The sequence below is a fragment of the Gaetbulibacter saemankumensis DSM 17032 genome, assembly GCF_000425645.1.
In the GTDB taxonomy this organism is placed as follows: Bacteria; Bacteroidota; Bacteroidia; order Flavobacteriales; family Flavobacteriaceae; genus Gaetbulibacter; species Gaetbulibacter saemankumensis.
Genome location: NZ_KE384430.1, coordinates 634,385 through 749,727, shown reverse-complemented (window position 1 = coordinate 749,727; position 115,343 = coordinate 634,385). Strand labels below are relative to the sequence as shown.

The 115,343-nt window shown below is 34.3% G+C and carries 110 protein-coding genes and 1 tRNA gene (2 of these 111 running past the window's edge); 44 read left to right on the top strand and 67 right to left on the bottom strand.

The annotated features are described in order from the left end of the window. Both porZ and gdhA read right to left on the bottom strand, forming a co-directional pair. Positions 1-1,585 carry the 5' portion of a type IX secretion system anionic LPS delivery protein PorZ gene (porZ, locus tag H611_RS0109935; RefSeq protein WP_027138226.1) on the bottom strand. The gene continues 767 nt to the left of window position 1, outside the view, so 1,585 of the gene's 2,352 nt are visible here — the first part of the coding sequence; it begins with the start codon at positions 1,583-1,585; the stop codon falls past the left edge of the window. A 124-nt stretch (positions 1,586-1,709) separates the two neighbouring features. Then, a complete protein-coding gene (gene gdhA / locus H611_RS0109930) occupies positions 1,710-3,053 on the bottom strand; it encodes an NADP-specific glutamate dehydrogenase (protein WP_027138225.1) in 1,344 nt (447 codons plus the stop codon). Positions 3,054-3,340: 287 nt separating this feature from the next. Between gdhA and H611_RS0109925 the strand changes: the two genes are divergently transcribed. Both H611_RS0109925 and H611_RS0109920 read left to right on the top strand, forming a co-directional pair. Next, entirely contained in the window at positions 3,341-4,171 is an 831-nt protein-coding gene (locus H611_RS0109925; RefSeq protein WP_027138224.1) for a THC0290_0291 family protein, read from the top strand. A gap of 6 nt (positions 4,172-4,177) precedes the next feature. Continuing rightward, a complete protein-coding gene (locus H611_RS0109920; RefSeq protein WP_027138223.1) occupies positions 4,178-4,894 on the top strand; it encodes a DUF3298 and DUF4163 domain-containing protein in 717 nt (238 codons plus the stop codon). Here the strand turns inward: H611_RS0109920 and H611_RS0109915 are convergent. Further along, positions 4,880-5,338, bottom strand: coding sequence for a DinB family protein (locus tag H611_RS0109915; protein ID WP_027138222.1), 459 nt, complete (start codon positions 5,336-5,338; stop codon positions 4,880-4,882). The two genes, H611_RS0109920 and H611_RS0109915, sit on opposite strands and share 15 nt — an antisense overlap. Positions 5,339-5,414: 76 nt before the next feature. Between H611_RS0109915 and H611_RS0109910 the strand changes: the two genes are divergently transcribed. Further along, entirely contained in the window at positions 5,415-5,762 is a 348-nt protein-coding gene (locus H611_RS0109910) for an arsenate reductase family protein (RefSeq protein ID WP_027138221.1), read from the top strand. A gap of 639 nt (positions 5,763-6,401) precedes the next feature. Here the strand turns inward: H611_RS0109910 and H611_RS0109905 are convergent. Together H611_RS0109905 and rseP are read right to left on the bottom strand one after the other, a co-directional pair. Beyond that, a tRNA-Asn gene (locus H611_RS0109905) sits at positions 6,402-6,475 on the bottom strand. 78 nt (positions 6,476-6,553) lie between these two features. Continuing rightward, positions 6,554-7,900 carry an RIP metalloprotease RseP gene (gene rseP / locus H611_RS0109900; RefSeq protein ID WP_027138220.1) on the bottom strand — a complete coding sequence of 449 codons (1,347 nt, stop codon included), beginning with the start codon at positions 7,898-7,900 and terminating at the stop codon, positions 6,554-6,556. Positions 7,901-8,064: 164 nt separating this feature from the next. Here rseP and H611_RS0109895 point away from each other — a divergent pair, with 164 nt between their 5' ends. From H611_RS0109895 to feoB, 3 genes are all read left to right on the top strand, one after another. After that, entirely contained in the window at positions 8,065-8,739 is a 675-nt protein-coding gene (locus tag H611_RS0109895) for an SCO family protein (protein WP_027138219.1), read from the top strand. Positions 8,740-8,808: 69 nt separating this feature from the next. After that, complete coding sequence (locus H611_RS0109890) at positions 8,809-9,042, top strand: FeoA family protein (RefSeq protein ID WP_027138218.1); 234 nt, start codon at positions 8,809-8,811, stop codon at positions 9,040-9,042. Next, positions 9,035-11,134, top strand: a complete 2,100-nt coding sequence (gene feoB / locus H611_RS0109885) for a ferrous iron transport protein B (RefSeq protein ID WP_027138217.1) — start codon at positions 9,035-9,037, stop codon at positions 11,132-11,134. The genes H611_RS0109890 and feoB overlap by 8 nt, the downstream gene beginning before the upstream one ends. A 209-nt stretch (positions 11,135-11,343) precedes the next feature. On the opposite strand, the gene H611_RS0109875 is transcribed toward feoB, so the two are convergent. Both H611_RS0109875 and H611_RS0109870 read right to left on the bottom strand, forming a co-directional pair. Then, positions 11,344-11,913 carry a DUF4251 domain-containing protein gene (locus H611_RS0109875; protein ID WP_084158201.1) on the bottom strand — a complete coding sequence of 190 codons (570 nt, stop codon included), beginning with the start codon at positions 11,911-11,913 and terminating at the stop codon, positions 11,344-11,346. Positions 11,914-12,034: 121 nt separating this feature from the next. After that, complete coding sequence (locus tag H611_RS0109870; protein WP_027138215.1) at positions 12,035-12,700, bottom strand: metal-dependent transcriptional regulator; 666 nt, start codon at positions 12,698-12,700, stop codon at positions 12,035-12,037. Positions 12,701-12,797: 97 nt separating this feature from the next. Here H611_RS0109870 and H611_RS0109865 point away from each other — a divergent pair, with 97 nt between their 5' ends. The 6 genes from H611_RS0109865 to H611_RS0109840 all read left to right on the top strand — a co-directional run bounded on the left by H611_RS0109865 (position 12,798) and on the right by H611_RS0109840 (position 19,447). Next, entirely contained in the window at positions 12,798-15,041 is a 2,244-nt protein-coding gene (locus H611_RS0109865; protein WP_027138214.1) for a TonB-dependent receptor, read from the top strand. 9 nt (positions 15,042-15,050) lie between these two features. Further along, entirely contained in the window at positions 15,051-15,962 is a 912-nt protein-coding gene (locus tag H611_RS0109860) for a metal ABC transporter solute-binding protein, Zn/Mn family (protein WP_027138213.1), read from the top strand. A 100-nt stretch (positions 15,963-16,062) separates the two neighbouring features. Beyond that, a complete protein-coding gene (locus tag H611_RS0109855; RefSeq protein WP_027138212.1) occupies positions 16,063-16,797 on the top strand; it encodes a metal ABC transporter ATP-binding protein in 735 nt (244 codons plus the stop codon). Positions 16,798-16,800: 3 nt separating this feature from the next. Further along, positions 16,801-17,928, top strand: coding sequence for a metal ABC transporter permease (locus tag H611_RS0109850; RefSeq protein ID WP_027138211.1), 1,128 nt, complete (start codon positions 16,801-16,803; stop codon positions 17,926-17,928). Beyond that, positions 17,921-19,081, top strand: coding sequence for a metal ABC transporter permease (locus H611_RS0109845; protein WP_027138210.1), 1,161 nt, complete (start codon positions 17,921-17,923; stop codon positions 19,079-19,081). Before H611_RS0109850 ends, H611_RS0109845 begins: the two co-directional genes overlap by 8 nt. A gap of 6 nt (positions 19,082-19,087) precedes the next feature. Further along, on the top strand, positions 19,088-19,447 hold the full coding sequence (locus tag H611_RS0109840) for a YraN family protein (RefSeq protein WP_027138209.1): 360 nt from the start codon (positions 19,088-19,090) through the stop codon (positions 19,445-19,447). Positions 19,448-19,461: 14 nt separating this feature from the next. On the opposite strand, the gene H611_RS0109835 is transcribed toward H611_RS0109840, so the two are convergent. Then, the gene (locus H611_RS0109835; protein WP_027138208.1) at positions 19,462-20,790 is read right to left on the bottom strand and encodes a TlpA family protein disulfide reductase; all 1,329 of its coding nucleotides are present in this window, start codon (positions 20,788-20,790) and stop codon (positions 19,462-19,464) included. Between the two features lie 35 nt (positions 20,791-20,825). Beyond that, entirely contained in the window at positions 20,826-24,197 is a 3,372-nt protein-coding gene (mfd, locus tag H611_RS0109830; RefSeq protein ID WP_027138207.1) for a transcription-repair coupling factor, read from the bottom strand. A 231-nt stretch (positions 24,198-24,428) separates the two neighbouring features. Here mfd and H611_RS0109825 point away from each other — a divergent pair, with 231 nt between their 5' ends. Beyond that, complete coding sequence (locus tag H611_RS0109825) at positions 24,429-24,860, top strand: tellurite resistance TerB family protein (RefSeq protein ID WP_027138206.1); 432 nt, start codon at positions 24,429-24,431, stop codon at positions 24,858-24,860. A gap of 47 nt (positions 24,861-24,907) precedes the next feature. Here the strand turns inward: H611_RS0109825 and H611_RS0109820 are convergent, their stop codons facing one another. The 6 genes from H611_RS0109820 to metG all read right to left on the bottom strand — a co-directional run bounded on the left by H611_RS0109820 (position 24,908) and on the right by metG (position 32,244). Further along, positions 24,908-27,034 carry a Tex family protein gene (locus tag H611_RS0109820; RefSeq protein ID WP_035483743.1) on the bottom strand — a complete coding sequence of 709 codons (2,127 nt, stop codon included), beginning with the start codon at positions 27,032-27,034 and terminating at the stop codon, positions 24,908-24,910. 76 nt (positions 27,035-27,110) lie between these two features. Next, positions 27,111-27,818 (bottom strand): OmpA family protein, encoded by a 708-nt coding sequence (locus tag H611_RS0109815; protein ID WP_084158200.1) that lies wholly within the window; start codon positions 27,816-27,818, stop codon positions 27,111-27,113. Positions 27,819-27,823: 5 nt separating this feature from the next. Then, on the bottom strand, positions 27,824-28,294 hold the full coding sequence (locus H611_RS0109810; protein ID WP_027138203.1) for a lipocalin family protein: 471 nt from the start codon (positions 28,292-28,294) through the stop codon (positions 27,824-27,826). A 157-nt stretch (positions 28,295-28,451) separates the two neighbouring features. Further along, the gene (locus H611_RS0109805; RefSeq protein WP_035483740.1) at positions 28,452-29,237 is read right to left on the bottom strand and encodes an META domain-containing protein; all 786 of its coding nucleotides are present in this window, start codon (positions 29,235-29,237) and stop codon (positions 28,452-28,454) included. A 320-nt stretch (positions 29,238-29,557) separates the two neighbouring features. Beyond that, positions 29,558-30,076 carry a ferritin gene (locus H611_RS0109795; RefSeq protein WP_027138201.1) on the bottom strand — a complete coding sequence of 173 codons (519 nt, stop codon included), beginning with the start codon at positions 30,074-30,076 and terminating at the stop codon, positions 29,558-29,560. Positions 30,077-30,183: 107 nt separating this feature from the next. Further along, positions 30,184-32,244 (bottom strand): methionine--tRNA ligase, encoded by a 2,061-nt coding sequence (gene metG, locus H611_RS0109790; protein ID WP_035483736.1) that lies wholly within the window; start codon positions 32,242-32,244, stop codon positions 30,184-30,186. A gap of 74 nt (positions 32,245-32,318) precedes the next feature. Here metG and H611_RS0109785 point away from each other — a divergent pair, with 74 nt between their 5' ends. Together H611_RS0109785 and H611_RS0109780 are read left to right on the top strand one after the other, a co-directional pair. Then, positions 32,319-33,338, top strand: coding sequence for a S66 peptidase family protein (locus H611_RS0109785; RefSeq protein WP_051238828.1), 1,020 nt, complete (start codon positions 32,319-32,321; stop codon positions 33,336-33,338). Positions 33,339-33,392: 54 nt separating this feature from the next. Next, positions 33,393-33,641: a hypothetical protein gene (locus H611_RS0109780; protein WP_027138198.1), complete on the top strand. Its 249-nt coding sequence runs from the start codon at positions 33,393-33,395 to the stop codon at positions 33,639-33,641. Positions 33,642-33,705: 64 nt separating this feature from the next. On the opposite strand, the gene H611_RS0109775 is transcribed toward H611_RS0109780, so the two are convergent. After that, positions 33,706-34,446 carry a TerB family tellurite resistance protein gene (locus tag H611_RS0109775; protein WP_027138197.1) on the bottom strand — a complete coding sequence of 247 codons (741 nt, stop codon included), beginning with the start codon at positions 34,444-34,446 and terminating at the stop codon, positions 33,706-33,708. 201 nt (positions 34,447-34,647) lie between these two features. On the opposite strand from H611_RS0109775, the gene H611_RS0109770 reads away from it, so the two are divergent. From H611_RS0109770 to H611_RS0109750, 5 genes are all read left to right on the top strand, one after another. Continuing rightward, the gene (locus tag H611_RS0109770) at positions 34,648-35,058 is read left to right on the top strand and encodes a BrxA/BrxB family bacilliredoxin (protein ID WP_027138196.1); all 411 of its coding nucleotides are present in this window, start codon (positions 34,648-34,650) and stop codon (positions 35,056-35,058) included. A gap of 105 nt (positions 35,059-35,163) precedes the next feature. Continuing rightward, positions 35,164-35,556: a hypothetical protein gene (locus H611_RS0109765; protein WP_027138195.1), complete on the top strand. Its 393-nt coding sequence runs from the start codon at positions 35,164-35,166 to the stop codon at positions 35,554-35,556. A 26-nt stretch (positions 35,557-35,582) separates the two neighbouring features. Beyond that, positions 35,583-36,320 (top strand): lysophospholipid acyltransferase family protein, encoded by a 738-nt coding sequence (locus tag H611_RS0109760; RefSeq protein ID WP_027138194.1) that lies wholly within the window; start codon positions 35,583-35,585, stop codon positions 36,318-36,320. Positions 36,321-36,332: 12 nt separating this feature from the next. Continuing rightward, entirely contained in the window at positions 36,333-37,334 is a 1,002-nt protein-coding gene (locus H611_RS0109755) for an acyl-ACP desaturase (protein WP_027138193.1), read from the top strand. 53 nt (positions 37,335-37,387) lie between these two features. After that, complete coding sequence (locus H611_RS0109750; RefSeq protein WP_027138192.1) at positions 37,388-38,041, top strand: HD domain-containing protein; 654 nt, start codon at positions 37,388-37,390, stop codon at positions 38,039-38,041. A 5-nt stretch (positions 38,042-38,046) separates the two neighbouring features. Here H611_RS0109750 and H611_RS0109745 read toward each other — a convergent pair whose 3' ends face one another. Next, entirely contained in the window at positions 38,047-38,919 is an 873-nt protein-coding gene (locus H611_RS0109745; RefSeq protein ID WP_027138191.1) for an AraC family transcriptional regulator, read from the bottom strand. A gap of 581 nt (positions 38,920-39,500) precedes the next feature. Between H611_RS0109745 and H611_RS14205 the strand changes: the two genes are divergently transcribed. Then, on the top strand, positions 39,501-40,085 hold the full coding sequence (locus tag H611_RS14205; protein WP_035483733.1) for a hypothetical protein: 585 nt from the start codon (positions 39,501-39,503) through the stop codon (positions 40,083-40,085). 56 nt (positions 40,086-40,141) lie between these two features. On the opposite strand, the gene H611_RS0109735 is transcribed toward H611_RS14205, so the two are convergent. From H611_RS0109735 to H611_RS0109700, 8 genes are all read right to left on the bottom strand, one after another. Next, on the bottom strand, positions 40,142-41,215 hold the full coding sequence (locus H611_RS0109735; protein WP_027138190.1) for a PA0069 family radical SAM protein: 1,074 nt from the start codon (positions 41,213-41,215) through the stop codon (positions 40,142-40,144). A gap of 20 nt (positions 41,216-41,235) precedes the next feature. Next, positions 41,236-42,018, bottom strand: coding sequence for an enoyl-CoA hydratase/isomerase family protein (locus H611_RS0109730; RefSeq protein ID WP_027138189.1), 783 nt, complete (start codon positions 42,016-42,018; stop codon positions 41,236-41,238). Positions 42,019-42,033: 15 nt separating this feature from the next. After that, positions 42,034-43,494 carry a sensor histidine kinase gene (locus tag H611_RS0109725; protein WP_027138188.1) on the bottom strand — a complete coding sequence of 487 codons (1,461 nt, stop codon included), beginning with the start codon at positions 43,492-43,494 and terminating at the stop codon, positions 42,034-42,036. 180 nt (positions 43,495-43,674) lie between these two features. Next, positions 43,675-44,223, bottom strand: a complete 549-nt coding sequence (locus H611_RS0109720; RefSeq protein ID WP_027138187.1) for a CopD family protein — start codon at positions 44,221-44,223, stop codon at positions 43,675-43,677. A 3-nt stretch (positions 44,224-44,226) separates the two neighbouring features. After that, entirely contained in the window at positions 44,227-45,597 is a 1,371-nt protein-coding gene (locus H611_RS0109715; protein ID WP_027138186.1) for an MATE family efflux transporter, read from the bottom strand. A gap of 5 nt (positions 45,598-45,602) precedes the next feature. Then, entirely contained in the window at positions 45,603-46,628 is a 1,026-nt protein-coding gene (gene hemH / locus H611_RS0109710; protein ID WP_027138185.1) for a ferrochelatase, read from the bottom strand. Positions 46,629-46,736: 108 nt separating this feature from the next. After that, entirely contained in the window at positions 46,737-46,898 is a 162-nt protein-coding gene (locus H611_RS14820; RefSeq protein WP_169515996.1) for a hypothetical protein, read from the bottom strand. A gap of 195 nt (positions 46,899-47,093) precedes the next feature. Further along, complete coding sequence (locus tag H611_RS0109700; RefSeq protein ID WP_027138184.1) at positions 47,094-47,993, bottom strand: helix-turn-helix transcriptional regulator; 900 nt, start codon at positions 47,991-47,993, stop codon at positions 47,094-47,096. Positions 47,994-48,181: 188 nt separating this feature from the next. Between H611_RS0109700 and hemA the strand changes: the two genes are divergently transcribed. From hemA to H611_RS0109640, 12 genes are all read left to right on the top strand, one after another. Then, on the top strand, positions 48,182-49,441 hold the full coding sequence (gene hemA / locus H611_RS0109695) for a glutamyl-tRNA reductase (RefSeq protein WP_027138183.1): 1,260 nt from the start codon (positions 48,182-48,184) through the stop codon (positions 49,439-49,441). Further along, positions 49,434-51,008, top strand: a complete 1,575-nt coding sequence (gene hemC / locus H611_RS0109690) for a hydroxymethylbilane synthase (protein ID WP_027138182.1) — start codon at positions 49,434-49,436, stop codon at positions 51,006-51,008. The genes hemA and hemC overlap by 8 nt, the downstream gene beginning before the upstream one ends. A 31-nt stretch (positions 51,009-51,039) precedes the next feature. Next, positions 51,040-52,068 (top strand): uroporphyrinogen decarboxylase, encoded by a 1,029-nt coding sequence (gene hemE, locus H611_RS0109685; protein ID WP_027138181.1) that lies wholly within the window; start codon positions 51,040-51,042, stop codon positions 52,066-52,068. A 110-nt stretch (positions 52,069-52,178) separates the two neighbouring features. After that, positions 52,179-52,928, top strand: coding sequence for an EI24 domain-containing protein (locus H611_RS0109680; protein WP_027138180.1), 750 nt, complete (start codon positions 52,179-52,181; stop codon positions 52,926-52,928). Continuing rightward, positions 52,918-53,820, top strand: coding sequence for an oxygen-dependent coproporphyrinogen oxidase (hemF, locus tag H611_RS0109675; RefSeq protein WP_027138179.1), 903 nt, complete (start codon positions 52,918-52,920; stop codon positions 53,818-53,820). The genes H611_RS0109680 and hemF overlap by 11 nt, the downstream gene beginning before the upstream one ends. Further along, a complete protein-coding gene (locus H611_RS0109670; RefSeq protein ID WP_035483729.1) occupies positions 53,820-54,206 on the top strand; it encodes a YchJ family protein in 387 nt (128 codons plus the stop codon). The genes hemF and H611_RS0109670 overlap by 1 nt, the downstream gene beginning before the upstream one ends. Before the next feature lie 9 nt (positions 54,207-54,215). Then, entirely contained in the window at positions 54,216-55,208 is a 993-nt protein-coding gene (gene hemB, locus H611_RS0109665) for a porphobilinogen synthase (RefSeq protein WP_027138177.1), read from the top strand. A 79-nt stretch (positions 55,209-55,287) separates the two neighbouring features. Beyond that, positions 55,288-56,373 carry a CNNM domain-containing protein gene (locus tag H611_RS0109660; RefSeq protein ID WP_027138176.1) on the top strand — a complete coding sequence of 362 codons (1,086 nt, stop codon included), beginning with the start codon at positions 55,288-55,290 and terminating at the stop codon, positions 56,371-56,373. Then, complete coding sequence (locus H611_RS0109655; RefSeq protein ID WP_027138175.1) at positions 56,373-56,846, top strand: methylated-DNA--[protein]-cysteine S-methyltransferase; 474 nt, start codon at positions 56,373-56,375, stop codon at positions 56,844-56,846. Before H611_RS0109660 ends, H611_RS0109655 begins: the two co-directional genes overlap by 1 nt. 81 nt (positions 56,847-56,927) lie before the next feature. Beyond that, a complete protein-coding gene (locus tag H611_RS0109650) occupies positions 56,928-58,073 on the top strand; it encodes a serine hydrolase domain-containing protein (protein WP_245574788.1) in 1,146 nt (381 codons plus the stop codon). Beyond that, complete coding sequence (locus H611_RS0109645; RefSeq protein ID WP_027138173.1) at positions 58,070-58,783, top strand: 3'-5' exonuclease; 714 nt, start codon at positions 58,070-58,072, stop codon at positions 58,781-58,783. The genes H611_RS0109650 and H611_RS0109645 overlap by 4 nt, the downstream gene beginning before the upstream one ends. Then, positions 58,784-60,463, top strand: coding sequence for an ABC transporter ATP-binding protein (locus H611_RS0109640; protein ID WP_027138172.1), 1,680 nt, complete (start codon positions 58,784-58,786; stop codon positions 60,461-60,463). It abuts the gene before it with no gap. A gap of 293 nt (positions 60,464-60,756) precedes the next feature. Here H611_RS0109640 and H611_RS0109630 read toward each other — a convergent pair whose 3' ends face one another. The 8 genes from H611_RS0109630 to trhO form a co-directional block, all read right to left on the bottom strand. Further along, positions 60,757-61,410 (bottom strand): 3-oxoacid CoA-transferase subunit B, encoded by a 654-nt coding sequence (locus H611_RS0109630; protein ID WP_027138171.1) that lies wholly within the window; start codon positions 61,408-61,410, stop codon positions 60,757-60,759. 81 nt (positions 61,411-61,491) lie between these two features. Further along, positions 61,492-62,193, bottom strand: a complete 702-nt coding sequence (locus H611_RS0109625; RefSeq protein WP_027138170.1) for a CoA transferase subunit A — start codon at positions 62,191-62,193, stop codon at positions 61,492-61,494. A 116-nt stretch (positions 62,194-62,309) separates the two neighbouring features. Further along, complete coding sequence (locus tag H611_RS0109620; protein WP_027138169.1) at positions 62,310-64,649, bottom strand: penicillin-binding protein 1A; 2,340 nt, start codon at positions 64,647-64,649, stop codon at positions 62,310-62,312. 66 nt (positions 64,650-64,715) lie between these two features. Further along, positions 64,716-65,210 (bottom strand): gliding motility lipoprotein GldH, encoded by a 495-nt coding sequence (locus H611_RS0109615; RefSeq protein WP_027138168.1) that lies wholly within the window; start codon positions 65,208-65,210, stop codon positions 64,716-64,718. Next, on the bottom strand, positions 65,197-66,480 hold the full coding sequence (locus H611_RS0109610) for a PSP1 domain-containing protein (protein ID WP_027138167.1): 1,284 nt from the start codon (positions 66,478-66,480) through the stop codon (positions 65,197-65,199). The genes H611_RS0109615 and H611_RS0109610 overlap by 14 nt, the downstream gene beginning before the upstream one ends. Before the next feature lie 113 nt (positions 66,481-66,593). Then, a complete protein-coding gene (locus tag H611_RS0109605; RefSeq protein ID WP_027138166.1) occupies positions 66,594-66,824 on the bottom strand; it encodes a ferredoxin in 231 nt (76 codons plus the stop codon). Beyond that, on the bottom strand, positions 66,824-68,068 hold the full coding sequence (locus H611_RS0109600; RefSeq protein WP_027138165.1) for a peptidase U32 family protein: 1,245 nt from the start codon (positions 68,066-68,068) through the stop codon (positions 66,824-66,826). The genes H611_RS0109605 and H611_RS0109600 overlap by 1 nt, the downstream gene beginning before the upstream one ends. A gap of 7 nt (positions 68,069-68,075) precedes the next feature. Beyond that, the gene (gene trhO, locus H611_RS0109595; RefSeq protein ID WP_027138164.1) at positions 68,076-69,149 is read right to left on the bottom strand and encodes an oxygen-dependent tRNA uridine(34) hydroxylase TrhO; all 1,074 of its coding nucleotides are present in this window, start codon (positions 69,147-69,149) and stop codon (positions 68,076-68,078) included. 286 nt (positions 69,150-69,435) lie between these two features. Between trhO and recA the strand changes: the two genes are divergently transcribed. The 4 genes from recA to H611_RS0109575 all read left to right on the top strand — a co-directional run bounded on the left by recA (position 69,436) and on the right by H611_RS0109575 (position 73,026). Continuing rightward, positions 69,436-70,446: a recombinase RecA gene (recA, locus tag H611_RS0109590; protein ID WP_027138163.1), complete on the top strand. Its 1,011-nt coding sequence runs from the start codon at positions 69,436-69,438 to the stop codon at positions 70,444-70,446. A 107-nt stretch (positions 70,447-70,553) separates the two neighbouring features. Continuing rightward, entirely contained in the window at positions 70,554-70,976 is a 423-nt protein-coding gene (locus tag H611_RS0109585) for a hypothetical protein (RefSeq protein ID WP_027138162.1), read from the top strand. Positions 70,977-70,993: 17 nt separating this feature from the next. After that, the gene (locus tag H611_RS0109580; RefSeq protein ID WP_027138161.1) at positions 70,994-71,536 is read left to right on the top strand and encodes an RNA polymerase sigma factor; all 543 of its coding nucleotides are present in this window, start codon (positions 70,994-70,996) and stop codon (positions 71,534-71,536) included. Further along, positions 71,536-73,026, top strand: coding sequence for a porin family protein (locus H611_RS0109575; protein WP_027138160.1), 1,491 nt, complete (start codon positions 71,536-71,538; stop codon positions 73,024-73,026). The genes H611_RS0109580 and H611_RS0109575 overlap by 1 nt, the downstream gene beginning before the upstream one ends. An 84-nt stretch (positions 73,027-73,110) precedes the next feature. Here the strand turns inward: H611_RS0109575 and H611_RS0109570 are convergent, their stop codons facing one another. Then, the gene (locus H611_RS0109570) at positions 73,111-73,848 is read right to left on the bottom strand and encodes a lysophospholipid acyltransferase family protein (RefSeq protein ID WP_035483725.1); all 738 of its coding nucleotides are present in this window, start codon (positions 73,846-73,848) and stop codon (positions 73,111-73,113) included. 76 nt (positions 73,849-73,924) lie between these two features. Here H611_RS0109570 and trpS point away from each other — a divergent pair, with 76 nt between their 5' ends. Next, positions 73,925-74,893 (top strand): tryptophan--tRNA ligase, encoded by a 969-nt coding sequence (gene trpS, locus H611_RS0109565; RefSeq protein ID WP_027138158.1) that lies wholly within the window; start codon positions 73,925-73,927, stop codon positions 74,891-74,893. On the opposite strand, the gene dprA is transcribed toward trpS, so the two are convergent. After that, positions 74,894-75,994 (bottom strand): DNA-processing protein DprA, encoded by a 1,101-nt coding sequence (gene dprA / locus H611_RS0109560; protein WP_027138157.1) that lies wholly within the window; start codon positions 75,992-75,994, stop codon positions 74,894-74,896. A 102-nt stretch (positions 75,995-76,096) separates the two neighbouring features. Between dprA and H611_RS0109555 the strand changes: the two genes are divergently transcribed. Next, complete coding sequence (locus H611_RS0109555) at positions 76,097-77,032, top strand: HU domain-containing protein (protein WP_027138156.1); 936 nt, start codon at positions 76,097-76,099, stop codon at positions 77,030-77,032. A gap of 76 nt (positions 77,033-77,108) precedes the next feature. Next, on the top strand, positions 77,109-77,624 hold the full coding sequence (locus tag H611_RS0109550; protein ID WP_027138155.1) for an acyl-CoA thioesterase: 516 nt from the start codon (positions 77,109-77,111) through the stop codon (positions 77,622-77,624). 51 nt (positions 77,625-77,675) lie between these two features. Here the strand turns inward: H611_RS0109550 and H611_RS0109545 are convergent, their stop codons facing one another. The 18 genes from H611_RS0109545 to H611_RS0109460 form a co-directional block, all read right to left on the bottom strand. Next, on the bottom strand, positions 77,676-78,905 hold the full coding sequence (locus H611_RS0109545; RefSeq protein WP_027138154.1) for a murein hydrolase activator EnvC family protein: 1,230 nt from the start codon (positions 78,903-78,905) through the stop codon (positions 77,676-77,678). After that, entirely contained in the window at positions 78,905-79,672 is a 768-nt protein-coding gene (locus tag H611_RS0109540) for a DUF4292 domain-containing protein (protein ID WP_027138153.1), read from the bottom strand. Before H611_RS0109540 ends, H611_RS0109545 begins: the two co-directional genes overlap by 1 nt. After that, positions 79,672-81,003, bottom strand: a complete 1,332-nt coding sequence (locus tag H611_RS0109535) for a tetratricopeptide repeat protein (RefSeq protein ID WP_245574787.1) — start codon at positions 81,001-81,003, stop codon at positions 79,672-79,674. The genes H611_RS0109540 and H611_RS0109535 overlap by 1 nt, the downstream gene beginning before the upstream one ends. Positions 81,004-81,123: 120 nt before the next feature. After that, positions 81,124-82,143 (bottom strand): nucleotidyltransferase family protein, encoded by a 1,020-nt coding sequence (locus tag H611_RS0109530; protein ID WP_027138151.1) that lies wholly within the window; start codon positions 82,141-82,143, stop codon positions 81,124-81,126. 56 nt (positions 82,144-82,199) lie between these two features. Beyond that, entirely contained in the window at positions 82,200-82,634 is a 435-nt protein-coding gene (gene dut, locus H611_RS0109525; protein ID WP_027138150.1) for a dUTP diphosphatase, read from the bottom strand. A gap of 1 nt (position 82,635) precedes the next feature. Further along, positions 82,636-84,060 carry an oligosaccharide flippase family protein gene (locus H611_RS0109520; protein ID WP_027138149.1) on the bottom strand — a complete coding sequence of 475 codons (1,425 nt, stop codon included), beginning with the start codon at positions 84,058-84,060 and terminating at the stop codon, positions 82,636-82,638. A gap of 167 nt (positions 84,061-84,227) precedes the next feature. Next, positions 84,228-85,088: an ATP synthase F1 subunit gamma gene (gene atpG / locus H611_RS0109515; protein WP_027138148.1), complete on the bottom strand. Its 861-nt coding sequence runs from the start codon at positions 85,086-85,088 to the stop codon at positions 84,228-84,230. A gap of 97 nt (positions 85,089-85,185) precedes the next feature. Continuing rightward, positions 85,186-86,766 carry a F0F1 ATP synthase subunit alpha gene (gene atpA, locus H611_RS0109510; RefSeq protein WP_027138147.1) on the bottom strand — a complete coding sequence of 527 codons (1,581 nt, stop codon included), beginning with the start codon at positions 86,764-86,766 and terminating at the stop codon, positions 85,186-85,188. A gap of 30 nt (positions 86,767-86,796) precedes the next feature. Beyond that, positions 86,797-87,333 (bottom strand): ATP synthase F1 subunit delta, encoded by a 537-nt coding sequence (gene atpH, locus H611_RS0109505; protein ID WP_027138146.1) that lies wholly within the window; start codon positions 87,331-87,333, stop codon positions 86,797-86,799. Between the two features lie 8 nt (positions 87,334-87,341). After that, on the bottom strand, positions 87,342-87,842 hold the full coding sequence (locus tag H611_RS0109500; RefSeq protein ID WP_027138145.1) for a F0F1 ATP synthase subunit B: 501 nt from the start codon (positions 87,840-87,842) through the stop codon (positions 87,342-87,344). A 106-nt stretch (positions 87,843-87,948) separates the two neighbouring features. Beyond that, entirely contained in the window at positions 87,949-88,137 is a 189-nt protein-coding gene (gene atpE, locus H611_RS0109495; protein ID WP_004569351.1) for an ATP synthase F0 subunit C, read from the bottom strand. 37 nt (positions 88,138-88,174) lie between these two features. Beyond that, a complete protein-coding gene (atpB, locus tag H611_RS0109490; RefSeq protein WP_394330429.1) occupies positions 88,175-89,320 on the bottom strand; it encodes a F0F1 ATP synthase subunit A in 1,146 nt (381 codons plus the stop codon). Positions 89,321-89,435: 115 nt separating this feature from the next. Then, entirely contained in the window at positions 89,436-89,807 is a 372-nt protein-coding gene (locus H611_RS0109485) for a DUF6168 family protein (protein WP_027138143.1), read from the bottom strand. Next, complete coding sequence (locus H611_RS14665; RefSeq protein WP_027138142.1) at positions 89,800-90,036, bottom strand: AtpZ/AtpI family protein; 237 nt, start codon at positions 90,034-90,036, stop codon at positions 89,800-89,802. Before H611_RS14665 ends, H611_RS0109485 begins: the two co-directional genes overlap by 8 nt. Continuing rightward, positions 90,005-90,415: a bactofilin family protein gene (locus H611_RS0109475; protein ID WP_027138141.1), complete on the bottom strand. Its 411-nt coding sequence runs from the start codon at positions 90,413-90,415 to the stop codon at positions 90,005-90,007. Before H611_RS0109475 ends, H611_RS14665 begins: the two co-directional genes overlap by 32 nt. Before the next feature lie 28 nt (positions 90,416-90,443). Then, positions 90,444-93,020: a type IX secretion system periplasmic lipoprotein PorW/SprE gene (gene porW / locus H611_RS0109470; RefSeq protein ID WP_027138140.1), complete on the bottom strand. Its 2,577-nt coding sequence runs from the start codon at positions 93,018-93,020 to the stop codon at positions 90,444-90,446. A gap of 118 nt (positions 93,021-93,138) precedes the next feature. Further along, positions 93,139-93,834 (bottom strand): ABC transporter ATP-binding protein, encoded by a 696-nt coding sequence (locus tag H611_RS0109465; RefSeq protein ID WP_027138139.1) that lies wholly within the window; start codon positions 93,832-93,834, stop codon positions 93,139-93,141. Positions 93,835-93,839: 5 nt separating this feature from the next. After that, a complete protein-coding gene (locus H611_RS0109460; RefSeq protein WP_027138138.1) occupies positions 93,840-95,315 on the bottom strand; it encodes a DUF5687 family protein in 1,476 nt (491 codons plus the stop codon). Between the two features lie 109 nt (positions 95,316-95,424). On the opposite strand from H611_RS0109460, the gene H611_RS0109455 reads away from it, so the two are divergent. Beyond that, positions 95,425-96,480: a ferredoxin--NADP reductase gene (locus H611_RS0109455; protein ID WP_027138137.1), complete on the top strand. Its 1,056-nt coding sequence runs from the start codon at positions 95,425-95,427 to the stop codon at positions 96,478-96,480. Between the two features lie 34 nt (positions 96,481-96,514). Here the strand turns inward: H611_RS0109455 and H611_RS0109450 are convergent, their stop codons facing one another. Together H611_RS0109450 and H611_RS0109445 are read right to left on the bottom strand one after the other, a co-directional pair. Further along, positions 96,515-97,528 (bottom strand): glycosyltransferase family 9 protein, encoded by a 1,014-nt coding sequence (locus tag H611_RS0109450; protein WP_027138136.1) that lies wholly within the window; start codon positions 97,526-97,528, stop codon positions 96,515-96,517. Between the two features lie 14 nt (positions 97,529-97,542). After that, entirely contained in the window at positions 97,543-98,148 is a 606-nt protein-coding gene (locus tag H611_RS0109445) for a DUF4254 domain-containing protein (protein WP_027138135.1), read from the bottom strand. A 74-nt stretch (positions 98,149-98,222) separates the two neighbouring features. Between H611_RS0109445 and upp the strand changes: the two genes are divergently transcribed. Further along, the gene (gene upp / locus H611_RS0109440; RefSeq protein ID WP_027138134.1) at positions 98,223-98,882 is read left to right on the top strand and encodes a uracil phosphoribosyltransferase; all 660 of its coding nucleotides are present in this window, start codon (positions 98,223-98,225) and stop codon (positions 98,880-98,882) included. Here the strand turns inward: upp and H611_RS0109435 are convergent. After that, positions 98,871-99,794, bottom strand: coding sequence for a DUF6427 family protein (locus tag H611_RS0109435; protein WP_027138133.1), 924 nt, complete (start codon positions 99,792-99,794; stop codon positions 98,871-98,873). The two genes, upp and H611_RS0109435, sit on opposite strands and share 12 nt — an antisense overlap. A gap of 111 nt (positions 99,795-99,905) precedes the next feature. Between H611_RS0109435 and H611_RS0109430 the strand changes: the two genes are divergently transcribed. Continuing rightward, on the top strand, positions 99,906-100,133 hold the full coding sequence (locus H611_RS0109430; RefSeq protein WP_027138132.1) for a DUF6341 family protein: 228 nt from the start codon (positions 99,906-99,908) through the stop codon (positions 100,131-100,133). Here the strand turns inward: H611_RS0109430 and purD are convergent. Next, complete coding sequence (gene purD / locus H611_RS0109425) at positions 100,128-101,399, bottom strand: phosphoribosylamine--glycine ligase (RefSeq protein ID WP_027138131.1); 1,272 nt, start codon at positions 101,397-101,399, stop codon at positions 100,128-100,130. The genes H611_RS0109430 and purD overlap by 6 nt on opposite strands. Before the next feature lie 140 nt (positions 101,400-101,539). Between purD and H611_RS0109420 the strand changes: the two genes are divergently transcribed. Beyond that, positions 101,540-102,856 (top strand): phenylacetate--CoA ligase family protein, encoded by a 1,317-nt coding sequence (locus tag H611_RS0109420; RefSeq protein WP_245574786.1) that lies wholly within the window; start codon positions 101,540-101,542, stop codon positions 102,854-102,856. Here the strand turns inward: H611_RS0109420 and H611_RS0109415 are convergent. The 10 genes from H611_RS0109415 to H611_RS0109370 all read right to left on the bottom strand — a co-directional run. Further along, positions 102,853-103,605, bottom strand: coding sequence for a glycosyltransferase family 2 protein (locus H611_RS0109415; protein WP_027138129.1), 753 nt, complete (start codon positions 103,603-103,605; stop codon positions 102,853-102,855). The two genes, H611_RS0109420 and H611_RS0109415, sit on opposite strands and share 4 nt — an antisense overlap. Next, on the bottom strand, positions 103,605-104,966 hold the full coding sequence (locus H611_RS0109410; protein ID WP_245574785.1) for an exopolysaccharide biosynthesis polyprenyl glycosylphosphotransferase: 1,362 nt from the start codon (positions 104,964-104,966) through the stop codon (positions 103,605-103,607). Before H611_RS0109410 ends, H611_RS0109415 begins: the two co-directional genes overlap by 1 nt. A gap of 53 nt (positions 104,967-105,019) precedes the next feature. Further along, the gene (locus H611_RS0109405; protein WP_027138127.1) at positions 105,020-106,006 is read right to left on the bottom strand and encodes a UDP-glucuronic acid decarboxylase family protein; all 987 of its coding nucleotides are present in this window, start codon (positions 106,004-106,006) and stop codon (positions 105,020-105,022) included. Positions 106,007-106,528: 522 nt separating this feature from the next. Further along, positions 106,529-107,932: a UDP-glucose 6-dehydrogenase gene (locus H611_RS0109400; protein WP_027138126.1), complete on the bottom strand. Its 1,404-nt coding sequence runs from the start codon at positions 107,930-107,932 to the stop codon at positions 106,529-106,531. Continuing rightward, positions 107,922-108,974, bottom strand: coding sequence for an undecaprenyl-phosphate alpha-N-acetylglucosaminyl 1-phosphate transferase (locus H611_RS14200; RefSeq protein WP_035483719.1), 1,053 nt, complete (start codon positions 108,972-108,974; stop codon positions 107,922-107,924). The genes H611_RS0109400 and H611_RS14200 overlap by 11 nt, the downstream gene beginning before the upstream one ends. A 192-nt stretch (positions 108,975-109,166) precedes the next feature. After that, a complete protein-coding gene (locus tag H611_RS0109390; protein WP_027138125.1) occupies positions 109,167-110,363 on the bottom strand; it encodes a glycosyltransferase family 4 protein in 1,197 nt (398 codons plus the stop codon). Between the two features lie 108 nt (positions 110,364-110,471). Next, on the bottom strand, positions 110,472-112,055 hold the full coding sequence (locus H611_RS0109385) for an alginate lyase family protein (protein ID WP_027138124.1): 1,584 nt from the start codon (positions 112,053-112,055) through the stop codon (positions 110,472-110,474). A gap of 175 nt (positions 112,056-112,230) precedes the next feature. Beyond that, positions 112,231-113,349, bottom strand: coding sequence for a glycosyltransferase family 4 protein (locus H611_RS0109380; RefSeq protein ID WP_027138123.1), 1,119 nt, complete (start codon positions 113,347-113,349; stop codon positions 112,231-112,233). 224 nt (positions 113,350-113,573) lie between these two features. Then, entirely contained in the window at positions 113,574-114,629 is a 1,056-nt protein-coding gene (locus H611_RS0109375; RefSeq protein WP_157515075.1) for a hypothetical protein, read from the bottom strand. A 122-nt stretch (positions 114,630-114,751) separates the two neighbouring features. Next, positions 114,752-115,343, bottom strand: partial view of an oligosaccharide flippase family protein gene (locus H611_RS0109370; protein ID WP_027138121.1) — the 3' portion only. It continues 689 nt past the right edge of the window; only the last 592 of its 1,281 coding nucleotides appear in the window; its start codon lies off the right edge, out of view; the stop codon is at positions 114,752-114,754.

Sequence of the window (115,343 nt, the reverse complement as noted above, 5' to 3'; positions counted from 1 at the left end):
AAGATTGTCCTCCATTATTCTCTTTAAACCCTATTAACCCTTTAGAATATGACGCTATAAACTTAGTACTATTAGAAAAATCGATTGTTACATCAGTAAAACCTAAATTATCATTCAGTGCATCTGTTATAATAGATGAAAAATCATAACTTTTCCACTGTCCTGTAATAACATTAAATGACTTCAAAGGTCTTTTAACTCGTGAAGTCACAGACCATAACAATCCATTGTTATCGAAAACCGTACTTCCCATTCTAATATCCACATAATTTGGATTATTTGGCAATTGAATAGATTCTAATCCGCTATTTGCTTCATCATACAAATACACTGGAATTTCATCTTTAACTTGCAGTATTCCGCTAAAAAAAGAACTTATATAAATTTCATCATTAACATTAGGATTAACAGCTATTTTATTTAAACATTTAGCTTCGAATACATCTTCATAAGGTGTATTAATCCATAAATCGGATTTTAAATGACTGAAACCACGACTATTTAATGGATAAGGATTATAATACAAATCGTACTCTCCAAAAGTTACCCAAACACCATCAGCTTCTGCTTGAATTGAAAATGGTTTATTTAACAAGGGCCCATCTGGATGTATTTCCTCAAACGTCATGGGGTTTAACAAATCCGTTTTTAATAAGCCAAAATCAACTGTCCCAACATATATATTTTCTAGATCTCTAGTCGCACTGGTAAATTGCGTTATAAATTCCTGAGGAACTCCAACCTGAGAAATGAGATTGAATCCTTCATCATATATGTAAACATTATTTTTTGTAGTTACAATCAGTGTTTCATTTATATAACGAATATCTAATGGTAAATCTTGATACTGAATTAATTCTATCAAGTTGTTATTGACAATTTGGTACAAACGCCTATCTGTTCTAACCGAATAAAGATTAGAATAACTGAATGACACCTTAACAAAATCCCCTCCTGCAATTGTGGTCCAATTTTTAAAATCGATTAGATTCGGATTTGCAATTGAAGCCATTCTAATACCACTATTATCGGAGCAAGCAGCATAGATATTTCCCTCGAAAACGATGGTTTGATTTACCTGAATTTGACTTCCTCCATCTCCAATGAAATAAGTATCTCCAAATTCTAAACGTTCTAAAGAAAATACAGATATTCCATAATTAGTAGAGACATAAAGTACATTTTCATAGGCATAAAAATGATTTATTCGTTTATCGACATCAGGAATTGTTGGCTTTTCAATAATATCGACTACTGCTAAAACATCATCAGAATTATCAAAAGCTATTTCAATTAAACCATTTTCATAACCTATTACCAATAATTCATATTCCTCACTGTAATATATGGTAGAAATTGTTTCTCCTGAAAGCCCATTTACAGTGTTTATTTCTTCAAGATTATTGGATTCAGTATCCAAGCTAAAAATAGCATTTTCAGCAGCCGCATAAATCTTACTCTTTCCCTGACTTACAGAATTAATGTTATTATATGAAAAGTGACCTTTCCATTGCGCGGAATAATTTTGCGCAATAAAAACATATGGTAATAAGCAAACTACAAAGTATATTAACTTTTTAAACATAGATACTATTTAATGTTCAAATATATTTATAACTAACGAGTTTTACTTTAAAATAATATATTAAAACAAAAAAAGCTTCCTTAAAATTAAGGAAGCTTTTATCTCATTTATTTAAATAGAATCGCTACACTATTCCTTGTGCTAACATGGCATCTGCTACTTTCACAAAGCCAGCAATATTTGCACCTTTTACATAGTCAATATAATCATCATCTTCTTTGCCATATTCTAAACATGAATTATGAATATCAGACATAATTTCTTTTAACTTATTATCAACTTCATCTCTCGTCCATTTATATCGTAGAGAATTTTGAGTCATTTCTAGACCTGAAGTTGCAACACCTCCTGCATTGGAAGCCTTACCTGGTGCATATAAAATTTTTGCCTTTTGAAAAGCATGAACCGCCTGAATAGTAGAAGGCATATTTGCTCCCTCACTCACACAGAAACATCCATTTTCAATCAATGTATTAGCATCATTTTCATTTAACTCATTTTGTGTAGCACATGGTAAAGCAATATCACATTTTATTCCCCAAGGGGTTTCTCCTGCAAAAAATTGAGCTTCAGGATATTTCTCAACATACTCACTAATGCGTCCACGTTTTTCATTTTTAAGCTCCATAACGAAAGCTAATTTTTCTTTATTAATACCAGTTGCATCATAAATATATCCAGAAGAATCAGATAATGTTACAACCTTTGCTCCAAGCTGAATAGACTTCTCTGCAGCGTATTGGGCTACGTTACCAGAACCTGAAACAACTACAGTTTTACCTTCAAAATTAAGCCCTCTTGTTTTTAGCATATTTTCAGCAAAATATACCGTACCATATCCAGTAGCTTCAGGTCTAATTAAAGACCCTCCCCAAGACAATCCTTTACCTGTTAAAACTCCTGTAAATTCGTTTCTTAATTTTTTATACATTCCAAATAAGAAACCAATTTCTCTAGCTCCAACACCAATATCACCAGCAGGAATATCGGTATTTGGTCCAATATGTCTGAATAATTCACTCATAAAAGCATGACAGAATCGCATTATTTCACCATCACTTTTACCTTTAGGATCGAAATCACTTCCTCCCTTTCCTCCACCCATAGGTAGCGTTGTTAAACTATTTTTAAAGACTTGCTCGAAAGCTAAAAACTTTAGTATACTTATATTAACAGTTGGATGAAATCGCAATCCACCTTTATATGGTCCAATAGCTGAATTCATTTGAATTCGGTAACCTCGATTCACTTGAATTTCACCTTGATCATCTACCCAACAAACTCTAAACATAACAACACGCTCTGGCTCAACCATTCTTAACAGAATATTTTTACCATAATAAATGTCATTATCAACAATGTAAGGAATTACAGTTTCTGCAACTTCCTCTACAGCTTGTAAAAATTCTGGCTCATTGCCATTACGTTGTTTTACAAGATCTAAAAATTCTTCTACATTTTGTTTCATGTAATAAGTATAAAGATTAATTCTTATTTAAGTTAGATAAATTAAATGATTCATAAACCACAAAAACTTTAGATATGTACATTTAAACCGCCTAAATCGTTGGGTGATTTATCAAATATTCAATTTACGCCCACAAATATACATTATCTTTAAAAAAGAATAATCTATTTTTTGATATTCGCAACACGTAATTTCTTTCAAATTACAGATAATTTTCCTCTATTTGTTTCTAGCACACCTTTTCATATATTTGTTTATATTAATCCCAACACTAACAGAACCTAATTATGCTTAAAATCAAGCAATTAATTTTACTGACTGGATTGATTCTTTCATGGCAACCAGTAAAAGCCCAATTAGGTTTTTCTCATGAGATAGGGGTAATTGCTGGTCCCGTAGAATTTCGTTCCGACTTTGGTAGTCGAAATGAAGAAACAACAAACCTTGGTAATTCGGGAATTGGAATTGGTCTAATCCATTATATAAGTTTTGCTTATAGTGCCGATTGTAACTGCTATTCTACAGATACCTATTTCAATGATCATTTTAAACTAAGGAGTGAGATTTCATACAACTATACAAAGCTAGACCATCTAGGCTTTTGGGTTGCCCCAGATAAAACAAGTATTGAAGCTGATAAATTAAGAGCACATAGCGGAGCTGCAGAGAATTTTGATATAGGAATGCAATTAGAATATTTTCCTTTAAGTATTCGCTCCTTTCAGGCTTTTGCATTTAGATTAGCTCCTTTTATTAGCTTAGGAGTACATTACACATCTTTTAACCCAAAAGCAAGCACTAGATACAACAACCCTAACCCTGATGCTTATGGCGATATTTACGACCAATCCAACCTATACCCATTTTGGTTTGATAAATACAATGCTGGTGAGGCAGCATATCCGATAAATATAGATGGTGGAAGCACTTGGTCTGTCGTAAGCAGCATTGGTGTTCGCTACAAACTAACGGTGTTATCAGATTTGATGCTTGATTTAAGATGGCAATATTATTTTAGTGACTGGATTGATGGTTTTAACCATAACTGGAATAATTATGATCGCTACAACGATTGGTTAGTTTGGTTAAACTTTGGTTATGTTTATTACTTAGATTAAAACCCCATGTTAAAACACAAGTTATTTATTTATTTCTTTATTGTATTAAACTTAATTTCTTGTGAGGAAGACATTAAAATTGTTTTCAATGAAGTTAACTATACAACATCCGATAATGATATTGTAAATATTAACATTCCATTTGCTTCGGGTAATCAATTAATTTCTGATTATATTAATTCAGAAATTAAAAATCATATAATTAATACCCTTAAAGTAGGTGATTCCCAACCGGAAAACCTCACAATTGAGGCCTCCATTACTGCCTTCAACAAAGAATTTAAAACTTTTAAGTCGGATTTTAATGATTCTACGCAAATATGGGAAGCCCAAATTGATGGTGAAGTCATTTATCAATCTTCAGAAATCATCACCCTTTCAATTTCTTCATACATAAATACAGGTGGTGCTCATGGCAATTTTCACATTTCCATTTTGAATTTTAATGCCAATACTGGCAAAAAAATTAATAATAAAGATTTATTTACTAATTATGATGCCTTTAAAAACTTATCAAGGTTGCATTTTAACAAAACCATAAAAAAAGACATTACCCTATTTGACCCGAACACCTTTATACTACCGAAAAACATAGGTTACAGCGAAACAGGTATTATATTATTGTATAACACCTATGAAATCGCACCTTATTCTGAAGGTATTATCGAATTCACCATTCCTTACAGCGAAGTAAACGCTCTCTTAGTACTAGATCGCACGTAATAAGGCCATCACGTACCCTAGGTGCATACCTTCATGAAACACTACAAATTCAAGCGATTCATTAAAGCTTTTTAAAGTGTTTCCGGTAGTCGACACGGTGTACTCTTGGAAATTTTTAAATATACCTTTTTTATAATCTTCTCTAAATTGGTCGATGGTAGAAAAAAGTAACCCTTTAAGTACTTCAACTTCATCTTTAGTAATATACACTGCAGGTTTAGTCCCTTTCATATATTTTTTGATCAAATCTTCACTGATTAACATAGGTAGTCCAGACAACTTATAATTTAATAATTGCTGGGTCACGATGATATGACCAATATTCCAAATGATATTATTATTAAATCCTTCCGGAATTTTATTTAAATCTTCTAAAGGAATCGTTTCTAAATGTTGCTTAAAAAAATTTCGAGTTTTAGATAAAATTTCTATTGAAAAAGACATTGTTTTATTTTTTTGATAAATATAGTTTTAAAACCTTTAATTAGTTTATTTTGTAGCAAATTTCATATTTAACAGCATGAAAAAAATATATTACTTAAAAACTTGTAACACTTGTACCCGAATTTTAAAAGAACTTAATATAGACAAAGAATTTATATTACAGGACATTAAATCGGAACCTATAACGGTTAAACAATTAGAGGAAATGCAATTGCTTTCAGGGAGTTATGAAGCCTTATTTAGTAAACGCGCGAAGCTTTATAAAGAAATGGACTTAAAAAACCAGGATCTACAGGAACGTGATTACAAACAATACATTCTAGATCATTATACATTTTTAAGTCGCCCAGTAATTATTATAGATAATCAAATTTTTATAGGAAGCTCTAAAAAAACAATTGAAGCAGTAAAAACTGTTATCTAAATTATCACGAACAACATTATATTCTTTAGCTCTTTTAACGCCTTTATACAAGCTGAAAACATCTTCTACGGTAAAAGCTTCTTCTTTTACTTGAAGTAATAAAAAAGCCCTATTAATTTTAGTTTTAATAAGGCTTAATTGTGAGTTTATATAATCTACATCAGGTTCAGGAAGTTCAACACATTGCTGTTTGGAATTCCAATATTCAGGATTTACAAATTGTCACGTAGAAAAATGATGCCTTACTTGATTATAAGTTAATCTACATCTTATTGGGCATTCTCCTTTTTTATTCAACTTAGTTTTACTTACTAAGAATAGTATATTTAATTTAATGATATTTTTTGTTTTTAAATTTTGGGGTACCTAAAGAAATAACTGGGGTACCTATAGGTGTACCTTTTTAGAAGAAAAAACTTGGCAACTTGACTTTACCAGCAAATTATTTACTAATTTTAACTTATATACATCGGAAGTGGGGCTGGCTTGAGGCGTTTTGGACGTTGATGTGAGGGACGATTCTTTATCGGGCATTTTACTAGCAAGCGAACCCTTCCCTTGTTTTAAAAAAGAGACTACAAACCCCTAATTTCACTCAACAAAAAAAGCACCTACATTTCTGTAAGTGCTTCTGTTTTGCTCCCCCTCTTGGGCTCGAACCAAGGACCCTTTGATTAACAGTCAAATGCTCTAACCAACTGAGCTAAGGAGGAGTGTTATACTGTTGCTTTTGCTAAGCGGTTGCAAATATACAAGCCTTTTTAATATCTGCAAACTTTTTTTAATTTTTTTTAATCAAAAATGGCTTTAAAAATATCATTGCCATTTGCAAATAACACTAACGCTATGAGAATGAAGAATCCAACCATTTGAGCATACTCCATAAATTTATCGCCTGGTTTTCTTCCTGAGATCATTTCATATAATAAAAACATAACATGACCACCATCTAAAGCCGGTATTGGCAATAAATTTAATACTCCAAGCATGATGGATAAAAATGCCGTAATGTTCCAAAAATTCTGCCAGTTCCAAAAATTTGGAAAGATATCATAAATAGCCTTAAAACCACCTACCCCTTTATATGCTCCTGTACTTGGAGTGAATATTGCTTTAAATTGAGTTATATATGATGAAATTTTGTCTCCCGTTTTCTTCAGACCTACCGGAAAAGCTTCTAGAAACCCATATTTCTTAGTTTCAAAAGTATAGTAACCCAAAGCCTCTAATGTATCATAAGTTGAAACTGGCGCATAAACAATTCCTAGCTTAGCTTCATTGGTAATGGCAAGAGGCAGATCAACCTTTTCATCTCCACGTTTTACTGTGGCAGTTACAGTCTGTCCCTTAAACTGAGATAAAGCTTTTAATACTTGATCGCCATATTTAGTTTGAACATTATTAAGACCTACAATTATATCTCCTTTTTCTAATCCACTAGCCTTGTTATATGAAGTATCTGGAACTTGTACAACAACAAACGGCTGTCTCAAACCTATAAACGATTTTTCTTTTGAATCTATAAGTTGAGCTAAAAAATCTTCAGGCAAACTCACCTTAGATTCAGTTCCATTTCGCTCTATTAAAACTTCCTTTCCGAATAATACCTTTTCAGATATTTCACTATATTTTTCAATAGTTTCACCATCTACAGCTAATATTTTATCTCCAGTTAAAAGTCCCGCCTTATTGGCCACTGAACTTTCAATTAAAAGTCCGTCTTTAATATTCTCATTTGGAAGAAATTTATCTCCATAAAAATAACTCATCCCTATATATATAAGAATGGCTAGTAAAAAATTTACGGTTACACCTCCTAACATGATAATAAGTCGCTGCCAGGCTGGTTTAGAACGAAATTCCCAAGGTTGCGGTTCTTGTGCCATTTGCTCGGTATCCATACTTTCATCAATCATTCCAGAAATTTTAACATACCCTCCAAGTGGTAACCACCCAATACCGTAAACAGTTTCTCCTATTTTCTTTTTAAACAGTGAAAATTTCACATCGAAAAACAAATAGAATTTTTCAACTCGAGTCTTAAATGCTTTAGCAGGAATAAAATGTCCTAATTCATGCAATATAATAAGTAGGGAAAGGCTCAATAAAAATTGAGATATTTTAATAACGAACTCCATAAATCTTTAGTCAATTTTTTTAATCGAACAAAAGTACATTTTTAAACCAACTTTAAAAAGACATTTATATAATGCTTGTAATTAAAGCGTATTAATGTGTTAATTAGGCTTTAAGTCTTCAATTTTCATCGTATTTTTGCCTGAATTAAAACTCTCAATTTTAAATGTTATCCTTTTTTAGAGCCTACAGAAATTTTGCCATAGTTTTTGCTATTATTTCAATCATTATAATTTCTATAATTTATAACACCTTAAACGTTTACCAACCACTACCTATTTACCAGCCTGCTATGGTAAGTACAGAATTAGTAGACAGCACGATTCAGTACCAAAAAAAATATCATAAGATTGCCGATTTTTCTCTAACAAATCAAAACGGAGAAACTGTTACCCATAATAATTACAAGGACAAAATATATGTAGCCGATTTCTTTTTTACAACCTGCCAAACAATATGTCCAATCATGACAAAAAACATGGAGGATATTCAGGAAGAAATTAAGAATGACCCAGAAGTCATGCTCTTATCGCATTCCGTTACGCCAGAAATAGATTCGGTAAAACAACTTAAACGCTATGCACTAGAAAAAGGCGTTATCGATGCGAAATGGAACATGGTTACAGGCGATAAAAAACAAATTTACCAATTAGCTCGAAAAAGTTATTTGGCTGTAAAAGATAATGGCGACGGTGGCCCCTTCGACATGATACACACCGAAAACTTTATGCTAATTGATAAAAAAAGGCAAATTCGAGGATTTTATGATGGCACCAATCCTGAGGAAATTGAACAACTTTTAAAAGATATTAAAACTTTAAAAAAGGAATACAAACAATAGTTTGGGTTTCAATTTTTTTAGGCTAATTTTTTACATTACTTTTGTTTCTTTAAAATCAATCTAAATAAGTTGCAAGACACTCTAGCAAATATAAAACGAGGCGAAAAATACATAATTACTGATGTTTCTGCGTCTCAGATTCCACTAAAACTTTTGGAAATGGGTTGCCTTCCTGGTAACGAAGTAGAGCTTGTTCAAGTAGCTCCCTTTCAAGACCCGCTTTATTTAAACATTAACGGATCGCATTTAGCCATTAGAAAAGAAACAGCCATTCATATATTAATTGAAAAAATAAATGAGTAAGCAAATTAATGTCGCCTTAATCGGTAATCCAAATACAGGAAAGACCTCGGTGTTTAATGCGCTTACAGGCTTAAATCAAAAAGTTGGAAACTACCCGGGTATTACTGTCGAAAAAAAAGAAGGTATTTGTAAATTACCTCGCGGGGTTAAAGCCCATATTATAGATTTACCTGGAACCTATAGTTTAAATGCTTCATCGCTTGATGAAAATGTTGTTATTGAATTACTACTTAACAAAAACGACAAGGATTTCCCAGACGTTGCCGTAGTAGTGAGTGATGTTGAAAATCTAAAACGAAACCTCCTTCTTTTCACTCAAATAAAAGATTTAGAAATTCCTACGCTACTGGTTATTAATATGGCCGATCGTATGGAATACAAAGGCATTTCTTTAGATATTGAATATCTGGAAGAACACCTTCAAACAAAAATCGCCCTTATAAGCACACGCAAAAAACAAGGCATCGATAATTTAAAACAGCTAATTGCCAATTACAAAGATCTCTCGATAACTCCTTGTTTAAATGCTTCTGAAATAGATAAAAATTATTTCGATAGCCTTAGAAAAGCCTTCCCTAATCAATTATTGTATAAACTTTGGTTGGTAATTACTCAAGATGTTAATTTTGGTAAAACCGACAGAAAAACAATTGATGCTGTTGCGGATTTTAAAACCAAAAGTAATACCGATTTAAAACGCCTTCAACAAAAGGAAACCATAAAGCGCTACCAGTTTATTAATAATGTTCTTAAAAAAGGACAAAATATAGATGTATCACAAGCCAAAGACTTACGCACCAAATTAGATCGTGTTATTACACATAAAATTTGGGGCTACCTTATTTTCTTTGCTATTTTACTGCTTATTTTCCAGGCGATTTACGATTGGTCATCAGTACCAATGGATTATATTGACAGTACTTTTGCCTCTCTGAGCGAATGGATAAAAATGAATTTACCAGAAGGTACATTTACTAATTTATTATCGGAAGGTATTATTCCTGGATTGGGAGGTATCGTTATTTTTATACCGCAAATTGCCTTTCTATTTTTATTTATATCCATTTTAGAAGAAAGTGGTTATATGAGTCGCGTGGTATTTTTAATGGATCGTGTAATGCGTCGTTTTGGCTTAAGTGGAAAAAGTGTAGTACCTCTAATTTCTGGTACCGCCTGTGCTATTCCTGCTATTATGGCGACTAGAAACATTGAAAGCTGGAAAGAACGCCTAATAACCATTTTAGTTACACCATTCACGACCTGTTCTGCAAGGCTCCCCGTTTATCTTATTATTATTTCACTAGTGATTCCAAAAGGGCGCTTTTTAGGCTTAAGTTACCAAGCACTCACACTCATGCTGCTCTACCTTATTGGATTTAGTGCAGCGGTAGGTTCTGCTTATATTTTAAACAAAATTTTAAAAATAAAAAGCCGTTCCTTTTTTGTGGTTGAAATGCCTAACTACAAACTACCATTATTCAAAAATGTTGCACTTACAGTTATTGAAAAAACAAAGTCGTTTATTTTTGGTGCCGGTAAAATAATATTAGCCATTTCAATACTGCTTTGGGTTTTAGCCTCATATGGCCCAGGAGACAACTTTAATAATGCCGAAGAAATAATCACTAGCCAACATAGAGACACCCCATTAAACGACGATGAATTACAGCAAAAAATTGCCTCCTATAAATTAGAACATTCCTTTATTGGCCTTACAGGAAGAGCTATTGAACCAGCTATTAGACCCTTAGGTTACGATTGGAAAATAGGAATCGCCATTGTAAGTAGTTTTGCAGCTCGAGAGGTATTTGTAGGTACGCTTGCAACAATTTATAGCGTTGGCAGCGACGATGAAGCCACCATAAAAAACCGAATGGCAGCCGAAGTAAATCCTATTTTGGGCGGCCCATTATTTACCTTTGCATCTGGAATCTCCCTATTATTATTTTACGCTTTTGCCATGCAATGCATGAGTACTCTAGCTATTGTAAAAAGAGAAACCAACAGTTGGAAATGGCCTATTTTACAACTCGTTATTATGAGTGGGTTTGCCTATGTAGTGGCTCTTATGGCATTTCAGTTTTTGAAATAGGACATTTTGAAAGCAATTTAAATATTATCGACTAACCATATATGAACAATATAATCCAAAATATATTAGTTATAGCATCCGTAGCCACGGCTTTGTTGTTCTTAATAAAAAAGTTTTTTTGGAAAGCTCCGAAACAAAAAAAAGCATGTGATAAAGACAATTGTGGTTGTCATTAATCACATGCTTTTTTCTTGAAATTATAACACTACTTAAACGTTGTTTTTTTCAATATTCAATACTTCTGAAATCTCCCCATAGTAGGTCATAGGACTTCTATTATTACTCAAAATATTAAGGGTTGCATTTCCTTCTGATCCTATAGTTAAATATATACGGTAATGATCATTAGCATCATTTACTTCCGCATATACCTCATACTTATCTTTAATGTTTTCTATTTCGTAACTTTTAGGTAGCCCTTTAAACTGCATCCCGCCGTTACCTCCATAAGAAACATTACTAAAAGCACGACCAAAAAAAGGCATATCACTTGTAATAGATTCTGGGGTAAACTCTAAAGAATTTGGATTAGAAACCAAGTTAATGCTTCGCATTCCTGTTGGTAAAGCCATGTCGGCCTTAAAGACGAATGTTTTAGAATCAATCAAAGCCTTAACGGCATTGATACGTTCTTGTTTTTCAAATTCTTTTCGCTCCTTTTTTATCTCACGTTTCGTTTCTTCCTGAGCATTTACCGTTCCATAAGCAAATACAAATACCAGACTTAAACCAATTACTTGTCGAAAAAACCTGTTCAATGAAAATTGTTGTAACTCCATATCCTTCTTATTTAAATTAACCGTCATATACCACAAATAAAACTCTTGTTATTAAGTGGTTATGCAAGAATATATACGGAACCTATGGTTTCTTAGACTAAACCCTTTATTTAAAAAAAAGTTAATTTTTTTGAGATAACTGCTTTACGAATAAATTATTTGCAACTACTTGAGAAATACTCATAACACTATCCTGAATTTTTATCACCATAGAATCATCAAAATCTTCTTTCGACAGCACAGTAATTTCGGAGCCTAAAGCAATATTATGTTTATCTAAATAGCGTAAAAAGGCTGAAGACGTATCCTTTACACCAACACAGACACCACTAGTGTTTTCTTCTAAATTAAAAAGTAAAATTTTATCAGTCTTTTTAATATCTCCTAATTTATCAGGAATTGGATCACCATGCGGATCGTGAGTCGGGTAGTCAAGTAATTTATCTAATTCGTTAATTAACTTTTCAGATTTAATATGTTCTAACTGCTCGGCAATATCATGAACCTCATCCCAGGCAAAATTTAATTTTTCGACTAAAAACACCTCCCACAATCGGTGTTTTCTAACAATATTTGCAGCTATTTTTTTACCTTCAACAGACAATATGACTCCTTGGTATTTTTTATAATTAGCATAGCCTTTTTCATCCAGCTTTTTAATCATATCTGTAACCGAAGAGGCTTTGGTATCTAAGGCTTCAGCAATACTATTCGTACTCACATTTAAAGTCCCGTATTTACCCAATTGATATATAGCTTTTATATAGTTTTCTTCTGTTAAAGTCATCTGCAATTCAATTAAAATACAAATATAGTTTAAATATTATATAAATATATTTTTAGACTAATCTAAAAATATATTTATATTTGCACAAAATTTAATTATGAGACACCTAATTTTTATTATAAGTATTATCTCTACAAGCATATACGCTCAGGAGATTACCGGTATTGTCTATTCTAATGGCGAACCACTTCCCTACACCAATATTTATTTAAAAAACACAAGTAAAGGTACTTCTGCCGATGAAAATGGTCATTTCAGAATAAAAAATGTTGAACCTGGAAAATACACCATTATAGCTTCTTTTACTGGTTTTAAAAGTGCAACAAAAAAAATACACATTAAAGAACAACCTATTGCAGTAACTTTCGAGTTACAAGAATCTGAAATGCTAGATGAAGTTGTCATTACTGGAACGCTTAAAGCAGTATCCAGACTAGAAAGCCCGGTACCCGTAGAAGTATATTCGCCTATATTTCTTAAAAAAAATCCAACACCAAATATTTTTGAAGCCCTTCAAAATGTAAACGGCGTTCGCCCTCAAATAAACTGTAATGTATGTAATACAGGAGATATTCATATTAACGGGCTTGAAGGGCCATACACCCTAGTACTTATCGATGGCATGCCTATTGTTAGTGGACTTTCAACCGTATACGGCTTATCCGGTATACCAAACTCCTTAATTGAACAAATTGAAATTGTAAAAGGGCCTGCATCCTCACTCTATGGAAGTGAAGCCGTTGGTGGGTTAATAAATATTATAACAAAACTACCCGAACATGCACCAATTGTTTTCGCCGATAGCTATGTCACAGGCTGGGGGGAATATAATTTGGATTTAGGTTTTAAGGCCTCAGTATCACCAAAAACCAGTCTTTTGTTTGGTATTAATTATTTTAATTATAACAATCCCATAGACAACAATAATGATAACTTTACCGACCTCACTTTGCAAAATCGGATTTCAGTCTTTCAAAAATGGGATTTTCAACGCGAGTCGAATAGATTATTTTCTATAGCCGGTCGCTTTTTCTATGAAGATCGATGGGGCGGTGAAATGCAATGGACGCCAGAATATCGGGGGGGCAACGAAATCTACGGTGAAAGCATTTATACAAAACGTTATGAATTACTGGGAAAGTATCAATTACCCGTTTCCGAAAAAATGCTACTACAGTTTTCTTATACCGATCACAATCAAAATTCAGTATATGGCGACATGCCTTATCTGGCAACACAGCGTATTGGGTTCACTCAATTAACCTGGGACAAATCACTTAACAATCATGATTTACTATTAGGGACTGCAGCCCGGTATAATTTCTATGATGATAATACACCCGCCACTGTTCATGCAGATGAAATTATTATCCCATCCCTCTTTATTCAGGATGAAATAAATTTCTCTGAAAGACAAAACTTATTAGTAGGTGCTCGTTACGATTACGACAAGCGTCACGGAAATATTTTCACACCCCGAATCGCTTACAAATTCAAACCCACTAAAGACAATATCTTTCGTGTTAATGCCGGCACCGGATTCCGTGTAGTGAATCTATTTACCGAAGAGCATGCCGCCTTAACAGGCGCTCGTGATGTTATTATTAAGGATGAACTTAAACCCGAACGTTCGTATAATATAAATTTTAATTACCTAACCAAGCTTTATACTAAAAGCGGATTTATTTTTGGCCTAGATGCCTCTGCCTGGTACACCTATTTTACTAATATGATTTCGCCAGACTACGATACAAATCCTAACCAAATTATATACGATAATTTAGATGGTAAAGCGGTTAGTAAAGGTATCAGTTTCAATATAGACACCCTATTCCCAAATGGCATAAAACTACTGGCAGGCGCAACGTTTCAGGATGTTTCGCAAACCGAGCATGGTATAACTCAAAAACAAATGCTTACCGAAAGTTTTACTGGCACCTGGGCAGCTACCTATAAAAATTACAAGTATCATATTTTAATTGATTACACGGGTAATCTTTATGGCCCTATGCGTTTACCGCTATTGGGAGATTTAGACCCTCGTTTACCAGAATCACCCGTTTGGAGTATTCAGAATATTCAATTTACTTATGATGGTTTAAATCAATTTGAAATATACGCCGGTATTAAAAACCTTTTAAATTGGACTCCAAATAAAGGAAACCCATTTATTATAGCACGGGCTCACGACCCATTTGACGAAAATGTGGAATTCGACAATAATGGCGATGTCATTCCAACCCAAGAGAACCCGTATGCTTTAACATTCGATCCTTCATACGTTTATGGTCCAAATCAGGGTCGTAGACTATTTTTTGGATTACGATATACTTTAAATTAAATTTGAATAATGAAAAAACACATACTCGCGCTTTGCTGCTTCGTTTTACTTTTTAATTGTAAGAACGAAAAGAAAACTAACAACAAGTTAAATATTGTAACTACAACTACAATGATTACCGATTTGCTCCATAATATCGGTGGCAACGTGATCGATATTCAAGGACTTATGGGCAGCGGTGTCGATCCGCATTTATACAAAGCCAGTGAAGGCGATGTCACGAAATTAGCCAATGCCGACATCGTTTTTTATGGAGGTTTACACTTAGAAGGCAAACTTGTTGAAGTCTTCGAAAAAATGGCCCATAGTAATATAAAAACCATCGCCCTATCAAATGCTTTAAACAAAAACGGATTAATTGGATCGGAAAATTTTAAAGGAAATTTCGACCCGCACATCTGGTTCAATATAGCTTACTGGAAAACCATTACGAGCTATGTGGCCAAAACACTTTCTGAAGCCGATCCTGCACACAAAGAGACCTTTGCAACAAATGGCAAAAACTATTTGAAACAACTAGACAACTTAGAAATTGAAATAAACAACACCATTCTAGCACTTCCTGAGGACAAACGCATTCTCGTTACAGCCCACGATGCTTTTAACTATTTTGGTAAGGCTTACGGATTTCAGGTCGTTGGATTGCAAGGCCTTTCAACAGCTACCGAAGCTGGTGTTCAAGATGTTCAGAATTTAGCTAACTTTATCATTCAAAATAAGGTCAAGGCCATTTTTGTAGAAAGCTCGGTTCCCAAGCGCACCATCGAAGCCCTTCAGGCGGCTGTAAATTCCAAGGGGCACGATGTTAAAATTGGAGGCACTCTGTATTCGGATGCACTGGGTGATACCGGCACTGCAGAAGGTACTTACATTGGTATGTTTAAATACAATGTAAATACAATTGTTAATGCCTTAAAATAAAATTAAGTAGCCATTTCCCGCTTTCGGCAGTCGCTATTTTTGTTTTTAGAAACAAAAACGAGCTTCAACAAATGCCTTAATCGGGGCTAAAAAAGAACCTATGAATAAGATTGCTGTTAAAGTAGACGATTTAACCGTTGCATATAATTACAAACCTGTACTTTGGGATATAGATTTAGAAATCCCCGAAGGTGTACTTATGGCTATCGTTGGGCCTAATGGCGCAGGAAAATCAACCCTTATTAAATCTATATTAGGCATCTTAAAACCCATTGCTGGTAGTGTTAGTATTTATGGCAAGTCTTATAAAAAACAGCGTTCTCTGGTGGCCTATGTTCCACAAAAAGGTAGCGTAGACTGGGATTTCCCAACAACGGCTCTCGATGTGGTCATGATGGGAACCTACGGCAGTCTAGGCTGGATTAAACGCCCAGGAATAAAAGAAAAGAAAAGCGCCTTAGAAGCATTAGAAAAAGTAGGTATGCTTCCTTTTAAAAACCGTCAAATAAGCCAGCTTTCTGGTGGACAGCAACAGCGTATATTTTTAGCCCGAGCCTTAGTGCAAAATGCTTCTATTTACTTTATGGATGAGCCGTTCCAAGGTGTAGATGCCACCACAGAAATTGCCATAATCAATATTTTAAAAGAACTTCGTAAAGCCAATAAAACGGTTATCGTAGTGCACCATGATTTACAAACCGTTCCTGAGTATTTCGATTGGGTAACCTTTCTAAATGTAAAAAAGATTGCTACAGGACCTGTTAAAGATATTTTTAACGACGACAACCTAACCAAAACTTACGGCATTAATTATAAGGTAAGCATTCAAGAGTAATTTATGGACGTAACAGAATACATAAAATTAGTTTTTACAGATTACACCCTGCGAACCATCACTCTGGGCACTGCCGTTTTGGGGGCGGTTTGTGGTATGCTAGGAAGTTTTGCCGTGTTGCGCAAACAAAGTCTTTTAGGTGATGCTATTTCACATGCGGCACTACCAGGTATTGCCATTGCCTTTTTAATATCTGGTGCTAAAGATAGCAATGTACTACTTCTGGGAGCTCTCGTTAGTGGACTCATTGGTACCTTTTGGATTCGAGGCATTATTACCAAAACACATTTAAAAGCAGATACTGCTTTAGGACTCATACTGTCGTTATTCTTCGGTTTTGGAATGTTATTACTCACTTTTATTCAAAAACAACCGAATGCCAACCAGGCAGGTTTAGACAAATACTTATTTGGTCAAGCAGCTACTTTAGTTGAAAGTGACGTTTGGCTTATGGCAACTGTAACGGGAATTTGCTTCGTGGTATTAATGCTCTTCTGGAAAGAATTTAAAATTTTACTTTTCGATGCCGATTATACCAAAACCTTAGGTTTCAACACAAAATTTATTGATATCCTTATTACCACCTTCATTGTTCTAGCCATTGTTTTAGGTTTACAAACGGTTGGAGTGGTATTAATGAGCGCCATGCTATTAGCTCCTGCAGCAGCAGCGAGACAATGGACAAACAGTTTAGGTATTATGATCATTCTGGCAGCTATCTTTGGTGCTTTTTCTGGTGTATTTGGCACAGCAATAAGTGCCAGTCAAAACAATTTGTCTACAGGTCCCATCATCGTAATTATTGCAGGTATTTTTGTTATAATTAGTTTTATTTTTTCACCAAATCGCGGATTATTATTCAAACAAATCCGATTTATCAAAAACCGACGAGACCTTCAATTAAATAAAACACTGGCTTTTATGCATCAAATTGCTAAAACTCATGAAAGTATTTCCCATCCACATACAGTAAAAATATTAAATAACTTCCAAGGTTATACCCGCTCTACCTTACAACAATTAGTAAATAAAAACTATGTAAAACTTGAGGGTAACATGTGGTCTTTAACAGAAGAAGGCTTCACCAAAGCGTCGAATTTATATAATCAACAAACCTCAGATAATGAGTAATGCTCAAATTGAAATACAACTTATAGCATGTATTGTCGCTATTGCCTGTGCCATCCCTGGAACCTTTTTAGTGCTTCGTAAAATGGCTATGATTAGTGATGCTATTAGTCATTCCATACTTCCTGGTATCGTTGTTGGTTTTTTTATTACCCAAGACTTAAATTCACCATTATTAATTTTGCTAGCTGCCTTTACTGGTATTATCACCGTAGTTTTGGTAGAATATATTCAAAAAACAGGATTGGTAAAGGAAGATACTGCTATTGGACTGGTATTCCCGACCCTGTTTAGCATTGGTGTAATTTTAATTGCCAAAAATGCGAATGATGTGCATTTAGATGTTGATGCCGTGCTGCTTGGTGAACTTGCATTTGCTCCATTCGATAGGTTAAGGATTTCAGGTGTCGATGTTGGGCCTAAATCATTATGGATTATTGGAAGTATCTTATTAATTACCTTAGGCTTACTTATTGCCTTTTTTAAAGAATTAAAAATAAGTACGTTTGACAAAGGACTCGCAGCTTCTTTAGGCTTTTCACCAATAATAATTCATTACGGGTTAATGACAGTGTCTTCTATAACTACAGTAGGCGCTTTCGATGCTGTTGGTGCTATTTTAGTAGTCGCACTCATGATAGCCCCTGCTGCCTCAGCATATTTACTCACTACCGATTTAAAACTCATGATAATTTACTCCATTTGTTTTGGAGTATTTAGTGCTATTTCAGGGTATTGGCTCGCCCATGGACTCGATGCTTCCATTGCTGGGTCGATTACTACCATGTTAGGAATTTTATTCTTAGTGATCTATCTATTTGCTCCCAATAAGGGGATTATTGCCATATTATATCGTGAGAAACAACAGCGCACAGAAGTTTCACTACTAACCTTTCTATTGCATTTAAAAAATCACAAGGAAATAGAAGAACGCCATGTGAATCACTTAAACGAACATATTAACTGGCAAAAAGTACGGAGTAAGACTGTTTTAGATTTGGCGCTTAAAAACAATATGATATCCATAGACAAAAACATTGTTTCTCTCACGGCAAAAGGCGATGAATTTACCTCGCAGGCTATTGATTATATCATTACCAATGAAGACACTCAAATTGAAGATATGAAAGACGATTTCTTTTTATTTAGAGGTTAACAGATTATGGCATCACACAACGAACTTGGTAAAAAAGGCGAACAACTCGCTGTTGATTTTCTAATTAATAAAGGCTACGTTATTATAGAACGCAATTATCGGTTTGACAAAGCAGAAGTCGATATTATTGCTCAAAAAGCAGAGATCCTAGCCATAATTGAAGTTAAAACACGATCGAGCACCGATTTTGGAAACCCTCAGGATTTTGTAAAACCTAAACAAATACAGCGCCTAGTAAAAGCTGTAGATGAGTATATAACCGTAAATCAACTAAATGTTGAAGTGCGCTTCGACATTATTGCTATTATAAAATTGCAGGGAGACTTTAAACTAGACCATTTAGAAAACGCCTTTTATCATTTTTAAGGTTACCTAATTTTCTATTTATTATCACTTTTCTTTTTGAAAAAAGCCTTCACCAACTCGGCATCATTGGGTTTAGCTATAATTTCTTTGTTTTTATTTAAAATAAAATATGTAGGCGTTTCAAAAATTCCATAACGATCGTCCAGATTTTTATTCTTACTACTTCTACCATAGGTATGAATAAAATGAGGCAAATAAGGTATGGATTTCTTCCAAGTATCCGGATTATCATCTAAAGCAACAGCAACTACTTTAATAGATTTTTTATTACCGTCCTTTAAAAAAGCCTCTAATTTCGGTAATTCATCCAAACAGTGCGAACAGGTACTGCTCCAAAATACTAAAATACCGTATTCATCAATTTCAATACTACTTAACTTTGTATTATCTGTTTCATTTTCAATATAAAAATCAATGGCTCTATGTCCGATCGATGTATTTTCATATTGTTTTAATCTGGTTACTAAATCATCATCGTTTAAGGTCTTTGCAACCGCCAATAAACATGTGTCGGTTACATAATTAGCAATAGGTTCCAATTTTAAATCGACAAATTGTTGCCACAATGAAATAAGTAAAATACGTTTCACTTCGGCAGGAGCCTCATTCATGGCCTTGCAAACCACATCGATGTTGTTTTTATAATTTGTTAATTCATCAACGCCATTAGCCGTCATACCAAACACATAGTTTAATATGCGTTCCTCTAAAAAACTAGAACTTTGAAGGACGACATCGGTAAAATCTACAGCATCAAAATAATGTTCTTTTATCTGATTTACATAAGTAGCTACATTTACAAATCCTTCAGGAACAAATGGTCGGTTAGCTTTAATAAAATTTAAAGCCAGTGTTCCCTTAGCTAATTTTTCGTAATTCTTTTGAGCATTACGCTGAGTTTTAAAAATAGACAACAAAGCCAGCGTGTCTGTACTTTTTTCTTGATAGAACTTACTAATACTGGTTGTAACCATAGACATGCTATTTGTATACGACGCTAATAATTTATTCTCAGCCGATGACTTGTAATGCACACCCGTTTCACTATTAAAAGTTAAAGCGATATCTTCCTTACCATTATAAAGAATGTCGAAATTATAATCTTCCTGTGGTGCGGCATAAACAATGCGGTACATACCTTTTGTTTGCGTAGAATCAAGTGTAAAACTAAAACTGCCATCTTCAGCTACTACAGTGTTAGTTACATATTCTGAAATAGTAGGCTTTACCTTATACAACAAGGCTACTTCATAATCTTCGGGTGGTGAAAACACCCCTCTTATACTATGCTGTGCCAGTAAAACACCTGGTAGTAATAAAATTAAAATAAGAAAACGTCTCAAAATTTAACTTGTATTTATATAATTTGGAACAATAATTAGGCCATGATAGGGTTTAACACTTTTAAAGCCTGCTCTACCGATTTTACCTTTTCAAAAGTAAGCAATAATCGTAAGCCATTACGCGTTTGCTTCTCTTTCATTTTACATGCCATTGGATTACTTTGAACATACTGAAGAACTTTCGTAAAGTTTTTACTTTGATAGAAACTACTTTGCTGATCGTTTATAAAATAGCCTATAAATTTACCCTGTTTCATAATGACTTTCTCGAAACCTATTTTAGCCGCAAGCCATTTAATACGCACACTATTTAATAAATCTTCAACCTGACTTGGTAACTCACCAAAACGATCGATAAGTTCATTTTCGAAAGTTTTAAGTTCCTCTTCCGTTTTTAAATTATTAAGCTGCGTGTATAAATTTAAACGTTCGGCAATATTATTTACGTAATCATCAGGGAATAACAATTCAAAATCGGAATCAATGGTAACATCTTTTACGTATTCTTTATCCGCTTCATTTTCATTATAAAGCTCCTTAAATTCAGTTTCTTTAAGTTCTTCAATGGCTTCATTTAATATCTTCTGATAGGTATCGAAACCTATTTCATTTATAAATCCACTTTGCTCTCCACCTAATAAATCACCGGCACCTCGAATTTCTAGATCTTTCATAGCAATATTAAATCCGCTACCCAGCTCAGTGAACTGTTCTAAAGCACTAATACGTTTACGAGCATCATCAGTCATAGCCGAATATTCCGGCGTAATAAAATAACAGAATGCTTTTTTATTACTTCGCCCGACACGTCCACGCATTTGATGTAGATCACTCAATCCGAAATTATTAGCATTATTAATAAAAATGGTATTGGCATTAGGTACGTCTAATCCACTTTCTACAATGGTGGTACTTACTAATACATCGAAAGCCCCATTGATAAAAGCCAACATAAGCTCTTCCAGTTTTTTACCATCCATTTGTCCATGTCCAATACCTATTTTAGCATCGGGTACCAAACGTTGAATCATGCCGGCTACTTCCTTAATGTTTTCAATCCGGTTGTGAATGAAAAATATCTGTCCGCCGCGTTCTATCTCGTAACTCACTGCATCGCGAATCGTTTCTTCATTAAATCGAATAACATGACTTTCTATCGGGTAACGATTTGGAGGAGGCGTAGTAATAACGGACAAATCTCGAGCCGCCATTAAACTAAACTGAAGTGTTCTCGGAATAGGCGTTGCCGTAAGTGTTAAAACATCGACATTCTCTTTAATCGTCTTTAATTTTTCCTTTACCGCTACACCAAATTTCTGTTCTTCATCGACAATAAGTAGTCCCAGATTCTTGAACTTAACCGTTTTATTTGCTAATTGATGGGTCCCAATGATAATATCGACATGACCATTTTCAACGCCTTCTAAGGTTTCACGTTTTTCTTTGGCCGTTCTAAATCGATTTATATAATCGACTGTTACTGGAAAATCTTTTAACCGCTGAGAAAAGGTTCGGTAATGTTGATAGGCCAAAATAGTTGTGGGCACTAAAACGGCTACCTGTTTACCATTATCTACAGCTTTAAATGCAGCACGAATAGCGACTTCTGTTTTTCCGAAACCAACATCACCACAGACCAATCGATCCATGGGACGCTCACTTTCCATATCCACTTTAATGTCAGCCGTAGCACTACTTTGGTCGGGCGTATCTTCATAAATAAACGAAGCCTCTAACTCATGCTGCATATAACTATCGGGCTTATACTGAAAGCCTTTTTCTGTTTTACGCTTCGCATAAAGTTTTATTAAATTAAAGGCTACATGCTTAACGCGAGATTTGGTTTTCTCCTTTAACGTTTTCCATGCTGTACTACCCAGCTTGTATATTTTAGGTGGTTTCCCATCTTTACCATTAAACTTAGTAATTTTATGCAGGGAGTGAATGCTTAAATACAGCACGTCTCGTTCGCCATAAATTAATTTAATAGCTTCCTGCTTCTTTCCTTCAACATCTATTTTTTGAAGACCACCAAATCGACCAATACCATGATCGATATGTGTTACATAATCACCTATATCTAAATTGGTAAGCTCCTTTAAAGAAATGGCCTGCTTCTTGGCATAGCCATTTTTAACATGAAATTTATGGTAACGCTCAAATATCTGATGATCTGTATAACACACCAACTTATTACCATGATCTACAAATCCCTGATGTAAGGATAGCACCACTGTCTGATATGGCTTCACCTCTAAATTAGAATCGTCGAAAATATCATGAAAACGCTTGGCCTGTTGTTCACTAACGCAAGCAATATAATTGGTATAACCTTTATCGAAATTGGCATTTAAATCTTCAATAAGAAGATTAAATTGTTTATTGAATGACGGTTGCGGCTTGGTATTATATTCGATAATAGTATCTGCCGAATTATTAAACACAGACGAAGTCCCGAATTCAATAATTGAAAAATCTAAAAGTTGTTTTTTCAATAATTCAGAATTACAAAATAGCTCATGCGGCTCGGCATGCTTTATATCTTCTGATAGGGTTTTAAAAGCATCTTCTGCCTTAGCATAAAAATCGTCTATTCTAGAGAAAAACAAATCGGCATTTTTAAAACAAACCACCGTTTTTTGGGCAATGTATTTTAGAAAACTTTGACGCTTTTCTTCCAACAATTTATTAGCCACATTGGGTATGATGCTAATCTTTTTTATCTGATTAATAGATAACTGAGTCTCTACATCGAAGGTTCGAATACTATCTACCTCATCACCAAAGAATTCTATCCTGTATGGTTCGTCGTTAGAAAACGAAAACACATCCACAATCCCACCACGAACCGAGAACTCTCCGGGCTCGGTAACAAAATCGACACGTTTGAACTGATATTCGAATAATACTTCGTTTACAAAATCTATAGATAAATTATCCCCATTCGAAATCTTTAAAGTATTACGTTCCAATTCTCTGCGTGTTACCACCTGCTCAAAAAGTGCATCGGGATAAGTAACAATAATGGCTGGCTTTTTTCTGGAATTTATTCGATTTAAAACTTCGGCCCGTAATAACACATTCGCGTTATCGGTTTCTTCAATTTGATAAGGTCGGCGATAACTTCCCGGGTAGAACAACACATCATTTTCGTTACAAAGTTGCTCTAAATCGTTTAAATAAAAAGCGGCTTCTTCCTTATCGTTAAACACCAATAAAAATGGGAGATCTGAAGTCTTAAAAACATGCGCTAAAACAAAAGAAAATGACGACCCTACCAAACCCCTTAAATGGATATTGGGATTTTTGTTTACATCGTTCGAAGTTTGAGTTTGGGCAATAGCATTTTGCAGATTTTGCAATTGCAAAGTCTGTGCATAGGTTTGAGATAGATTTGATTTACTCACCTAAAAAATTTTAATACTCGCAAATATAAGGCTTACTATTGTTTTATTTGTCTTCAAATTTTAGTAAATTGAAATGTAGAGCGAATTAAGATTTAAAAGAGATTTTGTAGGTTAAAAATTCTTTATAAACACTCATTTATTTCATACAATTTGACTGCTTGAAACACACATTTTATATTTTGTTTATTTAAAAAAAATTGTACATTCACAAATACAAAAATTTATACATATATGCCTTTTTCAGATTTATTTGACAGTGGATTTAAACAGCGTAATGAAAGTCATTTCGCTGCAATTGTTCGGGTTGCCATGGATGATGGTACTATTTCAGATAGCGAACGAGCGTTTCTAAATAGATTAGCACAAAATTTAAATATTGATGATGAAGATTATCAAAAAATATTGAAGGACTATGCTTCACACCCCATAAACCCTCCGGTCTCTTACGACCGCCGACTAGAACGATTATATGATTTAGTACGTATGGTTCGTATTGATCATATTTCTGGAGATGAAGAACATTCGCTACTTAAAAAAATTGCAGTAGGTTTAGGATTTCATGCCGTTAATGTAAAATACATTATTGACAAAGCAATAACACTAGTAGATAATGGAGCTGATTTAGATTTATTTATGGACCAGATAAAAAATATGAACCGATAATATTAGGTTCTTTTCAACAAAAAAGCGAACTTTAAGTTCGCTTTTTTTTATTTATGCAATTTCAACTGAATTCGTTTTCTTTGAATATCAACACTTAATACCTGCACAATAACCTGTTGATGTAAATGCACATGCTCGTTCACATCTTTCACAAAACTATCGGATAAATTAGAAACATGAATGAGTCCACTTTCTTTTATTCCAATATCCACAAAGCAACCAAAATTAGTGATATTATTTACAATCCCAGGTAACAATTGTCCTTCTCTTAAATCTGAAATGGTTTTTATATTCTGATTAAAAGTAAATACTTTGGCCTGTTCGCGAATATCCAATCCCGGTTTTTCAAGTTCCTTTATAATATCTTCTAAAGTTGGTAATCCAACCGTTTCTGTACAATACTTTTTTAGATCAATCTTTCTTAAAACCTCAGCATTACCTACCAATTCTTTTACCTGCTTACCCATACTTTTAGCCATCTTTTCTACTACGCTGTAGCTTTCTGGATGTACGGCAGAATCATCTAATGGATTGCTAGCATCCTTAATCCTTAAAAAAGCGGCACCCTGCTCAAACGCTTTATTACCTAAACGAGGAACTTTTTTAATTGCTGCTCTTGAAAGGAAAGCACCATTTTCATCACGATAGTTCACAATATTTTCAGCAAGTTTTTCGCCAATTCCAGACACGTAACCCAGTAAACTTTTACTGGCTGTATTAATATTTACGCCCACAGCATTTACACAACTTTCAACCACGCGATCAAGTTCGCTCTTCAATTTACTCTGATCGACATCATGCTGATATTGTCCTACACCAATAGATTTAGCTTCAATCTTAACTAATTCGGCCAAGGGATCCTGCAATCGTCTTCCTATAGATACCGAACCACGAACGGTTACATCATAATTTGGAAATTCTTCGCGAGCAATTTTAGATGCCGAATAAATACTGGCTCCTGCCTCACTGACCACAAAAACCTGAATTTCATTTTTAAAATGAATTTTTCTTATTAGGGATTCAGTTTCTCTAGATGCCGTACCATTACCAATAGCAATGGCTTCAATTTGATAGGCCTCGGCCAATGAACTAATTTTTTTAATAGCTCCAGTACTATCATTTTTTGGTGGATGCGGATAGATGGTTTCATTATATAAAAGTCCGCCCTGCGCATCTAAACACACCACTTTACAACCAGTTCTAAATCCAGGATCGATTGCTAAAACACGCTTCTCCCCCAAGGGTGATCCCAATAGCAATTGTTTTAAATTTTTAGCAAATACAGATATTGCCGCGTCGTCGGCTTTCTCTTTCGCAGCTTGTAAAGCTTCATTACTTAAAGAAGGCAACAACAAACGCTTATAGGCATCCTTAATAGCTTTTTCTATCTGAGCGGCGCAAGCATTATTAGAACGAATAATACGGCCTTCTATTTTAGCAAGAACACGATCATGATCGAGCTCGATTTTCACTTTTATAAACCCTTCACTTTCAGCTCTAAGAATCGCTAATAACCTATGCGATGGTATGCGATTTAATGATTCAGACCAATCGAAATAATCTTGAAATTTCTGAGCATGATCATCATCCTTTTTAGATTTATTTACTTTCGTTTCAATCAGCGCAAAACGTTCTAACTGATAACGGATATGATTTCGTATATCAGTACGTTCATTTATCCATTCGGCTATGATATGATTGGCTCCTTCTAACGCAGCCTGAACAGAATCTATTTCCCCTTTAATATATCTAAATGCAATAGACTCTATATCGTTTGCATTTTGACTCATAATAATTTTTGCCAAAGGCTCTAAACCCAACTGCCGGGCTTTATCGGCTTTGGTTTTACGGGTCTTTTTAAAAGGTAAATAAATATCCTCTAAAACGGTAATATCACTAGTATTTTCAATTTTACTCCTTAAATCAGAGCTTAACACACCTTGTTCTTCTAGAGCTTTCAGAATAGTTAACTTCCGTTTTTCAAGTGCTTCAAACTGTTCTTTATACTTGACGATATCACCAATTTGAACTTCGTCTAAATTTCCTGTGCGCTCCTTTCTATATCTAGATATAAAAGGAATGGTACAATCTTCATTAAGTAATTCAATCGTGTTTTTTATTGAAACATCTGATAATTGCGTTTTTGTCGCTATAAAATTTACAATTGCCGTCATGACATGGGTTTAATTCAAAAAAAATCTCGTTTCCAAAGTAACATTGAAAACGAGATGTAACCAAATATACATTGTTTTATTCGCCTGCTTGTTGCTTGGCTTCTTCAATCATTTTATCGTTAGGCACAATAGCTACATTAACACGCCTGTTTTTTGCTCGTCCTTCTGGTGTCGCATTATCATATTTAGGCTGAGTTTCACCAAACCAGTTTGTTGTTAGGCGCGATGAACCAATACCGCTACTTGTTAAATAATTAGTAACTGCATTTGCTCTATTTTTTGAAAGCGTCATATTATACTCTGCAGAACCTGTGCTGTCGGTATGCCCTACCACTAAAATATTAGTGTCTGGGTATTCCTTAAAAATTCCAATTAACTTGTTAAGAGTTTCTTGCGACTTGGTATTTATATTGTATTTATTGGTATCGAAATAAACACCACTGTTTTCATCGAAGGTGACTACAATACCGTTATCAACACGTTCTACTTCAGCTCCAGGAATTTCTTCTTCTATTTGTTGCGCCTGTTTATCCATTTTACTACCAATAAGAACACCTGCACCGCCTCCTATTGCTCCACCAATAACAGCTCCTAATTCTCCATTACCGCCTTTACCAACATTATTGCCTATAATGGCTCCTAATATAGCACCACCTGTAGCACCAATAACAGCTCCTTTTTGTTTATTATTTGCATTTTGAACAGCCTTACAACTAGATATACTCATGGTAAAAATAGCCGCTAAAAATAAAATGCCTATTTGTTTTATTATTTTATTAATCATCATTATTAAAGTTTTGTAAAGTTCATTGAAATTGTAAATGGCTGCCCTTCTACCATTAATGTCTGTTGCCATTGCATCGCCGTATCGGACAAAGCGGATAGCTTTAAACGAAATCCTTGATTTGTTTCCGATTTATGCTTTTCGTTCGTAGGTTTCAATAAGAAATCGTAAAGCCCAGTTTGCTGATCAATTTCCTGAATAGTGAACACAAAATGTCTTGCTCCGGTATTACAACTTGATGCATCTATATTATAAACGCCGGTATTATTGTTAGGAACAAACTGCCAATAACTCCCTTCAAAGCAATTTTTTGAAGCATCATTCAGTAAAGTAATGTTATAGTTTCCTGATCTGTCGTAAGTGATATTGGTTAAAGCCCAATTCCCTTTTATAACTTTTTTTGAAGTACGCACAGTTTTTGAAGCTCCACAAGACAAAATACTTAATGTCACCAATAGTAAAAGGATTCGTTTCATATTATTTTTTTGATTAGTATTCGTAAGTATATACGTTTTTTTACCTGAATAAAGATCATATAAATTTATTTACATGCCATCTTGATTTATACCAAATTAATGTTAATATTTCGGATTTGGAAACTTAAAAACCATCAAACTACTGTTAATAAACAGATTATTTCGAGGTTTCAAAAACCGCTAACGGTGCCATTCTCGCCTTATTAAGTGATAACACCTTATTATTTATCGCAAAATTATCAACCTTATTAAGGATATCCATGAATGCAGCTTCCACACTCATATCCGGACAAGCCATTAAAGTTGTCGCCACCTTAGAAAATAAGATTCTGTTTCCGGCACCCATTTCAAACAAACCCCTAAATGTATTACAACTACTGTTGCCATAGATCTTATTATCACTAAAATCAAAGGTCATAAATGCCCCTTTAGTAGACACATCTTTGCCATTTAATTTTACAAGTTTCCATTTTACGCCATAAAGGCTATTCATCAATTTGGTTAGCACATTTTTATTAGCCAATTCGCCTGTAATACGATTACCAGAATCATCTAAGGGCATCAATCTATTTTCTCCAACAAAATAACCTCTCTTATTCGCTTTAGATAAAAATATTTTTTGTCCCGCTTCATCCCATTTAAAAGTTCCCTTTGAAATAGCCACACTATCTTCTTTACCTTGATGTACTTCCTTTAAAACATAAGTTTCATCAGCAGATAAAGATATTTCCGTTTTAATGCCGGAACAATGAGGACAAGCTGCGGTACCAGAATAAAAACCATTCCAATCTAAAGCATTTTGACTAGTATGAGAATCTACTACTTTATAAGGTTCATTATTTACATCAGAAGGATTTTCCGATTTTGCATTTTTTGAAGCATTACAGCTCGACATTAAAATGAAGGCCATGAGCATAACTGTCATAACAATTTTCATAGGCATATTTTATTTTTTAAAGGCAAAAAGCAGGCCAATCTTATATAAAAGGGCCTACTTTTTATTTATTAAAATACTTAAATTTATTAAGCTACTTTTTTAAGTAAATCAAAGCATGGGCACTTTTTACAACGCTTGTTTTCGCCCTTTTTGAACTTTTTACAACAACTACTTTTTACTTTTGAAGCATCCACTATACCAGCTTCATGAAGTTTTTTAATTGCCTTTTTTTTCTTTTTCTTGCCCAAGAACTTGATTATAAAATTGTTTGACCGGGCAAATCTAAGTTATTTTAATTAAATCTAAATAAGATTAAATGTTAAAATTTATTCAGGAGTTTCTGCTGAAGCAGTTGTTACGGATAACTGTTGAATATCACGATCGAATAGATAAAGACCTCCTTTATCGTCGCCAATAAGATTTATTTTATCTAAAATGGTACGTGCCATAGCCTCTTCTTCAATCTGCTCGGAAACATACCACTGTAAAAAGTTATGAGTAGCATAATCTTTCTCCTGCAGGCTAATATGCACCAATTCATTAATACTATCTGACACAAACACTTCGTGATTAAAAAGTTCCTGAAACATTTCCCGAAACCCTTCGAAAGTTACATTTGGTGCCGCTAAAGCAGACACCTGAGCGTGGCCTCCACGCTCGTTTACAAACTTTACTAATTTAAGCATGTGGTCACGTTCTTCCTGAGATTGATCGTACATAAATCCAGCAACACCTTCTAAACCTTTTACTTCTGCCCAACAGGCCATTGCTAAATATATTTGAGACGATTCTGCTTCTATTTTAATTTGCTTATTAAGTGCTTCTTCTATGATTTTTGATAACATAATGATTCATTTTTACGTAAAGTTAATGAATTATCTATTTCATATAAAAAAAGAACCACATGATTATTACATGTGGTTCTAAATATATTATATAAGCCGATTCGTACTTAGCTAATCTGCAATCCATTTGGAACATTGGCATCATCTGGATTTACAAATACCAATTTACCTTCAGCACTTTCGGTCATTAATATCATCCCTTCACTTTCAACACCACGTAACTTTCTCGGAGCTAGATTCACTAATACGGTTACTTTTTTACCAACCACTTCTTCAGGTGTAAAACTTTCAGCAATACCAGAAACGATGGTTCTAGTATCAATTCCAGTATCTACCTTTAACACTAATAACTTTTTAGCTTTTGGCATTTTTTCAGCTTCTATAATGGTACCAACACGGATATCTAATTTCGTAAAATCATCAAACGTAATGGTGTCTTTCTGAGGTTCTGCAGCTTTATTAGCAGCTTCATTAGCCTTTTTACTGGCTTCCAATTTATCAAGTTGTGCTTGAATAGTAGCGTCTTCAATTTTTGTAAATAACAATTCAGCCTTACCAATTTGATGTCCTGAAGCTAATAATACTTCTTTTTGAGCGACATCATTCCAATTCAAGTCATTATTACCTGTTTTGGTATTTAGCATATGCTTTAATTTTTCTGATGAAAATGGTAAGAATGGTTCGCTTAACGTCGCCAAAGCATTGGCTATTTGTAAGGCAACATACATAATTGTTTGCGTGCGCGCTTCATCGACCTTTACAACTTTCCATGGTTCTTCATCAGCCAAGTACTTATTTCCTAGTCTGGCCAAATTCATTAATTCCTGTTGTGCTTCTCTAAAACGGTAACGCTCAATAGACGAAGAAATAACATCTGGATAGGCCTTAACCGCTGCTAATGTAGCGCTATCGACCGCAGAAAATTCACTGGCAGAAGGCACAACACCTTCATAATATTTATTAGTGAGCACCACAACTCGATTAATGAAGTTTCCAAAAATAGCTACTAACTCATTATTATTTCGTGCCTGAAAGTCCTTCCATGTAAAATCGTTATCCTTAGTTTCCGGTGCATTCGCCGTTAAAACATAACGTAAAACATCCTGTTGACCAGGGAATTCTGTTAAATACTCAGGTAACCAAACTGCCCAGTTTTTAGAAGTCGATAACTTATTGCCTTCTAAATTTAAAAACTCATTAGCAGGCACATTATCCGGCAGGATATAACTCCCCTCAGACTTTAACATGGACGGGAAAATAATACAATGAAATACAATATTATCTTTACCGATAAAGTGCACCAATTTAGTATCTTCATCTTTCCAGTATGGCTCCCAATCTTTTCCTTCACGTTCTGCCCACTCTTTGGTAGATGAGATATAACCTATAGGTGCATCAAACCATACGTAAAGTACTTTTCCTTCACCACCTTCAACCGGCACCGGAATACCCCAATCTAAATCACGAGTTACGGCACGCGGACGCAAGCCATCATCAATCCATGATTTCACTTGTCCATATACGTTCGGTTTCCAATCTTTTTTATGTCCTTCTAAAATCCATTCCTTTAAAAATGCCTCATGTTTATCTAAAGGTAAAAACCAGTGTTTTGTTTGCTTTAATGTTGGTACATTTCCTGTTAAAGCCGATTTCGGGTTTATTAAATCGGTGGCATTTAAACTGGTTCCACATTTTTCACATTGATCACCATAAGCTTCCTCATTTCCACATTTAGGACAAGTTCCTGTAACAAATCGATCTGCTAAAAATTGATTCGCCTTTTCATCGTATAACTGCTCGGTTGTTTCTTCAATAAACTCGCCTTTATCATAAAGCGTTTTAAAAAATTCTGAAGCCGTTTCATGATGAATTTTAGCCGAAGTACGGGAATAATTATCAAATGAAATACCAAAATCTTCAAATGATTTTTTTATAATGGCGTGATATTTATCTACCACATCCTGAGGTGACACGCCTTCATTCTTAGCTTTTATGGTAATAGGCACACCATGCTCATCGCTTCCACCAATAAAAACAACATCGTTACCTGTTAAACGTAAATAACGTGCATAAATATCGGCTGGCACATAAACACCTGCCAAATGACCAATATGTATTGGTCCGTTAGTATAAGGTAATGCAGAAGTAATGGTATATCTTTTTGACATTCTTGATTGTATTTTTGAAGCCACAAAAGTACACATTTTGAAAGGGATTTAGAAAAAAAATGTACATTTACATTATGTCGAAAATCTCAATAATTACTACGCTGTTTTTTGCTGTTTTTTTCTTCGGAAAATGGCATATATCAGCTCAAAATTCAACAGTAAATAAATCTAATACTTTGGTACAACCTCCATATTTAAAACCAGGCGATACGGTGGCTATTGTTGCGCCATCTGGAATATTAAAAAACAGATCTACAGAAATTGAAAAAGCAAAAGACTTACTTAAAAGTTGGGGGCTAAATTATGTTGTAGGAGATCATGTTTTCGATCATGCCAATCACTTTGCCGGAAGTGACGACGACCGCTGTGAGGACTTTCAAAAAGCTATGAATGCTCCCGAAATTAGTGCCATTTGGTGTGCCCGAGGTGGTTATGGCGCTGTACGGATTATTGACAAACTAGATTTTTCACAGTTTAATAAACATCCAAAATGGCTTATTGGATATTCTGACATTACCGCCTTACACAACGAATGGCATACGCGAGGCTATAAAAGTATTCATGCCATGATGTGTACGAGCCTGCAAGATAATAATGAAACCATTAAAGAGACCATTGCTACTTTTAAAAAAGCACTCTTTGGAGAACCTTTAGAATATAAATTAAAAGGCTCTCCTTACAACAAACTAGGCTCAGTTACAGCACCAATAGTTGGCGGTAATCTAAGTATTCTTTACAGTATGCTAGGTTCAAAATCGAGTATTGATACCTCGGGTAAAATATTATTTATTGAAGAGATTGGCGAATACAAGTACCATATAGATCGTATGCTTCAAAGTTTAAAACGCGCAGGCTATTTTGAAAACTGTGCCGGTGTTTTGGTTGGTAATATGACAAAAGTAAAGCGCAATACTACCCCTTGGGGAACTTCGGTAGAACAATTAATATTAGACGCTTTAAAAGAATATGATTTTCCAATTGCATTTAATATGCCATCTGGTCACGAAAAAGACAATAGAGCACTAATTTTGGGGCAAACCATTGATTTTAACGTAATTATTGAACAATCAACTATTTTTTTTAAAAATTATTGAAACATGTAATAGGTTAGTACTATAAATGTTGTTTAACCTAAAAATACATGTGATATGAAAAAATTTTACTTTTTAACCGTAATAGCAATGTTATTATTTTCAGTAAGTGCTAGCGCTGTAGAATTAAACCTTAATCTTAATAATCCAGACGTACGTAAATGTTTAATTGAATCTGCCGGTCAAGAAGGCTGGGAGCACTCTGCCACTTATTTAGATGCCGATAACAAAGTAGTTCTTGTATTTTCAAAAGATGGGAAAAATGTATCTTATACAGGAAACCAAAAATTCGAATGCGAAAAATAATACTTACTTATTATCTGAAAATAAAAAACCAACTAAATTTTATAAAATAGTTGGTTTTTTATTTTTAAAATCCACGTTCCTTCTGAATTTGCTCATAAGCTTCTTGTACTTGCCTGAATTTTTCTTCTGCACCTTTTCTATGAGCTTCTCCTAAATGTATTACTTTATCCGGATGGTATTTTTTTGCCATGTTTCGATAGGCTTTCTTAATCTCTTCAATAGTTGCTGTTCTATCAACTTCTAAAATTTTATAAGCATTATCTGCCGATTTATAGAACATCGCTTTTATACTTTCATAATCGTTATGGCTAATTCCTAAATAACCCGCTATGGTATAAATCTGGCGCATTTCAGATTCTGTCACGACACCATCGGCATTTGCGATCCCAAATAAAAAATGAATCAACTGCAGACGTGATGCATGCTCCATCATTTGTTTAATTTGCAAACATACCTGACGTGTTGAAATATTTTTCTGTCTATTAATTTCTTTAAACAGTCTAAAAGCATGGTTAGCCCTTTCCTTACCATACATATTTACAAACTGCATACGGACGAAATCTAACTCCCTCTGATCCTGTTTACCATCAGCTTTTATTACTATGGAAGCCAATATAAGTAAGCTAACTTCAAAATCGCCCGGTTGTGTTCGAACATTTTGAGTATACCGTCTACGTTCATTACTAATATCAGCATCTTTACCAATGGCATCTACCATACCACCTAAAGCCAGTCCTATAATAGCTCCAATGGGACCACCAAACGACCATCCCAGAGCGGCTCCAATCCATTTTGAAAAACTCATGTAAGTATAAATTCAATTTATCGTCAAACCTACATAGATTTTAGTTCTTTTAAAAGAAGAAATTCTATTAAGTAAGTTCATGCTCATCTTATTAAACAAATAAAAATGAGCTAATTTAAATATTTGTTGGTAGTAATATTCCATTTGTTACACAATTGGTATCTTTGCCACTTAAAACGTTAATAATTAAAATTTAAAAATATGTATCCAGCAGAATTAGTAAAACCAATGCGCGAAGATTTAACTAAAGTTGGTTTTGAAGAATTACATACTGCAGAGGCTGTTGAAGCAGCTTTAGCTAAAGAAGGAACCACATTAGTTGTTGTTAATTCGGTTTGTGGCTGTGCCGCTGCAAATGCACGTCCAGGTGCAAGAATGAGTTTACAGAATGCTAAAAAACCAGATCACATTGTAACGGTTTTTGCAGGAGTAGATAAGGAAGCTGTTGATGCCGCACGTGCACAAATGGTACCTTTCCCTCCAAGCTCACCAAGCATGGCTTTATTTAAAGATGGTGAATTAGTACACATGCTAGAACGTCATCATATTGAAGGGAGACCAGCTGAAATGATTGCTGAAAACCTAATGGATGCCTATAACGAGCATTGCTAAAATATAAATAACTAAATAAAAACCACGATAATATATCGTGGTTTTTTTAGTTATATACGCAACGTTTCATTACAGTATGCATCTACTTAGCAAACTATCAAAACTATGAAAAAAGCGCTTATACTACTTTTAGCAATATGTCTGGTTACACTTTCTTTTAAATGTGAAGATGACTACTCCCCAAAAAATCAAGAAGAAGACAAAAAAGCTCTAGATATTTTAAAATCTGAAATCGAAACGTTAAGCTCTCAATCCGTTTGCAACGATAATTATATGTGTAAATACATGGCGCTAGGAAGCAAACCTTGTGGCGGTCCCTGGAGCTATTTAATATATTCTACATCCATAGACACTCAAAAACTAGAAAACTTAGTTAGTCAATACAATAAAAAAGAGCAAGAATACAACGAAAATTATAAGGTAAGTTCCGATTGTGCTATGGTGTTACCACCGTCTCAAATAGATTGTGAAAATAACAGATGTATTGCTGTTTATTAACACTAAGTTTTTACTAATTTTGGCCCATGGAAAAATTAGTATCATACCCTTTATCGGCTATTTATAACCTGTGCTTTCTTTTAACACTCATTATTTTTCATCCTATTCAATGGTTCTGTTTTAATGTATTTGGGTACAGCGCGCATAAAAAAAGCGTAGATGTACTTCAATTTTGCTTAATGCGTTGCGCCAACATCTTAGGAACTCGTTTTTCATACATTAATCCATATGATATAGAAACCGGTCAACCATTAATAATTGTAGCCAATCATCAGAGTTTACACGACATTTACCCAATTACCTGGTATATGCGTAAATATCACCCTAAATTTATTAGTAAAATAGAATTAGGTAAAGGTATTCCAAGTGTATCTTATAATTTACGCCATGGCGGAGCAGCTTTAATTGATAGAAAGAACCCAAGACAATCTTTACCTGCCCTTATGAAATTTGGCGAATATATTGAAAATAACAAACGAGCAGCTGTAATTTTCCCTGAAGGAACACGCAGTAAGGATGGGAAACCTAAAAAATTTCAAACCAAAGGCTTAGAAGTTTTATTTAAAAAAATTCCTTCGGCTACCGTAGTTCCTATTACCATAAACAACTCTTGGAAAATGCTTAAATTTGGTAAGTTTCCAATGGGATTAGGCACACATATTACTTTTACTGTGCATAAGCCTTTAAAAGTTAGTACCTTTGCAGATAAGCAAGAACTTATTAATAGTATTGAAAAGACTATTACAGAAAGTATACAACACTAAACCATTTTACAGATGTCTTTAAAGAATAAGAGATTAGAAGTGATGCAGTTTTTGGAAAAAGACGTTGACGCTTTAATGGAGAAATATTTAATCCCTATTGACAGCATATGGCAACCTACCGATTTTTTACCAAATTCAGAAACTACAGACGAAGCCTTTTTTGAAGAGGTTAAAGAAATTAGAGAACTAGCTAAAGAACTTCCTTACGATTTTTGGGTAGTATTAGTAGGCGATATGATAACGGAAGAAGCCCTTCCTACTTACGAATCCTGGTTAATGGAGGTTGAAGGCGTCAACCAAGTAGATGGTGGCGGAAACGGCTGGTCGAAATGGGTGAAACAATGGACAGCCGAAGAAAACAGGCATGGCGATGTACTAAATAAATATCTATATCTGTCTGGGCGCGTAAACATGAAAGAAATTGAAATTACAACGCAACACCTTATTGCAGATGGTTTTGATATTGGCACAGACCGCGACCCGTACAAAAACTTTGTTTATACCAGTTTCCAAGAGTTAGCCACTTATATTTCGCATAATCGCGTAGCCAAAATTGCCAGAAAAAATGGAAATAAACGATTAGCTAAAATGTGTCAGATTATTTCAGGTGACGAAATGCGACACCACCATGCCTATTCGGATTTTGTAGATCGTATTTTTAAGGTCGACCCGAGCCAGATGATGATGGCGTTTCATTATATGATGAAACAAAAAATTACCATGCCAGCGCATTTCTTACGCGAATCGGGAGATAAAATTAGCACAGCTTTTGAAGAATTCTCAAATACAGCCCAGCGTATTGGAGTTTACACATCAACAGATTATGTGGACATCCTTCAAAAATTAATCGATCGTTGGGAAATTGATAAAATTACAAACCTAACTGATGAGGCTGAAAAAGCCAGAGACTACTTAATGAAATTGCCGGCAAGAATGTACAGATTAGCCGAAAGAATGAAGATTCCAGAAAACTCATATCAATTTAAGTGGGTAGAACCTGCTTTAATTAAATAATAGCCTATATAAAAATTCCTTTCAAAACGAAAGGAATTTTTATTTTTACACTAATGAATCAAGAAACCCAATTAAAACAAACCAAGCTGTTTGTAAAAGAACAATTAGCTGATGCCGAGGGAGGTCATGACTGGTTTCATATCCTTCGAGTATATAACAATGCTTTATTAATTGCTAAAACAGAACCTGTAAATTTATTTGTGGTGCAATTGGGCGCCTTACTACATGATATTGCCGACAGTAAGTTTCATGACGGAAATGAATCTGTTGGTTCGCAAAAAGCCCGGGAGTTTTTATTCAAATTAAATGTCGATTCTTCAATTATCGAACATGTTGTAAAAATTATTGAAAATATCTCTTTTAAAGGAGGAAATGAGGCTCAGAAATTCAAATCTCCCGAATTAGACGTTATACAAGATGCCGACCGGCTAGATGCTATAGGCGCTATTGGTATTGCACGCTGTTTTAATTATGGTGGATTTAAAAATCGAGCCATTTTTGATCCAAACATCAAGCCAAACCTGAAAATGACCAAAGAGGAATACAAAACCTCGACAGCTCCAAGCATCAACCATTTTTACGAAAAACTTCTATTACTTAAAGACAGGATGAACACAAAAACAGGCTATAAAATTGCTGCTGAACGGCATCAATTTATGCTTCAGTTCTTAGATCAGTTTTACAATGAATGGGATGGAAACGAATAGGATACCTATCCAATAATCATTTTTATTTCTTTCCTGTAATTAGAGGCACTTTTCCCAGTTATCTCGTTAAACTGTTTATTGAAATGTGAGAAATTATTAAAACCGCACTCAAAACAAATATCAGCGATACTCATTTGACTTTCATTAAGCAATTTTGTAGCGTGTACCACACGATATTCATTCACTAACTGAGTAAATGTTTTACCAGTCACTTTCTTAAAATATCTACAAAAGGCAGGAACAGTCATACTTACCTGATCTGCAATTTCATCTAAAGAAATATGCTTTTGAAAATTTCTATTTACGTATTTAAATATGGCATCTATTTTAGAACTATCCTGTGCCTCAGTTTCAAAAGCAATTCCATCGGCATTTAAAAGCGAATAATCATCTGTTTTTGCCAAGAAATTTAGAATATCCAAAAATTTTAAAACACGCTTTAAGCCATCATAATCTGCGAGTTTTTCAATTTTATTTCCAATTTTCTTTTTAGTATCTACCTTAAATCGAATTCCTTTCTTAGCGCGCTCAAACAAAGCTACGATACCCGCCATTTCAGGAACATTTAAAAAATCGTCTCCTAAAAAGTTTGACTTAAATTGTATTGTTGTTTCTGTTCCAGTAGCTGTTAATCTATCGGTAAATCCATTATGCGGTAAATTCGAGCCTATTAATATTAATTGACTATTATTAAAATACGATAAATGGGTTCCTATATGTGTTTTACCTTGACCTTTATTTATATAGATAAGCTCTAACTCCGGATGAAAATGCCAGTACGCATCATTCTTGTCTACCGTATCCACATGCTGCTTAACTAATATAGAACTTCCAAAAGTCGGGGTAAGTTTTTTAAAAGCCGGTTTCTTATTAATCATAACAAAATGGTTTCTCTAACAAAATTACAACATATTAACTATAAAACATTCATTTTATTACCTCAATTATGTGTTATTTTAACAGAACATTTATTTAACAATTAGTTAACAGTTAATATAGCATATAAATTGGTCAAATTAGATGTTTTTACAACCATACTTCTACCCTACCTTTGTAATGTAGTTAATTACTACCTACAAAACTTATATTAATATAAATTTTGTAGCCATAAAATTGATAATATAAAATTCACTCTAATATAAAGAGTATACAATATTCATTAATAATTAGTTTAATGTCTTATTTAGTTTAGTTGGTAAAGTGAGCTGTGGTGGCTCACTTTTTTTTTTGCCTTAATCTAGAAAGCACTTCTCAATCAACTCTTTAATATTTGAGATTAAATTTATTCATAAAATATTCAATATATCAATTCTTAACACCTTTATGTTCTATTTTAACCTTATTAATTGTTAAATATATCTTAATTGACAATATAACACATAAATGAATCAAAAGTGATGTTTTTTTAAGCATATAACACACATACCTTTGTCCTATAATATTTAATGAGAAAATAATTATGAAAAAAATAATAAACACATTAATCTTTGCTGTATTCACTATTATGTTTGGTAATGCAAGTGAAATAGATTATACTATTTCAAACAATAATTTAAAGAAAACCGCTATTACTTTAACAAATGTTAAAGCTGGTAATATCTTAACTATTAAAGATTCTAATAACTTTGTAATTTTTAAAGAGTCTATTAAAGAAAATGGAACTTATAAAAAAGGTTTTGATTTAACCGCTCTTCCATCAGGAAATTATGTTTTTGAAATCGAAAAAGATTTAGAAATAAAAACTATTCCTTTTAAAATCAATTATAAACAAGTTACTTTTTTAAATAACGAAGAAGCAACAACCTACAAGCCTTTCTTAAGACAAGATAAGGATATGATTTTCATTACAAAGTACTGCCCTAACAAAGAACCTCTAAAAATTAGCATCTTTGTTTTTGAAGACACAACTTATAGGTTAATTCACAGTGAAAAAATAACGGGATCTCAAACATTAGAAAAAGCATACAGGTTATCTAAAAAAGGTGACTATAAAATAGTAATAAACTCTAATAATAAAGAGCACACGAAATTCATTAATAATTAGTTTAATGTCTTATTTAGTTTAGTTGGTAAAGTGAGCTGTGGTGGCTCACTTTTTTTTTAAAATAATCGCAACTGCCCATCCTTATAATCCGAATGCAGAGCAAGATTAAGCTGAGGCATTTTTTTATCATTAAAATATTTACCTCTTGCCATCTTAATTAAGTTGCTAATTTGTTCAGCTATTTCACCTTCACCATGCATTCTAATCCCCATTCTACTATCATTTAAGGCACCTCCATGACATTCCTTAATTTGACTTAATACTTTTTCTGCTCGATCCGGCATTGCTTTATTAATCCAATCGGAAAAAATTTCTCCCACAGCTCCATTTAATCGCACAATAGTATGCCCGATAGATGACGCTCCATACTCAGCTACCATTTTAGCCATGGGTAATATTTCATGACTATTTATAGAAGGTATTATTGGTGCTAGCATAACATTTACTGGTATGCCCTGCTCACTTAAAGATTTTATTGTTTCCAGCCTTTTTCTTATTGTCGTTGTGCGAGGTTCCAATAAACGTCTAGTGTCTTCAGACAATGAGGTAATGGATATATGCACCCCAACTAAATTATCTGCAGCTAATTTCTTCAAAAGATCTAAATCTTTTAAAATCAAAGCATTTTTTGTGATGATAACCACCGGATGTTTGTATTTAAGAAAAACCTCCAGACATTTGCGCGTAATTTCAAAAGTTTTTTCCACCGGCTGATAACAATCTGTATTACCAGACATTACTATAGGATAGGCTTTCCAGGATTTTCTTTTTATAAATTTTTCAAGTAACTCTGGCGCATTTTTCTTGATCATTATCTGTTGTTCAAAATCTAGACCAGCACCATAACCCCAATACTCATGCGTATTTCGAGCATAACAATACACACACCCGTGTTCACAACCCTGATAAATATTCATCGAATATTGCATACCAACATCTGGGCTATCGACCTTATTCACAATCGTTTTAGGACAAACCTCTTTATAGTGTGTTTTAGAGTCATAACTTGGCTCGCCCTCTTTCTCACAGTACTCTAAATAATCATTACGCGTTTCATAACGATACTCCGAAAATCGATTAGCCACATTTATTTGTGCACCTCTACCTTTTTTATATGATTTAGAATCCATAAGAAAGTTATCAAACACTGCTATTTTCCAGGGAAATCCGCCTTTCTCTTTTCGAGAAACGCACTTGTCCCTTCTGCAAAGTCCTGAGTTCCGAAGCATTTACCAAATTCTTCAATTTCTATATCGAATCCATTAACTCCGTCTTTAAAATTCGCGTTTACGGCACGTATGGCACTACTGATGGCGACACCTGAATTCTGCGCTATGCGTGTAGCAATTTTTACACAAAAAGCAAGTAATTCCTCCTGTTTGGTTACATGATTTACTAAACCGTAATTATGAGCCGTTTGTGCATCAATCATACCTGCCGTCATAATGAGCTCCATAGCGCGCCCTTTACCAATTAGCTGTGGTAATCGCTGAGTTCCTCCATACCCCGGAATTACACCTAAAGATACTTCGGGCAATCCCATTTTAGCATTATCGCTGGCTACTCGAAAATGACATGCCATAGCCAATTCCAAGCCTCCTCCAAGCGCAAAGCCATTTACTGCCGCAATCACTGGGGTTTTTAAATTTTCAACAAAGTCGAACAATTCCTTATGACCATTAGCAGCCAGATTGGTTCCCTGTTCTACAGAAAAATCGGCAAATTCACTGATATCAGCGCCAGCAACAAAAGCCTTTTCTCCCGCCCCGGTAACAATAATAACCTTCACAGACTCATTCTCACTGGCTTCCCGGAAAGCACGATGAAGCTCCATAATAGTTTCTTTATTAAGTGCATTTAACTTTTTAGGTCGATTTATAGTGATAACAGCTATATCACCCTGTTCTTCTAATAGAATATTATTGAAATTCATGACTTTATTTAAATTTTACTGTTCTTTAGGAAATGTAACTTTAAAGACCGTACCAACATTCTTCTCTGAAGTTACGGTGATAGTTCCGTTATAAGTTTCTACAATATTTTTTACCATCGCAAGTCCGAGTCCCATACCACTTGACTTAGTGGTAAACTTAGGCTCGAAAACCTTTTGTAAATTCTCCTCTAAGATACCAGAACCGTTATCGGCAATAGTTATAATAACTTTAGTGGCATCGGTCTGTACATTTACTACTATTTTAGGGTTTCTATCGTTAGGAATTGCCTGAATTCCATTTTTAACCAAATTGGTAACAACCCTAATTAACTGAGTTCTATCAAATTTAGCAATTATTTCATCCGCATCAGACATAAAAACGATATAATCGTCATTAAAAATATCGAGCGCTAGTTTTACAATTTTAACCACATTAAGGGTCTCATTCTGCTGCGCAGGCATTTTCGCAAAATTTGAAAACGCCGATGCAATAGAACTCATGGTATCTATTTGCTGAATTAAGGTTTTACTATACTCATCAACCTTTAAACGAATCTGTGGATCGCTGGGATCGAATTTTCTTTGAAAATTTTGTACGGTTAATCGCATAGGCGTTAACGGGTTTTTAATTTCATGTGCTACCTGTTTAGCCATTTCTCGCCAGGCTTGTTCACGCTCACTTCTAGCTAGCTGCACAGCACTTTCTTCCAGCTCATCTATCATACTGTTATAAGAATTCACCAAAGTTGAAATCTCTTCACTAACATCATTTACTAGAATTTTTTTATTGCGTTTCTCTAATCGGGTATCATTAATTTTATCACTAATTTTCTGCAACGATTTTGTAATATATTTAGATAATAAGAAAGCTATACCAATAGCCATAACTAATACCAAAATAAAGGCATAGGCAATGCGCTGTAAAAACTCCAGTAATTCGTTAACAAGAAAATCATCCTTTTCTAAATAAGGAATATTTAATATGGCTATTGCCTTAGATTGATTGTCATACAGATAAGTATAGGACGATTGAAATGTTTCACCATTAACTTTATGTTTATCTACAAACATGTGTTCTGCCGTATTTGATATCGCATTTAAAACTTCGCCATTTAAGCATACATTGGCCTCATGTGTTTGCAAACTTGCTTTGGATGAAATTAAAAGCCCGCCATCTAAATCGTAAAGATTGATTTGTAACTTATGAATATCGGCAATATTATAAATTTCCTCCTTAAATATAATTGGAATATTTTCTGTTTTAACCTCCCAGGTATTTTGCCTACCATTTAACACCCGGCGTAAATGTGTTTGAATATTATCTTCTTTACGGCCTAATCGTTCCTCGTGATAATCTTTACTTTGCTCATTATACTGATATATGGCAATGGCAGAAATAAGTATAGAAGCCAATAACACCAGCAAGATCATGGCTAAAAAAATACGAGTACGAAGAGACAGTTTTGTCGAGATCATTTGAAATATTAATGTACTAAATATAACAATAATTGCACCAAACCGACTTTAACTTCTTGTGAAAAACAAAAAATATAAAGCCATTTTTTAGGGATTAAAACTATATTTAAGCTCTACCAATCTTTTAATTGAGAAACGACAACGTAAAGCTCTATCTGCAAGGAAACGCCAAAAAGAAAATTATGCCTCGGGATTTCTTTCTCGAATGTTTTTATAAAGTTTAAATCCGAGCATGATTAGCACCCCTAAAACAAGAATACCTATAATACCCCATAACCAATTAATGGCACTTTTTAAAATAACAAGGAAAACAACAGCGAATAATATAAATGTCGCACCTTCGTTCCAAATTCGCATAAAACTTGAGGATTTTTTAACCACATCGATTTGTAACTGCTTAAAATATTGATGTGTTTTTAAATGATAAATAAAAAGCAACAACACAAAAGCGAGCTTAACTTGCATCCAAGGCTCCTTTAACCAGAATGGCTGAATAATTAATAACCATACGGCAAAAATTGTAGCCAATATAGCCGAAGGCCAAGTAATAATATACCATAAACGCTTAGCCATTAACTTAAGCTGTTTTCCTAAAATTTCCTTTTCTGGCGATGGCTTATGAAAGGCCTCTATCTGATACACAAACAATCGTGGAATGTAAAACAACCCTGCAAACCAGGTTATCACAAAAATGAGATGAAATGCCTTGATATAATAATAAAGCTCCATAATTTATATAACTACTTCAGAGGTAGCAGATTTTATTTTTAAAGTTCTTTTTATTTCTCTGTTTAAAAAAAAAGCCGTGACTATAGTAGATAATACATCGGCAATTGGAAACGACATCCACACGCCATTTTCGCCATAAAACATAGGCAATATAAATATAAGTGGAATAAAGAAAAAACCTTGCCTTGTTAAAGTTAGCAATAACGCAGGGACCGCTTTCCCTATGGCCTGAAAATATGCAGCACCTATAAGTTGTACAGCAATTATAGGCGTAACAGCAAATACCCAGCGTATAGCATTTGGTGCTTGCTTTAAGACTTCCGCATCATTGGTAAACATTTTTGTAATAACCTCAGGAAATACCATTAACAATACAAAAACCATCGTTGCCAATATGGAAGCATATTTAATGGATATATTAATACTTTTCCGAACACGAGGGTAATTCTTTGCTCCATAATTATAGCCTGCAATTGGTAAAAAGCCCTGTGTAATTCCTAAAACAGGAAACATCGCAAACATAAGCATGCGCCCCACAATCGCATAGGACGTAACAGAAATTTCACCTCCAAAATCAAACAAAATATTATTCATCAATAAATAGGTAACACTTACCACGGCCTGTCTTGATAGGGTTACAAATCCTAAAGAACCAATTTCTCTAATGATATTTAGATTTAAACCAAGATGAACAAAATTTATTTTGAGTTCTGAATTTTTAGAAATAAAGAACCATAATATAAACAGAAAAGAAAAACCGTATGAAACCGTTGTTGCCCAGGCCGCACCATACATGCCATAATCCAAAATATTTATAAGAATATAATCTAATATAAGATTACTTACAGATGGAATCATCATAGCATACATAGCAAACTTAGGCTTACCTTCTGCTCGAATTACCGTATTTCCCATCATACTCAATGCCAATAACGGCACACCATAAAGTACAATTTTATAATATATTTTGGCAGGTTCAAAAATAGCACCCTGTCCACCAAAAACCGGAATAATTTCATCAACATACCACAAACCAAAAACAACCATAATGGTAGTAAACAGTAAGGTTAATGTAATTTGGTTTCCAAAAGTATTTAAAGCTTTCTTTTTATCGTTGGCACCCAAAGCCCGGGAAATAATAGAAGATCCACCTACCCCTATTGCCATACCTAATGCCGCAATAAAAAACGATACCGGAAGCACTACATTTATACCAGCAATAGCCGTAATACCAATCCAATGTCCAACAAAAATAGTATCTACCAAGATATTTAGTGACATAACCAAAATACCAATAGACGCCGGAACGGCTTGTCTTATCAGCAATTTACTTATTGGCTGCACACCTAAATCCTGAGAACTTACTTTTGCCATTATACTTATGCCTTGTTAGAAACCCAGTTATTCATCCATTTCGACAGTAAATCTATCCATTCCTGGTCATCATTTAAACATGGGATTGTGGTATAATCCTTGCCTCCCATTTCATGGAAAATTTCCTGACCTTCCATGGCAATTTCTTCTAAAGTTTCTAAACAATCACTCACAAAGGCAGGAGTTACAATAGCCATACTTTTAACGCCATTCTTCCCTAATCGTTCTATAGTTCTATCGGTATATGGTTGCAACCATGGATCGAACCCTAATCGAGATTGAAAGGAGGTTGAATACGAGCCTTCTTTAAGCTGAAGTCTTTCTGCCACCAATCGTGTAACTTCTAAACATTGATGCCTATAACAAAACTCATGGGCTTTACTTGGAGTTACACAACAAGTCCCATCAATTTTACAATGCGATTTAGTAACATCACTTTTTCTAATATGACGTTCTGGAACACCGTGATAAGAAAACAATAGATGCTCGTAGTTTTTGCCCTCTAAATAACGTCTTATAGAATTTGAAAGCACTTCTATATAGTCTGGCTTATTATAAAAGGCCGGTACGGATTCAATTTTTATATTTGGGAAAAAATCTTGTCTTAATTTTTCGGCCAAAACTGTAATAGTTTCAGTAGTAGCCATAGCAAACTGAGGGTATAAAGGAAATAACAACACCTCATCAACTCCCTGCTCTATTAATTCCTCAATTCCCTTTTTTATGGTCATACTTCCGTAACGCATGGCTAATGCAACCGGCACGTTGACTTGTTTTTGTAGTTTTTGCTGAACACGCTCTGAAATTACGATAAGTGGAGAGCCTTCGTCCCACCATATCTTTTTATAAGCAGCAGCAGAAGCCTTAGGACGCGTTTTTAAAATAATACCTCTTACCAAGAGTGCTCTTGCTGCATATGGAATATCGATAACGCGTTCATCCATTAAAAATTCCCCCAAATATTTCTTAACATCTTTAGGCTCCGGACTGTCTGGTGAGCCTAAATTAACGAGTAGAATGCCTTTTTTCATATTGCAAAAATACAATACAAATTATTATAGTAACACTTTGTGACTATACTATTTTCTTATTCAGAACTAAATCAAATTGATACTGATTTAGCTCCTCATTAAAAATAATTATTGATTGTTATTTTCAAACTTATGCTGAAGATATAATTTTGGGCGTTCTTCGTTATAATCGCAATCTTGAAAAATTCCACACGAAGTGCTAGGTCTTACTAAAGATTTACTAGTGTGATTTTTTGATAAAGCCTCAATTTCTGGGGTCAGATATTTCATAAATCATGATTTAGGTTTTTCTAAAATATTAAAATTCATTGATTTAAACAAGACAAAATCCTTCCATGCAGATGCTTTCTAAATTTCGGTTTAGCATAAGATTCAGTAATATATCTCAATTCATTGTAAAACATACAGCCTACATGAAGTTTATAAATCAAATTACAAATACGACAAAATCGCTTTAAATATTAACTAACTTATCGATTGCAAATATTTCTTAGGCGTAGTACCATATTTCTTTTTAAATGCTGCTATAAAATGACTAGCGGTACTGTAACCGACTTTCAAACCTACTTCATTAACATTATCGTCGCCCGCTTCTAACAATTTTCTAGCCACTTCCATTTTATAATCAAATAAAAAGCTAAAAACAGAATCTCCATAAATTTGCTTAAAACCTTCCTTTAACTTCTTTAAACTCAACCCTATTTCATCGGCTAACTCCTGCAAAGTAGGAGGTTCCGACATGCGAGCTATAATAATATCCTTGGCCTGACGAATTTTTATGACATTAGTTTCATCAACTAAAAACGGACACTGTTCTATATCGGCTTCTTCATTCCTGTTAAAATATAAACTTAGCAACTCTAAAGCTTTCCCCTTAAAATAAAGCGTTTTAATAGATTGATTTAAATTGAAATTAATTAACTGATTTAAAACAATGGCCATTGAAGGTGAAATAACACCATCTTTATAATACTTTTTATCCTTATTATCGGCATTTAAGAACGAAATATAATCGGCCTCTTGAGAAAATAATCCATGAAACTTTTTAATAGAAATTAACACCACAACTACCCAAGAGTTTGGCCGAACCAATAAATTTATCGGTAAATCACGTTGCGGATTATATAACAGTAGAGAATTCTCTTCTAAAACATCTAAAGCGTATCTCCCCTCATTAAACATAAATTTACTCGAGCCCTTTAAACAAAAATGAAACTGAATATAATCGCTATCTATATACCTTTCAACACTTTGAGCGACACTTTTATCATTTTTATGCACCAAAATCAAAAAACCTTCATCTACCTTTGTTTCAGAAAAGGCACCTTGAGCGACATTTTTTGATTCATCTATTGTAGGTTTCATATCTTATTATTTAGATTTAATTTAAATAAAGCGCTTCAAACAATTGGAAGACACTATAAAAGTAGGATAATATACAAATATCGCTAAAAAAATAGGCTAAAAAACCACAATCGTTATTAAAAGTTCTTTCAGCGTTATTTTTTTAATCGCCTTCCGTATACATTTGTTTCGAAATTTCAGGTATTAGCATGCAAAAATATAATATTTCAAGAGGTAACTCCTTTTATGCCATTGGCTTAAGTTACAAAAAAGCCGATGCAGATATTAGAGGTCACTTTAGTTTAGACGAGGAATCTAAACTAAATCTTCTTAATCAAGCTAAGGAAAACAACATAGAAAGCCTTGTTGTTACCTCTACCTGTAACCGTACCGAACTATACGGATTTGCACAACACCCTTTTCAATTAATTCAATTACTGTGTGATAATACCAATGGAACGGTCGATGAATTTCAAAAAGTAGCCTACGTTTACAAAAACAACGAGGCCATTGCCCATATGTTTAGAGTAGGCTCTGGTTTAGATAGTCAAATCCTTGGTGACTTCGAAATTATCAGCCAATTAAAATCGAGCACTAAAACATCAAAGAAATTCGATTTAGTAAATCATTTCACAGAACGTTTAGTTAATGCCGTAATCCAAGCCAGTAAACGTATTAAAACCGAAACTAATATTTCTTCAGGAGCTACCTCGGTATCTTTCGCATCCGTGCAATATATTTTTAACACGGTAGAAGATATCACAAATAAAAACATCTTACTTTTCGGAACTGGTAAAATTGGACGTAACACTTGTGAAAATTTAGTGAAGCATACTAAAAATGAGCATATTACTTTAATAAACAGAACAAAAGATAAGGCCGAACAAATTGCGGGAAAATTTAATCTTATCGTTAAAGATTATGCTAATTTACAAGAAGAAATAAATAAGGCTGACATTTTAATTGTAGCTACAGGAGCTAACAGACCAACAGTTGACAAGCAGATTATTCAATCGACCAAACCTCTTTTAATTTTAGATTTATCCATTCCTAAAAATGTAGATGCTAATGTAGAAAGTCTGGAAAATGTATCGTTAGTACATTTAGATCATTTATCTAAAATTACAGACCAAACTCTAGAAGAACGCAAAAAACACATTCCTTTAGCCGAAGCTATTATAGAAGAAGTTAAATCTGAATTCAACCAATGGCTAGAAACCAGAAAATTCGCACCTACAATAAAAGCCTTAAAGCATAAATTACTCGATTTTGCTCATAGTGAGCTTGATACCCAACGCAAGAAAAATGCGGACTTTAATGAGGATCAGGCCCAATTAATTAGCAAAAATATTATTCAAAAAATAACAAATCATTTTGCGCATCATCTTAAAGACGATGCCGTATCTACCGATGATAGCCTGGAACTTATTAAAAAAGTATTTCAGTTAGAAACCAAAACGAATGTCTAAAATTATTAGAATTGGAACTCGCGATAGCGAATTAGCGCTATGGCAGGCCAAAACCGTACAAAGCCAGCTAGAACACTTGGGTTATAAAACCGAATTAGTACCTGTAAAATCTACAGGCGATTTAGTTTTAGATAAGCCTTTGTACGAATTAGGAATTACAGGTATCTTTACCCGCACCTTAGATATCGCCCTGTTAAACAACGATATCGACATTGCAGTACATTCCTTAAAAGATGTGCCTACAATATTACCAAAAGGCATTGTACAGGCCGCAGTTTTAAAACGTGGCAATGTAAACGACACCCTTGTTTTTAAAGACAATGAAGAGTTTTTAGGAGCTAAAAGCGCCATAATTGCTACGGGGAGCTTACGTCGTCGTGCACAATGGTTAAATCGATTTCCAACACATACGGTTGTTGACCTTCGTGGCAATGTAAATTCTCGTTTACAAAAACTAAATGACAACCACTGGAACGGCGCTATTTTTGCCGCAGCGGGCATTGGACGTATTGGTATTCGACCAGATGAAGCGATTAACTTAGATTGGATGATTCCAGCACCAGCTCAAGGCGCTATAATGATTACAGCATTAGGTGAAGACGACTATGCACTTACAGCTTCTGAACAGCTTAACGATCGAGAAACCGAAATTTGCACCAGTATAGAACGTAAGTTCTTAAACAAATTAGAAGGCGGTTGTACCGCTCCTATAGGTGCCTTAGCAAAAATTAAAAATGATGAAATTCATTTTAAAGGTGTCTTGCTAAGTATCGATGGCAGCAAGCGTATTGATGTAACTCGTGTAAAAAAAGTTGGCGAACATAACGATATGGCAGAATACTGTGCTAACTTTATTATTGAACGCGGCGGAAAACGTTTAATGGACAGTATAAAAAACAAGGACAAAGCGGTTAATGTATATTCTACAAAATCGCTCACCGAAGATCAACGTTTATTGTTTCATGAAAAGATAGTAGCTGAAAGTAGTGATTTTATAAAAATTAGTACAAATCGCATTCATCCCAGGTTCGTTAGAAACGAAATTGAAAATGTTATCATTACCAGTAAAAATGCGGTTGAATCTTTATTAACTAATTTTTCAGTAACCGAACTTCAGTTTAAAAACATTTACTGCGTTGGTAGACGTACAAAACGCATGGTAGAAAAACGTCTTGGCAAGGTAACTCACTTCGAAAATAATGCTAAAAACCTTGCAAATTATTTAGTTGAAAACATCAATGGCAGTGAGGTCACCTATTTTTGTAGTGATTTAAGACTGGATGATTTACCCACTATTTTAGAATCTAACAATATAAAAGTGAATGAGATTGAAGCCTATCAAACCAAATATGATAGTCTTGAAATAGCAGACTCGGTAGAAGCTGCTATGTTTTATAGTCCTTCTACGGTACAAAGTTTCTTAAAAAACAATGGCACGAATGCTATTGCCTTTTGTATTGGAGAAAGCACTGCTAAGGAAGCAAGAAAACACTTTAAGGATGTAAGAGTTGCTAAAGTACCTACCGTGGAAAGTGTTATCGAGTTGGTTAACGAACATTATATATAATAATTACCCTCTTTGGGAATGACATAAAGATATGAGTATTAAGAACGATTTATTTTTAAGAGCATTAAAAGGTGAAACTGTAAACCGTCCTCCAGTTTGGATGATGCGCCAGGCAGGACGCTATTTACCAGAATTCATGGCCATTCGTGAAAAATATGATTTCTTCACACGTTGCCAAACACCAGAATTAGCGAGTGAAATTACGGTACAGCCTATTCGTCGTTATGGTATGGATGCCGCTATTTTATTTAGCGATATTTTAGTGATTCCTCAAGCTATGAATATCGAGGTGCAAATGAAACCTAACTTTGGTCCCTATTTACCAAATCCGGTTCGCACCGCTCAAGATGTAGAAAATGTTATCGTTCCTGATGTAAAAGAGTCTTTGGACTATGTCTATCAAGCCATTAAAGCAACCAAAGAACTATTAAACGATGAAATCCCACTTATTGGTTTCGCGGGTTCACCTTGGACCATTTTATGTTACTGTGTACAAGGGCAAGGTAGCAAGACTTTCGATAAGGCTAAAGAATTTTGCTTTACCAATCCTGTTGCGGCTCATAAACTGTTACAAAAAATTACCGACACAACAATTGCCTATCTAAAAGAAAAAGTAAAGGCAGGCGTAAATGCCGTACAAATATTCGATTCTTGGGGAGGCATGTTATCCCCTACCGATTATCAGGAATTTTCATGGCAATATATCAATCAAATTATTGAAGCATTAAAAGATGATACTCCGGTAATAGCTTTTGGTAAAGGCTGTTGGTTTGCGCTACACGACATGGCACAAAGTAACGCTTCGGCTTTAGGTGTCGACTGGACTTGTTCCGCAAAAAATGCAAGATATTTAACAGGTGGCAATATTACATTACAAGGAAATTTCGATCCCACAAGACTTTTATCACCTCCTGCTGAAATAAAAAGAATGGTACACCAAATGATTAATGAATTTGGTAAAGACAAATACATCGTAAACTTAGGGCATGGTATTTTACCTAATATCCCGCTAGAAAATGCTAAGGCGTTCATCGATGCCGTTAAAAATTACAGTGCTTAATATTTAAGACATTCCCAAAAAGGGCTCACTGTTATCGGTCACTTTCCTGATTTCAAAAAAAATCGGGAAAGTTTCAACAAAGCCTTAATCACTAACAAATGTATATGGTTATGATTAACGATATCGTTTCAGGAATAAAAGCTTATTTAGGAGCCTTTAGTTTAATCTCTAAGCTAAAGCTCTGGAAATACTTCATTATCCCGATGTTTATTAGTTTCATAACAGCAATTCTTATTGGTGTTTCGGCTTATGGTTTTTCCGATAATATTGGAATTTATATTTCTAAATTATGGCTCTGGGATTGGGGCAAAGACACCTTTACAACCATTGGTAATATTATTGGCGGACTCACAATAATCATTCTAGGCCTCATACTATATAAGCATATTATTATGGCCTTGTCGGCACCCTTTATGAGTCCCGTTTCCGAAAAAATTGAAGCGCATTATAATGGAGAAAGACTAAACCACCGAATAACCTCGTTTACTCAACAACTCTGGCGCGCCATTCGCATAAACCTAAGAAACTTAATAATGGAATTACTCATTACCATTCCAATTTTATTATTAAGTTTTATTCCGGTAATAGGCATCCTATTTACCATATTCATATTTTTAGTTCAGGCCTACTATGCTGGTTTTGGAAATATGGATTACACTTTAGAGCGTCATTTTAAATACCGCGAAAGCATCCGCTTCGTAAAGAATCATAAAGGCCTAGCTATAGGAAACGGTTTGGTATTTATACTCTTTTTATTAGTTCCTGTTCTTGGTGTTATTTTAGTTTTACCACTTTCTGTAACTGCAGCTTCGGTTAAAACTATTGAAGCACTTCAACTTAAAAACAATTATGAAAGATAAATTTTACATATATATTCAACAACTACAAGACACTATCACTTCTAAATTAGCAGCTATTGATGGTAAAGCAACCTTTCAACAAGATCTTTGGGAACGTCCTGAAGGTGGTGGTGGTAGAACCCGTGTTATTGAAAATGGGGATGTATTCGAAAAAGGAGGCGTTAACATTTCTGGGGTACATGGTAAATTACCAAAATCTATGCAAGCTTATTTTAATGTGGGTGATGTCGATTTTTTTGCCTGCGGATTAAGTTTAGTCCTCCATCCAAAAAACCCCATGGTTCCAACGGTACATGCCAACTGGCGCTACTTTGAAATGTATAATGAATCTGGACAAATTATAGATAGCTGGTTTGGTGGCGGACAGGATTTAACACCTTACTATTTGTTTGAAGAAGACGCCATGCATTTTCATAAAACTTGTAAAATGGCCTGCGATAAACACAATCCTGAATTTTATCCTGCTTATAAAAAACGCTGCGATGAATATTTTTATAATTCACATCGTAACGAAGGTCGTGGTATTGGAGGATTATTTTTTGACTATTGTAAAGCAACCGAATCTATGACCATGGAAAACTGGTACGATTTTGTAACTGAAGTTGGGGACAGTTTCCTTGAAGCCTACGTACCTATTGTAAAAAAACGTAAAGATTTACCCTATACAAAAGCACAAAGAAACTGGCAGGAAATTCGTCGCGGGCGTTATGTCGAATTTAATCTCGTTCACGATAAAGGCACATTATTCGGACTTAAGACCAACGGTCGTATAGAAAGTATCTTAATGAGTTTACCGCCTCATGTGCAATGGGTATACGATCATCATCCTGAAGCGGGCAGCGAAGAAGAAAAACTCATTAAAGTTTTACAACAACCTATAAACTGGGCATAATGAGCTGCTACTGCGGAAATAAAATCGATTACCAAAATTGCTGTGAGGTGTTTCATAAAAACGGTGGAAAAACTGAAACCGCAGAGCAACTTATGCGTTCAAGATACAGTGCTTTTGTTCTAGCTAATGGCGACTATTTAATGCAAACACATCATAGTTCTACCCGACCCATAAAAGAAAAAAAGGCTATTGTAGATTGGGCTAAATCGGTACAATGGATAAAATTAGAAGTACTCGAAACTACTAATGGCAATCCAAACGACCAAAAAGGCACAGTCACTTTTAATGCTTATTTTTACGAACACGGCAAAGTAGATGTCATTCATGAAAAATCTGCTTTTATAAAAGAAAATAATTACTGGACATACTTAGGATTAAGTAAATAAATCATCACCATGTATCCATTACGAAGAAACAGAAGATTAAGAACCAACGAAGCTATTCGTTCTCTAGTACGCGAAACCATTATTACACCAAACGACTTTCTAGTGCCTTTATTTGTGGTAGAAGGCCAAGGTATAAAAGACGAAATTCCATCGATGCCTAACTATTATCGCTATAGTTTAGATTTACTAGAAAACGAAATTAAAGAACTGTGGAACTTAGGTTTAAAATCGGTATTGTTATTTGTAAAAGTACCCGATAATTTGAAGGATAATAAAGGCGCTGAGGCATTAAACCCAAATGGACTCATGCAACGTGCTATAAAAACAGTTAAAAGTGTTTGTCCCGATATGTTGGTTATGACTGATGTAGCATTAGATCCGTATTCTGCCTACGGCCATGATGGCATTATTGAAAATGGTCAGATTGTCAATGATAAAACATCTCATTTTCTTGCCGAAATGAGTATTTCTCACGCTCAGGCCGGTGCCGATTTCGTAGCACCAAGTGATATGATGGACGGTCGCATCCTAACCATTCGTGAAGCCCTAGAAGACGAAGGATTTACCAATACTGGAATTATGAGTTACTCGGCAAAATACGCGTCCTCCTTTTATGGTCCATTTCGCGATGCACTGGACTCAGCTCCAGTAGACTTACAGGATATCCCAAAAGACAAAAAAACCTATCAAATGGACTATGGCAATCGAATTGAAGCTATTCGTGAAACCGAAATGGACATTGATGAAGGAGCTGATATTGTGATGGTAAAACCTGGTTTATGCTATTTAGATATTGTTCGCGATATTAAAAATGCTGTTGATGTTCCTGTTGCAGTCTATCAAGTATCTGGTGAATACGCCATGATAAAAGCGGCTTCCGAAAAGGGCTGGTTAGACCACGATGCTGTAATGATGGAGCAAATTACAGCCATTAAACGCGCCGGAGGCGATATTATTGCTAGCTACTTTGCAAAAGATGTTGTAAAGCTATTAAACGGTTAAGATGTTTTAAGTTAATCTTAGGTTTTTACTAAAACTAGTCTAAAATTAATTTTGTATTTTCACCATTAAACTAGTTTTAATGAGCGCACTACTTTTATGGGCTACCCTTTCCATATTCTTTTCCTTTTTATGTTCTATTCTTGAAGCCGTTTTTTTGAGTATAACGCCAACATTTATTAATATAAAAAAACAAGAAGGAAAGGATTATGCTTTCGCTCTAGAAAATCTTAAAAAAGATGTAGACAAACCTCTTATAGCTATTTTAACCCTAAACACCATTGCACACACTTTAGGTGCCATGATGGTGGGTATAGAAGCGGAAAAACTTCCATACAAAATTGAACTATGGGGTGTAAATACCGTAGGTATTGTTTCAGCAATTATGACATTTTTAATCCTGGTGGCTTCCGAAATAATCCCAAAAACCATTGGTGCCACCTATTGGAAACAGCTGGCGAATTTCAGCTCTAAAGCTTTAATCTTATTAATTTTTCCTCTAAAATGGACCGGAATTTTATGGCTACTTCAGCTTACTACAAAGCTAATTGGAGGTAAAGGACACGGCAGTATTTTAAACAGAGAAAGCTTTATGGCCATGACGGATTTAGCCCATGAAGAAGGCGTTTTTCATGAAAAAGAAAGTAAAGTCATTAAAAATCTACTCACTTTTAAAGAGGTGTTTGCTAAAGATGTTATGACACCACGTAGTGTCATGAAAATGGAAGACGAAAACGCAACGGTTGAAGAGTTCTTTAATAGAAATTTAAATATCCGTTTTTCAAGAATACCAATATTTAATGGTGATTTCGATAATATTACCGGCCTAGTTTTAAAAGATGATGTTTTCAAACAAATGGCTTTAGATAATAATAAAAAAAAACTGTCTGAACTAAAACGAAAGATTATAGTTGTAAACCGCAGCCTTCCTATTCCCACACTATTCGACAAACTTATTGAAAGCAGAAACCACATGGCTTTAGTGGTCGATGAATATGGGACAACCAGTGGCTTAGTTACCATGGAGGATGTTATCGAAACTTTATTAGGACTTGAAATTATGGACGAAAGTGATAATGTTTCCGATCTTCAAAAATACGCCAGAAAAAGCTGGGAAACCCGTGCCAAAAAATTAGGCATTTTTGAAGATTCAAAAAAAAATAAATAATGGAAACCTGCATCATTAAAACACCACTAGGTTTCACCAAAATTGAAGGCAACAACATTGGCATTACTAGGGTTAGCATCTTAAACACAGAAGAAACACCCACCCAAACTATTCCGGATAGTTTAAAAGCCTGCGCGCTTCAACTTCAAGAATATTTTAATGGAACCCGTAAAAAATTTGATCTGAAACTTAATCCCGAGGGAACCGAATTTCAAAAGAAAGTCTGGGAAGCTATAGAGCAAATACCTTTTGGACAATCTACTTCCTATTTAAAATTATCAAAACAACTTGGTGATGTAAAAGCCATTCGAGCTGTGGCCAACGCCAATGGTAAAAATCCTATCTGGATTATAATCCCCTGCCATAGAGTTATTGGAAGCGATGGCAGTTTAACCGGATATGCGGGAGGATTACACCGAAAGCAATGGCTACTAAATCACGAAAGTGAAGTAAAACAGCAATCTCTATTTTAAAAAGTTTTAATAATAAAAAATAGTTCTAAAATTTCGAACAAGGGCATTAATTATTATATTTAATTCTCTAAACTTACCAGCATGGCATTTATTAAAAAATTCATAAAATGGCTACTTATCATTCTTGCAGGCATTATTGCCTTGCTTTATATTTTTGACTACGGCTATATCATTAGGGGTGCTCGAATTGTATACTTAACAGGACATAACACTGCCTTTATTGATGATTATCCATATTTTGATAATGATACTATAAAAAAAGGGACTAACACAAACCCATGGCCCTTACATACAAAATACAATACGGTAAACGAAACAAAAAAATTAAGCTCAGTAAATAAAGAATGGGGCACCATTGCTTTCTTGATAATAAAGAACGATAGTATTTGGTTTGAAAAATATTATGAAGGATTTAATGAAACTTCCAAAACAAACTCCTTTTCCATGGCTAAGAGTATTACAACTTCCTTACTTGGAAAAGCAATAATGGATGGTTACATATCTGGATTAGATCAGCCAATAAGTGACTTTTACCCACAATACAGTTACGCAAAAACAACCGTAGGCGATTTAGCTTCAATGTCATCTGGTTTAGATTGGATAGAGCACTACACCAGTCCGTTTTCAGTAACGGCTAGAGCAAATTACGATAATGATTTAGCAGAAACCATACTAAACCAAAAAGTGGTTACAACACCAGGTAAAGAATTCGAATATTTAAGTGGAAACACGCAGTTGCTGGGTATGATTATTCAGAAAGCCACAGGAAAGCCCTTAGCGAACTACCTTTCCGAAAGTTTCTGGGAACCTATGGGAGCCTCCGACGATGCTTTATGGCAATTGGATGACCCTAAACATCGCCTTGCTAAAACCTTTTGCTGTATATCAAGTAATGCCAGAGATTTTGCCCGTTTCGGTAAACTCTATAAAGATTTTGGAGCCTGGAACGGAAAACAATTATTAGATTCCTCTTATGTGGTTAAAAGTATTACACCTCGCTTTAAAGAAAGTCCACAATATGGCTATGGTTGGTGGCTTAAAGATGTTGGTAACAAACACTTTTTTATGATGCGCGGACATCTAGGACAATACGTTATGGTTGAGCCTAATGATAATCTTATAATTGTTCGTTTAGGTCATAGAAAATCGCCTGATGAACCCATTAACGATTTTACACAAGATATTACTGTTTATATTGAAGAAGCTTATAAAATGCTAAATAAATGATTGCCAAACTTAACCTTGAAAACATATTATTCCTTGATATAGAAACCGTCCCAGAGGTTCAGCACTTTTCAGATTTAGATGAAACCAAACAAGCCTTATGGGAGCAAAAATCACAATACCAGCGAAAAGAAGATTTCACGGCTGAAGAATTTTATGATCGTGCCGGGATCTGGGCCGAATTTGGTAAAATTGTTTGTATTTCGGTAGGTTATTTTACATTCAAAGGTGATATCCGCCAATTCAGAACGACTTCCTATTTTGGCGAAGAAGAAACCCTTTTAAAAGACTTTAAAAACCTTTTAAATACGCATTACAATCAAACAAAACATTTACTTTGTGGGCATAACGCCAAGGAATTTGATTTTCCTTACATAGCCCGACGCATGATTATAAATAATATCGAACTCCCTTATAAACTAAATTTATTTGGTAAAAAACCGTGGGAAGTACCACATTTGGACACTTTAGAACTCTGGAAATTTGGTGATTATAAAAGCTATACATCCTTAAAACTTTTAACCAACGTTCTAGGCATCCCTTCTCCAAAGGACGATATTGATGGCAGCGAAGTATACCGCGTTTATTATGAAGAAAATGAAATCGACCGCATCGTAACCTATTGTGAAAAAGATACCATCGCGGTAGCACAAATATTTTTACGTTTACGTGGTGATGAGCTATTAACCGATGATGAAATTATTCATATTTAAATGAAACAAAGCCCCATTTTAAAAATAAAAGACCTTTCCATTTCATTTGGGAATAACGAAGTTATTCATAATATATCCTATCAATTAAATCAAAATGAAATATTAGGTATTGTGGGAGAATCGGGATCCGGAAAGTCGGTATCCTCTTTAGCTATTTTAGGTTTATTACCTAAAGATATTTCGAAAATAAATCATGGATCTATCACATATAATAGCATAGAACTTACATCCTTATCTACTAAAGAATTACAACCTATTCGAGGAAAAGAAATCGCCATGATTTTTCAGGAACCGATGAGTTCATTAAACCCATCAATGACCTGCGGAAAACAAGTACTTGAAATCCTCCTTCAGCATACAAATTTATCAAAAAAAGAGGCCAAAGCGGAAACCATTGGATTATTTGAACGTGTTAAACTTCCTAATCCTGAACGCATTTTTAAAGCCTATCCTCATGAAATTTCAGGAGGGCAAAAACAACGGGTTATGATTGCCATGGCCATTGCTTGTAAACCTGATATTTTAATTGCAGATGAACCTACAACAGCTCTCGATGTTACTGTACAAAAAGAAATAATAAAACTGCTGAAAGAGCTTCAACAAGAAACGAAAATGAGCGTGATTTTCATTACGCACGATTTGTCTTTAATATCAGAAATCGCCAACCGTGTTTTGGTCATGTATAAAGGTGATATTGTTGAACAAGGAGATGCTAAGAGCATATTTCAAAATCCGAAGCACAGCTATACCAAAGCTTTGATTAGTGCACGTCCTTCGTTAGATACGCGACTAAAAGTATTGCCGACCATTAAAGATTATTTAGAAGGCACTACAAACCACGATATCATTACTGCTGAAGACCGAAAACAAAAACATGTAAGCCTTTACAGTAAACCTCCTTTATTAGAGGTTATTAATGTTGAAAAAGAATACATCTCTAAAAGTGGCTGGTTTAGCAAACCCGACACTTTTAAAGCCGTGAATGATGTGACTTTTAAACTATATGAAGGTGAAACTTTAGGCTTAGTTGGCGAATCGGGTTGTGGAAAATCGACCTTAGGAAATGCCATTCTTCAACTCGATAAAGCGACTTCAGGGCAAATTCTTTATAAAGGTATCGACATCACTAAATTGTCAAATAAAGAAATAAAAGGCTTGAGAAAAGAAATTCAGATTATATTTCAAGACCCCTACTCTTCATTAAATCCCAGAATTCCTATTGGCAATGCCATAATGGAACCTATGATAGTTCATAATCTGTACGCCAATAATGACGAGCGCAAAGCCAAAACTATAGATATACTAGAAAAAGTGGGGCTTGATGCTTCTTATTTTAATCGTTATCCTCATGAATTTTCTGGGGGCCAAAGACAACGTATTGGTATTGCGAGAACCATTGCATTACAACCAAAACTTATAGTTTGTGATGAATCAGTTTCGGCACTGGACATATCGGTACAAGCTCAGGTTTTAAATCTGTTAAATAACTTAAAAGAAACCTTTGGATTTACCTATATATTTATATCACACGATCTAGCTGTTGTAAAATATATGTCTGACCAATTATTAGTTATGAATGCAGGAAAAGTTGAGGAATTAGGGGATGCCGATAGTATTTATAAAACACCAAAAACAGCATACACCAAAAAACTAATTCATGCTATACCCAAAGGATTATAGCATGAATAATTTCTTAGTTAAATAAAATAAGCTTTTAAAAAAACGTAAATTCTCTCGAAGTGTTTCTCTGAATTTACTTTCTTCAAATGTAGGTTGTTCAGGTAGATTTGTTGCAAATTTCATAAGCTTTAAAGTTTATGGTAGATTTGGGTAAATCTTATATTAATTAGGTTTATTTGGGGACTACTAATATCGAATATTTTTTCAATTAAATCGCTAAAAAACAAATATAATCGATAAAACGCGTATTTATTTAACATTTACTCCGCAAAACCTAGCCAATAACCCAATATTTAAATTACCATCTCTGGAATGTCTCCCTCTATAATGAGTGTACCCTCCGTAGCCTTTTGAATCGTTTCAACCGAAACTTCCGGTGCGCGCTCAAGTAATTTAAACCCCCTATCAGTTACTTCTATCACCGCTAAGTTGGTTACTATTTTTTTTACACAGCCTACTCCGGTAAGTGGCAAACTACATCGCTTAAGTAATTTGGATTCGCCAGCACGATTGGTATGCATCATGGCCACAATAATATTTTCGGCACTGGCAACCAAATCCATGGCTCCTCCCATACCTTTAACCATTTTACCCGGGATTTTCCAATTAGCTATATCTCCATTTTCAGCAACTTCCATAGCGCCTAGAATGGTTAAATCGACATGCTGGCCACGAATCATGGAAAAACTCATAGCGGAGTCGAAAAAACTAGCCCCTGGTAAGGTGGTGATTGTTTGCTTCCCTGCATTTATCACATCGGCATCTTCTTCACCTTCAAAAGGGAAAGGCCCCATACCTAATACACCGTTTTCACTTTGAAATTCGACCTCTATATCTTCTCGCACATAATTCGCTACTAAGGTAGGTATACCAATACCTAAATTAACATAATAACCATCTTTAACCTCTTTAGCTATTCGTTTTGCGATACCTGTTTTATCTAACATCTTTAAATTCTTTATATCTGCCCCTATTTAATCTATTGGAACATTCTCAATTAAATATCTCTCTTTTTAATCACAAACACCCTATTCACGGCTTCTTACCGTACGTTGTTCGATACGCTTTTCAAAACGTTCGCCTTCAAAAATACGCTGTACAAAAATTCCCGGAATATGAATCTGATTAGGATCCAGGCTACCTAAAGGTACTAGTTCTTCAACCTCAGCCACTGTTATTTTAGCGGCTCCACACATAACCGGATTAAAATTTCTCGCCGTGCCTTTAAAAATTAAATTACCGGCAGCATCACCTTTCCAGGCTTTTACAAAGGCAAAATCTGCTTTAAAAGCATGTTCCAAAACATACATTTTTCCATCAAACTCTCTGGTTTCTTTACCTTCGGCTACCTCCGTTCCATAACCAGCGGGTGTATAAATAGCAGGAAATCCAGCTTGTGCTGCCCGACATCGCTCGGCAAGCGTTCCTTGGGGTATTAACTCTACTTCTAATTCACCAGATAACATCTGACGTTCGAATTCATCATTTTCGCCTACATAGGATGATACCATTTTTTTTATCTGATGCTTTTTAAGCAAAAGACCTAAACCAAAATCATCGACACCGGCATTATTAGATATACAAGTTAGCCCCTTTATACCACGCTTAACCAATTCGGCAATGGCATTCTCTGGAATACCACTTAAACCAAATCCACCAAGCATAAAAGTCATATTATCTGAAACACCTTCAAGGGCTTCCTGGACATTATTTACTTTTTTATTTATCATTATATTCAATTTTTCGACATAAAATTACGAATAATTGAATAATTTACTCGAATTCTTAATAAATAAAAAAGCTACCCAAATTGGATAGCTTTTACAACATATATAATTAAATATCTTTAAAACTCTAAATCGTCTGGAATTTCTTCCACCTCATACTCAATAACTTCACTTTCAGATTCTTGAGTACAATCCACATTTATTGATAATTCTTCAGGCGCTTCAAAATCTTCTTTTGAAATATTTAAGGTGTCATCAGCGTAACAGCTTTTCATATATACACCCCAAATTGGTAATGCCATAGCAGCTCCCTGGCCATAAGTAATAGTTTTAAAGTGCACAGAGCGATCTTCGGCACCTACCCAAACACCTGTAACCAAATTAGGCACCATTCCCATAAACCAACCGTCACTTTGATTTTGAGTGGTTCCCGTTTTTCCAGCAATTGGGTTTTCAAACTCATATGGATAACCTGTAATAATTTCTCTATAATCTACACGGTAAGCATCTCTGCCTTTACCTCTTAAACGAGCCCCTGAACCATATTGAGTTACGCCTTCCAAGAGTTTCACCGTTACATAAGCTGCTTCCTCACTTAAAACATCGCGGGTTTCAGGTTTAAACTGATATAAAACCGTCCCGTTTTTATCTTCAATAGCAGTTACCATAACTGGCTTAGTATATACGCCTTTATTAGCAAATGTAGAATAAGCACCCACCATCTCGTAAACACTTAAATCTGGAGTCCCTAATGCTATGGAAGGCACCGCCGGGATATTAGATTCAATACCTAGTTTCTTGGCCAAATCGACTACTGTTTGCGGCCCAACTTTATCAATTAATCGTGCCGTAACGGTATTAACAGAATTTGCTAGCGCATTCTTTAAGGTACGCATCCCTCCGTACTCATCTCCTGAATTTTTAGGGCACCATTCTTCCGGATTTCCATATTTATTTTTCTCAATACAAAAAGGCGTATCTGGTAATTCATCACATGGTGACAAATGTAACTGGTCAATAGCTGCTGCATAAACAAAAGGCTTAAAAGTAGACCCTATTTGGCGTTTCCCTTGTCTTACCATATCATATTGAAAATGCCTATAGTTCATACCACCTACCCAAGCTTTTACATGACCCGTTTGTGGATCCATCGACATCATACCTGTACGTAAAAATGACTTATAATATCTAATAGAATCTATTGGCTTCATAATAGTGTCCACTTCTGAAGGCTGCCCATTTTCCCATACAAACACCGACATCTCTGCTGGTTTTTTGAAAGACGTTAAAATCTCTTCATCAGATTTTTTTAAATCGTATTTCATATGTCTCCAACGCTCAGATTGTTTGATAGAATTACGTAGCAGGGTATCAATTGCACCATAGGTTAAATCCTGAAATGGTGCTGTTGGATTACGTTGAGGTGTATTCTGATTGAAAAATTCAGCCTGCAACCGCGACATGTGCTGTTGTACCGCATCTTCAGCATAAGTTTGCATACGTGAATCGATAGTTGTGTAAATTTTTAAACCATCGTTATATAGATTATACTTTGTACCATCCGGCTTCGGGTTATTCTTAATCCAGTCTTTCATAAAACCATCCAAATAACCTCTGAAATAAGTCGCAATGCCTTCACGATGTGATTCAGGCGTATAATTTATATCTAAATCGGTTTGCTGTAAGGAATCTTTTAGCTTTTCATCGAGATAACCATATTTCGACATTTGTGCCAGAACGACATTTCGTCGGGTTCTGGTAAGTTCTTCACGTCTCCTCGGGTTAAATAATGATGAGTTTTTAAACATCCCCACCAACATAGCCGATTCCTTTACATCAAGGTCTTTAGGTTCTTTACCAAAATAAATCCTTGCTGCACTTCTAATGCCATCGGCATTATTCAAGAAATCGTAAATATTAAAATACTGCGCAATAATTTCTTCTTTGGTATATTGACGCTCTAAACGAATGGCTATAATCCATTCCTTTACTTTTTGAAGAATACGCTCTATAATATTTTTAGAACCTTCACCATGAAATAGCTGTTTTGCTAATTGCTGAGAAATGGTACTGGCGCCACCTCCCGAACCTAGCTTTACAACGGCGCGCAATGTTCCCATAGCATCTACGCCTGAGTGACTTTCAAAACGCGCATCTTCGGTAGCTATCAGTGCCTCAACCAGATGTTTTGGAAGCTCATCGTAACTAACAGTTGTACGGTTGTCGTTTAAATAGAATTTCCCAAGTGTTTTTCCATCTGAAGAAATAATTTCTGTTGCTAGATTTGTTTTTGGATTTTCTAATACAGTATGATCGGGCATTTCACCAAAAGCTCCCCACGAAGCCATTAGAAACACAAATACCACTGCAAGTATTCCCAGAGAAAATAAAATCCAAAACCAACGAATATATTTTGAAAAATCCTGTGCTGGTTTTGTTTCTTTTTTTGCTTTCGCCATGTAATTTTAATTAATAAATTCTTCTTGAAACCATTATATAATGGATAAAAAAGGTTTCAAATTACATTAGTTGTTTATTGTTTTTTCAATTCTAAACCCCACATCAGTGACGCCTTCTAATTCAACAACACCATGAACCTTACCATTCTCTCTCATAGCTTGCTGAATAGATACCTGATAATCTCCCGCTTCCGAAAAAACTACATTTTCCTTATACCAAAGCTTATTTTCTTTAACATCGCTTAGGCCTGTACCCAAAAGCTTTCCTGATGGGTCGGCCATACGATATTCAAGGGTGTCTGTTATTGTTTTTCCATGAGGAAAAGACATTTCTACAATTAAAAATAAATTACTGTATTTATAAGCATTCGTATTCCTAAGATTTACGAATAAATTATATGGTTTTATAGAATCTGGCGGAGTAATATTAAAATTAATAATAGAATCCTTATGCCATGTATTTGGAACTGATTTATACACATCATACACCTGCTTTGAATCGCATGCAACAAATACCAAAGACAGTACTAAAACTAACAACAACGCATTACTTCGCAGCATTTTTATTATTTTGAGGTTTTCTAGGTTTTTGTGACTTCTGTGATGATTTATTTTTAGAATTTCTAGGAGTTTTATTTTGACGCTTTTCTTCGGTGTTACCCTTTGCATTATTACTCTTAGAATTATTTCTGCTATTCCTATTACGGTTCCTAGTATTTTTACGTTTCTTTTTGGGTTTTGGACTATCGAAACGTGTTAAACTATCCTGACCAACAACATTTTCGTATTCATTTTTTACAACTTCTGTAAGCTCTGAAGCATATTCTTCCAGACTAACTACCTTTTGATTTTGTTTATTGCTTTCAATAATTTCATTGGCTTGTTCGGTGGTTAATTTATGCCAATTCATCCATTCACCTTCATAGGCATACCACATATGTCCTTTAAAAATATCTATTTTTTGGCATACCGCTACCCCTTTCTCTGTTTGAAGTTTTATATCACTTTTCGGAAAACTTTTTAAAGCGTCTAAATACGTATCCAACTCATAATTTAAACAGCATTTAAGCTTACCACATTGGCCGGCTAGCTTTTGAGGGTTTAATGACAATTGTTGATAACGTGCCGCTGATGTACTTACCGAACGAAAATCTGTTAACCAGGTAGAACAACAGAGCTCACGCCCACAAGAACCGATACCTCCAAGCCTGGATGCTTCCTGGCGGAAACCGACCTGTTTCATTTCAATTCGGGTTCTAAACTCTCTAGCAAAGACCTTAATTAACTCTCTAAAATCGACACGTTCTTCGGCAGTATAGTAAAACGTGGCTTTACTGGCATCACCCTGAAATTCAATATCTGAAATCTTCATCTGTAATTTCAAATCGATAGCAAATTGTCTAGCACGAACCTTCATAGAATCTTCACGATCACGAGCTTTTTGCCAGATATCAATATCCTTCTGATTGGCTTTTCGATATATCTTCAGAAAATCTTTAGCATCATCAGGAATATTTTTTCGTTTCATTTGGATGCGAACCAATTCTCCCGTAAGTGTAACCATCCCGATATCATGACCTGTTGGTGCTTGAGTCGCTACTACATCTCCTATACTTAAAGTTAAGTTTTCAGTATTTTTGTAGTAATCTTTACGTCCATTTTTATAACGCACCTCAACCCATTCGTACCGTTTCTCACCGTTGGGAAGTGACATATTCGACAACCAATCAAAAACTGTTAATTTATTACAACTATCAGTCCCGCAAGTGCCATTATTTTTACATCCCTTAGGTTGACCGTCTTTTCCAGTTGAACAACTGTTACAAGCCATATGTTTTTATATATTGAATTCGCTAATAATTAAATTATTACGAATGAAGGTTCATAATTCTTTTGAACTGTAAATATAAGATTATTTAAAGACTATTTAAATGCTTAATATTTTTAAACACTTTTAACGTCTATTATATTTACGGGGCAAGCCTTTGAAGCGTTTTCGCAATCTTCTAAAATGGATTCTTCGTTTGATTTTAATGTAAAAAAACCCTTTTTATCTATACCACGTAACAACACCGTTTTTCCGTCCTTTTTAGACATCTGAAACTGTCTGGGTGCTAATTCTACACAGTAGTTGCACCCAATACATTTATTACGTTGTAAAGTAACAACTACCATTATGCTTCTACTTTATTTTCTACTATTTTATATAATTTATCTGAAGGACGAATTCTAAAACCTAATGGAATGGTTACCATATCGCCTTTTGATCCTTTACTTAGGTTCTCATCATTCACAAGCATTTCGGCTACCTCAACTTCTTTAGCCCCAGTAGTTGGTCCCGTCACTAAAATGGTATCACCGATAGAAATATCGTATGCTTCAATTTTAAATTCACCTATTTGCGGCTTCGGAAAATAATGAGTCCCTCGACCAATATACACTTTCTTTTGTGTAGCATGAGACCCAGAACCTTTACTCCACTCTCCTAATTTCTGACCAAGATAATAACCATTCCAGAAACCACGATTATAAACTTTCTCCAATTCCTGCATCCATGAAATTACTTTTTCCTTGTCGTAATTATCCTGTTCCAGACTATCAATAGCCTGACGATAGCAAGAAATAACTTTGGCTACATATTCTGGAGCACGACCGCGCCCCTCTATTTTTAGCACTTTTATGCCGGCATCGGCAACCTGATCGAGAATATCAATGGTACATAAATCTTTTGGAGACATGATGTATTCATTATCAATTTCCATCTCAAAGCCTGTTTCCTGCTCAATAACCGTATACTTTTTACGACAGTTTTGCTTACATGCACCACGATTTGCAGAGGAATTATAGGAATGCAAACTCATATAACATTTTCCAGAAACAGCCATACATAAAGCACCGTGACCAAATATTTCTATTTCAACTAATTTTCCTGAAGGGCCTTTAATCTGTTCCTTCTCAATTAACTCAGTTATTTTCTTTACCTGTCTTAAACTAAGCTCACGGCTTAACACCATAGTATCGGCGAACATAGCATAAAACTTAACTGTCTCAATATTAGTGATATTTATTTGGGTAGAAATATGTACTTCCATCCCAGCCTCACGAGCCGCCATAATAACTGCCTGATCCATTGCTATGACAGCTGTAATACCAGCTTCCTTAGCTTTATTAATCAAGGTTTTTACAATAGACAAATCATGATCGTATATAATAGTATTTAAAGTTAAATACGTTCTTACGTTTTTAGCTTTACAGCGCTTGGAAATTTCTTCCAAATCATCCAATGTAAAATTGATTGATGCTCTGGCACGCATATTTAATTGTTCAACACCAAAATATACCGAGTCGGCACCATTATCTAAAGCGGCTTGCAGTGATTCGAAATTTCCTGCAGGAGCCATTAATTCAATCTTTTGCATCTAGCTACTAAATTTTGTTGGATTTTAACACTTCAAAAATATTCCTTAAATCCTTTTTATAAGGCAAGTGATTGGCACGCCCTTTTTTGAAAATATCATTACTATTTCCTTGTCCTTTTCTTAGAGCTTTTTGTTCTTCGTATGGCAATCTATTAATCTCCATGCAATTGGTTGAACAACAATTTTCCATTTCCTCCTTACAATTCGGACATTGAATAAACAATAAATGACAGGCTTCATTGGCGCAATTAGTATGCACATCGAAAGGCTCTCCACACTGATGACAGTTGGCAATAACATCATCACTAATGCGTTCAGCCCGACGATCGTCAAATACAAAATTCTGTCCTAAAAACTTATTCTCTAAATTTTGTTCTTTTACCTGTCTGGTGTACTCTATGATTCCTCCTTCTAATTGAAATACATTTTTAAACCCTTTATGTTTAAAGTAAGCACTGGCCTTTTCACAACGAATACCTCCAGTACAATACATTACCAGGTTTTTATCTTCTTTATGGTCTTTTAAATCCTCCTCTATAATATCAAGTGAATCTCTAAACGTGTCTACATCTGGTGTAACCGCATTTTTAAAGTGACCTATTTCACTTTCATAATGGTTACGCATATCAACCAGGACAGTATTCTCGTCTTCTATATATTTATTAAACTGCTCAGCTTTTAAATGAATCCCTTTGTTAGTTACATCGAAAGTATCATCGTTTAATCCATCGGCCACAATCTTATTTCGAACTTTTACTTTAAGTTTCAAGAACGATTTATTATCCTGTTCCACAGCAATATTTAAACGAATACCTTTTAAGAATTCAACACTATCTAAATGTGTTTTAAATTCATTAAATCGATCCGCTGGCAAAGATAACTGTGCATTTATGCCTTCGTTAGCCACGTAAATTCGACCTAAAACATCAAGATTATTCCAAACTAAAAACAAGTGATCTCGAAAAACTTGCGGATTGCCAATTTTGGCATATTGATAAAAAGAAAGTGTTAATCGACTTTTTCCTGCTTTATCGATTAATTCTGCTCTTTCTTTGGCGCTTAACTTATTGTACAGTTGCATGCTATACTAATTTTTAAGGTTAAAGAATATTTTAAAGCCGCAAAGGTACAACTTTTAAAAATAGTGCCATAACTAAACAAAAAAGCACCCAATGAAATCATTGGGTGCTTAGAAAAATAATTTGAGTTAGTCTACATGATTATCATGTTCCGGTAATTTCATAGCAAAAATTTCCCACTCTTTTAACATAGATGCAAAATGTGTAAAAAGGTTGCGTGATAAAATTGTATGATGATAAAACTTGTTATATTTTAGCGTATTAGTTTAGAAAAAATATAAAAAAGAAATGAGTAGCGAAAAAGATGCAAAATTAAAAGCACTTAAACTTACACTTGATAAGTTAGATAAGGCTTACGGAAAAGGTACTGTAATGAAAATGAGCGACCAGGCGGTTGTAGATGTTGATGCCATTTCATCAGGATCTTTAGGTTTAGATATTGCCTTAGGCGTTGGTGGGTATCCTCGTGGGCGTGTTATCGAAATATACGGACCAGAATCATCGGGTAAAACAACCTTAACATTACATGCTATTGCTGAGGCTCAAAAAACCGGAGGTATTGCTGCTTTTATTGACGCTGAACATGCTTTCGATCGATTTTATGCTGAAAAACTTGGTGTTGACCTGGATAACCTTATTATTTCTCAACCCGATAATGGTGAACAAGCCTTAGAAATTGCCGATAATTTAATTCGTTCTGGCGCTATTGATATTGTTGTAGTGGACTCTGTAGCGGCACTAACACCAAAAAGTGAAATTGAAGGGGAAATGGGAGATTCTAAAATGGGACTTCACGCGCGTTTAATGTCTCAGGCATTACGTAAATTAACTTCTTCAATAAGTAAAACTAATTGTACCGTTATCTTCATTAACCAATTACGTGAAAAAATTGGTGTTATGTTCGGTAATCCTGAAACAACTACCGGTGGTAACGCCTTAAAATTCTATGCTTCTGTTAGATTAGACATTCGTCGTTCTACTCAGATAAAAGAAACCGATGGTAATGTGACCGGTAACAAAACACGTGTTAAAGTTGTAAAAAACAAAGTTGCTCCACCATTTAAAACAGCCGAATTCGACATTATGTATGGCGAAGGCGTTAGTAAAGTTGGTGAAATCCTTGATATCGCCGTTGAAAACGACATTATTAAAAAGAGCGGTTCTTGGTTTAGTTATGGCGACACCAAACTGGGGCAAGGGCGTGATGCTGTAAAAACACTTATAAAAGATAATCCGGAACTAATGGATGAGCTCGAAACACAAGTTCGAGCCATTGCCAAAGCAGCCTCGGAAGGCTAATAAAATTTAAATCCCGCAATAGCGGGATTTTTTTATATCCTTACACGCAACCATTTAATTCTTAATGCATCTACAAATAAAAAATTGTTTAAACATTAATTTTATTTATGATGAAGAAGTTATTCGCCCTAGGTTTAATTTTATTTTTATTTACGGCTTGTAGTAATGATGACGGGTATGATTTTTATTATGAAATATTACCTGTAGAAAGTGTAGAAATTCCTGAAGAATTTATTTACGGAGAAACCTACCCAATTACAGTTTCGTATCTTAGACCTACAACCTGCCACTATTTTAGAGAGTTCTATTATAAAAAAGTATTTAATGAACGTACGGTTGCTCCTGTAACCTATGTTTTAGAAAAAGATGATTGTGAAGATTTTGATGCTGAACTTGTAGAATCTTCATTTAACTTTGTAGTTACCGGTAGCGGTCCTTATGTATTTAAATTTTGGCAAGGTGAAGACGAACAAGGTGAAGACCAATATTTAATTATTGAAGTTCCTGTTGTAGGCGAAACTGAAAGTTAAACTAATATGCGTTCAATTTGAGTTTAAAACAACTCATAGAAAAATGTAAAAAGAATGATACTGGGGCACAAAGTGAATTATATAAACTCTATGCGAGTAAATTATTTGCTTTGTGCCTGAAGTATTCACGTAACTATACTGAAGCACAGGACAATTTACAAGAATCATTTTTAACCATTTTCGATAAAATTGGACAATACAAAGGCAAAGGTTCTTTTGAAGGCTGGTTAAAACGTGTTACAATAAACAGGGTTTTACAAGAATACCGAAAGGAGAAGGTATTCGATATAACCAACGAAAACACCTTAGAAGATAATTATATAGATCTGGATGAAGACACTATTTCTATTGATTATCTATTAAAAATAATACAAGAGTTGCCAGACAGATACCGCTTGGTTTTTAACCTTTACGTTCTTGATGGTTATTCGCATAAAGATATTGCTAGTATGCTCAATATTAGCACAGGCACCTCTAAATCGAATTTAGCACGTGCTCGGCAAATTTTGAAGCAAACTATAGAAGATTACAAATCAACTGAGCGCTTAAAATCATTATAATGAATGATAAAAAACACATAGACCGGCTATTTCAGGAAGGCTTAAAAGATTTCGAAGCAACTCCAAAGGATGCTGTTTGGAAAAATATTGAAGCCGAACTTAAATCGAAAAACAAAAAGCGCCGCGTTATTCCAGTCTGGTGGCGTTATGCTGGAGCCGCTGCTATATTATTACTATTATTAACCACAGGGTATACTATTTTTAACAACCAAGATTACAACAATAATATAAATAATCAGGTTGTTGACACGGAAACAAATCTGCCTGAAAATATATTAATTAAAGATTTAGAGACCTCAGGAAGTGATCAATTTGTAACTAATAATTCTGATGACGGCAATTCAAATGCTGAAAAAACTTCAGATAATACCTCAAAAATTCAGAATCAAAATTCAAGCTTAACTTCTTCTGAAGATGTTACAATAGCAAAATCAGAGACTGCTAGTTCAAATTCCAGCGATAATAAGACTTTAAAAAAATCGAATTATCCTTTAGCACCCAAGAATGCTCAAAATCAGACAGCAGCCATTATAGCTAATAATAATACATCTTCAAATACACCTCGTAATAATGAAGAAAATCCATTGCTAGTTAAACCCAGAAAAGCAAAAAAACTTATTATAGACACTTACGAAAACCCCTCTAGTGTTGCGAAAACCAAAGAGGATTCAAATACTAATGAAATTACTAATGAAATTACTATTGAAGAAGCTATAGCAGCTACACAAATAGCAGCATCAAGCGATGATATCGTAAACGTTAAAAAGAAAAATAATCGCTGGGCGCTAGCACCTAACATAGCTCCTGTATATTTTAATAGTTTAGGTTCAGGCTCATCAATAGATATGCAATTTAGTAACAGTCCAAAGTCTGGCGAATTAAATATGAGCTACGGTATTAATGCAAGTTATGCTGTAAACAATAAAATAAAAATCCGCTCTGGGATAAACAGAGTCAATTTAGGGTACAATACCGAAAATGTTATTGCCTTCCAATCAGTTGGCACCCTTGCTGGCACTGGAACCATTCCAAGTATTAAGACCTCTAATATTAATCCGCAAGGAGACATGTCCTTTATTAGTAAAGAAAATTTAGCCGCGAACAATACGATTGCTCTTAACACTGTAAATACCAGTATAAATCAATCTATCGGTTATATAGAGGTCCCATTAGAAATTGAATATGCCTTAGTGAATAAAAAACTAGGCGTCAATATTATTGGAGGATTTAGCTCGTTATTTCTGAATAGCAATAGAATATATTCCGAACCTCAAGGAGGATCTAGAACACTGTTGGGTGAAGCCAATAATATCAATAACTTAAGCTATAGCGCTAACCTTGGTGTTGGTTTTAACTATCAGGTTTCTAAAAAAATAGATTTTAACTTTGAGCCAATATTTAAATATCAATTAAACACCTTTAATAAAACATACGGTGATTTTACCCCTTATTTTATTGGAGTTTATACTGGATTCGCCATAAAATTCTAGGTTTTTGGTTAGACCTTGATATTGATTTTTTAAGCTCAGAAATCAATATCTTAAAAAAGCTGCTCTCCCCAAAGCAGCTTTTTTTTATTTATTATAAACTCTTAATTCACTCAAAATAATATTTCGGGAGGTTTCATTAAGCACTTTTGTATCTTTTATTGTCAAATCTTCAGTACACAGGAACCGATGCTTCTTAACACGCATAATTCCCGGACCGCCACTAAAAAAAGTGTAAGACAATCGTCTTTTATTATCTATAAAAGTTAAAGGCACTACTGGAATATTATGATTAATGGCTAACCTAAAAGCACCATCTTTAAATTCGTCTAATTCAATATGTTCTTCTGGGACTCCACCTTCCGGAAAAATACAAATGCTCAGTCCAGACCTTAACCGCCTTTGTGCTCTTAAAAATACAGCCTGCCTACTTTTGACCGAATTTCTATCAACCAAAATACAGGTTCGCTTATAGAAAAATCCGAATAAAGGAATGCTAGCCAATTCTTTTTTTCCGACAAACACAAACGGATTTTTCACAGCTACCAACATAAGCATAATATCGGTCATGGAGGTATGATTGGCGATAAACATATAGCTTTTATGAACATCTAATAATTGCTCTCGAATAATGCTAACCCGAAAGCCCATACCGAACAGAATAAATTTTGCCCAAATACGAGCCAATTTAAAAAAGAACGGATACCAGGACTCCTTTAAAATAGAAATTAATAAGAAAGGAAACAAAACCACTATTGGTATGGCGATGAGCACATAAAACCAAACACGGTAAATAATCCAGAAAATGTATTTAAAAAATTTCATCGCAATCAAAAATACATAATAGTATTGAGCAATTCTATTAAAAAAATTACCTTTGTGCCTCTTATTACAATATACAATGGCAAGAATACTAACAGGTATACAGAGTACAGGAACACCACACTTAGGAAATATTTTAGGAGCAATTATCCCAGCTATTAATATGGCCGAACAACCGGAAAATGACTCCTATTTATTCATTGCAAATTTGCACACATTAACGCAAATTAAAAATGCAGAGGAATTACGCCACAACACTTATTCTGTAGCTGCTACCTGGTTAGCATTTGGTTTAGATATTGAAAAAACCGTATTCTACCGTCAAAGTGATGTACCTCAAGCGACTGAATTATCTTGGTATTTAAGCTGCTTTTTTCCTTACCAACGCTTAACATTAGCCCATAGTTTTAAAGATAAGGCCGAACGTTTAGAAGATGTAAATTCTGGATTGTTTACTTACCCAATGCTTATGGCTGCCGACATCCTATTGTATGACGCCGAAATTATTCCCGTTGGAAAAGACCAATTGCAACATATTGAAATGACGCGCGATGTAGCTTCACGTTTTCATGCAAAAATGGGAGACACTTTTGTAATTCCTGAAGGGAAAATTCAGGAAAACACTATGTTAATTCCGGGTACTGATGGTGAAAAAATGAGTAAATCACGCAATAACTTCATCAATATATTCTTAGATGACAAAAAGTTGCGTAAACAAATCATGTCTATTCAAACCGATAGCACACCTTTGGAAGCTCCAAAAGACTGGAGTACTTGTAACTGTTTTGCCATTTACAGTTTATTAGCTAACGAAGAGCAGGTTGCAACCATGAAAGCTAATTATGAAAACGGTAATTATGGATACGGTCATGCTAAACAGGCTCTTTTCGAGCTCATCGTGGATAAATTTGCTGAGCAACGCGAGCGTTACCATTATTATATGGATAATTTAGATGCGTTAGACAAAGCTCTTCATTTAGGTGCCGAAAAAGCAAGAACTGTAGCTAACGAGGTCATTAAACGTGTTCGAGAAAAGGCGGGTTATTAATTAAATTACCTCGAACATTTTTCCTGGCAACGGACGTATAACACCTTTTAATTCCATATTCAAAAGAATACTGGCTACTTTAAAAATAGGCAGGTCGCAATTTATTGCTATAGAATCTAATAGCTGTTTATCATCTTTCAGGTAATTATAAATAAGTTTTTCGTGATCGTCAAGTTCAACAAACAATTGTTTCTGAATACTTGGTTTCGAAGCATTTTCGAGCTGCCAGTTTAAAATATATGGCACATCTAAAGGTGTTGTAAGCATATGGGCCTTTTGATATTTTATTAAATTATTACAACCAGTACTTTGTATGTCGTTAACTCTTCCGGGAACGGCAAACACATCGCGATTGTAAGAATGTGCTATATCGGCTGTGACTAAGCTTCCTCCTTTTTCAGCCGACTCAATAACTATTGTTGCTTCACTCAATCCAGCAATAACACGATTACGCTTCAAAAAATTATTTCTATCGAATTTATCGATACTCCAAAAATCGGTAAAAAAGCCACCATTTGACTCCACATCTACCATGTATTTCTTATGCACCCTGGGATATATTTGATTGAGACCATGAGCTAAACACCCCACTGTTTGTAATCCATTTTTTATTGCCGCCTTGTGTGCCGTTATATCGGTACCATAAGCAAACCCTGAAACAATAACCGGATTATATATCGCCAGAGCTTCCACTAACTCTTCACAAAACGCTATCCCACTTGTGGTAATTTTTCGAGTACCCACAATACTGATAACAGGCCTATTTAATAAATCTATAGATCCCGTTTCAAAAAGAAGTATCGGTCCGTCAATACAATGCTTTAATCTTGAAGGATAATTTGAATCTTGAAAATAACTTACCTTAATATCATTTTTAGAAATAAACTCAAGTTCCTTTTCAGCGTCTTTAAGATATTGTTCATTAAACAATTCACTTAAGCTCCAGTTTCCTATATTATCAATTTTTAAGAGATTCGACTTTTTTTCTTTTATAACTGCTTCGGCCGAACCACAATGGTTTATTAAGCGTTTAGCCGTTATATCGCCAATATTAGGCACATGTTGCAAGGCCAAAATGTAGAGCAAATCAGATTCAGACATGGTAAAATATTGATTTTTAAGTACAAGAAAAGAAATTTTATACTGTTAATAAATAGTATTTTCTTATTTTTATTGAAAAGCATTTTTTTTAACTTTGTTTTTATGCAATTAGAAACCTACATCAGCGATTTATTATATCGATACGAATGTGTTACCCTGCCAGAATTTGGTGCCTTTTTAACACAACGAGAATCTGCAACCATAGATAATTCTACAAATACTTTCTTTCCTCCGAAAAAAAGTATATTGTTTAATGAGCAAATTCAAAAAAACGATGGCTTGTTAGCCACATATATTGCCGACGTTGAAGGTATTTCGTTTGAAGTTGCCAATGAAAAAATTGCGAAACGTGTTAAAAATATAAAAACGCAGTTAACGCAAGGCGAAACATTATCTTTTAAAAATATTGGTGAGATTGTTTTAAATGCCGAAGGTAAAATTTTATTCGAGCCATCGTATCAATTGAATTATTTAACAGATTCTTTTGGCTTATCCCAATTTATATCGCCATCGGTTACTCGTGAATCCCTGAAGCAAGAGGTTGAAGCGATTGAAAAAATTGTTCCTCTAACTTTTACGCCAGAAAGAAGAAAAAACAGACCTTACTTTAAGTATGCGGCAGTGGCAGTGATTGCCTTAACACTTGGTGGTTTGGTAGCTTCTAATTTTTATGTAAATCAAATTGAAGAACACAATCAATTAGCTCAGGAAGAAGCCACGAAACAGTTAGACACGCAAATACAACAAGCGACTTTTAGTTTAAATCCTTTACCAGCCATTACACTTAATGTAACGAAACAAACCGGTAATTACCACATCGTTGCTGGTGCTTTTAGAATTGAGGAAAACTGTGATAAAAAAATAGCACAATTAAAAGCATTAGGCTATCCAGCTCGAAAAATAGGAACTAATAAATATGGTTTACATGAGGTGGTTTATGCAAGTTATGAAGACCGTTTAGAATCTTTAAAGGCTCTTCGTGACATCAAACAATCGCATAACAAGGATGCTTGGCTATTAGTTAAGAAATTAGACTAATTTTTATTTCTAATAATATCTTAAATCAATTATTAGAAACCTTTAAATTCCTTTTCTTTGCAAAAAAAAGCGCCATATGCAAGCTAAAACACCAGAGCTATCTAAAACCACCCTTACCGATTTGGTTTTACCCGGGGAAACCAATGCATTAAATAATCTATTTGGAGGCGAACTATTGGCCCGTATGGATCGAGCAGCATCAATTGCAGCTAGACGCCATAGCCGACGTATTGTGGTAACAGCATCCGTAAATCATGTGGCATTTAGCCGAGCGGTACCACTAGGTAGTGTTGTAACTGTTGAGGCTAAAGTTTCCCGCGCGTTTAAAACTTCTATTGAAGTTTTTATTGATGTTTGGATTGAAGACCGTGAATCAGGTAATAGAACTCAAGCAAACGAGGCAATTTACACCTTCGTGGCTGTTGATGAAACTGGTCGTCCTGTATCAGTTCCTGAAGTAATACCAGAAACCGATTTAGAAAAATCACGTTACGATGCCGCTTTGCGCCGTAAACAATTAAGCTTATTACTTTCTGGAAAAATAAAACCAAGTGAAGCTACCGAATTAAAAGCCCTTTTTATGGAAGAGTAAGACTTCTGTAAAACAATATCATATATTTAAATCCCGACTTCAGTTGGGATTTTACATTTTATATATCCAGGATGCCGGGTTTTGTGTATTGCCGTCTTTCGAAATTATAAAACTTAAAATAGATTCTCCATTTGCAGGGTTTGTAAAAACGGTTCCTAAACGCTGCTTGGTATCGACCATTTGACCTTCCTTTACATAAACTTTAGATAAGTTTTTATAGGCTGTAATGTAGTTACCATGTTTAACCATAACAATAGGGTTTACATTCTTAAGTGATACTATGGCAATAACTTCTCCCGAAAATACGGCACGAACATCAGCTCCTTTTTCAGTAGCAATTCGAACGCCATTACTCTTAATAGTTAACGATCTATTTAAAGGGTGCGGCTGTGTACCATAACCAACCGTTACGTAACCACGCGATACCGGCCAAGGCAACTTCCCTTTATTAGAAACAAAATTAGCAGCGAGCACCTTTTCTTCTGCTGTTAGGGCAAAGTTTGAAGAACTCGAGGATTTACCTGCCTTTCTATTCGATTTAGCAATAGCAGCTTTAATAATACGATTAATTTCAGCATCTATTTTATTAGCTTCACGTTGCTTTTGCCGAATCTCTGCTGCATACTTAGAAAGATTCTTCTTTATAGATTTCATTAATGCCTGATGCTGATTTCGCTCAAGCTGCAATTCATTCTGATTTTTTCTATTTTCAGCTATGATCTTCCGCTTTTCCTCCTGTTGCTTTAACAAGCTGGCATTGGTTTGTTGTAATTCGGCTGTTTTAACCTTTATTTCTTCCCCTTGCTGTTTTTGATGTTCTGTATATTGCTTCATATACTGAAGACGCTTATAAGCCTGCTTAAAATTATCGGAAGACAATAAAAACATGATACGACTTTGCTCATTTTTGCTTTTATAAGACTTCACTATCATATCGGCATAATCTTCTTTTAAGACTTTTAATTCATCCCTCAATGCCGTTATTTTCTTTTGATTTGCATCAATATTCCGGGTAAGTAAATTTGCCTGCTGATTGGTTACTTTTATTAAATTATCTAAGACACTAATTTTATAATTCAGTCCTGTTACTACAGATAATTCAGACTGATGTTTGGATTTGTTCTCTGCCTGCAGCGCACTTATTTTTTGAATTTCCCGACGCAATTCTTGTCGCCGTGTTTCCAGCTCTTTCTGTTTACTACTCTGCGCGACAACAAAGGTACAGCTGCATAAAACAACAAACAAAACAATAACTTTATGTATAGCGTTATACTGCTTCATTACAATTCTATGGCTTTAAACCCAGATGGAATTTTAAACGGAAATCTTACGTTATGATTAAGCATGACATTTTTAAATTCCAAATCGATAATAACTTCATCATTGGCCTCAACAGCTATCACCCGAATGCGCTCAGGAATTTTTTCCTTTTGCACTTCTTGAAAAGACGTATAATCAATTTGCAAATGTCTGTATTCACTTGGTTGCGAAATTTGCTGGGATTTCAATTTAAAATGAACTGGATCTAATAAATAAAAAATCTCAAATAAGTCATTTTGTCTACGTGGTTCCAATATGTAAACCTCTTCGTTTACTGATGCCTTATAAGAACCTTCTTTTAAACTATATAAAGCTTCACCATATAATAAATTCTGAACCTTATCAAAATCCAATTCCGTTCCCAAAAGATTACTCAAATAACTATAGTCTCCTTTAAAATAAGTATTATCCAACTTATTATAAAAGCTTACTTCCTCAGGTGTAATTAATGCTTTAACTACCGAAAATGTAGCGCTCATCCAGATAGCCTTATCCTTTTCAGCTCTGAAACTAACAGAATGTGTTTGAGAACTCCCATCTTTAGTAAAAGATATTCTAAGCTTGGACTGCAATGTTTTAAACTCTGGTTTTTGCTTTGTATTTTCTTTAATAAGCTGCTTGGTAGACAGGTTGAAATTTGCATTACCTGTACTGAGGTTTTTAGTAGACTTACAATTAAACACCACAATCGCCATTACGGTTAAGATGATGTATTTTATTTTGTTCATTAATTTGAGGGTTCTAATTGTTTTGCCTTTAGGCTATACTTTTTTGCTTTTTCGTTATGGTTTAAAGCTGCATTTGCCAGACTTAACTGTTTGTAAAAGTCTGACTCCATTTTTTGATCTTCAATAATATAATCTAAGCCCATCTCTAAAACTTCAATAGCATCTTTCGATTTATCTAAATGATTTAAAGCCACACCATTAATTAAATAAAATAGTGGTTGCGACGGAAACTTCTCTAAAGCATCTCTGCTTTTTGATTCAGCTATTTCAAACTTTTGTAAATCGATATATAACAACAATACATTTCGAAGAACATTAAAATTACTATCGTCCAGTTTTAAGGCCGCTTCAAAATTTTCGAGGGCTTTAGACTTATTGTCTTTACTTAAATAGTACTGCCCTAATTCGATTAAACTTTTGTTATCGGTATCACTTACCAAAGCAGTAGCTTCAACCAAATCGTTTTCATATTCCGGGTGTAGCCCAACAAAATGAACGAAATCGGTTAAGACCTTAAGTTTTGCTTCAGGCTTAATTTCACTACTCTTCACAACAATTTTCATAGATTCGATAGCTTTTTCAGCATTATCATCGTCCAGATAAAACTTGTAAAGTGCCAAATGCACCAACTGTGAATTCGGATTAATTTTTAATAACTCCTTAGCCGTTTCGAAAGCCTTATCTTTTTCATTATTTTCGCTGTATCTAAAAATTAAGGCTAAATAATTTGATTCCTTTTCCGGGTTATTTTCAACACGTTCTTGAAGATTTTTAATCTGGTCTTTTTTACGCCCCGTTACATTATAAATTTGATTGCGCATAACGTCTCGAGATATGGATATACCAAATTCTGAATCCATTTCATCCAAGAGTTCCAAAGCGTCATCATAATTTCGTGTTCTTACATAAAGAGAGGCTAAATCTTCTTTGTAATCCGGATGATATTTAACTAACTGCTTTACCGTTTTTATGGCCTTATCGTAGTCATTTTGCGTTATATAATAACCATATAATTCGTCAAGGAACCACTCGTTATCAGGATCCTTGCTTACTGCTTTTTTAAAGGCATCTTCTGCGGCTCCAAAATTTTTAAGCCGCATGTAGTTTTTACCTAATTCAAAATATAAAACTGGTACCGACTTATCTAGCTCAACACATTTTAAAAGCGCCGTTACCGATCGATCGTAATTCTCAATACTTTTTTGTTTTAGGGCTTCATAAAACCATTCCTGAAATTCATCTTCAACATTTCCTAAATCATCATCGGGTCTTTTATTGAAGTCAACTTGCGTATATGACATTTTAGGAATAAACACTATTCCTAAAAACATTAATAATATACTGATTTTAACCTTCATAAATAACCACGTTTAAGTACGTGTTCTCCTTAATTAATTCAAATACTATTCCAAATTAAATTTGATATACATACATCCCAGAATAATATAAAATTACTCCAATTCTGAATAATCCCCTAAACTTACACTTGAAAACTCACCATTATACTTGACATTATTACCAATCATAGCATAATCCAAATTAGCATTTTTAATGCTTGAATGGGTCTGAATTAAACTATTTTTAATGGTGCTATTTTCAATGATTGTACCGTTACCAATTGACACATGTGGTCCAACCGTAGCATCCCTTAACACCACATCCTCACCAATAAAGCAAGGTTCAATAATATTCGCGTTTTCTAAATGAACTGAATCGGCGATTAATTGTTCTTCACCATCCTCCTTTAAGAAATCAAGCATTTTACCATTAGTCTCAACAGTTATTGCTTTATTTCCACAATCCATCCACTCATCTACAGTACCTGTTTTAAATATCTTACCATCGGCCATCATGCGCTTAATACCATCATTAATTTGGTACTCGCCTCCATTGGTAACGTTCTCATCAAGAATTTCTTGTAATTTATCTTTTAAAACAGCAACATCCTTAAAATAATAAATACCAATTACGGCTTGATTACTTACAAACGTTTGTGGTTTTTCGACCAATTCTACAATGTCACCACTCTCATTTAATTTTACGACGCCGTATGCCTCTGGATTTTCAACTTCTTTAGTCCAAATCACACTATCAGCCATCTGGTCCAAATCGAATTTGGCACGAATAAGTGTATCGGCATAAGCAATTACCGCCGGGCCTGATAAAGAAGGTTTTGCACACATAATGGCATGTCCCGTTCCTAAAGGTAAATCCTGACGATAAATAGACGCTTTAGCCCCTAAACTGGTGGCTAATGCTTCCAAACTTGCAACTACATCATCTCCAAACCAAGCCGGATCACCCAAAACAAAGGCTATTTCTTCAATAGGTTCATTCAATACTTTTGCAATATCTCTAACCAATCTATGTACTATGGGCTGTCCTGCTACAGGAATTAAAGGTTTTGGTACAGTTAAACTATGTGGACGTAAACGAGACCCGCGTCCCGCCATTGGTACTATTATTTTCATATTTACTACTAAGTCTTCTTTAGTTCGCTTTATAATTTCAACTCTTAAACAGGCAATTATTTCACACCGGTGCTGCCAAAACCACCTTCTCCTCTGGTTGTTTCTGTTAATTCATCTACAGCAACCCATTCAGCGCGTTCGTGCTTAGCTATCACAAGTTGCGCAATACGTTCGCCATTATTTATTACGAACTCATCATTAGAAAGATTCACTAAAATCACGCCTATTTCCCCTCGGTAATCGGCATCAACAGTTCCCGGAGCATTTAGAACGGTTATTCCTTTTTTAGCTGCCAATCCACTACGAGGTCTAACCTGTGCTTCATAACCAACTGGTAATTCTATAAACAAACCGGTACCAACAATACTACGTTCTAAAGGTTTTAACACTCTAGGTTCCGACAGATTCGCCCGTAAATCCATTCCCGCCGAAGCTAAAGTTTCATAATTAGGCAGCTCGTGACTTGATTTATTTATAATTTTAATTTGCATATTATCTATTTATCAATTGTTTTAATTCTTCTTTTTCCAGGTAAAAAACCATTGCCAAAAATACTAAAACTAAAGCGGTATTTATATAATAGTTCTCATTTGTATTTAGAGCTACTACCGATAAAACAACAGCCAAACTTAAATAAGTTACTATACGTTTTAAATTATAAGGCACAGCATAATGCTTTTGTCCAAAGAAATAAGACAGAATCATCATAGACCCATAAGCTAATAAAGTTGCCCAGGCCGCTGCAATAAAACCTATACGTTCAATCATAAATACATTAAACAGAATGGTAACAACTCCACCAACAACCGATAAATACATACCATAACGTGTCTTATCGGTTAGTTTATACCAAATGGCCAGGTTAAAATAGATTCCCAAGCACAAATTTGCTAATAACACTATAGGAACGATATTAATGGCTACCCAATAACTTTCATTACGAACAATGAGCATTTTAAAAATATCTACATAAGCAATAATAAACACCAACATTAAACTCCCACAGATAACAAAATACTTCATAATTTGCGCATAGGTTTCTTTGGCGTTTTTCTCCTTGGCATGATTAAAAAAGAATGGTTCGGCCCCTAACCTAAAGGCCTGAACAAAAATGGTCATAAAAACAGCTATTTTATAACACCCACTGTAAGCTCCATTTATTTCTTTTCCTAATACAGAAGGTAAAAGCCATTTATCGAAATTTTCATTAATTACATAAGCTAAACCAGCAACCATTATGGGCCAGCCATAGTTGAGTAACTGTTTGAAAATTGATATGCTAAATACTAATTTGGTCTTAAAGAAATAGGGACTTAGTAATAAAAAGGTTGTGCCACTAGCTACCAGGTTAGCAATAAAGATATATTTAACCAGATCGTTACTATCATAATTTGAAAATTTTATACCAAATACAGGAACCGCCCAAAGGAAGAAAAAATTTAGTATAACATAAATAATAATATTACTCAGTTTAATTGCTGTAAACTTAATAGGACGTCCTGTAGCCCTTAAATAAGCAAATGGAATAACAACAATGGTATCTAACACCAAAACGCCCAATAAGAGATTAAAATAGCTTTGTTTTAGGTTTACGAATTCGGCTAATTCCGTGCTAAAAGAAAATACAACTAGTAAAAACAATAAGGTAGTAACACCTAGACTAATTAAAGCTGTAGAAAACACTTTTTGTTTTTCCTCACTTTTGGTAAAAAACCTAAAAAAAGCGGTTTCCATACCATAGGTTAGTAAAACATTAAAAAAGGCCGCATACACATAAAAGGTGGTATTATCAGAATAACTAACCGTTCCGAGGGTTTCCGTATGCAGAGGAACCAGAATAAAATTCATAAGCCGTGGCAAAACCGTTGCCAGACCATAAATTATGGTGTCTTTGAAGAACTTTTTTATTGTGCCCAATTAGAAAGTAGATTTCGTTTGCTAAATGTACGTTTTTAGGCTTTGATGACCAAAGATAAGTTGTATATCAAAAGCTTAAAAACGCATTCCTACGGTATAATTAAAAAAGCCCCACTTTACGTGAGGCTCTCTGTATATAACAACTGAAATAAATCCAGTGTAAGTTTCTAGTTATTCAAAGCTTCAGCTCCACCAACAATCTCAAGGATTTCGTTAGTAATGGCCGCCTGACGAGCTTTGTTATAAGTTAATTTTAGCTGATCTCTTAACTCCGTTGCATTATCGGTTGCTTTATGCATTGCGGTCATACGTGCACCATGCTCACTGGCATAAGAATCTCTAATACCTTTATACAACTGTGTTTTTAAAGACTTAGGAATTAACTGTTCTACAATTTCTAATTTAGATGGCTCGAAAATGTAGTCTGATGTTGTATTTCCTTCAACCTCTACAGGTAAAATTGGTAAAAACTGCTCCGTAGTCACGATTTGAGTTGCTGCATTTTTGAATTTGTTATACACAACTACAATTTTATCAAACTCACGCGCCACAAATTTATCCATTAATGATTGTGCAATTTCAGCAACATTATCAAAAGTTAAGTCGTCAAATAACGCACTTTCATTAGCAATCACTTTATTGGTTCTCTTAAAAGCATCATTAGCCTTTTTACCAATTGCCAAATAAGACACATCTTTATTAGCGTAAGTATTAGTCGTTAAGTTATTAACCTCTTTTATTATATTAGAGTTAAAGGCACCTGCCAAACCTCTATTAGAAGTTATAGCTACGATTAACACTTTTCTTACCTCGCGTTGTTCTGAGAACGCACTTCCAGAATCTGCATCTAAAGTTGCACTTAAGCTCTGTAAAAGCTCAGTTAACTTATCTGCATAAGGACGCATTGCAGTAATAGCATCTTGTGCCTTTTTTAACTTTGCAGCCGATACCATTTTCATGGCACTGGTAATCTGCATCGTAGATGACACCGATGTAATTCTGTTACGTATTTCTTTTAAGTTTGCCATAATTTGAATTTGTCATTCTGAAATTAAATTCAGAACCTTCTTTATATAATAATGAGATCCTGAATGCGATTGACATTCAGGATGACATTACAGCTTTTTATGCTCTATATTTACCTGATAAATCTTTTGCTACAGCAGTTAATGTATCTGTAACTTCATCAGTTAATTTACCTGCTTTTAAAGTTGCTAAAGCATCACTGTGCTTAACTCTTAAGAACTCGATGAAATCTCTTTCGAATTCTTTTACTTTATTCACTGGTACATCTCTTAATAAGTTTTTAGATCCTGCATAAATAATTGCAATTTGATCTTCAACAGTATAAGGATCGTTTTGAGCTTGTTTTAAAATCTCAACGTTACGTTTACCTTTTTCAATTACGTTTAAAGTAACAGCATCTAAATCTGAACCGAATTTCGCGAAAGCTTCTAACTCACGGAATTGTGCTTGGTCTAATTTTAAAGTACCAGATACTTTCTTCATGGATTTAATCTGAGCATTACCCCCTACACGCGATACTGAAATACCTACGTTAATAGCTGGACGCACACCCGAGTTAAATAAATCACCATCTAAGAAAATCTGTCCATCTGTAATAGAGATTACGTTAGTTGGAATATAGGCCGATACGTCACCTGCCTGTGTTTCGATAATTGGTAAAGCTGTTAAAGATCCACCACCTTTTACGATTGGCTTTAACGATTCTGGTAAATCGTTCATTTCTTTAGCAATATCATCATCGTTAATGACTTTTGCAGAACGCTCTAATAAACGAGAGTGTAAGTAGAAAACGTCTCCAGGGTACGCCTCACGTCCTGGTGGACGACGTAATAATAATGATACCTCACGGTAAGCTACCGCTTGTTTAGATAAATCATCATAAATGATTAATGCTGGACGACCAGTATCTCTAAAATACTCACCAATAGCAGCACCAGTCATTGGAGCATATACCTGCATTGGAGCAGGGTCTGATGCGTTTGCCGCAACAATAGTAGTATAAGCTAAAGCCCCTCTATCTTCTAAAGTTTTAGCAATGTTCGCAACTGTAGAAGCCTTCTGGCCAACAGCTACATATATACAATATACAGGCTCACCTGCATCGTAAAATTCTTTTTGATTTAAGATCGTATCAATACAAACAGTCGTTTTACCTGTTTGACGGTCACCAATAACCAACTCACGTTGACCACGACCTACAGGAATCATAGCATCAATAGATTTAATACCTGTTTGTAATGGCTCGGTTACAGGCTCTCTATAAATAACACCCGGCGCTTTACGCTCTAATGGCATTTGGAAAGTTTCTCCAGTAATAGGACCCTTCCCATCAATAGGGTTACCTAAAGTATCTACCACACGACCAACAATACCTTCACCAACATTAACAGAAGCAATACGATTAGTACGTTTTACTGTAGATCCTTCTTTTACAGCAGTTGAACCACCTAATAATACAATACCTACGTTATCTTCTTCAAGGTTAAGTACAATACCTTCAAGACCACCTTCAAATTCTACTAACTCACCATATTGAGCATTAGCCAATCCGTAAGCACGTACAATACCATCACCTACAGTTAATACAGTTCCAACCTCGTCTAATGAAGCACCTGCTTCAAAACCTGCTAGTTGTTGTTTTAAGATTGCTGATATTTCAGCTGGTTTTACTTCTGCCATCTTATTATTTATTTAGATACTATAAATATCTTAGTTTAATGAAAATTCTTTTTTTAATTTATTAAGCTGATTTGCAATACTTGCATTATACTGCACATCGCCTACTCTTAAGATAAAACCGCCAATAATGGATTCATCTACTATATTTTTTAACTGAACATCCTTACCTGTAAGCTCTTTTGCCTTAGCTAAAACCTGTTCTTCTAACGCAGCATTTAAAGCTACCGCTGTGGTAACTGTTGCTAATTCTATACCCTGCGCTTGATCGAACAACTCAGAATATTTAGCTGCTACTTGATCTAAAATAGCCACTCTGTTATTAGCCACTAATAGATTTATTAGGTTGGTTATTTCTTTAGTTGATTTACCGAAAACCTCTAATAAAACTGCCTTTTTTACTGAAGAACTAACTACAGGACTTAGAAGCATTTCTTTTAAGTCATTGCTTTTAGAAATAGTATCAGCAATTAACTTCATATCATTGTTTACCGCCTCTGCAGATGTATTATCTGAAGCTAAACTTAAAACCGCCTTTGCGTAACGTATTGCTGCTCTCGCTCCCGTCATGATATCTCTTAGTTTAATTTAGCGTCGCCAATCATAGACTCCACTAAGTTTAATTGCTTGTCTTTACCAGCTAATTCCTCGTTTAAAATCTTTTCAGCAATTTCTAAAGATAATCCTGCTACGTGACTTTTAAGTTCCGCCATAGCCGCCTTTTTCTCTCCTTCAATAGCCGTTTGAGCTTGCTCGATTAATTTATTAGCCTGAGTTTCTGCTTCAGATTTTGCTTCCTCAATCATTTTATTCTTAATATCGCGCGCCTCTTTTAACATTGTCTCACGCTCAACTCTAGCTTCTTGTAATAATCTTTCGTTATCTGCCTGAAGATTTTGCATTTCTAATTTTGCTTTTTCAGCAGAATCTAATGCATTTTGAATACCTTCTTCACGATTTTGTAAAGAATCTAATATTGGTTTCCAAGCAAACTTTCTCATTAATAAGATAAGCACTAATAAAATTATTGCTTGCATGAAAAACAATCCCGGAGAAAAATCATTTAATAACTGATCCATGTGTTGTAACTATAAATTAGTTTATACTATTTTTTGTTTAATTCTTTTAAAACAGCTTCTGCAACCAACCGTTGCAGAAAACTGATTTATTTGTTTTTGTTAGGAATTATTTCCCTAAGATTAATGCACCGAAAGCCAAACCTTCTAATAAGGCTCCAATGATGATCATCGCAGTTTGGATTTTACCAGCTGCTTCAGGTTGACGAGCAATACCTTCCATTGCTTTACCACCAATTTGACCTAAACCGATACCACCACCGATTACGATTAATCCTGCTCCAATTAAATTGTACATACTAATTGATTTTAAATATTAATTAAACAAATTCTTATTAGTGATGGTCATGTTCTTCAACTGCCATTCCTATAAATAACGATGATAACATCGTAAAAATAAACGCTTGTAAAAAGGCTACTAAAATTTCAATAACCGAAATAAATAATGCTAACACAAAAGACATCCCTGTTGAGGCTACCGGCCCAAAGGCTTCTTTCATGGTAATCATTAATGCTATTAAACTCATTACTACAAAGTGACCTGCCGTCATATTTGCAAACAAACGAATTAATAGTGAAAAAGGCTTAATTAACACAAAACCTATAAGCTCTATAACCGCTAATATGGGCCTTAAAACTACTGGCACGCCTGGCATCCACAAGGTGTGAACCCAGAAATCTTTACTACCACTAGTTAAATAAATGATTGCTGTAAATATGGCTAAACAAACGGTTACCGCAATTTGACCTGTTACATTAAATCCAAGCGGCGTTAATCCCAATAAGTTTAATATCCAGATAAAGAAGAAAACAGTTAATAAAAAGCTCATGAACTTTCTATATTTCTTCTCACCAATATTTGGACGCGCAATTTCATCGCGCACATAAATTACTAACGGCTCTAAAACACGTCCCATTCCAGTTGGTATAGCACCCTTCTTATAGCCTTTAGCTAAAGCACCAAAGCCTAATATCATAAGTAAACCTGCTAAAAGCATCCCTACAACACTTTTAGTAATAGAAAAATCTAACACTTTATGTGCATTTGTCGGGTGGTGATGATCATCAAACTGCACTTGATGAGCACCTGCTTCTAACTCGTATATTTTACTGTGAATTTTCGTTAATTGTACACCACCTTTTTCTACTATAACATGACCGTTATCGTCGTGGTGAAATTCAGAAGACATAAACACTTTTAAACCTTCACTAGTCCATACAATTACAGGTAATGGAAACCCATAATGCACACCGGTTTCATGATTAGTATATAAGTGAAAATCGTGAGAATCCTGAAGGTGATGTTTTATGTAGGCGTTTATTTTTTCTGGAGTATCTATTTTGTCTCCTTTACCATGCCCTTCTTGATCGTGTTCTCCTCCATTAGCTAACGCTGATATAGAAGTCATCATTAAAACTAAAACTGCAATAAACTTGATAGATTTTTTTGCTACCATCATACCTTTACTAACTAATGACATTTATGCTCTGTAAAATTTTGTGCAAATGTACACAATAATTTAAAAACCCAAACCCTTTTTTTAGTTAGTTTTATTAATTGATATTTATCTCACAAAAACCTGGTAAATACCTAGACTATTTATCATTAAGAAGTCTTGCAACCCCAATAGCTTCAGCTATTAAAAATAAAAACAGAGGTAAAACTAGCGCCAAACGTTCTGCCAGAGACAAACTATCTTTAGCAAAAACCGACTCTTGAAATATTAACACAAAGGCACCTATTTTAAAAAACATAAACATGAGATAGGCATACCCCGCCTGATTCGGCATTTTGCTTGCTACAAGCTCTACACTTGTATAGACTATTAGTGCCGCTACAGCATGAAACACATACACATGCCAAAGTATAAATGATAAAGTCTCTGTGTTTAAATAATTATGAATGGAAAACGATACAATAAAAAGGAAAACGATACTTATTGTAAATATTAATATTCTTTTAATCATTATTGTCCTTATTGGTAATATTAAGCACCTGCCTAATAACAGAAAACATTGCTAGAAAAACTGCCAGCAATGTTACTATTTTATAATACAACTGATTAGCGTTTTCAAATTTTACATCTAACCACTCACCTAACTTACTTCCCAGATATATAGTAAGGCCCATTTGAATAGCGATAGATGTAAATCTGATGTACTTACTAAGCTGTTTGGGGTTTTCTTGATTTTTCACTTGCGTTCATTTCTTTAACCGCACCTTTCATAGCACAGGTTACATTAAAATTAGCTCCAGGCTCAACAGCTAGTTTCCCTGCAATAACCTCTCCTTCAATAGAAGCTGAAGCTTTTAATGTTAAGGTTCCCGTTAAATTTAATTTCCCTGAGAATCGGCCTTCAAAATACGCATCCGTACCATTCAAAGTACCGTTTATAAATCCGGCTTTCCCAACCACAACCTTGCCAGCTGTTTTTACATTACCTTCAACCGTGCCATCAATTCTAAAATCACCTTCTCCTGTAATATCACCCACAATTTTAGTGCCTTGTGATATTATATTTTGACTTGAAGTTCCTTCTACCATTTTTTTATCTTTTTTATTATCCGAAAACATAATACTACTAATTTTTAATGCTATTAATTCAATTATTATCCCTATTTAAATAAGCATCTAAATTCTTATGAATTTGAATAATTTGATAATTAGTAGATGCTATGGTAAAATATGGGGCTTTTAATTTTTTTCGATCGTCTTTTTCCAGTATCTGATTAAACGTATACGCTACCTGTTCGTTAGTAATACCATGCACTAATACAAAGGTAGTTGTAGGATTATATACGTCGATTGAAGATTTTAAGTCGTAATACTTAACATTTTTTAGAATGTCGTCTAATTTCTTTTTAAACGCATCCACCTCATCTCGGTTTGCATTTTCAAACTTAAACACCACCTTATAATCGCTATATACGCTATCGTTAACCCGTACAAATTCCTTTTTAGCTAATCGTGGCAATACTTTAGTTTCTATATCCTGTGCTTCCTGTCCTTCAGGAACATTCGCATAGGTTACCGCAATATAATTTATAGCCTTACTATATGCGTCATATCCATACAATCGACCAGTAGCTGTAGCTTTCAACAACTCTAACTTAGGCACAATGGGTTCGCCATCAAAACGACTAATGTAATCTTCTGCTTTATTAATAACATCGGGGTATTCCTGATTTTGAAATTGTTCATATAAGGCCTCATATAAACTTTCCGGACTATTTTCATCCTTATCGGAAACCAAATCAGGATTACTTAAAATCATGGCATAACGTGAATCGGGATACAGATTTATAATTTCAGCCTTTGCGATAGATGCCTCATCCTGCTCCCCTAGCTGCTCATAAATTTTGTACAAATTGTATTTTGATGGTAAGACTAAACGTTCTTCAGGCTGACTTTGCAATAATTCCTGAAATTTCTCTTTAGACAGCTGATATTCCTTAAATTTTTCCTTGTAAATAAGTCCTAATTGATAGTAGGCATAATTTCGATCTTTCCAGATACTATCTATAACTTTTTCCTCGGTTGGAATTTTAGAAATATAAAACTGCGGATCGTATAACTCATCTTCCGAAGCTGAAGCTACAATTGCAGCACTGCTTTGATTTCCCATAGAAGTCTTTCCAGTAGCCGACCAACGCCAGTTATCATCTAATGCACGATCACCCCAAATCTTTATAAACTCATTTTTTCCGTAAGCCACGGTTGTTGGGTTATAGAAATAAAAAGACGCCTGTCCTGGCAATCCCGGACCGCCTGTTTGAGGTGCAAACCCAGGAGGACCATTACCTCTTACACCTGGATTGGCAGTTGCTAAACCTTGATTACGTTCTGCTATTTCTTCGCGCTCCTTTTGCTCTTCTGCTTTTTGCTTTAGATTTTCTATAAAAGTTTCAAAATAAGCCGTTCTTTCAGCTTCCGATAAATCTACCAAATAAAGTATACTGTCGTTTACCTTGGCAACCTCTTCATAATAGATAACATCATCTAAATTATCGCGTTTACGCTTTATTATTCGATATGGTTTGGTGTTTTCCACCAAATTAGTCATTGTACTGTCGTAATAATTTCCAGCTAATCGATATTCTGAATGATCAAAATTCATATCACCCAAAATCTCATAATTTTTAGCCTTCAGCAATCTATCCCGCGAATTGGTTCGTAAACTCTTGTTAAAGTAAGCGATAGCTAGGGTATCCGAACCGTTATTCAAATGAAAATATCCCGTCTGATGGTAAATCTTATCCAAATAAGGACGGTTTTCTCTATTTTCTGCCAGGTCCGAAAGCAATTCTGCAACTTCCAGTTTATTGCCTGTATCAGAATCAAAGTTTCTAACCTTTTCAAGATAAGCCGTAATCATATAAATTCGGGGCGTTCTACGATTAAGCGCTATTACCTTATCGAACGCGATATTAGCACTATCCTTATACCCTAATTGATTATAAAGTTGTCCTTGAATAAATCGGTACCGACCACGCTCATCGCCACTTTTGGTTGCATTCGAAGCTATTTCCAATTGCGTAATGGCACTATCGACTGATTTCGTATTCAAATAAGCTTGCGCCAACATAGATGACGCATCGGCTAAATCCTGATTGTCTAATTCTTCAAGCTCCAGTAAACGTTTTAGGTTTTTAATGGCCAACTCATTATTATCTAGACGAATATTCGTTTTTTCACGCCAAATTCTCGCTTGATTTATTTTATCACTACCTGGATATTTATAGAGAATGTAGTTAAAGGCTTCCAGTGCAGGTACAAACCGCTGATCGAAATATCGGGCTTTTCCGAGAAGTAAATAGGCTTCATCAATCTGCGGATTTTTCTCCTTGCCATCAATATCCATACTATGTTTTTGAATGGCTTTTACGGCTTTCTCTTCTGCTCTGGAAAAGTTCTCATTTTTAGATTGACCAGGAAGCACCACCTCATCTAATATTTGCATGCGCTCTATGGGCAGTACATCCCAGTAATTATCTTCATAACTACTATTTAGCGATGCCCTGCCTGCCTCTAAGGCATTATAACCGTTATAAAGCGTATTAAATTCAGCCGCTACTGCATGATAATTACGACTAATAAATTTGTCCTTTTTACGCGAACAACTTACCGCCACTAATAGGGTACATAAAATAACGAATAAAGCTTTAAAAGATGTTCTCAACGTTGGTGTTTTAGTCCTAGTAAAATAACTACAATTACTTATTTATATTATGTAAGCAGGTAAAAATAAGCATCTTTTTTGATTATGCTTAAAAAAACGCTCACTTTTAAATCATGCACTAGTTTGCAAAATGTAACTCCAGCTCCTTTAAAGTTTCTTGATTGGTCTCTAAGTCTTTTACTATCACGCCCTTTTCTAAAACAACAATTCGGTTACAAACATCTGTGACATGTAACAGGTCGTGACTCGATATTAAGACCGTTACCCCTTGTGTCTCTGTTAGACCTTTAATAATACTTTTTAACCGAATTTGAGTTGACGGATCCAGATTAGCAAAAGGTTCGTCTAAAATAATGACTTCGGGGGTTCCAATAAGAGCAGCGACTATACCCACCTTCTTCTGGTTTCCTTTACTAAGATCTCGCAGATATTTTTTCTGATTTAAGATTTCACCATGAAAAAAATCTTCATACTGCGCAATTAACACATCAACATCGGCTTTGTTTTGTCCGCGTAATTCACCTATAAAATAAAAATACTCCTCAGGTGTTAAATAACCTATTAAAAAAGTCTCATCGATAAAAGCCGATGTAAAAGGCTTCCAGTCTTCACTTTTATCCACACCAACCCCATTATTAATTATTTCACCTCTTGAAGGCTGTATCAAATCCAACAACAAACTAAAATAAGTTGTTTTCCCTGCTCCATTATTCCCAACCAAGCCAAAACTCTGACCTTTTGGAATTTCTAAATGCTCTATATCTAGCACGACCTTGTTATTATACTTTTTTGAAAGATTGGTTGTAATAATCATACATTTTAATTGGATTCTTTATATGCCGAAAGCGTTTTATACTTTTCAGATTTATATACTTTTTCTATAATATTGAAAACTTTATTCTTAAACAAAAACCCCATAACCCCGCACGAAGCCACTAAAGCAAACCCAAATGTAGCGCCTAAGGTGTAATATCCAATGGCATATATAACCAAAGGTAAAAGGAGTTTTGGAATGGCAAAAAACATGAGTTTTGGACTAAATGATTGTTTATCTCCAAAGGCTTTTTTATTGGAAGTTAAATCTATGGGCGTTTTAAGATAGGCCCCTCCCCACAACACCATATGTGAATTTACCCCAATATTATACATAGCACCAACAACCACAGCAGCGTAAGCTTCCCAACCAAAGTACAAATAGAATCCAGACAGGATGGTTGATAAAACAGTAGCAAGAACCATTAAGTACCATTTAGAAGTCAAATACGCTTTGTATCTGATATTTTGACTCATCAATAGCGGGTAATATGCACTATCCCAGCTAGGCACCAATTGCCCGAAATTCAATAAAAATCCACCAGAGACAAATATACCCGCAAACATTTTCCAAATTGGACCTTTGTAGGCATCAATTGAATTTGTAAAAAATGCCAAGCCGTAGAATAAAAACAATAAACTCATTAATAAAGTGGTTTTTGCCCGCTTATTTCTTTTCAGCAATCTTATATCGTTCTTTAAAAATATAGAAACATGACCAAATCTATTTAACCAAGTATAATCTTCGCTCTTTACCGATTCTATTTTACCAGATAATCCCATATCTAAATAAAAATTATTTGTAAAATATTTGAAAGCCATTTTATATAAAACTACCAGGGCGATAACAGGGACAAAAGCGAGATATGGTTTATAATAAAATGATTGAAAAATGGGCTGTGTTAATTGAGTAACATCAAAAATATCAACATAGTGCAGTACCCCAAAAACAATCATGGTTCCCAAGACCGCATAGAAAATACCATTTTTATTATTTACAAAAACGTTAATAAAATTGCTGCAATACATCATAGCTGTAACAGCTAAATACCACCCCATAACATTTATAAAAGGATAATCTTCTATTAACAAGGCTACAGAAAAGGGTATAAACAAAAAAGCGTGTATACCATTAAAAAAAGAGAATATGGTTTTATTTAAAGCAAAGGCTACAACCTTCCGCTTCTTTAGTGGCAAATACAGTAAAGGTTTAATATTAACCACAGGCATTTTCTGAAGAAAATATCGAGACACTAAATCAGCCGTCAAATAAAAAACAAGATACTTATTAAAAAACGCAAGAGGATCTTCTTCAGGAAATGTTTCTCGCAAAATATAAAACGACCCAATACCCATGAATGAAAAACAGAGTATCATAAACAAGGCAAAAAATCCCATTAAAATTTTTATCGCCAGATTATTACCAAAACTTTTAGAACGGACAAACGACTTCCATTCTAAACTTAATAATTTCAAGGTCATATAGTTGTAGCTTCTCTTCTATGAGAAATTAGTGTTTTTTTAAATCGAAATGTTACAAATAAAGTTAATATTCAAAAACTACTTCACTATTTTTGTCAAAAATTAAGATATGTCATCATTTCACAAACTTTCTATTAAAGACATAAATAGAGAAACTAATAAAGCAATAAGTATTAGTTTTAACGTTCCAGAGAATTTAAAAAGTACGTTTAAATTTACCGCAGGACAATATATCACCTTTAAAACCATTATTGACGGTAATGAAATTCGTCGTGATTACTCTCTTTGTACATCACCAAAAAGTGGCGAATTAAAAGTGGCGATTAAAGAAGTTCAGGATGGTACGTTTTCTGCCTATGCTAATAACACCTTGCAGGCTGGAGATACCTTAGAAGTTGCTCCGCCAAAAGGACGATTTACCTTTACACCAAACGATTCTAAAACTAAAAACATCGCACTTTTTGCTGCGGGAAGTGGTATTACACCGGTATTAAGCATTATTAAATGTGCTTTAGAAGAGGAAGTTCATAGTAAAGTTATCTTAGTCTACGGAAATAAAACAACCGAAGACACCATGTTCCTTAATGAATTATTGGAGCTTCAACACGCATATAAAGAGCGTTTTGTCATTCAATTTGTATTTAGCCAAACCACCGAAGACAATGCCATTTTCGGACGCATAGAAAAAAGCACCGTAAACCTCATTGTAAAAAACAAATACAAGCACGTTGATATTGATGATTTCTATTTATGTGGCCCAGAAGCCATGATCAACACCGTTAAAGATGTTTTAACAGACCACGGTATTGATTCCGAAAGAATTCATTACGAATTATTTAAAGCAGCAAAATCAGATGAAGTTACAGAAGTTACAACGAACACCGAAGTAACCAAAGCCACCATCATTGTAGACGACGAAGAAACGGTTATTGAAATGTCGCCAAAACAAACCATTCTTGAAGCAGCACTGGATGAAGACTTAGACGCACCCTATTCATGTCAGGGGGGAATTTGCAGTAGCTGTTTAGCTCGTATTAAAGAAGGCGAAGCCATAATGACTCAAAATAACATTTTAACAGAAAATGAAGTTGCCGAAGGTTTAATTCTTACCTGCCAGGCACACCCAACAACACCAACTATTGTTGTAGATTATGACGATGTTTAATTAAATGGATATAGAATAAAAATAAAGGCTATTGTTATACAATAGCCTTTATTTTTTCTACGATTTTTTCTGATGGAATACTCCCGGCTGCCTGAATATACTCCTCCGGACATTTATTCCCATAAATAGAAGTGGGTATTAATGGATACTTATGCCTATCGGCTAACAAGCAGTAATCTTCTGGCTGATTAAACGGTGCGAACCCCGCATAGGGATGCGTAACACCCCAAATAGTTACCACTTTTACGCCATACATAGCTGCGATATGCGCATTTCCTGAATCCATAGATAGCATCACATCTAAGTTAGAAATAAGATCTAATTCTTCATGAAATGATATCTGCCCTGCGAGATTTGTACAATTATCGAAGCTATGAGCTATCTCATTCAGTTTGGCCTCCTCTTCACCTTCAGCACCAAATAAAAATATCTGATAGGTTTCTGATAAGGTTTTTATAACCTCCACCATAAATTCTAGCGGATACATTTTACCGGGATGCGCTGCAAAAGGAGCTACACCTATCCAAGGCCTGTCCTTTTCTGGTAATCCTTTAAGTTGTAATTTTCGAGGCTCAGGAAACCTTGGCTGCGTTAAATCAACGGTATAGCCTAAAGTCCTGAAAACATCGGCATACCTTTCATGAGTTGTTTTAAGAGGTTTAAATACCGTTCCCGACACCAAGGCCTTCTTTTCTTTTCTGCCTTTATCTATAGACACAAAGCGTTTACACCTAATAAACTTCTTTAATAATTTAGAACGCAGCACACTATGTAGATCTGCTACCGCATAAAATCGCTGCTTCTTATTGAGTTGTCGAGCCAATTTATACAAACCAAAAAGACCTTTGTGCTGCCCCTTAACATCGGCTTCAACAACATCGACATTTTTTAAACCTTCAAAAAAAGGCATAAAAAAAGCCCGAGTTAAAACTGTAATTTTAACATCGGGATTTTGATCTATTAAAGCTCTTAAAACAGGTACAGTCATGGCCACATCGCCCATGGCAGATAAACGAATCACGAGAATGTGCTTGACTGATTCCGGCATAAAAAGGGCGTATATTACTTTTGTCCTCTTAAAACAGGATTAAGCTCATCATCGTTATACATTTTCATCTGCTTGTATACTTTCATATACTTATCGCCATTCTGAATATCGGCAAGTAAAGTGTCGATGGCTGTAGATAAATCTACACGCTGCTCTAATAAGACATTTAACTTTGCCTGACAAACTTCACGGTGGGCCTCACTGGCATCTTCACGTGTAGCTTCTTCATTCATATGGTAGATTTTCAATGCTAAAATTGATAACCTATCTACACCCCAAGCAGGACTTTCTGTATTTATCGTCGCATCTTCTTTTGGAGTTACATCTTGGTATAACTCTAAAAAATAGCTATCGATATACTCAACCATATCCGTTCTATCCTGGTTAGAAGCATCAATCTGACGTTTTAAAGTCAATGCAGCTACAGGATCAATTTGCGGGTCACGAATAATATCTTCATAATGCCACTGTACGGTATCAATCCAACACTTTCTGTATAACAAATGCTCGATTAAATCACTTTTAGGATAAGGGTTTTCAAAAGGTTGATCTACCGTGTTTATAACGTGATAGGTATCAATTACTTCCTGAAAAATTTTATTTGCTTTACTTGTAAACATGAGGTTTTAATTTTAAAATGCAAATATACGTCTATTTAATTAACTTTATTGATCAAAACAAAAGATTGAAGCCTATGCACGTTCACCATATATCGGAAGAAAATTCAGTTTTAAATAACTTTATTTCTGAAATACGAGATACCAATATTCAAAAGGATTCCATGCGATTTATACGTAATATTGAACGTATTGGAGAAGTATTAGGATATGAAATGAGTAAAACACTAAACTTCAAGACTTCAAACATAAAAACACCCTTAGGATTTAAATCCATGCATGTCTTGTCTGAAGACATTGTTTTATGCTCTGTCCTTAGAGCCGGAGTACCTTTGCATAATGGTTTACTCAACTATTTTGACGCTTCTGAAAACGCCTTTATTTCGGCCTACCGCCATCACAAAAACAACCCCGAGAGTTTTGAAATTGTGGTGGAATATCTATCATGTCCCAGTCTTGAAAACAAAACACTTATTTTGGCCGACCCTATGTTAGCAACAGGACAATCTATTGTTGCAACTTCCGAAGCTTTAAAACCATTTGGCAACCCTAAGGCCATTCACTTAGTGAGCGTTATTGCATCTCAACAAGGTGTAGACTACGTGTCAAATCATTTTAACCCCGACACCCACCTATGGATTGCAACCATTGACGAAAAACTAGACAATAAAGGCTACATCATTCCCGGTCTCGGTGATGCCGGAGACCTTGCATTTGGAGAAAAACTACAACATTAATAATAGAAGCGGCACGATTACCAAAATAGAAACAAAAGCTTCTTTAAACCATTTTTCACGAATGGTTTCAATGTAATTAGTCATAATAATAGCCAAAGGAGCGAAAGCAAACAAGAACTCGCTACTGGTTTTATCAGGAGTAAGTATCACAATTAAACATGCAATTAAAACAGCAAAAATGATAATTTTAAAAGTAGCCCGCGTTGCTTTCTTTTTTCGTTTTATATTTTGAAGATAAAAAAATGAAGCCCAAACACTAAAGGATAAAACCGTTGCAATACCAATCACCAAACGCACCGAATTATAAGCAGTAAAATCGAAACCAACTGCGGGCAACGATTTAAACACCGAAAAATAGTCGTTATACAGCAATATAGATGTACTTGTGGCTATTATAAATACCGTTGCAACACCTGCAAAAGGAATCAGCCAATGTCGAATATTGTAATCCGTATACAGTATCAAACTAATTATGATCAGTACGAAAAACAAAATGGCCCAAAAGTAAAACATAGCTGCAATAGCAATCCAAAAAGCGGCATCGAACAACTTCTTTTTAACCTCTTTTTGAGAACGCAAACTCATGAGACGGCGTAATGCTAGTAATACAAAAAAATTAGCCCATATAATATTTACATCTAAAGTTGTATGTACAAACATGAGCACAAACACTCCAAACAATAAAACATCATAATTATTTTTCCTGGTTAAATTGTTCTTAGTAATTATAAAACTAACCATTAAAAGGGTGATACAACACAGTAAAAAAATGCCCAACTGACTCAAAAAGAAACCAAGATAAGAAGTATCTAAATCAAGATCTTGTCTGGCTGCAATAAAGGCAACAAGTGTTATAAAAAAAACAATGACAAAATTTAACGGCTTAGATTTATTAAAAATGCTTGCTATCATTAACTGTTTTTGTATTTTTGCTTCGTAAATATACTAACTATGAAACGGATATGTTAAAAATTTTTAAAGCATAAACGTTTATTAGCAAGATTAAAACACTAAAATAAACTCATGAAAGACTTCTTTTACGCGATACAGGATTTGTTTGTAAATGTACTTTTCGCACCACTTGATGCCATAAGAGCATTAGAACTGGAAAACTGGTTTGCTGCAAACACGATTTCTTGGATTTTTATCATCATAGGATTTGTTGCTATGGTTTACTGGATGAAGCAACTAAAAACCTTTAATGATAATAATGAAGAAGACAAATCTGTTTCTTCACATTCATTTTTATAAATCGAATCCTATATCTTTACGATAATACATCTTATCAAAATGTAGTTTTTCTATATTTTGGTAAGATTTTTTTATGGCCTCTTGGTACGTATTTCCATAAGAGGTAATCGCCATAACACGACCGCCTGAAGTTAATACCTTACCATCCTTTAGTTGTGCCCCTGCATGAAAAGGAATAGAATCTTCAATGGCCTCAATTCCTGTAATTTCCTTTCCTTTTTCATAAGCTTCCGGATAACCGCCCGATACCAGCATAATAGTTGTAGCCGCACGTTCATCAATCTCGATAGAAATTTTGTCTAGGGTACCGTCAGCCATAGCCTGAAGCACTTCAACCAAATCATTCTTTAATCGTGGAAAAACCACTTCGGTTTCAGGATCTCCCATACGTACATTGTATTCAATCACTTTAGGGTCGTCTCCTACCTTTATTAATCCGATAAACACAAAACCTACATAAGGCAAGTTATCCTTTTTAAAACCAGCTATTGTAGGCTTTACAATGCGCTCTTCAATTTTAGAAAGAAATGCATCGGTAGCGAATGGTACTGGAGAAACAGCTCCCATACCCCCTGTATTTAAACCAGTATCTCCTTCCCCAATGCGTTTATAGTCTTTAGCCGTTGGAAGAATCTTATAGTTTTCACCATCGGTTAGAACAAAACAACTCAATTCAATCCCATCCAAAAATTCTTCAATAACCACTTTCGTACTGGCTTCACCAAACTTAGCATCTACTAACATGCTTTTTAATTCAGCTTTGGCTTCATCTAAATCATTTAAAATAACCACACCCTTACCTGCCGCTAAGCCGTCTGCTTTTAACACATATGGAGGCTTTAAAGATTCTAAAAAAGCGTATCCATCTTCTACGGTATCGGCTGTAAAACTCTCATATGCCGCCGTTGGGATATTATGACGGTATAAAAACTCTTTGGCGAATTCTTTACTACCTTCTAATTCTGCAGCCACTTTTTGTGGACCAATGACAGACACGTGCTTAATAGCATCATCATTCAAAAAGAAATCATGAACCCCTTGTACCAATGGATCTTCAGGTCCTACAACCACCATATCGATACGTTCCTGTAACACCAATTCTTTAATGGCCGCAAAATCAGTAACACCAATATTTACATTGGTTGCCACATTTGCGGTTCCCGAGTTCCCTGGAGCCACAAATAAATTATTACATAATGGACTTTGAGCTATTTTCCATGCAAATGTGTGTTCTCTTCCGCCAGAACCAAGAATTAAAATGTTCATTGTATCGATGTTTTTATGATACCCTTACAAAGGGTTGAAAATTTGATAAATTTATAACATGCTTAAAAGCACATATAGGCTGCAAAAATAAAATTAATGCCTCTATTTCACGAATATTTTTTATTTACTTTACAAAAATTATGGCTTTCTTGAATTTATTCGACTTTTCTTTAAAAATTAATGGCTTTCCAATAGATGAAGCCAAAACCTATTTAAAAAAAATTCAAGCAGAAAATGAGGCAGACTTTACAAAACATCTGGAAGCAAGAAAAAAAGCCATTTTAAATTATCATCTAAAACATAATGGGTTTTACCAGGCCTTCACAAAAAACGCAAATACAGACGACTGGAATAGTTTACCCGTAATAACCAAAAAGGACTTACAACAACCTTTAAGCAATCGTCTGTCAAAAGGTTTTTCAATTCGAAATGTGCATATCCATAAAACGTCAGGATCATCAGGTAATCCCTTTATTTTTGCAAAAGATAAATTTTGCCATGCGCTCACATGGTCTGTGGCACAAGAAAAATATAGTTGGCACAACATCAATATGCCCACTTCCAAAGAAGCCAGGTTTTATGGCATTCCTTTAAGTAAATTAGCTTATTATAAAACTCGGCTTAAGGATACCTTAGCCAACCGTTTTCGTTTTTCAGTGTTTGATTTAAGCAATGCCGAATTCGAAAAGAACCTCAAAATATTTAAAACAACTCCTTTTGAATATATTAACGGCTATACCAATTCCATTGTTCAATTCGCCAAGTTTCTTCATAAGCAAGACATTATATTAAAAGACATTTGTCCTACACTTAAACTGTGCATTGTTACTTCTGAAATGCTTTTTGAAGAAGATAGGGCGCTTTTAGAGTCACAGTTTAATATTCCCGTAATCAATGAATATGGTGCCGCAGAATTAGGAATAATTGCCCTTGAAACACCTCAAAAACAATGGCTAATAAACAATGAAGATTTATTTGTTGAAATATTAGACAATAACAACCATATTCTACCCTACGGCCAGCAAGGGCGGGTCGTTATCACTTCACTATTTAATAAAGCGCATCCGTTTATCCGTTATGATTTAGGCGATATTGCTTCCTTATCGAAATCCAGCACCTTAATAAAGCCCATTCTAAAAAATTTAACAGGACGAACTAATGATCTTGTAAAACTTCCCAGCGGAAAAACTGCTGCGGGGCTAACCTTTTACTATGTTACTAAAACCATTATTGAAGATTCTGGAAATGTAAAAGAATTTGTTATTGAGCAAACCCAAAAAGACACATTTAAAATTAGTTACGTCAGTAACAAAACACTTTCTAAAGATAATGTAAACAACATTAAAGGGGCCATAGATAAATATTTGGAACCAAATTTGAATATTGTATTCGAAAGAAAAGACAAATTACAACGTGAAAAGAGTGGGAAACTAAAACAGTTCAAATCTTTACTTTAATTCCTATACTTCCTAAATCCATTATACATCCAAAACAACATGTAATACATGGACTTAAACACATTCAATTGTTCCACTTGTCTGTAAAATTCCCATTGGTATGTGATAAGATTTGTTTTATTACGGGACAGTGAATTCTCTCGAATCCTGTAGATTGCTTTAGGCTCTTGTATACCAAAGGCAAAAGGAATATCCTTTAAATACTGCAACCAAAGCCCCATATCCTGCCGCTTTCTAATTAGAGGCATGTATTTTTTCCCCAAAACTTCAATATCTAAAAAGGCAGTCAAACAACTTATAGAATTTGTTTTTAGTATATCGGTATAGGTCACTTTTTGGGGAACAATAAAATCGGGATAAGTAAACTCTAATGATTCATTTGAACGTTTATATGAAGAAAACACGAAAGAAGTATCTTCCTTTTTAATACTGTTTATACTATTTTCTAAAAAATCTTCAAACCATATGTCATCGGCATCTAAGAAGGTTAAATATTTCCCCTTAGCAGCATCAATTCCCATATTTCGAGCAACCGCTGGTCCTGAATTACAATCTAATTGAAATAGCTTTATGCGATGGTCGCATTTTACCTGTGCTTTAATGAGTTCTACAGTACTATCGGTAGAAGCATCATCTACGATGATTAATTCCCAGTGATCGTAAGATTGATTCTGCACAGACTGAATCGTCTCTCCAATAAATTTAGAAGAGTTAAAAGTCGGCGTAATTATAGATACCAGACCTGTCATTAATAAGCCTTTTCGTCTCCTTTAATTATATTTATAATAGTTTGTATAATAATTTGTATATCTAAAAGGATAGACCAATTTTCAATATAAAAATTATCATATTTTACACGATTTTTTATATCAAAATCATTCTTTATTTCTCCTCTAAACCCCTTAACTTGTGCTAACCCAGTAATCCCTGGTTTTACAAGATGTCTATGTATAAAATTATATTTATCTATTTTTTTTGAATACTCATCGGTATAAGAAAGCATATGTGGTCTTGGCCCTACTACTGACATCTCTCCTAATAAAACATTAAAAAACTGTGGCAACTCGTCTAAACTCGTCTTCCTTAAAAACTTTCCTATTTTAGTAACTCTATTATCATCCCTTTTTACATAATTACCTTCAATCTCCTTTGTCATTGTCAATGATCGAAACTTATAACAATAGAACTCTTTATAGTTAATTCCTGTTCTTTTATGCTTATAAAACAAAGGACCTTTTGATTCCAATTTTATTAAGACAAATAAAATTATTGAAATCCAAGAAAAAATAAAACACAAAACAAATAACGAAAATAAGATATCAAAACCTCTTTTTAAAGCTATATTAAAATCATCACTTAAAGCACCTTCCCGAATTGAAAGAACTGGCAAATAAAAATAATAATCGGCCTTTAATCTACTTGATAACAAACTACCCGACTTAGGAACAAATTTCAAATTGCACTTATTAATACTCGCAAATTTAACGTAATCATTTATCTGATTTTCAGATAATTCATCTATAGCACAATAAATTTCATCAATAGAATTCTTATGTTTTAAATATTGGAAACTATCACTAAGAGTCCCCGACAAATTTTCGGAATATAAATCACTATAATGCCCAACTAAATGATATCCAAGGGTCTTGTTTCCTAATATGTTTTTTAATTCTTCAACATTATTTCCAGAACCTATAATAAGAACATTTCTTATGTTCCCTCCTAAATACAATCTAAAATATTTTAAGAGGTAATAACTTAAAAGCTTAATTAAACCTATCAATAAAAAAACACATAAAAGGTATTTTAAAACCAAAAAGGCTTGAGTACTTATGCTTCTAAATATTCCTAAAAAAGCGTAAACAACAATAGAATAAACAAAAAATTGCTTTACTAAAACTAATAATATTTTCGTTAAAGAAGTATGTCTATAAATTCTATAAAACTTTAAGATAAATGATATTAAAACCCAGAATAGAGTAGAATATAAAAAATAAAGAAACTGTTTATTATTAAATAATTTAGTAGAAAAAAAATATAATGCCTCTTCATCTAAATTTAAAAAATGGAAAGCGAGAATATTGATAACTAAAAGGTCATATCCTATCAACAAAGGTCTTAAAACCCAAGAATACCTCCCGCGCCTAAATTCCATTCCTAAATTTATTTTCTTATATGATTACTAAAATCTTTATGCGCACTTTTAAATAAGGCGTCTTGCGGCAAGGTTTTAAAATAATCGAATGTTATTTTCATCCCTTCCGAGCGTCCCATCTTAGGCTCCCAATGTAATATTTTTTTAGCTAAACTAATATCCGGTTGCCGCTGTAATGGATCATCCTCCGGCAAAGGCTTATAAATAATTTTTTGCTCGGTTCCCGTAAGCTTGATAATTTCCTCAGCAAAATCCTTAATCGAAATTTCATGCGGATTTCCAATATTAACGGGATAGGCATAGTCACTAAACAATAAACGAAAAATACCCTCCACCTGATCATCTACAAAACAAAAAGAGCGTGTTTGCGAACCATCACCAAAAATGGTTAAATCTTCACCTCGTAACGCCTGTCCCATAAAGGCAGGTATAACACGTCCATCGTTTAATCGCATCCGTGGCCCATAAGTATTAAAAATTCTCACGATACGGGTTTCCAAGCCATGAAACCGATGATAGGCCATAGTAATGGATTCCTGGAATCGTTTCGCTTCATCATACACACCACGTGGACCAATGGTATTAACATTTCCGTAATAGTCTTCACGCTGCGGATGCACTAAGGGATCTCCATAAACCTCGGAAGTCGAAGCAATAAGTATACGTGCCTTCTTTGCTTTGGCTAAACCCAACAGATTATGCGTACCCAAAGAACCAACCTTTAAAGTCTGTATAGGAATTTTTAAATAATCTATAGGACTCGCTGGCGAGGCAAAATGCAAAATATAATCTAAATCCCCCTCAACTGAAACGAATTCGGTGACATCGTGTTCTATAAACTCAAAATTAGGATGAGATTCTAAATGGGTAAGATTGTTCTTATCCCCGGTAATAAAATTATCCATCCCAATAACATGGAAGCCTTCCTTAATAAAACGATCGCATAAGTGAGACCCTAAAAATCCAGCTGCTCCAGTAATTAAAACACGTTTCACCTTATCTTATTTTGTCATCTAAAATTCTGAACAAATTTAATGGAATCTATTTAATATAAACCGTTATTCCTTCAGAATATTATATTCTTAAAAATAAAGGCTTTAAATTAAACTCAGCCAGAACACGATGTCATTGACTACGTTAAATCTTCGATTTCCGACCAAAGGAGGCATCTTAAACTTATAAAAAACTGTCATTCCGAACGCTGTGAGGAATCTTAATAATATGGAAACCCTTACCTTTAGGATCGTAACACAAAAACAATTAATATTTTAAACGAAAGACAAATCGAAACGTAACGCCCTCGTAAGCATAAATCGGTAAAACACCGAGATTCAGGAACACAGTGACGCGGTGTTTTACAGAGAGATTTTCAGCCCAAGCCGAAAAATACCTATCGAGGGTGGGTCTTTTTCTTTGGTTCGTTTCTTTTAGACAAGTAACTGCGAAGCACATCATGAGCTCCTTAATCTATTATAACATGTGCGAATAAAAGAAATGAACATCAAATAAAATAATTTTTAACCTCTTATTCCCTTCCCAATAGAATAACAAACAAACCCAATCTCCTCAAGTTTTTGCGTATCTAAAATACCACGACCATCAAAAACAAAAGCTGGCTTCAACATGTTATCATAAATGCGTTGCCAGTCATAAGTTTTAAACTCATCCCACTCCGTCAACACAGCAATCGCATGAGCATCTTTACAAGCTTCGTAAGGATCGCTTTTGACTTTCAACAAGTTTCTATTCGCTTCTTCCGACCTCGTATTTAAATAATCTAAATCGGCGTACATGCGCTCTTCGGTAACCTTTGGATCGTATACTTCAATTAGGGCTTGTTCATTCAATAAATTATCTGCTACTTGTATAGCCGCAGATTCACGCGTATCATTCGTGTCTTTTTTAAACGCCCAACCTAAAAAGGCAATTTTTTTACCTGAAACCGTATTATAAAGGGTACTAACAATGTTATTCGAAAAACGATTCTTTTGATAATCGTTCATGATGATGACCTGATCCCAATAATCGGCCACTTCATTTAATCCATACGTTTTAGCAATATAAACGAGGTTTAGGATATCCTTTTGAAAACAAGAGCCTCCGAATCCAACAGACGATTTTAAGAACTTAGAACCTATCCTGGAGTCCATCCCAATAGCTTTTGCGACTTCATTGACATCAGCACCCGTTTTTTCACAAAGGGCCGACATGGAGTTTATGGATGATACGCGCTGCGCTAAAAAGGCATTCGCCGTTAATTTAGACAACTCAGACGACCACACATTCGTGGTTAAAATGCGTTCTTCAGGCACCCAATTGGCATATATATCGACTAAAGCCTGAATAGCTTCCTGCCCTTTAGGCGTAGTATCTCCTCCTATTAAAACACGATCAGGAACTAATAAATCGTCTACAGCCGTTCCTTCAGCTAAAAACTCTGGGTTGGATAAGATTTGAAATTCCACCCCATTTCCGGTATGATCTAAAATATTTTTAATAGCAGAAGCCGTACGAACCGGCAACGTTGATTTTTCAACAACAATTTTATTGGTTTTAGATACAGTCGCGATTTGACGTGCGCATAATTCAATATACTTTAAATCAGCCGCCATCCCCTTGCCTTTACCATAGGTTTTTGTTGGGGTGTTTACTGATATGAAAATCATATCGGCGTCTTCAATGGCCTGATCCACATCCGTTGAGAAAAACAAATTTCGTCCTCGAGCTTCTTCAACAACCTTATCTAAGCGCGGCTCGAAAACCGGTAATTTATCTAAATCCTTATCATTCCAGGCGGCGATTCTTGATGCGTTAACATCTACAACCGTTACTGTTATATGGGGGCATTTTTGTGCTATTACGGCCATAGTGGGCCCTCCTACATAGCCTGCGCCAATACAGCAAATGGATTTAATTTTCATTTGCTTTATTATTTAAAATATTTTTACTCCTTTCTTTTATATTATTCATTCGACGCTTAAATCTTATTTTTCTCCTTATATTAGAAATATTATAATTAAATCGATAAAAAAGAAAACCTAATAACACAACAACACCTACTAGTACAGCTACCAACCAAATATTATAAGAAGTACTTCCCAATAATATAAAAAAGTAAATAAAAATTAAATTAAACCCTCCTATGATAAAACTCGCTTTACGATGAGATATTTTAAAATAATCAATTAAAATATGATGCGTATGATTTCTATCTGGCGAAAACGGACTCTTTTTATTAGCCAACCTAACAGTAAAAACTCTAGCGGTATCAAATAATGGTACTATCAATATACTAATAGCAATTAATGGAATATTCTCAATTAAAAAAGGGAGGTTATTATATTTCTCCGGAGATAGAGCTAAAAATTTAAGCGTTAATACACTTATAACAAAACCAACAATTAACGAGCCGGTATCTCCCATAAAAATTTTATCTCCAAGAGAAGATAAATTGTACCTTAAAAATGCAATCAGACAACCATTTAATGTTAAACTTAATAATGCAAAAAAATACTCCTTTGTCATATAAAAAATCGCAGTATAAATTATGAGTATTATAATGCCTACTATTGCGGCCAATCCATCTATACCATCAATAAGATTATAGGCATTTATAATAGTTATCATCATAAATACGCCTATACCATAAAAAACATAAATAGGTATATTATAAATACCAAAAAATCCATTCAGAGAATTTATTGTGAAACTTTCGTTACTTATAATAAACGAAACAGCTACAATTTGAGCTATCAATTTTGTATAAGGAGAAAGCACTACCAAATCATCTTTAAGTCCTATAACAAACAAGATGGTTAATCCAGGTATCAAGAAAAAAGCTTCCTCATGATCACACCAATTTCTTAGAAAGAACAATGCCAAAATTAAAACATAAAAAAAAGAAACCCCTCCTAATGTCGGTGTCCTTCTTACATGAGAACTCCGGCTGTTCGGGTTATCCATTAAGTTTTTATATTCTACTAATCCGATGATTTTCGGTATGGTTATAAAAGTAACTATATAAGCACAGATAAAAAATATGATTGCATAATATATTATCACGGGTAAAAAATTTAATCTCAAATGTACCAAATTTAATTGGTAGTCCTACTACTCTTCTCTGTTATGATACAACACTCTTCATTCTTTCTATAATTATTCCCTTAAAAACTGAAGCATTTTGTCCGCAAGTGCTTTTCGATCAAAATCTTTCAACAGATTATTAAAATTTTCATTATATTTCTGTGGATTTTCAAACATTTTATACATCTTATTCAAAAAATCTTTCTCATTTTCAGGTTCGAAAACTTCTCCCACACCATAATCTTCGATAATCCTTTTAGATTCTCCCTCAACCCCCAACAGAATAGGCTTGTGCATCGCTACATTTTCAAATATTTTCGATGGAATTACAGATTTAAACGTGTCTGACTTTTTTAAATTTACTAGACTAACATCCATAATAGAAATATATTCTTTTACTTCTTCTTTAGGAACCAAATCTAACATCGTAACATTATTTAGGCCTAATTGCTCTTTTAGATCCAATAACTCTTGCTTTTTTGCTCCAGACCCAATAAACAAAAAATGGATATTATCATCTTTTACGTGTTTTGCAGATCTAAGAATAAAGTCCAAGGCATGTGCCATACCATGGGTTCCTATGTATCCAATTACGAATTTATTTTTGAGTCCAAATTGCCCCAACAAGCTTTGATTTTTTGATTGAGGAACAAACAAATCCATATTTGCCCCATTTTTTACTACAGCAATCTTTCGAGGGCTTATACCATGTTTTACAATTAATTCTTCTTTAAAAGCGTCAGTTACAACTACAATTTTGGACGCTCTCTTGTACATTCTCTTTTCCAAAATTTCAAAAAACCTAATGAAAATATTTGTTTCCATCGCCCCAACAGCTTTGATTGATTCAGGCCATAAATCCCTTACTTCCATGACCCATGGTCTTCTTTTCCAAAAGGATAGCCACCTTCCAGAAATAGCGGTGAAAAATTGAGGAGAAGTCGCTATAATAATATCCGCTTTAACAAATAACCCCGCCAAAAAAGAACTTAGCATAAAACTCAAGTAATCCAATATTCTTTTTACAAACCCTTTATTTTCTGCAATGTAAGTCCAAACCCTTATAACCTCAATACCATCAATTATTTCTTTTTGATATAGTTTATTTTTATACCCCTTAAATACCTCCCCTTGGGGGAAATTTGGCACTCCCGTAATAACTGTTACGCAAAAACCTTGTCTCACCCACTCTATACAATGCTCAAAGGTTCGAGTTGCTGGAGCATTAACCTCTGGAGGAAAATTATCAGTTATAAATAATATTTTCATCTTTTTAAATTCTATGTTCTTTTACAGCTCGGATTTGCCTTGCAAGCAACTAGCTGTCATTCTTGGTAAAAACACCTTGGTTGATATCATGAATTATCATTGCTCATTTCACAGACTAATTTCAGTCTTTAACTTTTTTACAAAATTAACCTGTAGCTTCTTCGCCTTTTCCTTTTTATTAAACCCTTGAGCATAATTGTAATCTAAAATTTCAATACTATGGATTTCACCTAAAAACCGAATTGAAATATTCCTGTCTTTTAATCTAACCACTTTGTTTTCTTCTTTTTCAATAGCAACATCCGGATGAAAATGAAAAAATGCACTTGTTATATACTTTGGCTTATTAGAAAGAACATCTTCAATTATAATCTTATTCTCTTCAGTCATAAATGTCCTTCTATGCAAAACATTTAATTTATTATAACCGTTATGTGTTGCTTGTATCCGACTATCATCTTCAATTAAATCTACTATTTTTGCTCGTTCTGCTACTCGAAACCCACTCCAAATTTCTGACTGTTCAAAGGAACCAACTTTAACGGTATTATGAGAGGCTGTTGAACGTTCTAATTGTCTTAATTCATTCTTTTCATAAGTGGATGTTCCTGTATCAACGACCACTGGCTTATGGTTTACGTACAATTCAAAATTAAATGTATCTGAATGGACATGAGCCGGTAAATATGAAGCGCCTACCTCACCAACATCTATGAATAATTCATAATTCTCTTTTTCTATTTTTCGATATCCTGACTCCTTGAGTTTTCCTTCTTTCCATGATAAACCTAAAAATGTAGCATATTTAAATAGTGCTTCTGTTGAAGGCGCTATGCCAAAGGCACTATCATTTACCATTGGTATATCACCGTTTCTAAATGTTACCTTTTGAAGCCATGACAACATGCTAATTGCCTTTTTCTTTAAAAAAGAAACAAGTTCATAACGTTTCCAAGAATTACTTTCAACTAAATTTAAGCAATCTAAAACTCTATGTAAGATGGTTTGATGATACATAGGTGATAGCTCAAAGTGTGCTCCGTCTAATAGGATTTGCTCATTAAGCTCCTCTATTAAAATTTTTTTAGCAACTTTATAAAACTTTTCATCTTGAAAGTAATAAGCTCCAAATAAAAGCGAGAATCCATTTTCTAAATAGTGATTTCCTAAAAAGTGTAATTCTAAATTATTTAATAGGCGTTGGTAATAATTATATAAAGCGATATTTATAGCATTATCTTGTATATCGTTTTTCGATAAAAATTTGACCCAATTAATACCTCTTAGTGATATGGTATATGATTCTTTTCCTTCTAGAAGGGAATATTGACAATTAATATAATCAGCTATTAGTTCCACCCCATCTTCTTTGTCTATGTCCTTTTGATTTAAAAAATCAAAATAGTTTAAATTAAAAGTCCACAATTTACCGTATTTCGAAAAATTCCAGTCAATGGTTTCATTAAAATTATGCTCGAGATTTAAAAAAATAAACGTCTTATTCCCTAAAAAACTTTTTTGATTAAAAAAAGCATCTTTCCAATGTATCTGAGGTGGATTACCTTGAAAATTTTTAGTGTATTTAAGGTTAAAGAATGTATTTTTAATAAAATAAAATATTCGATAATAAACTTGTCTAAACCTTAGGTATTTTAATGTATTGAAAAGTAATTTCAATTTGTATTGCCTCATTTATTCCGATTTAGGGATTTGATATAGAATTCTAATAATTATTCACAGTTATTTATGTTGCGAAAATAGGGTTTAATCTATTATGCCAAATAAACCTAGATACTATCAAAATAATTTGGCTAGCCTCTTTAATCTTATTTTTTTAATCTTTCTGCCAATTCTAAATAAAATTAGCTCAATTCTCATAAGCAAATTTTAAGCTTCTTTTAAAGGTGCCGTAATAATTTTCAAAGCTAAATTGGTTTCTTATTTTTTCTTTTGCGTTTTCTCCACATTTAGCCAAATAGTCTCTATCATTATAAAGCTCGGCCAACTTATTATATAATAATTCTTTATTTAGATTTTCAATGATAAAACCACAGTCTTCATCTATTAAATCTTTTTCTGTTCCGTCAGCTGATGAACATATAACAGGAACACCATATGCCATGGATTCACAAATTGCTAGACCTCCAAGGCCAGGAAGCACAAAAATATCCGAATTAAAATAATACTTTTCTAATCCATCGGTTATTCTACCATAAAAGATTACCCTATCAGATAGCTTATTATATTTTTCTAACATATTTAAATAATATTCTCCTCCAGAACCAATAATATCTAAATACATATTCGAATAGTTTTGTTCCAATTCTAAAAATGCTTCTATTAATAGTTCTACATTTTTTTCTGGAATTATACTCCCAACAAATAAAATTCTAAAATCCCTTTTTGGCTTTTTAATGTCGCTAACTTTATTAAGCATTTCTCTTGTATCAAGAACATTAACACCTTTGAATATTTTATTTTTGGAAATACCCCGATTTAAAAAATATTTCTCTCCAACACTACTATATGTGAAAATGGAACTAGCATTTCTTTCGAGCATCAATATTAAGCGATCTATTTTTCTTCTAGGATAAGATAATGATTTGTTTTCTAATCTTCCCAAAGACCAAAAAATTATTTTTTTACCAAACAATTTCGCATATAAATAAGTTGAAAGACTATTAATTACTGAAGTAACGCCCTCTATCAAAATAACATCAGGGTTTATCAAAATCAATCTAAAAAATAAAAAAGGGAAAAAAGAGAAATATTTTTTTCCTCCATTCTGTATGTAAGGAAAGCGAAGAGAAAACAACTTGCATGTATGCCTTAAGTAGTGGTTTGCATTCTTTAATTTAGTTCCTTTGACTCCATTCCCATGCAATAATACAGATTGAATATCTTCATCTTTTTCAATCTCATTATAAAAAGGAATTCTATAATGGAAAATCACCTGATAAACAATTGCAAGTTTTACTTTTTTCATATATTTTTAAGAAAATCCAAATATTATTTTAACAAAAGCAGCTCAAAACACCCTTTTAAAAAGTCAAATAAATAGCCTTAATTTTACCTAGCAAATATAGTCAATATAAACCCTAACATAAAAACCTATAATCCTTATTCTTTTCAGATTTAGATGAAATATTTATGATTTACTAAACAGCTTTTTTATGAAAAAAATGTTTTTACATGCAAATGTATCTACAATCAAATATTAATTCTGTTTAAATAATCCATGTATTTAAATACAGCATAAGCGAATAGGCTACATATAAAACTAACAAAGAAGTTTCCTGCAAAAAAAGCAACGCACATTAAGGCTAGAAACACAAGCAATTTAATTTTAGTATACTCAGTAAAGAATAGTCTTTTAATAATTAAAATGTAAACTATAAGTCCAAAAGCTCCAAAAAACAGGAAAAGGTCAACAAATTCAAATTCAACACCAAAATTTTTCAAATTAATTCCTCCAAAAAAATAAATGATATATGTTCCATATTCTTTTAAGTGATTAAGAGTATTAATTAACAATAAATCTCTTGTCGATGTGATAAAAGTTATAAAGCCATGCTTATTATAGATTTCTGGGCCAAAAGAAAATAAACTAACTACTGTTCTTATAATAAAATCATTAAAAAAATAAAACACTAAGAAGCACGTCATTATACAAATGCTATATATATACCTTAGTTGTTTTTTTTTGTGGAGCAAAAAATGTATCGAAACCAATAAGGTAACAAATAACCATACAGCTTTAGTGCCCAAAAAAAAAGATATTGCAACAAAATATAAACATAGTATTCCATTCTTTTTATTTAAAAAGTAATCATAATATGTTGTTATTATTAGCAAAATGTACAAATAGCTTGCTTCTGAGGTTTTTAAAAGAAACCCATTATATCCAAACCTATGTGTATTAGGATATGCTTTAAGTATTTCCCATTGTGAAATAAGACCAAAAACCATAAACAACCCATTAATTATTCCTAAGACTAGAATTGTATTTCTAATTTGTATAATAATCTTAATTCTTATGTCCTCTTCAAAAGATAAGAACGCTACTGCAAAAACAGATAGAAATAAATATTTATTTAAAACATATAATTTATCAAAAATATCGTTTAAATTAAATGGGATATTAACCATGCTAATTGCTGATAGGCCAATCAACATTAATAAATAAGTAATAAGCTTTTTATCTTTTATTCCTTTTTTTAGTATTAAAAAAATTGCTCCAACTTCAATAAATATTTTTGGGAGCATACTGTACCTTTTAAAACCTTCAATATTAAAAACAAGAAAACATTTAGTTATAAAATCGAACAAAAAAATCGATACAATAAGAGCTATAACAATTCTATTTCTTCTATTTTGTGCAAATAAAATCACTTCTTTTTTTGATATTCGTAATACAAAATCATAATTAACATAAACACAAAGCTAAGAAACAACTGACTATATATCATTGTTTTAGCAGCAGATCGGAATTTGTTTAAAGCTAATAAAAACAAAAGTATTGTACCTATATCTCGAATTAGTCTAAACCCTAACATGGTCCAGTTCATTCCTTTAGACATATACGCTTGAGCATAAACATTACTGATACTAACAAAAACAGTAATAAAAACTGCAAGTCTGATTATTTCATCCAAATTAACAAATGTTTCTCCATATAACTGAGCAATATAGCTAGCCCCAACAAATAAAATAATTGCTGGAATAATTGTAGCTATAAAATTAATTTTGAGTACCGTTTTAAGTATTTTGTTGTGATTCTTGTCATCTGCACTTGATAGATGGGATAAAATCACATTACGTAATATTCCTGGGATAAAAAGAATGATAGCGTTTAATTGCAAGCTTGCTCTATACAGTCCCACTTCTCCAAATGAAGCTTCACGCAAGATAAGATAGAGTATGACCCAGCTAAAAACAGAATAAAAAGCTTCCTGGATGGCAACTGGGAAAGAAAACTTT

What these genes read in the sequence shown, in the direction of transcription:
- gdhA (WP_027138225.1), bottom strand. Translation starts at nt 3,053, where the DNA reads ATGAAACAAAATGTAGAAGAATTTTTAGATCTTGTAAAACAACGTAAT.
- H611_RS0109925 (WP_027138224.1), top strand. Translation starts at nt 3,341, where the DNA reads ATGCTTAAAATCAAGCAATTAATTTTACTGACTGGATTGATTCTTTCA.
- H611_RS0109920 (WP_027138223.1), top strand. Translation starts at nt 4,178, where the DNA reads ATGTTAAAACACAAGTTATTTATTTATTTCTTTATTGTATTAAACTTA.
- H611_RS0109915 (WP_027138222.1), bottom strand. Translation starts at nt 5,338, where the DNA reads ATGTCTTTTTCAATAGAAATTTTATCTAAAACTCGAAATTTTTTTAAG.
- H611_RS0109910 (WP_027138221.1), top strand. Translation starts at nt 5,415, where the DNA reads ATGAAAAAAATATATTACTTAAAAACTTGTAACACTTGTACCCGAATT.
- rseP (WP_027138220.1), bottom strand. Translation starts at nt 7,900, where the DNA reads ATGGAGTTCGTTATTAAAATATCTCAATTTTTATTGAGCCTTTCCCTA.
- H611_RS0109895 (WP_027138219.1), top strand. Translation starts at nt 8,065, where the DNA reads ATGTTATCCTTTTTTAGAGCCTACAGAAATTTTGCCATAGTTTTTGCT.
- feoB (WP_027138217.1), top strand. Translation starts at nt 9,035, where the DNA reads ATGAGTAAGCAAATTAATGTCGCCTTAATCGGTAATCCAAATACAGGA.
- H611_RS0109875 (WP_084158201.1), bottom strand. Translation starts at nt 11,913, where the DNA reads ATGGAGTTACAACAATTTTCATTGAACAGGTTTTTTCGACAAGTAATT.
- H611_RS0109870 (WP_027138215.1), bottom strand. Translation starts at nt 12,700, where the DNA reads ATGACTTTAACAGAAGAAAACTATATAAAAGCTATATATCAATTGGGT.
- H611_RS0109865 (WP_027138214.1), top strand. Translation starts at nt 12,798, where the DNA reads ATGAGACACCTAATTTTTATTATAAGTATTATCTCTACAAGCATATAC.
- H611_RS0109860 (WP_027138213.1), top strand. Translation starts at nt 15,051, where the DNA reads ATGAAAAAACACATACTCGCGCTTTGCTGCTTCGTTTTACTTTTTAAT.
- H611_RS0109855 (WP_027138212.1), top strand. Translation starts at nt 16,063, where the DNA reads ATGAATAAGATTGCTGTTAAAGTAGACGATTTAACCGTTGCATATAAT.
- H611_RS0109850 (WP_027138211.1), top strand. Translation starts at nt 16,801, where the DNA reads ATGGACGTAACAGAATACATAAAATTAGTTTTTACAGATTACACCCTG.
- H611_RS0109845 (WP_027138210.1), top strand. Translation starts at nt 17,921, where the DNA reads ATGAGTAATGCTCAAATTGAAATACAACTTATAGCATGTATTGTCGCT.
- H611_RS0109840 (WP_027138209.1), top strand. Translation starts at nt 19,088, where the DNA reads ATGGCATCACACAACGAACTTGGTAAAAAAGGCGAACAACTCGCTGTT.
- H611_RS0109825 (WP_027138206.1), top strand. Translation starts at nt 24,429, where the DNA reads ATGCCTTTTTCAGATTTATTTGACAGTGGATTTAAACAGCGTAATGAA.
- H611_RS0109820 (WP_035483743.1), bottom strand. Translation starts at nt 27,034, where the DNA reads ATGACGGCAATTGTAAATTTTATAGCGACAAAAACGCAATTATCAGAT.
- H611_RS0109815 (WP_084158200.1), bottom strand. Translation starts at nt 27,818, where the DNA reads ATGATTAATAAAATAATAAAACAAATAGGCATTTTATTTTTAGCGGCT.
- H611_RS0109810 (WP_027138203.1), bottom strand. Translation starts at nt 28,294, where the DNA reads ATGAAACGAATCCTTTTACTATTGGTGACATTAAGTATTTTGTCTTGT.
- H611_RS0109805 (WP_035483740.1), bottom strand. Translation starts at nt 29,237, where the DNA reads ATGCCTATGAAAATTGTTATGACAGTTATGCTCATGGCCTTCATTTTA.
- H611_RS0109795 (WP_027138201.1), bottom strand. Translation starts at nt 30,076, where the DNA reads ATGTTATCAAAAATCATAGAAGAAGCACTTAATAAGCAAATTAAAATA.
- metG (WP_035483736.1), bottom strand. Translation starts at nt 32,244, where the DNA reads ATGTCAAAAAGATATACCATTACTTCTGCATTACCTTATACTAACGGA.
- H611_RS0109785 (WP_051238828.1), top strand. Translation starts at nt 32,319, where the DNA reads ATGTCGAAAATCTCAATAATTACTACGCTGTTTTTTGCTGTTTTTTTC.
- H611_RS0109780 (WP_027138198.1), top strand. Translation starts at nt 33,393, where the DNA reads ATGAAAAAATTTTACTTTTTAACCGTAATAGCAATGTTATTATTTTCA.
- H611_RS0109775 (WP_027138197.1), bottom strand. Translation starts at nt 34,446, where the DNA reads ATGAGTTTTTCAAAATGGATTGGAGCCGCTCTGGGATGGTCGTTTGGT.
- H611_RS0109770 (WP_027138196.1), top strand. Translation starts at nt 34,648, where the DNA reads ATGTATCCAGCAGAATTAGTAAAACCAATGCGCGAAGATTTAACTAAA.
- H611_RS0109765 (WP_027138195.1), top strand. Translation starts at nt 35,164, where the DNA reads ATGAAAAAAGCGCTTATACTACTTTTAGCAATATGTCTGGTTACACTT.
- H611_RS0109760 (WP_027138194.1), top strand. Translation starts at nt 35,583, where the DNA reads ATGGAAAAATTAGTATCATACCCTTTATCGGCTATTTATAACCTGTGC.
- H611_RS0109755 (WP_027138193.1), top strand. Translation starts at nt 36,333, where the DNA reads ATGTCTTTAAAGAATAAGAGATTAGAAGTGATGCAGTTTTTGGAAAAA.
- H611_RS0109750 (WP_027138192.1), top strand. Translation starts at nt 37,388, where the DNA reads ATGAATCAAGAAACCCAATTAAAACAAACCAAGCTGTTTGTAAAAGAA.
- H611_RS0109745 (WP_027138191.1), bottom strand. Translation starts at nt 38,919, where the DNA reads ATGATTAATAAGAAACCGGCTTTTAAAAAACTTACCCCGACTTTTGGA.
- H611_RS14205 (WP_035483733.1), top strand. Translation starts at nt 39,501, where the DNA reads ATGAAAAAAATAATAAACACATTAATCTTTGCTGTATTCACTATTATG.
- H611_RS0109735 (WP_027138190.1), bottom strand. Translation starts at nt 41,215, where the DNA reads ATGGATTCTAAATCATATAAAAAAGGTAGAGGTGCACAAATAAATGTG.
- H611_RS0109730 (WP_027138189.1), bottom strand. Translation starts at nt 42,018, where the DNA reads ATGAATTTCAATAATATTCTATTAGAAGAACAGGGTGATATAGCTGTT.
- H611_RS0109725 (WP_027138188.1), bottom strand. Translation starts at nt 43,494, where the DNA reads ATGATCTCGACAAAACTGTCTCTTCGTACTCGTATTTTTTTAGCCATG.
- H611_RS0109720 (WP_027138187.1), bottom strand. Translation starts at nt 44,223, where the DNA reads ATGGAGCTTTATTATTATATCAAGGCATTTCATCTCATTTTTGTGATA.
- H611_RS0109715 (WP_027138186.1), bottom strand. Translation starts at nt 45,597, where the DNA reads ATGGCAAAAGTAAGTTCTCAGGATTTAGGTGTGCAGCCAATAAGTAAA.
- hemH (WP_027138185.1), bottom strand. Translation starts at nt 46,628, where the DNA reads ATGAAAAAAGGCATTCTACTCGTTAATTTAGGCTCACCAGACAGTCCG.
- H611_RS14820 (WP_169515996.1), bottom strand. Translation starts at nt 46,898, where the DNA reads ATGAAATATCTGACCCCAGAAATTGAGGCTTTATCAAAAAATCACACT.
- H611_RS0109700 (WP_027138184.1), bottom strand. Translation starts at nt 47,993, where the DNA reads ATGAAACCTACAATAGATGAATCAAAAAATGTCGCTCAAGGTGCCTTT.
- hemA (WP_027138183.1), top strand. Translation starts at nt 48,182, where the DNA reads ATGCAAAAATATAATATTTCAAGAGGTAACTCCTTTTATGCCATTGGC.
- hemC (WP_027138182.1), top strand. Translation starts at nt 49,434, where the DNA reads ATGTCTAAAATTATTAGAATTGGAACTCGCGATAGCGAATTAGCGCTA.
- hemE (WP_027138181.1), top strand. Translation starts at nt 51,040, where the DNA reads ATGAGTATTAAGAACGATTTATTTTTAAGAGCATTAAAAGGTGAAACT.
- H611_RS0109680 (WP_027138180.1), top strand. Translation starts at nt 52,179, where the DNA reads ATGATTAACGATATCGTTTCAGGAATAAAAGCTTATTTAGGAGCCTTT.
- hemF (WP_027138179.1), top strand. Translation starts at nt 52,918, where the DNA reads ATGAAAGATAAATTTTACATATATATTCAACAACTACAAGACACTATC.
- H611_RS0109670 (WP_035483729.1), top strand. Translation starts at nt 53,820, where the DNA reads ATGAGCTGCTACTGCGGAAATAAAATCGATTACCAAAATTGCTGTGAG.
- hemB (WP_027138177.1), top strand. Translation starts at nt 54,216, where the DNA reads ATGTATCCATTACGAAGAAACAGAAGATTAAGAACCAACGAAGCTATT.
- H611_RS0109660 (WP_027138176.1), top strand. Translation starts at nt 55,288, where the DNA reads ATGAGCGCACTACTTTTATGGGCTACCCTTTCCATATTCTTTTCCTTT.
- H611_RS0109655 (WP_027138175.1), top strand. Translation starts at nt 56,373, where the DNA reads ATGGAAACCTGCATCATTAAAACACCACTAGGTTTCACCAAAATTGAA.
- H611_RS0109650 (WP_245574788.1), top strand. Translation starts at nt 56,928, where the DNA reads ATGGCATTTATTAAAAAATTCATAAAATGGCTACTTATCATTCTTGCA.
- H611_RS0109645 (WP_027138173.1), top strand. Translation starts at nt 58,070, where the DNA reads ATGATTGCCAAACTTAACCTTGAAAACATATTATTCCTTGATATAGAA.
- H611_RS0109640 (WP_027138172.1), top strand. Translation starts at nt 58,784, where the DNA reads ATGAAACAAAGCCCCATTTTAAAAATAAAAGACCTTTCCATTTCATTT.
- H611_RS0109630 (WP_027138171.1), bottom strand. Translation starts at nt 61,410, where the DNA reads ATGTTAGATAAAACAGGTATCGCAAAACGAATAGCTAAAGAGGTTAAA.
- H611_RS0109625 (WP_027138170.1), bottom strand. Translation starts at nt 62,193, where the DNA reads ATGATAAATAAAAAAGTAAATAATGTCCAGGAAGCCCTTGAAGGTGTT.
- H611_RS0109620 (WP_027138169.1), bottom strand. Translation starts at nt 64,649, where the DNA reads ATGGCGAAAGCAAAAAAAGAAACAAAACCAGCACAGGATTTTTCAAAA.
- H611_RS0109615 (WP_027138168.1), bottom strand. Translation starts at nt 65,210, where the DNA reads ATGCTGCGAAGTAATGCGTTGTTGTTAGTTTTAGTACTGTCTTTGGTA.
- H611_RS0109610 (WP_027138167.1), bottom strand. Translation starts at nt 66,480, where the DNA reads ATGGCTTGTAACAGTTGTTCAACTGGAAAAGACGGTCAACCTAAGGGA.
- H611_RS0109605 (WP_027138166.1), bottom strand. Translation starts at nt 66,824, where the DNA reads ATGGTAGTTGTTACTTTACAACGTAATAAATGTATTGGGTGCAACTAC.
- H611_RS0109600 (WP_027138165.1), bottom strand. Translation starts at nt 68,068, where the DNA reads ATGCAAAAGATTGAATTAATGGCTCCTGCAGGAAATTTCGAATCACTG.
- trhO (WP_027138164.1), bottom strand. Translation starts at nt 69,149, where the DNA reads ATGCAACTGTACAATAAGTTAAGCGCCAAAGAAAGAGCAGAATTAATC.
- recA (WP_027138163.1), top strand. Translation starts at nt 69,436, where the DNA reads ATGAGTAGCGAAAAAGATGCAAAATTAAAAGCACTTAAACTTACACTT.
- H611_RS0109585 (WP_027138162.1), top strand. Translation starts at nt 70,554, where the DNA reads ATGATGAAGAAGTTATTCGCCCTAGGTTTAATTTTATTTTTATTTACG.
- H611_RS0109575 (WP_027138160.1), top strand. Translation starts at nt 71,536, where the DNA reads ATGAATGATAAAAAACACATAGACCGGCTATTTCAGGAAGGCTTAAAA.
- H611_RS0109570 (WP_035483725.1), bottom strand. Translation starts at nt 73,848, where the DNA reads ATGAAATTTTTTAAATACATTTTCTGGATTATTTACCGTGTTTGGTTT.
- trpS (WP_027138158.1), top strand. Translation starts at nt 73,925, where the DNA reads ATGGCAAGAATACTAACAGGTATACAGAGTACAGGAACACCACACTTA.
- dprA (WP_027138157.1), bottom strand. Translation starts at nt 75,994, where the DNA reads ATGTCTGAATCTGATTTGCTCTACATTTTGGCCTTGCAACATGTGCCT.
- H611_RS0109555 (WP_027138156.1), top strand. Translation starts at nt 76,097, where the DNA reads ATGCAATTAGAAACCTACATCAGCGATTTATTATATCGATACGAATGT.
- H611_RS0109550 (WP_027138155.1), top strand. Translation starts at nt 77,109, where the DNA reads ATGCAAGCTAAAACACCAGAGCTATCTAAAACCACCCTTACCGATTTG.
- H611_RS0109545 (WP_027138154.1), bottom strand. Translation starts at nt 78,905, where the DNA reads ATGAAGCAGTATAACGCTATACATAAAGTTATTGTTTTGTTTGTTGTT.
- H611_RS0109540 (WP_027138153.1), bottom strand. Translation starts at nt 79,672, where the DNA reads ATGAACAAAATAAAATACATCATCTTAACCGTAATGGCGATTGTGGTG.
- H611_RS0109535 (WP_245574787.1), bottom strand. Translation starts at nt 81,003, where the DNA reads ATGTTTTTAGGAATAGTGTTTATTCCTAAAATGTCATATACGCAAGTT.
- H611_RS0109530 (WP_027138151.1), bottom strand. Translation starts at nt 82,143, where the DNA reads ATGAAAATAATAGTACCAATGGCGGGACGCGGGTCTCGTTTACGTCCA.
- dut (WP_027138150.1), bottom strand. Translation starts at nt 82,634, where the DNA reads ATGCAAATTAAAATTATAAATAAATCAAGTCACGAGCTGCCTAATTAT.
- atpG (WP_027138148.1), bottom strand. Translation starts at nt 85,088, where the DNA reads ATGGCAAACTTAAAAGAAATACGTAACAGAATTACATCGGTGTCATCT.
- atpA (WP_027138147.1), bottom strand. Translation starts at nt 86,766, where the DNA reads ATGGCAGAAGTAAAACCAGCTGAAATATCAGCAATCTTAAAACAACAA.
- atpH (WP_027138146.1), bottom strand. Translation starts at nt 87,333, where the DNA reads ATGACGGGAGCGAGAGCAGCAATACGTTACGCAAAGGCGGTTTTAAGT.
- H611_RS0109500 (WP_027138145.1), bottom strand. Translation starts at nt 87,842, where the DNA reads ATGGATCAGTTATTAAATGATTTTTCTCCGGGATTGTTTTTCATGCAA.
- atpE (WP_004569351.1), bottom strand. Translation starts at nt 88,137, where the DNA reads ATGTACAATTTAATTGGAGCAGGATTAATCGTAATCGGTGGTGGTATC.
- atpB (WP_394330429.1), bottom strand. Translation starts at nt 89,320, where the DNA reads ATGTCATTAGTTAGTAAAGGTATGATGGTAGCAAAAAAATCTATCAAG.
- H611_RS0109485 (WP_027138143.1), bottom strand. Translation starts at nt 89,807, where the DNA reads ATGATTAAAAGAATATTAATATTTACAATAAGTATCGTTTTCCTTTTT.
- H611_RS0109475 (WP_027138141.1), bottom strand. Translation starts at nt 90,415, where the DNA reads ATGTTTTCGGATAATAAAAAAGATAAAAAAATGGTAGAAGGAACTTCA.
- H611_RS0109465 (WP_027138139.1), bottom strand. Translation starts at nt 93,834, where the DNA reads ATGATTATTACAACCAATCTTTCAAAAAAGTATAATAACAAGGTCGTG.
- H611_RS0109460 (WP_027138138.1), bottom strand. Translation starts at nt 95,315, where the DNA reads ATGACCTTGAAATTATTAAGTTTAGAATGGAAGTCGTTTGTCCGTTCT.
- H611_RS0109455 (WP_027138137.1), top strand. Translation starts at nt 95,425, where the DNA reads ATGTCATCATTTCACAAACTTTCTATTAAAGACATAAATAGAGAAACT.
- H611_RS0109450 (WP_027138136.1), bottom strand. Translation starts at nt 97,528, where the DNA reads ATGCCGGAATCAGTCAAGCACATTCTCGTGATTCGTTTATCTGCCATG.
- H611_RS0109445 (WP_027138135.1), bottom strand. Translation starts at nt 98,148, where the DNA reads ATGTTTACAAGTAAAGCAAATAAAATTTTTCAGGAAGTAATTGATACC.
- upp (WP_027138134.1), top strand. Translation starts at nt 98,223, where the DNA reads ATGCACGTTCACCATATATCGGAAGAAAATTCAGTTTTAAATAACTTT.
- H611_RS0109435 (WP_027138133.1), bottom strand. Translation starts at nt 99,794, where the DNA reads ATGATAGCAAGCATTTTTAATAAATCTAAGCCGTTAAATTTTGTCATT.
- H611_RS0109430 (WP_027138132.1), top strand. Translation starts at nt 99,906, where the DNA reads ATGAAAGACTTCTTTTACGCGATACAGGATTTGTTTGTAAATGTACTT.
- purD (WP_027138131.1), bottom strand. Translation starts at nt 101,399, where the DNA reads ATGAACATTTTAATTCTTGGTTCTGGCGGAAGAGAACACACATTTGCA.
- H611_RS0109420 (WP_245574786.1), top strand. Translation starts at nt 101,540, where the DNA reads ATGGCTTTCTTGAATTTATTCGACTTTTCTTTAAAAATTAATGGCTTT.
- H611_RS0109415 (WP_027138129.1), bottom strand. Translation starts at nt 103,605, where the DNA reads ATGACAGGTCTGGTATCTATAATTACGCCGACTTTTAACTCTTCTAAA.
- H611_RS0109400 (WP_027138126.1), bottom strand. Translation starts at nt 107,932, where the DNA reads ATGAAAATTAAATCCATTTGCTGTATTGGCGCAGGCTATGTAGGAGGG.
- H611_RS14200 (WP_035483719.1), bottom strand. Translation starts at nt 108,974, where the DNA reads ATGGATAACCCGAACAGCCGGAGTTCTCATGTAAGAAGGACACCGACA.
- H611_RS0109390 (WP_027138125.1), bottom strand. Translation starts at nt 110,363, where the DNA reads ATGAAAATATTATTTATAACTGATAATTTTCCTCCAGAGGTTAATGCT.
- H611_RS0109385 (WP_027138124.1), bottom strand. Translation starts at nt 112,055, where the DNA reads ATGAGGCAATACAAATTGAAATTACTTTTCAATACATTAAAATACCTA.
- H611_RS0109380 (WP_027138123.1), bottom strand. Translation starts at nt 113,349, where the DNA reads ATGAAAAAAGTAAAACTTGCAATTGTTTATCAGGTGATTTTCCATTAT.
- H611_RS0109375 (WP_157515075.1), bottom strand. Translation starts at nt 114,629, where the DNA reads ATGCTCCCAAAAATATTTATTGAAGTTGGAGCAATTTTTTTAATACTA.